Below are 91,114 nucleotides of genomic sequence, written 5' to 3'. Positions count from 1 at the left end.
GACCGCGAATTCTTCGCACCCCTCGGCGATCACACCGGGGCCCTCACCGCCGCGCTGCGCCGACTCCGGGACCGCGACACCGGCGGCAAGGGCTAGTCGCTCGGGACCGGTTCGCCCGTCGTGGCGGTAGTGCCGAGTGCGGCGGCGACCGCGGCCTCGGCATGCAGGCGAGTGGTCGGGAAGACCGGGACCGTGCTGTCGTCCGGCCGGATCAGCAGCTCGATCTCAGTACAGCCCAGGATGACGCCCTCGGCGCCGCGCGAGACGAGTTCGTCGATCACCCGCCGGTAGGCGGCGCGTGATTCGGGGCGGATGATGCCCTGGCACAGCTCGTCGTAGATCACGCGGTGCACCATGTCGCGGTCGGCGGGGCCGGGGATCAGCACCTCGAGACCGCGCTCGGCGAGCCTGCCGCGGTAGAAGTCCTGCTCCATCGTGAACGCGGTGCCCAGCAGACCGACCGTCGTCCGGCCCGCCGTCCGCACCGCCGCGGCGGTCGTGTCGGCGAGGTGCAGCAACGGGACCGACACCGCATAGGTCACCTGATCGGCGACCTTGTGCATGGTATTGGTGCAGATCAGTAGCAGTTCCGCACCCGCTGCCTCCAGCGCCTTCGCGGCCTCGGCCAGGACCTGCCCCGCCCGTTCCCACTCACCGGCCACCTGCATTCGTTCGATCTCCGCGAAGTCGACCGAATACACGATGCACCGCGACGAATGCAGCCCGCCCAGGCGTTCCCGGGTCAACTCGTTCAGAAGTCGGTAATACTCGGCGGTCGATTCCCAGCTCATCCCGCCGATCAATCCAATGATGCGCACCCGACCAGCCTGGCACAGCCGCACCCCCCGATGCGCGGCGGCGCTCACCGGATCCGGGCTGGCATCGCCTCGGCGCGGGCAATTCCGGCCGCGTGGCCGATTAGGCGAGAAACGCGAATTCAGGTGGCGCGGACGGGATCTGGGCGCGCGATCAGGTCCGCGACGGGTGTGCTGCGGGTGAGGAGGACGCCGAGGCTGTGGGCGTTGCCCTCGAACAGGGCCAGGACCGATTCGGTGAGGATGCCCTCGATCTGGTGCGTGGTCAGGGTGGTGGCGGGGTCGGCACGCCAGCTGGTGACGACGCCGTCCACGAAGCCGATCACACCGAAGGCCATGGGTCGGGCGCGGATCGGATCGATTCCCGAGCGCGTGAGCGCAAGGGCGAACAGACCCGCCAGCCGGCCGCCGATGCGGTCCCGGACGCCCGCCAGGGCCTGAGACGGATCCCCCTGTGGCGCATGGCCTTCCAGAAAGCGGTGCAGGCTGGGATGGCGGTCGATCCAGCCGACGTAGGTCGCGATCGCGCCGCGCACCGCGTCCTTCACGGTGCCGTCGGCCCGGAGCGTCGGCATCACCTCGGCCAGCAGCATGCCCAGAATGCGGCGACGAATCTGCTCGTCCAGGTCCGCGCGACCGTCGAAATGACGGTAGACCACCGGGCGCGGCAAGCTCAGGCGATCGGCGATCTGCTGCACCGACACCTCGACGCCGAATTCCTCGATCACCTCGACCGCGGCATCCAGCACCTCGGCGCGGCGGCGCTCCTTGTGCCCGTCCCAGCGGGTGCTGCGACCGTCTGCGGCGCGGCGCGCCGGGGGTTCTCCGCTGGCCCTGGACATATCGAAACGATACCCGGCCACCTATTGACCGCTACAACTTGTCTCACTAACCTGACTGTTACCGCGTGTACCATTAACTTCGAGAGTGTTGGAGAGCGCCATGGGCAACGACGCCGCATTGCTCCCTTCGAGGGACAACTTCGCGCAGCGCCTGCTGACCGGCTCGGTCAAGAAGTCCTACGACCCGGTGGTCGACCTGGACTGGGACGCCCCGCTGGATCCCGACAAACTGTTCCTGCCGGCCGAGGTCGTCTCCCTCTTCGGCACCGAGCTGTGGGAATCGATGACCCCCGCGCAGCGCCGCGAGCTGTCCCGCCAGGAACTGGCCAACGTGTTGTCGGTCGGCATCTGGTTCGAGAACCTGCTCAACCGGCTGTTGTTGCGGGAGTTGATGAACGACGATCCGACGAGCAGGTATTCGCACTACACACTCACCGAGATGGGCGACGAATGCCGGCACATGATGATGTTCGGCAAGCTGATCGACCGCATCGAGGCGCGTCCCTACTGGCCGACACAGCCTGCACGCCTGCTGATCTCGTCGCTGCAGCTGTTCCTGCGCGGCTCGATGACCTGGGTGGGCGCACTGGTCGGCGAGGAGATCTTCGACGCGCTGCAGCGGCGCACCCTCGACGATCCCGAACTGCAGCCGCTGGTCTCGCGCGTGATGCGGATCCACGTCACCGAGGAGGCCCGGCACATCGGCTTCGCCCGCGACGCACTCGCCCGGCGGGTGCCGCAGATGTCGCAGGCCGAATTGGCCTACACCCGACTGTGTGTCGCGGTCGCGGCGCCGCTGTTCGTCCATCTGATGACCAACCGGCACATGTACGTCCGCGCGGGTCTCGACGGCCGCGAGGCCGCCCGCATCGCCCGCCGCAACCCGCACTCCAAGCGGGCCCTCGGCATCGGCGCGGCCAACCTCGGTGCGTTCCTGGACAGGCAGGGACTCATCGGCTCGGTCGGCAAGTGGATCTGGCGGCAGCAGGGACTGCTCGGATGAGCGATCGGCTCGATCCCTCCACGGATCGGCGCGACACGGTCGGAGCCGACATCGTCATTCTCGGAACAAGTTCCGGCGGGCGCACGGTGTCGGCCGAACTCGACCGCGCCGGTATCGACGAGTACCTCGTCCTCGACATGCAGGATGCGACTGCCGAACGGACCGACGGCACACACCGATCACGGGTCACCGCACTGGATTTCGACGCGGAGGCCGATCGCTGGCAGGTGCACATGACCGACGGCCGGCGCTATCGCCCGCGCCTGGTCATCGCGGCCGTCGGTCCACACCTCGCCGACATTCCTGTGACCGGGCCGGACGGCCCTGTCCTGCACGATATGTGGCGCGACGGCCCAGCGAGCTTCCTCGGTGTTGTCGTGCACGGCCTGCCGAATCTGTTCCTGACGGGATTGGACTGCGGCGGGGCCGGAATCGCCGTACAGGCGCGGTATATCCGGCAGTGCGTGCTACTGATGCGCCGCACCGCGAGCACCCGCATCGAGGTGCGGGCGGCCACGCAGCACGAATTCCTCCGGCGCATGAACTCGGCTCCGCTTGCCGCATCGAGAAATTCGGCGGCGCGACGCATCGTCTCCGTGCACCGCGCCCTGCGCCGGCCGCACCGGAGGCATTTCGATCTCACCGTCGCGGCGGATCGCGAACCCGCACACGAGTATTCGGGCCCGGCCACCCTCGACGCGCCGGGCGCCGAGGTGGCGGTCACGGTCACCCTGAACGGCCATCCGGACCCGATCGACGGCCGCTATCACTGGTACGGCCGGGTCAGCGGCCCCGACCCGGCCGCTCTGCCCGATCCGGGCCGCGGCCTGGTCCAGTTGACCCTGCCGGGCCGCGCGCCGGCCGCCGCGACGCTGCAGGAGCGCGATACCTGGGGCAACCTCCGGATCGTCGGAGTCGGCGACCCGCCGTATCCGCTGGCGTCGGTGGAATCGTACTGAGGCCGCGACGCCGCATCCGCGCGACGTACGCGGCGTCACCTCAGCGCGCTGAGCCGAATCGGCAAGCGGCACCACGCCGATTCACGAATCGGGGTGTGCCGCAGGGCGTCCCGCGGCGATCGGTCCGATCAGAGCACCGATTTCAGCGACTGCTCGTCGCGGGCGACGACCGCGCCCTTGTCGCCCGCGACGATCGGGCGCTGGATCAGCTTCGGATGGTGGGCCAGGGTCTCGATCCAGTGCTCGCGATCGGCCGCGGTGCGCGACCAGCCCGCGATGCCGAGCTCTTCGGCCTCGTCCTCCCCGGTGCGAGTGATGTCCCACGGCTCGAGGCCGAGCCGGTCCAGGATATCGCGAAGCTCCTGCGCCGTCGGCGGCTCCTCGAGGTAGCGGCGCTCGGTGTAGGAGACTCCCGCGTCGTCCAGGGCCTGTTTCGCGGCGCGGCTCTTCGAGCACCGCGGGTTGTGCCAGATCTCCATGTGCTCCGATGTCATAAGTACGCAGCCTATCGGGCCGCCGCCGGACACCCGCCCCGGCAGCCGCAGCCCCCCTGGTCAGGGGGCTGCTATCGCCTACGCGTCATCCCCGGCGGCGGCCACCACCGCTACGGGAGAATCCGGCCAGTCCGCCGGTGCTGCCCGCCGGAGCCGCACCACCGCGCGCACCCGTACGCGTGCGTGCCCCGGTATTCGCGGGCGCCGTACTGCCGCCGGCATGATTGACCCGGCGTCCGTCCGCATGCGCTTGCTGTGCACCGCCGTTGGCCGATCCGCCGCGCGCTGTCCGCGCACCGGCCCGAGCCCCTTCGGAATCACGGCGCCCGTCGCTACGGCTGTCCGCCGACCTCCCACGAGAGACATTGTCGCGCACGGTGTTCGCCGGGGCGTCCGCACCGCGGCGGCGGCGTCCGTTGCCGGCGCCACCCGATTCGCTCGCGGCCGCCTGCCGGCTGTTCCGCAGCGGCTCATCCGATTTCGCGGACCGGCGCGCTCCCGCGGCGGCGCCACGGTTCCGGGCGGAATCGGTCCCCTCGGCGCCGCGGCGGGCACCTCGCGCGGGCGCGCCACCGGCCGGGCGGGTGGCCGAGTCGGTGCGTCCACCCCCGGACGTCGCCTTCGTACGCGGCGCGCCCTGCTTCGCCGCGACCTTCTTGGGCTGCTGCTTCGGGGCGGGCGGCGCGGCGGCGACCAGCGGGGCGATCTCGCCGGTGAGATCGGCGACGGACCGCGACTGCGCGGTAACCGGCTGCGGCCGCACCGTGATCGCGGCCTTGCGCATCAGCGCGGCCATGTCCTTGCGCTGCTCGGGCAGGACCAGGGTGACGACGTCGCCGGTGCTGCCGGCGCGGGCGGTGCGACCGGATCGGTGCAGGTACGCCTTGTGCTCGGCGGGCGGGTCGACATGCACCACGAGTTCGACGTCGTCGACGTGCACACCCCGGGCGGCGACATCGGTGGCCACCAGCACCCGCACGGTGCCGTCGGAGAAGGCGGCCAGGTTGCGATCGCGCGCACCCTGAGCCAGGTTGCCGTGCAGGTCGACGGACGGAATCCCCTCGGCCGTCAGGGTTTTCGCGAGCTTGCGGGCCTGATGCTTGGTGCGCATGAACAGGATGCGCCGGCCGGTGCCCGAGGCCAGGGTGCGCACGACGTCCTTCTTCACGGCCGGGCTCTCGACCTCGAAGACGTGGTGGGTCATCGCGGCGACCGGCGAGTTCGCCTCGTCCACCGAGTGCAGCACCGCGCGCGGCAGGAACCGCTTGACCAGCTTGTCCACCCCGTTGTCCAGGGTCGCCGAGAACAGCAGCCGCTGCCCGTCGGCCGGGGTCGCGGCCAGGATCCGGGTGACGGCGGGTAGGAAGCCGAGGTCGGCCATGTGGTCGGCCTCGTCGATGACGGTGATCTCGACCGCGTCCAGGGCGATCAGCCCCTGCCGCATCAGGTCCTCGAGGCGCCCCGGGCAGGCCACGACGATGTCGACGCCCGCCGCGAGCGCCTTCACCTGCCGGTGCTGCGACACTCCGCCGAAGACGGTGGTCACCACCATCGAGTGCGCTGCGGCCAGGGGCTCGAGGGCGGCGGCGATCTGGGTGGCCAGCTCGCGGGTGGGGGCCAGGATCAGCCCGGTGGGGTGCTGGGGACGACGGCGCGCGCCGGCCAGCCGGGCGACCGTCGGAATGGAGAAGGCCAGAGTCTTACCGCTACCGGTCTTACCGCGGCCGAGCACATCTCGGCCCGCGAGGGTGTCGGGCAGGGTGTCGGCCTGGATCGGGAACGGCGCGGTGATACCGGCCCGGTCGAGGGCCGCGACCAGGGTGGCGGGCACGCCGAGGGCGGCGAAGGAGGTGGTGTTCACGGAGTTCGGATGTCTTTCGGGCAGGGGTGCCCGCGTCGCACGGCAGAATCGCACCGAGCGGGGGCACGCAGTGGCGAGATGGCCGATGGGCCATATCGATCGCCGCAAGGAGTGCCGGTGCCACGCAGCTGGACGCTGGAGTAGGCAAATCTACGACGCTGGGCGCCGGTCGAGCCGCGCCCGCCCACCACGATAGCTCAACCATTGCCGAACTACGACTCGATGTAGTGGCCGTCACGTTCGACGCGGAACCGCTACCGCACGAATTCCTCGGTAGCCCTGTCGTACAGAGTGCACAAATTCGCCGCTTCGATTTCGAATCGTCCTGGCGCGGTCGATCCGGAGGATCTGCTGACGATCGTCTACATCTCGGGCACCACCGGACCGCCCAAGGGCGTCGAGCTCACCCACACCAATTTTCTCGAAAACGCCCGCATCGTCGAGGAATTCGGCGGCGGCGGTCCGCGGGACCGGGTGGTGTCCTATCTGCCGGACGCGCACGCTGCCAACCGCTGGTTCGCGAGACTTTCTGCCTACTGGGCAAATTTTCTCGCTAGGAACTCTTGCCCGATGGGCACCTTTAGGTGCACAATCGAGACATGGCCGACAACCAGCCCCTCGGACTGCGGGAGCGCAAGAAGCTCGATACCCGCAAGGCGCTGAGCGATGCCGCGCTCGATCTGATGGTCGAGCGCGGACTCGAGAACGTGGTGCGGGAAGACATCGCGGCGCGAGCGGGAGTGTCGGTCCGCACCTTCAACAATTACTTCTCGAGCAAATACGACGCCCTGGCCTACCGGCAGATCGAGCGGGTCCGGCGCAGCGCCGAACTCCTTCGCACGCGCCCTGCGGGCGAACCACTCTGGACAGCCCTGACCGAGGCGCTGCTCGAGCCGCTGACGTCCGACGGTACCGGCTATGGCACGCCCACTCCAGCCATCCTCGCCGAAACCCGCAAGCTCTTGGCCGTACCGGAGATTTACTCCGTCGTCGGATCCCCGGCGGGCGAGGAACTGCTGGCGGCGGTGGCCGATCGCACCGGCACGACACCGGCCGACCTGTATCCGAAGCTCGTCGCCGCGACGATAAATGCCGCCTACGTCACCGCGATCGACGTCTACGTTCACTCCGATCCGCCCGAGCTGATCACCACGATCCTGCGCCGGGCCCTGACCGAAATCGCCCGGGGGCTACCCGACCCGAGCGACCCACCCACCGCGTAAAACAGCAGTACTTACCCACACCAGAATTCCAGCGCGGGAACGTATTCCACGCGTCGGGGTTCCGGTGACCGAGCATCCGGCGGCCCACCGTCGTGCCGCCGATTCGCGCAACGTGGTGCAGCGCCACGCAATTCCACCGAAATATCAGTCGAAACACCACTTGTGACAGGGGTTGATCAGTCATGTCCGAAACACGTACCGATGTAGTCATTTCCGGCGCGGGACCCAACGGTCTCATGCTCGCCTGTGAGCTCGCTCTGGCCGGGGTACAGGCCGTCGTGCTGGATCCACTCCCTGGCCCGAGCCCGGAGCCGAAGGCCAACGGCCTTGTCGGACAGGTGGTCCGGCTCATGGACATGCGGGGGCTCTACCAGACGCCGGACTACGACATCATGGGCAGCGAAGCCACCGAGATCCCGGAACCGCTCCCCCGGTACCTCTTCAGCGGCATGGGACTGGAATTGTCTGCGCTGCAGCACAATCCGGTCTACGGCATGGGCATTCCGCAGCCGCGCCTGATCCAGCTGCTGGCCCGGCGCGCCGAAGACCTCGGAATACGGGTCCGCTGGGGCCAGCCGCTCAGCGACCTGCGCGTGGACGGCGGCGGCGTCACCGTCACGATCGCCGGACCGGACGGCCCGTATGAGCTCGAAACCCGGTATCTGGTCGGCGCAGACGGCGGAAAGAGCCTGGTGCGCAAGCGAACCGGAATCGAATTCCTGGGCACCTCCGCCGACAACCGGATTACCCGGTTCGGCCACGCGCGGATACCGGACGAGCTGCGGACCGCGACCGGCGGCATCGCCATTCCGGGTGCGGGCGAATTCAACTTCGGCCACAACCGCATCGAGCGCGGCATGTTCATCTTCGCCGAACTCCAGCCCGGCCGCCCGCTCATCGGCGTGATGGAATACGACTGCGACCCCGTCCCGGAGGATGCCCCGGTGACCTTCGAGGAGATCCACGCCGCCGTCGAACGCGTGCTGGGCGTCCCGGTACCGATGGAGCCGCCCGCGGGGCCCGGCCCACATGCGCTGCGCCGCACGGTCGGTCAGCGCACCCTGCTGGCCGAGCACTACCGCCGCGGCGGGATCCTGCTGCTCGGCGACGCCGCGCACGTGCACTCCGCGATGGGCGGCCCGGGGCTGAATCTCGGCCTGCAGGACGCGATCAACCTCGGCTGGAAGCTGGCCGCCGTCGTCCGGGGTGACGCGCCGGCGGATCTGCTGGATACCTATGAGAGCGAACGGTATCCGGTCGCCGAGCGGGTCATGATGCACAGCCTCTCGCAGAGCGCCCTGGTGGCGCCCGGACCGGAGGTGACCGCCCTGCGCGAGCTGTTCGGCGAGCTGTTGCGGCTGCCGGAGGTCGTCGAGCACATCGCGAATCTGCTTGCCGGATCGGATGTTCGGTACGACACCGGTGACACGCATCCACTGTCGGGGCACTTGGTTCCCGAGCTGACCGTCGAAACCTCCGACGGCACCTGGCGGGTCACGGAGCTCCTCCGGTCCGCCCGCCCGGTGCTGCTGGACCTGTCCGGATCGGCGGCCCGGCATGCACGGGAGTGGTCCGACCGCGTGGACATCGTCACCGGCACCGTGCCGGACGCACCGGCCGCCGCGCTGCTGATCCGCCCCGACGGGTACATCGCGTGGGCCACAGACGATTCCGATGTGGAGGGCCTGCACCGGGCGCTGAATCGCTGGTTCGGGCCCGCGCGTGACCTCGCCGAGCTGACCGACCGCTGAGTCGACGCGGTGAAAGGCGGTGGTCCGCAGGCAATTCCGCCGCGGTCCATCGCCTCGTATCTCCGGGCACTCCCACCGCCCGATCGCAATCACTCCGACGCGTTGGTCCGCAGCAATTTCCGTCGCGGACCAACGTCTCGGTCCTCCGGACGCGCCCACCGTCCGATCGCAATCGCCCGGGCCGACGGTGCATCGAAGGTCCGCACGCTCCGGAATCGCTCGACGGTCGTCACAGATGCATCCAGCGTGGCCACACGGCGCTCCAGGGCACGAGCCTGCCGGTACACTTCCAGATCGTGACGTCCTGAGTGTTCCCGGGAAAACCGATCCGTGTATTCAGTTTGCCGATCGGCGTGACATGCTCGAATTGGCTGCGCAGCGCCGGCTCGGTGCCGCCGACGGCGATCACCGCCGTGGCGTTTTCCGGCGGGGTGGCGAAGTAGCCGAAGCCGCGGCTCGGGCTGTAGATCGGGGGCAGGTGGTCGCGGCCGAGCTGATCCAATGCGCTTGCCTGCCAGTATGTGTCGGCGATGATGACCGCGTGTGCGCGTTCGGCGGGCGAGAGCGCGTTGTACGCCTCGCTGACCGCCTCGTCCAGTTCGAGCCAGCCGAACTGGCCGTACAGCCCGATCTGCACCGCCGCCTCGGTCGCATTGCGCGGCGGCGCGATCTGGTCGGCGGGCCGCCACGGCGTGCCCTCCACGATCAACAGGGTTCCCGCAATGCCCAGTGCGGCAAGGACAATCGCCACGGTACGTCGCCAGGCGACCGCCATCCGCCCCATCGCCGCCACGATACCCACCGCACCGGCCGCGATCACCACGGCATACATCCCGGCCGGGTAATACACCCGCCCGCCGGTGGCCGTGAAGGTGATGTACAGCAGGATGAGCGTCACTCCGAGAAAGCGATAGGGCCGGAACTCCGTGCGCCGCAACAGTACCCAGATTCCGCACAGCAGTAGCGGGGTGCCCAGGAATCCGCACAGCGCCACCGAGACCGGGACGAACAGCAGCCGCCCGCCCAGCACCGCCGCCTCAGCCGAGATCTCGCCGCCCATCCCCAGCTGCGGCCAGCCGTGCCCGGCCTGCCAGAGCAGTTCCGGCACACAGGAAATCAGCACGATCAGCCCACCCGCCCACAGCAGCGGCCGTCGCACCGGCTCGCGCGGGCCGACGAGGAGCGCGGATACCGCGACGGCGGCCCAGAAGAACGGAATCAGCCATTTCACCTGCAGATCGACCGCGGTCACCAGGGCCGCGAGCAGCAGCAACACATCACGGCGGGTCTGCACCCAGCGCACCAGTAACCAGGTAATGATGACCCACAGTGCGGTGTCCACCGCATTCGTCGTCAGCATCGCGCCCTGCGCCAGTAGGAACGGCGAGGTGGCGTATCCGGCGGCCGCGAGGACCTGGGCGGCGCGGCTGCCGCCGAGTCGGCGTGCCAATTCGGCGCACAGCACCACGGCCACGACCGTGAGCGCGACCGCGGGCAGCCGCAGCGCCAGGTACGAACCGGGCACGAGGGTGTCCATCACCCGTGCCAGCAGCGGCAGCACGGGCCCCTGGTCGGCGTATCCCCAGGCGAGGCGCCGCCCGGCGGCCAGGAAGTACAGCTCGTCCCCGAAATATCCATAGCGCGAGGCGGAGAACAGCAGCGCCGCCGCCGAGGCCACGGCGATCGCCGCGACGGCAGCCAGGGCGCGCGGCGGTTCGGCTGCCGCCACGTCGTCGATCGGACGTTCCACCACATCGGTCATCGACGGCGCTCCTGCACGAGTCTGAAAAGCGGACTCGCCGAATCTATCGACCCGGGCGGGCCCTGCCATCCACCCTGTGGGCGAGTCACGATCAGCCTTGCGGCGTAGCAGGGGTTTACGTCCACACGCGGTATCCGAATCCGGCCGGCGTCGATAGGCTGTTGCCGGGTCTACTGACAAGGAGCGAACATGACCTCGGATTCATCGGCGCCCAACCCGTACGGCACCCCGTCGACCTCGGGGCCCGGCGGCCCCATGCGATTTCAGGGGGCGATGAACGGGTTCGTCGGATTGCTGCTGCGCGTGCCCGGGCTCGGCTCGATCGTCGGGCGCAGGCTGCTGGTGCTGCACGTGGTCGGGCGCAAATCCGGTAAGCGCTACGACATTCCGGTTGCCTACACCCGTCACGAGGACGCGCTGCTGATCGGCACCGCACTGCATCCGTGGGTGAAGAACATTCGCAAGGACGCACCCGTCCGGGTGTCGATGGGGGGCCGGCCGCGCACCGCCGCGGCCGAGGTGTGCACCGACGTGGAGACGGTGATGCGGCTGTACGAGATCATCGCCCGCGACAATCGCCAGAACGCGGGTTTCAACGGCATCGGCTTCGATGCCTCCGGCGACCCCAACCGGGCCGACATCTACCAGACCTGGCAGCAGGGCGGCGCGGTCATCCGGCTCACCCTCGAATAGGGTCATCGGCCGATACACCCTGCGCGCCAACCGACTTCGCCGCGGCCAACGCCGTTCCGGTCCGCGCGGACCGGAACGGCGGCCGTTACCTCAGGCGGGGTGCGCCTCGAGGTAGAAATCGACGGAGATGACGTTCAGGATCTGACGCACTCCCAGCGGAGCCCAGGAGACTGCCGCGTCGTGGCGCACCACGGGATCGGTGAGGGTGATCGTGTGGCCACCGGTCTCGAGCTCGAATTCCCCGGCTGCCAGCACGTTCTTGACCCAGTCCGAGTCCCTGCCGTAGGTGAGGGCGATCCGGTAATCCGCGCCGTGGGAGAACACGTTCACCGGGGTGTGATAGACGCGGCCGGACCTGCGCCCGGAGTGCACGACGATGCCGAATCCGGGCGCCCACCCGGCGACCAGACCCGACACCCGGTTGGTGACCTGCCGATTGAACTTCGCCAAAGCCTGTGGCAGCGGCATATTCCATCCCCTCTCGGAAGTCCCTGCGCACCACACGCTACGCCGCGCTGGAGGATCCGCGGCGCGATCAGGGTCCCGGCACGGCAACGATCCGGCCCACACCGGGCCACGCTGGGGAAGCCCCCGTAAGGGCCGCGATCAGGCTCGAACGAACCGCACCTGCCGCCCGGGCCGGGCCTGGGCCAGCGCGTCGATATCGGCGTCCAGGACCGTACCGATCACCGGGTAGCCCCCCGTGATCGGATGGTCGGACAGGAACACCACCGGCTGGCCCGAGGGTGGTACCTGGATCGCGCCCAGCGGCATCCCCTCGGTGGGCAGTTCGGCGGAATCAACGCGGGTCAGCGGCGGCAGCTCGGATCCCCGCTCGAGCCGCACCCCGACGCGATCGACATCGGGGCTGACCCGCCACGGACCGGCGAACAGATCCTCCGGACGGGCGAACCAGTCCTGGCGCGGACCCAGCAGCACCCGCGCGGTGATCATGGCGTCGGTCACCGCGGCGACCGGGGCGACGTCCACCTCCGGCCAGCGCGCGGGCGGCGGTCCCACCGGCAGCTCGTCCCCCGCCCGGAGTGGTTCGGGCCCGATGCCGGCGAGGGTGTCGCGGCTACGGGAGCCCAGCACCGGCGCGACCGCGATCCCGCCGCGCACGGCCACGTAGCAGCGCATCCCGGTGCTGGCCACCCCGAGCGTCAACCGCTGCCCGGCCTCCGGGCGCAGCACCGAGGCGTGTGCGGCGGGCCGCCCGCCCAGGGCGATGGGGGCCGGGGCGCCGGTCACCGCGACCACCGCCGGCGCGGTGAACTCCAGGACCAGACCGCCCAGCAGACATTCGACCGCCGCCGCGGATTCGTCGTTGCCGACCAGCCGGTTCGCCAGCGTGAACGAGCGCCGATCGGCGGCGCCGGAGACACCGACCCCGGCGGAGAACCATCCGGCTCGCCCGAGATCCTGAATCGTGCTGAACATGCCGGGCGCGACTACTCGCACCGGCGCGGTTGTCGTCTCGCCGGCGGCCGCACCGAGGGTTGGCGCAGGCCGGGTCACGCGGCACCTCCCCGGCCTCCGCGTACCGTTCCCCCGGCATCGGAAACAGTCATCGTCCAACCCGCTTCGCTCGTCGCGCCCATGCTCGATCCGGCCATCCGGACCGCGGGCGATACTCGCCGCCCGCTCGGCGGCGCACAGTTCCACCTCGGAGTCCATGGTCCGCCCGCACGGCTGCCCAAGCCTCCATCTTGACGAAATACGCTGCGGCGCTCAGCAACCGAACCGTCACTCACTACCACCTCGGCGCAGCGGGCGGTGACCCGCGTATACGCCACGGACCCCGCCTTCTCGGAACCTTGGCAGTGCATCGCCGCGATCATGATGGTTCCACGGCTACGAAGCGCACGCGGGTGCCCGGGCGGAGCAGGGCCGGTTCGGGACGGTCCAGATCCCACAGGCGGGCCTGCGTGGTACCGATGATCCGCCAGCCGCCGGGTGAGGTGCGGGGGTAGACGGCGCTGTATCCGCCGGCCAGGGCCACCGCACCCGCGGGGACCGCCGTGCGCGACTGATCCCGGCGCGGCACCTCCAGGCCCGCCTCGGGCGCCTCCAGGTAACCGAATCCGGGGGCGAACCCGATGAATGCGCATCGCCATCGGGCCGCGGTGTGCCGCGCGATGAGCTCGGATTCGGTGATGCCGAGCAGCGCCGCCGTCTCCGCGAGATCCTCGCCGCCATAGCGGACCGGAATCTCAACGGCGGCAGCGGCATCCGCCGTCCTTTGCGTATCACCTTCCACCGCGTTGACGGCCCGCAGTCGTTTCTCGACCGCCGCCGCATCCGCCCGGGGCTGTAACGTCACCAGTACCGTTCGCGCGGCGGGCAGGATGTCGCTCACCCCGGGGATCGGTGTGCCTTGCAGCCGAGAGATCAACTCCGCCAGAGTATTCCGGTTTGGTGGCTCCAACAGCAGCGCCCTGTCCCCAGCACGGCGAACGATCAGCTCCGCCCCGGCGGGCGTCCTACTCATGAGACCACCCCACGGCCCGTCGCGGCCGGTACGAACTCCTTTTGCCGGCGGATAACCGCTCGCCCATACCGCCGTCGTCGGCCATCGTCGCTACCTCTGCACAGATCTCCGTCATCGCAGCGGACCCGGTCCGCCCGCTACCTCGGGGCCGCGCGCATCGGCGGTCTCATCAGGTCGACAGGCCGCCGCGCCCGCGGTCCCGTCCGCCCCGACGTCACACCCGGTCGCAGTCGCCGGGCGCGGCCCACGTCCGCGGCCGGCCGCGACCGAGCTAGAATCCATGCCGAGCGGCAGACCGGCGGTCCTCGTAGTCCATTCGCCGCTATCGGTCATGTGAACGCACCCACCTCGATTCCCTTGCCGGTCAGCGCATCACGGATGGCCCGGGCCATCGCGACCGCTCCCGGCGAATCGCCGTGCACGCACAGGCTGCGCGCGGGTACCGCGACCGATTCGCCGTCCGGATCGCGTGTCGCACCGTCGACGGCGATCGAAATCGCCTGCGCCAGTGCGGATTGCTCGTCGAGAACGCTACCGGGGCGACCGCGTGGCACCAGCGTGCCCGCCGAGGTGTAGGCCCGATCGGCGAACCCCTCTGCACAGAACTCGATTCCGGCCTCCGCGGCAGCGGTCTCATGCTGCGATCCAGGCAGCCCGAGTAGACTCAGCCCGCCGTATCGTGCCACCGCGGCCGCGATCGCCCGCGCGATATCACCGTCGACGGCCGCCGAATTATACAGTGCACCATGCGGTTTCACGTAACGCACGCGATCGCCCGCCACCTGGGCGAACGCGTCCAGCGCGCCGATCTGATAGAGACATTCGTCGGTCAGCTCCCGCGGCGGCACCGCGATCGCGCGGCGGCCGAATCCGGCCAGGTCGCGGTACGAAATGTGGGCGCCGATCCGGACCCCGCGCGACACTGCGAGCTCGCAGGTGCGGCGCATGATCGACGGATCCCCGGCATGGAAGCCGCAGGCAATGTTGGCGCTGGTGACGATCTCCAGCAGGGCGTCGTCGTCGCCCATCGACCAGGCCCCGAAACCCTCGCCCAGATCGCTGTTCAGATCGAACATCACCCACGCCTCCTTCATCGAATCCCACCGTGTAGCGATTATTCCCGGACTCACGCCAACTCCCGGCCGCGCGTCTCGGGCATCCAGAACAGCGCCAGCACCGCCAGCGCGTACCCGAACGCACCGAAGAGCATCGCGCCCGTCAGCCCCAGCGACGTGGCGGCCAGGTAGCCCACCACGGTCGGGAACACCGCGCCCACACCGCGGCCGAAGTTGTAGGTGAAACCCTGTCCGGTGCCACGACACCGGGTCGGATACAGCTCTGCCAAGTATGAACCGAATCCGGAGAAGATCGCCGAGGTGGAGAATCCCAGCGGCACGCCCAGCAGCAACACCAGGGTATTGGCGCCGCGCGGCACCTGGGTGTACGCGACCATGAACACCACCGACAGCACCGCGAACAGCCGGATGGTCCGCTTGCGGCCCAGGCGGTCGGTCAGCAGGCCGCCGCAGACGTAACCGACGAACGCTCCGCCGATGAGGAAGACCAGATAGCCGCCAGTGCCGACCACGGTCAGGTGGCGGCTCTTCTTCAGGAAGGTCGGCAGCCAGGTCGCCAGGGTGTAGTAGCCACCCTGCACTCCGGTCGCCATCACCGAGGCGAGAAACGTGGTGCGGGCCAGCTCGCCGGAGAAGATCGCGCGGAAACGGCCCCGTTCGGCCGGGGTCCGCTCCCGGGCCCGGGTGGCGGCGTCCGCATCGGTGATGCCGCGCCGAATCCAGAGGATCAGCAGCGCGGGCAGCGCGCCGGTGAAGAAGAGCACCCGCCAGGCGATCCGCTCATCGAACAACTGGAACACGACGGTATACACGCACACGGCCAGGCCCCACCCGACCGCCCACGCGCTCTGCACGTAACCCAGTGCCCGGCCCCGGAACCTCGGATCGGCGTACTCGGCGACCAGGATCGCGCCCACGGCCCACTCACCGCCGAAGCCCAGGCCCTGCAGCGCGCGGAAGACCAGCAGGCTCTCGAAGTTCCAGGCGACGCCGCACAGCACGGTGAACACCGCGTACATCGCGATCGTCACCTTCAGCGCGTAGACCCGGCCGAGGCGGTCGGCCAGCACACCCGCGAGAGCGCCCCCGACCGCCGACACGACCAGTGTGACGGTGGTGAGCAGACCGGACTGGCCGGTGCTGATCGCGAAGTACGACGCGATCGCGCCCAGGGCCAGCGGCAGCACCTGAAAGTCGTAGGAGTCCATCCCATACCCGCCGAACGCCCCGAAGAAGGCACGGCGGCCGATGGGGCCCAGGGTGCGGAACCAGTCGAACGGCCGGGTCGGCGCGTCGGACGTGCTGGTGGACAGATCGGTCATAGTGACCCCTCGAGTCTCAACGGGGTGGGTGTGGCAGGGATCTCATCGTACAAATCGTTCCACGATCCGGCAATACTTCGATCCAATCGTTCGGAGAAGGCCGGGGTAATCTCTCAGGGAAGAGGACTTGACCGCTCGGGTGAACAGGGAAGGTGGCGATGACGTCGGCGATATCGGGCGGCACCGGCGATTCGTACGAGGTGCTCGCGTCCCATCGCGCCCACCTCGGCCGCGCGGGCCTGTCCAGCCAGGTCGCGGATATCGTCCGTGATCGGATCCTGGACGGGCACTTCCGTCCGGGAACCCGCCTGTCCGAGCCGGATATCTGTGCGGCCCTCAAGGTTTCGCGCAACACCGTCCGCGAGGCCTTCCGCACGCTGATGCAGGAGCGGCTGGTCGCCCACGAGCTCAATCGCGGTGTGTTCGTGCGGATTCCGCTCCCCGAAGACGTCGCCGAGGTGTACAAGTGCAGGCGAGTGGTGGAATGCACCGCGCTGCGCGAACATCCGCGCACCGGACTGAGCCTGAAGCCGCTGCTGTCCCTGCTCGAGCGCGCGGACGACTTTGCGGCCCAGGGAGATTGGACCAGCGTCGGCACCGTCGACGTGGAGTTCCACCGGGCGATCACCGCGCTCAACGATTCGCGGCTGCTGGATGCGATGATGGCCGGGGTCTGGAACGAGCTGCGGCTGATCTTCCACGTGGTAGCGCGCCCGGATGTGTTCCACGGCCCGTATCTGCGCCGCAATCACGAGGTGTTCGAGGCGCTGGAGCGCGGCGAGGCCACGGCGGCGGCCGATATGCTGGCCGACTATCTGCGCGACGCGCAGGCCCAGATCCTGGCGGCCTACGCCGAGATCGACACCGATTTCTGAGATCCCGCAGGAGGCGCGCGGTGGGTGAGACGATCGCGGTCTACGACCGCGAGGGACGCGAGACCGGCAGCGCCGACCGCGCCGAGGTGTACGCCCGGGGCCTGTGGCACGCCAGCGCGGGCGTGCTGGTGCGATCGCGCGACGACGAGCGGATCTATGTGCACCGCCGTACCGACACGAAGATGGTCTTCGCCGGAATGCACGACTGCCTGGCGGGCGGCGTGCTGGATCCTGGCGAGGATCCGGCGGAGGCGGCCGTCCGCGAGCTGGGCGAGGAACTCGGAATCGTCCTCGGCGAGACCGACTCTCCGCCGCGGCTTCGCGCGCGGGCCGCGTGGGACGGTCAATGGCTCGGCAGGCCGATGCGCTGCCATCTGTTCGCCTACGAGCTGCACTACGACGGCCCCATCCGGCATCAGCCCGAGGAGATCGCCGCCGGCTGGTGGTGGACCGACGCGGAACTGCGCGCACACCTCGGGGATCCGCGGTGGCCGTTTGTCCCCGATACCCGGGTACTGCTTGCGGACCTCCTGCGCTGACCACCTGTTTCCGGACGGAAGTGGTCCGGCATCTGGCGCCCGCCCGCGCGAGACGACGATTAGCGCGCCGGGACAACGGGTAAGTGCTAGCGGACAACGGGTATCGGCTTTCCGCGGACACCCGCTGCACGAGATGGCATGATCCGCGACTGACCCGCCATCCCGCCCCGCTATGAAGGAGCCCCACGCCGGTGAAGAGCGTTCCGCAGACCCCGCAGCCCGACGTCGACAGGCGACCGCGAGGCGCCGCCATCCGGCGGATCGGCCTCGCGGCCGCCGGTGTGGCCATCGCACTCCTGGCCACCGGCCGGGCGCTGGCGGCGCCGGTCCCACTGCACACCAACACCCCCGGCTGCCTGCCCGCCGCCCCCGGACAGTCGAACGGCAAGCAGTGGCCGAATCCGCCGGGTATGTCGATCAATACACACGCCAACTACACCGCGGTCCTGCAGACCAACTGCGGCACCATCACCGCCTCGCTCAATGCCGCGAAGGCGCCGGTCACCGTCAACTCGTTCGTCTTCCTGGCCGGCCAGCAGTACTTCGACCGCACCCACTGCCATCGGCTGACCACCGAGGGCATCTTCGTGCTGCAGTGCGGCGACCCGACCGGTAGCGGCTCGGGCGGGCCGGGCTACAAGTTCCAGGACGAGAACCTGGCGGGCGCGACCTACCCGGCGGGCACCATCGCGATGGCGAACGCGGGCCCCAACACCAACGGCAGCCAGTTCTTCCTGGTGTACAAGGACTCTCAGCTGCCCCCGAACTACACCCCCTTCGGCCGCATCACCGGCGGCACGGACGTCCTGCAGAACATCGCGGCGGGCGGCACCCGGGACGGCTCGGGCGACGGCGCCCCCAAGTCCGACATCGTCCTGCAAACGGTCACCACCCACCCCTGAGTATCCCCGGAAAGAGCAAGGGCCGCAGCCTCATTGAGGCTGCGGCCCTTGTGTTTTGCGGGCTTACAGGTACTGGCCCGTGTTCGACTCCGTATCGATCGCGCGGCTGGCGCTGGCGTTCTTGCCGGTGACCAGCGTACGGATGTACACGATCCGCTCACCCTTCTTACCCGAGATGCGGGCCCAGTCATCGGGATTCGTGGTGTTGGGCAGGTCCTCGTTCTCGGAGAACTCGTCCACGATCGAATCGAACAGATGCTGGATGCGCAGACCCGGGTTGCCGGTGTCGAGCACGGACTTGATCGCGTACTTCTTGGAGCGGTCCACGATGTTCTGGATCATGGCGCCGGAGTTGAAGTCCTTGAAGTACAGGACCTCCTTGTCACCGTTGGCGTAGGTAACCTCCAGGAAGCGGTTGTCCTCGCTCTCGGCGTACATGCGGTCGACGACGCGTTCGATCATCGTCTGCACACACTTGGTGCGGTCGCCGCCGAACTCGGCGATGTCGTCGGCGTGCAGGGGCAGGGTCTCCGTGAGGTACTTGGAGAAGATGTCCTGCGCTGCCTCGGCATCCGGCCGCTCGATCTTGATCTTCACATCGAGGCGACCGGGCCGCAGGATGGCCGGGTCGATCATGTCCTCGCGGTTGGACGCGCCGATCACGATGACGTTCTCGAGGCCCTCCACGCCGTCGATCTCCGACAGCAGCTGCGGCACGACCGTGGTCTCCACGTCGGACGACACACCCGAGCCACGAGTGCGGAAGATCGAGTCCATCTCGTCGAAGAACACGATCACGGGGGTGCCCTCGGACGCCTTCTCGCGCGCCCGCTGGAAGATGATCCGGATGTGCCGCTCGGTCTCGCCGACGAACTTGTTCAGCAGCTCGGGGCCCTTGATGTTCAGGAAGAACGACTTGGCTTCCTTCGCGTCCTCACCCCTCGCCTCGGCGATCTTCTTGGCCAGGGAGTTGGCCACCGCCTTGGCGATCAGCGTCTTACCGCATCCGGGCGGGCCGTAGAGCAGCACGCCCTTGGGCGGGCGCAGCGCGTACTCGCGGAACAGATCCTTGTGCAGGAAGGGCAGCTCCACCGCGTCGCGGATCTGCTCGATCTGCCGGGACAGGCCGCCGATGTCCTCGTAGCCGACATCCGGCACCTCCTCGAGGACCAGATCCTCGACCTCGGCCTTGGGGATGCGCTCGAAGGCGAATCCGGCCTTGGTGTCGACCAGCAGCGAATCACCCGCGCGCAGCCGCCGGATGGGGCGATCGGGATCCTCCACGTCGTCCACGTCGACCAACGCGGACAGCGGGCCCGAGAGCCACACCACGCGCTCCTCGTCGGCATGGCCGACCACCAGCGCGCGGCGACCATCGTCGAGGACCTCGCGCAGGGTGCCGAGCTCACCGGTCTGGTCGAAGCTGCCCGCCTCCACGACGGTCAGTGCCTCGTTCAGGCGCACTGACTGCCCGTAGTGCAGGACGGTGGTGTCGATATTCGGCGAACACGTCAGGCGCATCTTGCGTCCGGAGGTGAACACGTCGACCGTCTGATCGTCGTAGACGCCGATCAGCACGCCGTAGCCACTCGGAGGCTGGCCCAGCCGATCGACCTCCTCGCGCAGGGCCACCAGCTGCTGACGCGCCTCCTTGAGGGTGTCCATCAGCTTGGTGTTGCGAATTGTCAGCGAATCGACGCGCGCTTCCAATTCTCTTGCACGATCCGGCGAGTCGGCGAGTTGCCTTCGGAGTGCAGCCGCCTCGGCGCGTACTACCTCGAGTTCTCTCCAGGCCGCCGAATCCGAATTCTCGATGGGGCTCATGATGCTGCTCCTCCCAGTCCCGGTCTATCAACGCTACCGGGCGCGAACCGTTCTCGCTTTCCGACATGGTTTCGTCGTGATCACATCTAGGCCGCGTTCGTCGCCAGGTCAAGCGTGTTAGCTCGACCTAACCTGTTTCCGGCTGGTTAATTCCGCCGGATCGGGCCGAACGATGTGGGCTGAAACTCCTTTCGCCGGATGTAACCGTTGTAGCAGTAACGCGGCGCGCACCGTATGTGTTTCCGCGGCTACCGCATTCGCGGGCCCGCCCTGTTACGCCACCATCAGAGCACGAGGCACCGACATGTCGGCCCGGCACCAATACCCCTTGACGATTAGGCTACCCTTACTGGACTTGTTCGCAACAGATTGAAAGGCACGTGCTCCACATGCTCGCTCGCACCCGTGCACCCCGCTCTACCAGCACCGTTGGCATCGCCGTGGCCGGCGCCGCCGCCGCCATGGTCCTGACCGGGGGCTCGATCGCCGCGGCGGACGCCCCCGCACCCACGTCGGCCGAGCTGCAGGGCACCCTGGACCGGTTCGCCGATCCGGGCGTCCCGACCGCCGCCAAGACCAATCTGGTCGTGGACGGCAACCGGCACAGCGCCAACATCGACCAGATGAACAAGGGCCTGGCCAACTACGGCAAGGTCGGGTTCACCGTCTCGAACGTGCAGGCCAAGGGCGACGACGCCACCGCGCAGGTCGCGGTCGTGTCCCCGCACGGAACCATGCCCGGGGTGCCGATGTCCTGGCAGCACACCGCTGCGGGCTGGCAACTGTCGGAGAAGACCGGGTGCACGATCCTGGCGATGGCGATGGCGCCCTGCTGACCTGCCGGCTCAGCCCTTCGAGGGCCGGCGCTGCGGTTTCGGCGCGATGACGCCGTCCGCGAGGCGCCGCGCGCTGATCAGGAAGGCCGTGTGGCCCTGCATGCGGTGCTCCGGGCGCACCGCCAGGCCCACCGCATGCCAGGGACGCACCAGCGATTCCCAGGCCCGCGGCTCGGTCCAGCACTGTTGCCGGCGCAGTGCCTCCACCGTTTCCGAGAGCTGCGTGACGGTCGCCACGTAGACGATCAGCACGCCGCCGGGGATCAGCGCCTTGGACACCGCTTCCAGCGCGTCCCAGGGTTTGAGCATGTCCAGCACCGCCCGGTCGACCCGCTCGCCGTCGTAGTCCGCGACGTCGCCGAGGGTCAGCGACCAATTTGCCGGACGTTCGCCAAAGAACCGCTCCACGTTGCGGATTGCGTGCTCGGCGTGATCCTCGCGAATCTCGTACGACAGCACCCGCCCCTCGGCACCGACTGCGCGCAGCAGCGAACAGGTCAGCGCGCCCGAGCCCGCGCCGGCCTCGAGCACCCGTGCGCCGGGGAACACGTCCCCCTCGTGCACGATCTGCGCGGCATCCTTGGGGTAGATCACCGCCGCGCCGCGCGGCATCGACAGCACGTAGTCGACCAGCAGCGGGCGCAGTGCGAGATACGGTGTGCCGTTGGCGGATTGCACCACGGTGCCCTCATCGGCGCCGATCAGTGCGTCGTGGCGGATCTGGCCCTTGTGGGTGTGGAATTCCTTGCCGGGCTCCAGCACGACCGTGTGCTGGCGGCCCTTGCCGTCGGTCAGCTGCACCCGGTCCCCCGCGGTGAATGGGCCGGTCCGTCTGGCCGTCATGGATCTCCTCTGTGAAGTGTGTCGGTACCCCGGGATAGCCTGCCAGGTATGTCAGCGCCGCCCGCGATCACCCCGCCGCCGCAGCCCTCGGAGGCGCACACTCCGGCGTTGTCCCCCTCACGGGCAATGGATTTCAAACAATGTCCATTGAAATATCGATTACGCGCCGTGGATCGGATTCCCGAGCCGCCCGCGCGGCCCGCGGTGCGCGGCACGATGGTGCACGCCGTGCTGGAATCGCTGTACGGGCTACCCAGCGGTGAACGGGTCCCGGATCGGGCCGCCGCCCTCATCGCCCCCACCTGGCAACGTTTGCTGACAGATCGCCCAGAGGTAGGGGGCCTGGTCTCCGACGACGGCCTGGACGAATTCCTGGGCGAGGTACACCGTCTCGTGCGCGCCTACTACCGGCTGGAGGATCCGACGGCCCTCGACCCGGAATCATGCGAATCGCTGCTCGAGGTGCGCCTGCCGGACGGTTCCCCGCTGCGCGGGTTCGTCGACCGTATCGACGTCGCCTCGGACGGGGAGCTGCGCGTGGTCGACTACAAGACCGGCCGCTCCCCCGCACCGGGTGCGGAGAATCGCGCGCTGTTCCAGCTCAAGTTCTACGCACTCATGATGCTGCGCATCCGCGGCATCGTGCCGGCCGAGCTGCGGCTGATCTACCTGTCCGACGGCCAGATCCTGACCTATCGGCCCGATAGGGAGGAGCTGCTGCGCTTCGAGCGCATTCTCTCCGCCCTCTGGGCCGCGATCAGCACCGCCCTGCGGTCCGGCGATTTTCCGCCGAACCGCAGCTGGCTGTGCGAATTCTGCGACTACCAGCGGCTGTGCCCCGCGTTCGGCGGCACCCCGCCGCCCTACCCGGGACCACCCGAGACCGTGCCGGACCCGCGCTAGAAGGCCCGGCAGGAGCGGATGTCGGTGGCCAGGATGGCCTTGGCGCCCAGATCGGCGAGCTGGTCCATGACCTCGTTGCTCTGCTTGCGGGGCACCATGGCGCGCACCGCGACCCAGGCCGGATCCGCCAACGGGGAAACCGTGGGCGATTCCAGGCCGGGAGTGATCTCGACGACGGCGTCGAGCAGTTCCTTCGGGCAGTCGTAGTCGAGCATCAGGTACTGCTGGGCGAAGACGACGCCCTGGATGCGGGCGACCAGTTGGTTGCGCGCCTTGTCGCGCTGGTCCGCGCCCGCACGCTCGATCAGCACCGCCTCCGATTCGCACAGCGTCTCGCCGAACGCCACCAGGTTGTGCTGGCGCAGCGTGCGACCGGTGCCGACCACATCGGCAATGGCATCGGCGACGCCGAGCTGAATGGAGATCTCGACGGCGCCGTCCAGGCGGATCACCTCAGCCTGGATGCCGCGGCGCTGCAGATCGGTCAGCACCAGATTCGGGTACGAGGTGGCGATGCGCTTGTCGTAGAGGTCCTCGACCTTCCATTCGCGCCCAGCGGGCGCGGCGTAGCGGAAGGCGGAGCCGCCGAAACCGAGACTCATGCGCTCCTGTACGGGTGCGGCCGAATCCAGTGCCAGGTCGCGGCCGGTGATGCCCAGGTCCAGCTCACCCGAGCCGACGTAGATAGCGATGTCCTTGGGGCGCAGGAAGAAGAATTCGACCTGGTTGGCGTTGTCGATCACCGACAGGTCGCGCGCATCGGAGCGCTTGCGGTAGCCGGCCTCGGTCAGGATGCCGACCGCGGCCTCGGACAGGGCGCCCTTGTTGGGGACTGCGACGCGAATCATGAGGATGTCCTTTCCGGACGTGTGACGGAGGGAGATGGTGCGTATCCCGCGCACCGGGCGCGGGTCATCCGTCACAGATGTCGGTACACGTCCTCGAGGCTCAACCCCCGGCCCACCATCAGCACCTGTACCCAATAGAGCAGCTGGGAGATCTCCTCGGACAGCGCCTCGTCACCCTCGTGTTCGGCGGCCAGCCACACCTCGCCGGCCTCCTCGAGCACCTTCTTGCCCTGCGCATGCACACCGGCGTCCAATGCCGCCACGGTCCCGGACCCCTCGGGGCGGTTGACCGCACGATCCTGGAGCTCGGCGAACAGGGATTCGAAAGTCTTCACAAGTCGGCATTCTTTCAGATCCCGGCACACATCCCGTAATCAGAGCACCACCCAAGCCCACAACCAGCCGCAAACAGCACCCCCGGGCCGCGCATCCCGCCGCAATCAGAGCACCACCCAAGCCCACAACCAGCCGCAAACAGCACCCCCGGGCCGCGCATCCCGCCGCAATCAGAGCACCACCCACAACCAGCCATGAACGGCACCCCCGGCCGCGCATCCGGCCGTCATCAGCAGCGAATATCGTCAGTGCGACCCCGGGCGGGAGATGGCGTAGATGTAGTGGCGGCCGTCGTCGATCGGATTATCCGGCGGGAGCTCACCCTCGGCGATTCGCCGCATACCGGCCTTTTCCAGGGCTCGCCAGGAGGCGCGGTTAGCCGCGGCGACCGGGACGACGATGCGGTCCGAGCACGGATGTTCGATCCAGGTCGCGGCGATGATCGCGCGCAGCATCGCGGACCCCAGCCCGAGGCCGACGCGGGCGGGGTCACCGATGAGATAGTCCAGCGTCATCGTCTCGGGCGACACCTCGGCCAGCGGCGCGAGATCCGCGAGATATTCCGGGTAGTCGGCGGGCCGGCAGCGCTGCACCAGACCGACCGGCTCGCCGTCGACGAAGATCAGCAGATCCTCGTTCGGCTCCTCGCCGCGCCAGGTCGGCCCGAAATCCCGCGCCACCGCGTCGGGGGTTACCTCGTGATTCCACCAGCGACGCACGTGCGGCTGCGCGAGCCACCCGCCCAGCAGCGGGTAGTCCGCGGGAATCAGCCGCCGCCAGGTGAATTCGGGCGGCGCGGTGGCGGTCACGGCCCGACCGTAACACCGCGCGAACCACAGGTTCGACCGGTTTTCCCCGGCGTGCCCGCGGGGATTACGACCCGCCCAGCAGCTCCCGCAATTCGGCGACCGCGATCCGCAGTTGCTCGGCGAAGCCGTGCATCTGATCCGCGACGTGCGCGGGAGTGGCCAGGTAGATGTTCCAGCGGTCCGGCAGCAGCACGTAGGCGATACCGATGCACTTGGCGCTGGTGCAGCCGAATCCGAAGTACTCGATGTTGGCCGAGGGCGCGGAGCTGGTGCTGAGGAAGTCGTCGCGGGTGATCAGCCAGCCGGGGCTGTCGTAGAACGGCATCGGCTCGGTCGCGCCGAGGCTCTCGCCGCGCCGGCGCTGGATCATCTGCAGTTCCCACAGGTGTTGCTCGGGCGCGTCGCCGAGCTGGCATTCCTTGGCGCGGGTGACGTGCGCCTGGGCGGCCGTCCGCGCGGCGGCCAGGCGAGCACCGGGCGCGGCCGCCGGATCATCCATGGCCGCAACGAATTCCAGGATCTCGGGCGTCACCACCCGCATGGCCTCGGTGCGCCCGTTGCGGTACTGGCGAGTGGCGATGGACTCGTACGTCGCGCCGGTCAGGCCCTTGCTGCGGCGATGCGCGAGCTGATAGCTCAACTGCGCGAACGCATCCGGCGAAATACCCAGCGCCTTCGCCTGCGCCGTACCGAATTCCGGGAACGACACGGTGAGGGTGGCGTTGTCGGCAGCGAACGCGGCGAAGGCCGCTGCCGCGGCGGCGATCTCCTCGCGCATCGCGCCGTCGAGGGTGAATTCGATCGCCTCGGTCGGCGCCACGCCCTGGGCCTGCGCACCGGAGCGCCGCGCGTGCTCGGCCACCGGGGCCTCGAGCAGCGTGTCGACGAACGACAGGATCGTGGTGCCGTCGAGGCCGCAGTGCTCGACATTGATGCCCGCGGAGCCGTCGGCGAAGACGACGAAGGACACCGCCTTGTCGAACCACCGGTTACCGCTGTCGCCGTGCAGCAGCTGATCGCAGGCGTGCTGGGTGTCCGCGGGCGCGAAATCCTCCAGGCACACGCAGAACAGGGCCGTCTCGATGACGTCCAGCGCCGTCGCATTCACCGGCTCGGCACGCAGCGTGGCGCGCACCTGCGCCCAGTGCGCGCGGGCGAGCGTGGTGAGGTGGCCCGGGGCGCTGCCGGCGGCCGCGGCGCGCGTGCCGGACTTCATCACCGCGCGCAGCCCGTCGGCGAGATCCTCGGTCGCATAAGGGATTCCGTCCGGACCGAGTACGTCCATCCGGAACAGCCCGCCGCGGAAAAGGACCACGATGTGGTGGGATTGCGACGGCCCGGGCCACTCGTCGCTGTAGGGCACTCGCACGGTGTCCTGCGGATCGCCGGGAATCCGGGTCTCGGAGAACAGGTATTTGTTCTGCGCCATCGAAAGATGCTGTCCGCGTTGCACGATCGGCGGGATCTGCTCGTCGTCCAGCAGCAGCTTGTAGTCCACCGCCGCGGTGACGATCGCCGCGGCCCGCTCGGCCTGCTGCGCCGCCGTCGAGGCCGCCAGCGGAGTGTCGTCGCGGAACAGGAAGAAGAAGTTGGCGTTCAACGCGATTCGATCGCGACGCCCCAGATAACGCGACGGCCAGAACTCGTCGAGCCAGCTTCCGACCCCGGGCTCGGCGTCGAACCGGGCCAGATCCGCATGCAGAACGCGCGCCGGACCGTCCGGGCGCAGCAGATCGGCCACCGTGCGCTCGGTTTCGGCGAACTCCTGCTCGGACAGCAGCGGCGCGCACCACTGCAGGAAGCGCGCCCCACTGTCCTCCAGGGTCGGCAGCGGTACACGCGGCAGCTGGTCGTCGAAGGCGAAGGTTCGGTCGGTCACGGGCGATCCTTATGGGTCGATGGGCAACGAAGCTGGCGGTTCGTGCGCGGTAAGGCCGGAGTCAACTGGCACACAGTAACCCGCGGGCGATACCGGCCGGACGCGTGCCGGGACGCCGAGGGTCTCGCGCACCGGATATCGGACATTTGGCGAAAGTCGGGCGACCTCAGGTCAATCGGGCACGACACGGCCTCGCACGGAGGATTCCGGCAGGGACAGGAACAGCTGCGCGTGGAGCCAGCCGTCCTCCTCCACCCCGGAGGGGTCGATTCCCTTGGCGGACAGGGTGTTCAGCACCTTGTCCCGCTCGGCCTCCGAGGCGAAGCGGCGCTGCCGGAAGGTTCCGGGTGCGCGCTCGGTGCGGTATCCAAGCTCGGCCAGGCTCCGGGCGATCGGCTCGTAGTCGTACATGCGGAGCACGAAATGCGCCATCCACGGCCGCTTTCCGTGCGCGCGCACCACCTGCAGCAGGGTTCGCTCGGTGACGTAGCCGATGCATCCGGTCGAGAGCACCAGATCCACGGACCCCAGCACCCGCCGCTGCGCCTCGGTCGGTTCGCCCGATTCCAGGTCCGCGTGCACGACCTCGTGCAACAACCCCGCCGCCGAGGCGTAGGCCAGCGCCGGCGCGGAGGCGTCCATGCCGACGAAACGCACCTGCGACTGCCGATCGCGGGCGGCCAGGCGCGCCCGGTCTCGGGCGATGCGGGCGGCGGTGTCGCCGCCTCGGTAGTGCTCGGCGAGCTGGCCGACGGTGGTGTCGAAGCGCAGCAGGGCGGCGTTGACCCCGTAGGAGCAGCCGATGTCCAGGACGGTCGGGGCCGCGCCGGCGGCGGACCGGTAGTCCTCGATCAACCGCTCGAAGTGCGGTTTGGCCAATTCCGGTATGCGGTAGTCCAATTCGGACATGCGACTGTAGTAGTCGCCGGGATCGGGGCGGTCGTAGATGTCGTCGAACGAGGCTTTTCCGGTGGTGCTGTGCAACGTAACCGGCACGGGCCGTCCCTCTCAGTTCAGTCGAGTAGTCGATCACCGCGCACGGCATTGCCCGCGGCGGCCAGATGATCCGGGAGGACGCGTCCGAACAGCTGCCGGGTGCGCTCGGCGGTGCCGACTACCCCGGGCCGTTCGTTGTAGGCGAAGATCGCGGTGTGGCGCGGGATGTCCCCGGCCACCGGCGAGACCCGGTGCAGCGCGAAACGTCCCTGGAACAGCTGCAGATCCCCGGGCCGCAGCTCGAGCCGTCGCACGAAGCGCTCCCCCGTGCCGGTCAATACCGCGTGGACGTCGCCGAGATTCTCGGCCTCCGGGGTGCGGATCCCCGGGCAGTACTCGAAGATGCCGCCGGATTGTGGTGCCTGGGTCAGCATCGAGACGGTGAACTCGTTCGTGTCGAAGTGCCAGGGGTGCGACCTGCCGGGCGTCACGACGTTCAGGCACAGCCCCGCGAGCGGGTCGGCGAACTCGTGCAGTTCGGCCAGGCCGAAGCAGTCGGCGAGGAAACGCCGGAACAGCGGGCTGGTGTACAGGATCTCGATGAGCGCCCCGGACGGGATGAGATCGCGTGCCACGAAGGCATTTCCGCGCTCGAACACGATCCGGCCCGGATGTTCCGGTGGCAGTTCGGCATCCAGCGGGATGTTGTAGGCATTGACCCGCTCGACCCGATAGTAGGCGTGCGGGGCCAGTGCCTCGGATTCCGCGCGCAGTTCCTCGAGCAGTACGGGGCGGATGAAACCCGCCAGCACGCAACAACCGTCCTGCGCGAGCTCGGCGCGCGCGGCCGCCACCATCTCGTCCCATGCCGCGGATCCCGGTTTCCGCAGCGGATATCGGCCGATCTCGACCAGCGCCTCGAGGGTTTCCGATTCAAATACCTGTGCCCGACCCTCTGTCGCTGCCATGGCGACCATTGTGGCAAGACGGTACCCACCCGGTACAGGATTCGGCGGGATTACTGGAAAAGTCACATACCAACGAGTCGCTATGCAGCGCAGCACTATTCAAGATGACAAACCGACCGGTTGGCAATCAACGATGGGCCCGCATACACCGAACTCACTCGTGCTCCGCTCCCCCCTCGCCGACCGCACGGTTTCAGCGGATCGCGGCAATCCGCTACCGGGGCAACGGTTTACACCGAACGGCGAAGGGCGCGCAGGTCGTCGATCGTCAGGCCGATCAGCGAGTCGCGGAGCGTATAGCCGGGCCGGGGCGGAACTGGGATCTCGCACGGGACCACCAGCACCGCGCAGCCCGCCGCGGCGGCGGACGCCGAGCCGGTCACCGAATCCTCGATCGCCACGCACCGGGCCGCAGGCACGCCGAGCAGTTCGGCGGCACGCAGGTAGGGATCGGGCGCGGGCTTGCCGTGCTCGACCTCGTCGCCGCAGACGGTCACGTCGAAGTACTCCCGCCCCAGCGTGTTCAGGCACAGCTCGGTGACCGACCGCTTGGTATTGGTCACCAGTCCGGTCGCCAGCCCTGCCGCCCGCACCGCGGCCAGCGCCTCCAGGGCCCCGGGCCGCCACGGGATGGAACCGGACATCAAGTCCATCACCCGCCGCTCGAGCCACCGCCCCGCCTCGGCCATCGCCGCCGGGTCCGGCTCGAGACCCAGGCCCTCGAAGATGATCCGCAACGCATTCGGTGCCGCCGCGCCGATCAAAGCGTGCCGGGTCTGCTCGGTCATCTCGCCGCCGAGCTCCACCGACAGCTCACGCACCCCGATGTCCCAGAGCTTCTCCGAGTCCAGCAGGGTGCCGTCCATGTCCCACAGCACCGCCCGGAGTTCCCCGTCGCCGGAGTGCACCGACACCCGGGCATCGCTGCCCGTCGGCCCCACGAGCGACGGAGTGCCGGATGCGGCGGCGGTGTCGAATTCGGGCACTCCGTTCACCCTGCGGCTTCCTTCCGTAGAGATCGACATCAGGTTCCGGAACCGGAGATCTGCATACGGCCGGCGGACGAGTCGACCGTGAACCAGCGGGTCTCCGAGGTGGTCGAGCCGTTCTTCAACGTATAGGTGACCGTCGCGGTGGCATGCCCGGGGCTGTCCTGTTTGACGTTGCTGATGCTGACCGAGGAGATGCCGTTCCAGAAGCTCGTGTACTGGTCGTAATTGCCTGTCTGGGCCTGGTATCCGGGCGAGAGCATCGACCAGGCGCCATTGGTATTGCCCGGCAGCCTGCCGTAGTAGCTGGTGATGAAACCGCCCAGGTCGGACGGCTGCGCGGGCGGTGCGGTCGTGGTCGACGACGGTGCGGTCGTGCTGGTGGCGGTGGTCGTCGCGGTGCTCGACGACGCCCGCGTCGTGCTCGCGGCCTGCGTGCTCGGCGCGGCACCGATCTGGGCGACCCCGGCCGAGGCAGCCTGGGGGTGCGAGGTTCCCGCCGCCACCGGAGAACTTCCGCCGCCGCCCCGCAGCGCGACGACGAGCCCGATGACCACCAGCAGCACCACGACACCGGCGGCGGCAAGGATGAGCACCCGCCGATTTCCCGGTGCGCCCGGCTTCGGCTGTGCCACCGTCGATCCCGCGGGCGCGGCCCCGCCGGCGGGGAGGTGCACCGTCGCGCCCGCGGCGGCCGCGCCGCTCGCCAGCACCGTGGTCGCGTCCGCATCCCCGGTCGTCATGTCGGCCTTCGGCAGAATCCGGGTGGCCGACTTGACAGGTGCGGGCGCGCGGCCGTCGGCGACGGCCTCGAGCTCCTGCTGCGCCTCGACCATGGTGGGCCGATCGCCCGCCTCGGAGGCGAGCAGCCGCATCAGCACCGGCCCGAGCGCACCGGCCCGCTGCGGCTCGGGGACCCGGGCGGCGGCCACCGCATGCAGCACGGCCAGCGGGTTCTCCGCCTCCCCGAAGGGCGGCTGGCCCTCCACCGCGGCATACAGCGTCGAGCCCAATGCGAAGACGTCCGACGGGGATTCGGGATTCTCCCCGCGCGCCACCTCGGGCGAGAGGTAGGCGGGCGTGCCCGCCAGGAATCCTGTCGAGGTGACCGTGACATCGCCGACCGCGCGGGAGATGCCGAAGTCGGTGATCTTCACCGCGCCGCCGTCGGCGACCAGGATATTGGCCGGCTTCACATCGCGGTGCACAATGCCCGCGTCGTGCGCGGCGGCCAGGGCGGCGGCGACCTTCGCGCCGATCCGTGCCACCTCCTGCGGATCCAGCTGGCCCTTCTCGCGCATCAGGGTGGCCAGGCTCGGCGCGTCGACGAACTCCATGACCAGCCACGGCTGGCCGTCCTCCTCGGCGACATCGAACACGGTGACCGCGTTCGGATGATGCAGCCGCGCCGCGATGCGCCCCTCGCGCATGGCCCGCATCTTCGCCTCGAGCGCCTGCGCCCGGGTCAGGCCCGGCGCCAGGAGCAGCTGCTTGACCGCGACGGTGCGCCGCAGCCGGACGTCGCTGGCCCGCCATACGACACCCATCGCCCCCGAGCCGATGGGATCGCCCAGCCGGTAGCGTCCCGCAATCAGCCGGTCTGATGTCATGTTGTGAAAACCTTCCCCTGCGCCCGGACGCCGAGCCACCCTGCCACTCTGCGCGAGCCCGGAAACGCAAATATCCTACGCGTTAAAATATTTCGCTTCCGGATGGAGTAGGACGAACGCATCCGTCGACTGCTCCGGATGCAGTTGCAACTCTTCGGACAGTGTGACACCGATTCGCTCGGATTCCAGGAGCGACACGAGTTTTGCCCGATCCTCCAGTTCGGGGCAGGCGCCGTAGCCGAATGAGTAACGGGCGCCGCGATATCCGAGATTGAAGTAGTCCCGCACGTCGGCCGGATCCTGGTCCGCGACCGAATGCCCTTCCAGCACAAGCTCTTCGCGAACGCGGCGGTGCCAGTATTCGGCCAGTGCCTCGGTGAGCTGGACGCCGACGCCGTGCACCTCCAGGTAATCGCGGTAATTGTCGCCGGCGAACAGCTCGTTGGCGAAATCGGCGATCGGCTGGCCCATCGTGACGAGCTGGAACGGCAGCACATCCACCTGTCCGGTTTGTGCCGCGAATTCGCGCGACCGGATGAAATCGGCGATACACAGGAATCGGTCCCGTTGCTGACGCGGGAACGTGAAACGGTAACGCTCGGGCGCATCGGGTGACGGCTCGGTGAGCACGATCACATCGTCGCCCTCGGACACCGCGGGGAAATATCCGTACACGACCGCGGCGTGCTGCAGCACGCCCTCGGCGGTGAGCCGCTCGAGCCAGTGCCGCAGCCGCGGGCGGCCCTCGGATTCCACCAGTTCCTCGTAGCTGGGCCCGTCGCCGCCGCGCTGGCCGCGCAGGCCCCACTGGCCCAGGAACAGCGCGCGCTCGTCGAGCAGGCCCGAATAGTCCTGCAGGGACAGGCCCTTGATCACGCGGGTGCCCCAGAACGGCGGCACCGGGACGGGCAGGCCGGCGGCCACGTCGGAACGGTCGGGCACCACGACGGGCACCTCCTTGGCCTTGCGCTCGGCGGCGATGCGCTTGGAGCGCTCGTGGCGGGCCTTGCGCTCGGCGGCCTTCTCGCGCGCGGCGATCGCCTCGGGGCTGTCGGGACCGGCGCCGCCGCCGCGCTTGACCGTCATGATCTCGTCCATCAGCCGCAGGCCCTCGAACGCGTCGCGCGCGTAGTGCACCTCGCCGCTGTACACCTCGGTCAGGTCGTTCTCCACATACGAGCGGGTCAGGGCGGCGCCGCCCAGGAGCACCGGGAACTGGTCCGCGACCCCGCGGGTGTTGAGCTCCTCGAGGTTCTCCTTCATCACGACCGTGGACTTGACCAGCAGCCCGGACATGCCGATCACGTCGGCCTTCTTGTCCATCGCGGCGTCCAGGATCGTCGCGATCGGCTGCTTGATGCCGAGGTTCACCACCTCGTAACCGTTGTTGGACAGGATGATGTCGACCAGGTTCTTGCCGATGTCGTGCACGTCGCCCTTGACCGTGGCCAGCACGATCCGGCCCTTGCCCGAATCGTCGGTGGCCTCCATATGCGGCTCCAGATGCGCGACCGCGGCCTTCATCACCTCCGCGGACTGCAGCACGAACGGCAGCTGCATCTGCCCGGACCCGAACAGCTCACCGACGGTCTTCATCCCCGACAGCAGCGTCTCGTTGATGATCCGCAGCGGCGGCACCTCGACCATCGCGGCGTCCAGATCGGCCTCCATGCCGGCCTTTTCGCCGTCGACGATGCGCCGCTCCAGGCGCTCGAACAGCGGCAGCGCGGCCAGTTCCTCCGCCCGCGAGGCCTTGGAGGAGGCCGCGGAGACGCCCTCGAACAACGCCATCAGCTTCTGCAGCGGGTCGTACCCCTCCGAACGCCGGTCGTACACCAGATCCAGCGCGACCTGGCGCTGCTCCTCGGGGATCCGGCTCATCGGCAGGATCTTCGAGGCGTGCACGATCGCCGAATCCAGCCCGGCCTCGACGCACTCGTGCATGAACACCGAATTGAGCACCTGCCGCGCCGCCGGGTTCAACCCGAACGAGATGTTCGAAAGGCCCAGCGTCGTCTGCACATTCGGATGCCGCCGCTTGAGTTCCCGGATGGCCTCGATGGTTTCGAGGCCGTCACGCCGCGACTCCTCCTGACCGGTGCCCAGGGTGAAGGTCAGGGTGTCGACGATGATGTCGGACTCGAGCAGGCCCCAGTTGGTGGTGATGTCCTCGATCAGCCGCTCGGCGATCTCGACCTTGTGCTGCCACGTGCGGGCCTGGCCCTGCTCGTCGATGGTCAGCGCCACCACGGCCGCGCCGTGCTCGGCGACCAGCGCCATCGTCTTCTGGAACCGGGAATCCGGACCGGCGCCGTCCTCGTAGTTCACCGAGTTCACCGCGCAGCGACCACCCAGGTGCTCCAAACCCGCACGCAGCACCGGGGTTTCGGTGGAATCGAGCATGATCGGCAGCGTCGAGGCGGTGGCCAGGCGGCTGGCCAGCTCCGACATGTCGGCCGCGCCGTCGCGGCCCACATAGTCCACGCACAGATCGAGCATGTGCGCACCGTCGCGGGTCTGATCCTTCGCGATGTCCAGGCACTTCTGCCAGTCCTGCGCCAGCATCGCCTCCCGGAACGCCTTGGAGCCGTTGGCATTCGTGCGCTCGCCGATCATCAGGACCGACGCGTCCTGCTCGAACGGCACCGCGGTGTAGACGCTCGCTACGCTCGGCTCGTGCACCGGCGTGCGCACGGCCGGGGCGGTCCCGTGGACCGCCGCGGCGACCTGCCGGATGTGCTCGGGCGTCGTGCCGCAGCAGCCCCCGACCATCGACAGCCCGAATTCGGACACGAACTCGCTGAGTGCCTGCGCTAATTCCTCCGGCGTCAGCGGGTATTCGGCGCCGTTCGCACCTAGCACCGGCAGGCCGGCGTTGGGCATCACCGATACCGGCACCTGGGCGTGGCGCGACAGATGCCGCAGATGTTCGCTCATTTCCGCCGGGCCGGTCGCGCAGTTCAGCCCGATCATGTCCACGCCCAGCGGTTCGATCGCGGTCAGCGCCGCGCCGATCTCGCTGCCCACCAGCATCGTGCCGGTGGTCTCGACGGTGACGTGCGTGATGATCGGAATCCGCCGACCCGCGGTCAGCATCGCGCGCCGCGAGCCCGTCACCGCGGCCTTCACCTGCAACAGGTCCTGGCAGGTCTCGATCAGGATCGCGTCGGCGCCGCCGTCCAGCATGCCCAGCGCCGCCTCGGCGTACGCATCGCGCAGCACCGCGAACGGCGCATGCCCCAGGGTCGGCAGCTTGGTGCCCGGCCCCATCGAGCCCAGCACGTAGCGTGGGGTGCCGTCCGCCGACGGCCCCATCTCGTCGGCCACCTCGCGCGCGAGCCGCGTGCCCCGCTCCGAGAGATCCCGGATCCGATCGGAGATGTCGTAATCAGCCAGGTTCGGCAGATTGCATCCGAAGGTGTTGGTCTCCACCGCATCCGCGCCCGCCTCGAAGTACGCGCGGTGGATATGCCGCAGCACATCCGGACGGGTCTCGTTCAGGATCTCGTTGCACCCCTCCAGGCCACGGAAATCGTCCAGCGACAGATCCGCAGCCTGCAACATGGTGCCCATCGCGCCATCGCCGATCACCACACGCCGGGCGAGCGTGTCGAGCAGAGTGGTATCGAACTCGATGCGGGAAGACGCAGACATGCACTAAAGAGTAGTGGGAGCCTGTGACAGCTCCGACCGGTGCGCCGGGTAAACGCCAGGTAGCGGCCCGGTGGAGTGTCCTGCGCCACATTTGCACCGTTCCACATCGCCTTGTGTTAATGCCCCCGGCATCGACACGCCCTCTCGAGCAATATGCCGTGAAAGGCAGGGCCTCTACGCCGTAGGCTGGCCGGGTGAACGCCAGTGCATCACCCGATCCGGACCTGCCGACGCTGCGCGATCCGGTGCTCGTGGCCGCCTTCGAAGGCTGGAACGACGCCGCGGACGCAGCGAGCGGCGCCGTCGAGCATCTGGAGCTGATCTGGGACGCCGAACCCCTCGCCGAGCTCGATTCCGAGGACTATTACGACTATCAGGTGAACCGTCCGACGGTGCGCCAGGTGGACGGGGTCACCCGCGAGATCCAGTGGCCCGCCACGACGCTGTCGGTTTGCTCGCCCCCCGGTAGCGATCGCGATGTGGTGCTACTACACGGGATCGAGCCCAATATGCGCTGGCGCAGCTTCTGCGACGACATCCTGGAGCTCGTCGAGCAGCTGCACATCACCACCGTCGTCATCCTCGGCGCGCTGCTCGCGGACACGCCGCACACCCGTCCCGTCCCGGTCACCGGCACCGCCTACAACAAGGAGGCGGCCGAGCAGTTCAACCTGGAGCAGACCCGCTACGAGGGCCCGACCGGCATCACCGGCGTGCTGCAGGACGCGTGCGTGCGCGCGGGTGTGCCCGCGGTCTCGTTCTGGGCCGCGGTGCCGCACTACGTGTCGCAACCCCCGAATCCGAAGGCCACCATCGCCCTGCTGCATCGCGTCGAGGAGGTCCTGGACATCGAGGTCCCGCTCGGCGAGCTACCCGCCCAGTCCGAGGATTGGGAATCGGCCGTGGACGAGATGACCGCCGGTGACGAGGAGGTCAGCGACTACGTGCGCTCGCTCGAGGAGCGCGGCGACGCCGCGGTGGATCTCAACGAGGCGATGTCCAAGATCGACGGCGACGCCATCGCCGCGGAGTTCGAGAAGTACCTGCGCCGCCGGGGCGGTCCCGCGGCCGGGTTCGGCATGTAGTACTGCGAAACTCCCTGGCCCCGCGGCGATTTCCGCCCGGGGCCACGGGCGATCCGGCGCGATCAGACCTCGGTGGTCGCGATCAGCGCCAGGTCGTCGGTCTCGGCGTCCGGCAGAATCTGCGGCACCTGGGAACGATGGTCGACCGTCCACAATCGGGCCTCGGCATCCTCCGCCAGCTTCGCGATCAGGATGTCGCGCGGAATCGTCTGGCCTGCCAGATGATCCAGCGACGGCACCACCACGTGGTGCGCGTCGGCACGCTTGAGCTCGGCGGTCAACTCCGCGAACGCGGTGCCGTCGCCGGTAGTCGATTCATGGAACGTCGCGGCGAAACACATTCCGGCGGACGCCGCGAGGCTGCACATGGCGTCCTCGAGCTCCTGGGAGTGGCCGTCGGCCAGTTCGTCACGCACATACCCATAGATCAACGCTTCCACCCGAACCTCCATTGGATCTGGATAAGAATTCGCTGTTCTGTTGTCGGATACCCGCCTGCGGCGGGGTACTGCTGGGACGAGGTACTGCCGTTGCGACCGGACACCGCTGATCCGCGGTACCGAAGGGCCTTCGGAGCTTCCTGTATAGAGCATGCATCATCTACAAATGCAATTACAGATGTCAATCCACTGACATCGAGATGCCCTATCCGGGCCATCTTGCGTTAACTAGGGGGATACTACATAGGTGGCCGCTGGTGACGATCGACCCGTCTGGGCAGTCAGGATGCGTTCCGAGCGCGACGCGAGGGGGTGGTCACAAACCGAGGCGGTACGGGCGATGCGCGCCAAATCCTCGCACACCCTGCCGACGGACAGCACCCTGCTACGCAACTGGCGCCGATGGGAATCGGGCGAGTCCCGGCCGGACGAGTTCTACGCGCCGATCATCGCCGCCGCCTTCGACACCGTCACCGCCGCGTTCTTTCCCAAGGCCCGGCCCAATCGCGACGACGAGCTGCTGTCGTCCACGGGGATGGACACTCTGGAATTCCTCGGCCGGCTGCGCATGTCCGACGTCTCCTCGGCCACCCTGGAAGCCATCCGCATCACCGCCGAGCGGCTGTGCTGCGAATACTCCTGCGCCGATCCGCACGACCTGCACGCCGAGGGCACGGCCTGGCTACGCCGCATCACTTCCCTACTGGACGGTCGACTTACGTTGGCGCAGCATCGCGAGGTGCTCGTGCTGGCGGGCTGGGTCGCACTACTGGTCGGCTGCGCCGACTACGACCTGGGCCGCCGCACCGCGGCCGAGGCCACCCGCCGCGCCGCGCTATCGCTGGGCCGCGAGGCCGAGCACGCCGAGATCCTCGGCTGGGGCGCGGAAATGGCGGCATGGTTCGCGCTCACCCAGGGCAACTACCGCGGCGCCATCGACGCCGCCGATGCCGCCGTGGCGACCACCCAGCAGCTCGGCGTCGGTGTACTGCTGGCCGCCCAGCAGGCCAAGGGCTGGGCGCGGATCGGCGACCGGTCGGCGATGGAGGCCGCGCTGCGCCGCGGTCGCGCCATCCTGGACCGCCTCGACCATCCGGCCAATCTGGACAACCACTTCGTGGTCGATCCGCAGAAGTTCGACTTCTACGCCATGGACTGCTGCCGCACCATCGGCGAGGACAGCCTCGCGGAAAGCCATGCGCGCCAAGTGATCCAGACGTCCACCGGGCCCTGCGGGACGGTCCTGAAACCGATGCGCGTCTCCGAGGCTCAGCTCACCCTGGCCGTCGTGGCGGTGCGCCGGCGAGATCTGGATCTGGCCGTCGACGAGGGCCTACGCGCGTTCTCCGGCACGCGCCGGTCGCTGCCGTCGCTGATGTGGATCGCCGGGGAGACCGCGCGGGAGATGATCGAGCGCTATCCCGACGACCCGCGCACCCACAACTATCTGGATCAGCTCCGCTGCCTGACCACAAACTGATTCGCCCGCGCGAACGCGACAATTGCTACCCTCCTGCGATGGACTTCAGTCTGCGGACCTGCTCGTGGCGGGGGCATGCCACCTACGCGCCCGACGAGACCGAACTTGCCCGCCGCCTTCATGTTTCGACTCCCGCCGGGACCGCCTGGCGGTGCCTGCGCTGCGGCGACTTCGTCGTCGGCGAGCCGCGCGGGCGTGGCCCCGCCGACGAGGCGCCCGAGGTGCCGCGCGGGCGGCTGCTGCGGGACCGATTCATCATGCGACTGCTGGCCGTCGAGCGGATCTTCCGCGGAGTGCTGTTCGTCGCGCTGGCCGCCGGGGTGTTCCAGGTGCGCCGCTCGCAGACCAAACTGCACGAATCGTTCGACAAGGAAATGCCGCTCATCCGGCCGATCACCGACCAGCTGGGATGGAACCCGGACAATTCGAAGATCGTGCACTTCATCGAGGAGGGCTGGAAGCTCTCCCCGACCGTGCTCACCCTGATCGCGGCCGGGTTGCTCGCCTACGCCATCATCGAGTTCATCGAGGCAATCGGGCTGTGGCTGGCGCAGCGCTGGGGTGAATACTTCGCCGTCATCGCCACCGCCATCTTCCTGCCGCTGGAGATCTACGAGCTCACCGAGAAGATCACCGTGCTGCGCGCGGGCATGCTGGCGATCAACATCGTCGCGGTGCTGTGGCTGCTGTGGTCCAAGCGACTGTTCGGCCTGAACGGCGGCGGACGGGCCTATCACGCCGAGCACAACGAGGAGAGCCTGCTCACGGTCGAGCGCTCCGCGGTCGCCGTCGGAACCGGTGCGGCCGAGGGCGGGCCGGACGAGCCGACGGTGCGCATGTCGCACGCGCCGCAGCGAAGCGGCCGCTAGGCGCCGGGAGTCCCGGCACGCCCCGCGCGGCGCGCCGACGCCCGGGCACCGCGTAGCGCGCCTCGGGTTCGGTACTACCCTGTCCCGGTGACCGAGTCCGCTGAAGGATTGCTGCCCGCCGCCGCGCCCGCGGTCGACACGGGTTCCCTCGCGGCCGCACCCGGGGTCCCCCCGGATACCACGCGCGCGGCCGGACCGGACGCTCTTTTCGATGATTCCGCCATCCCGCGGGGCCGAGTTGTCTTCGCCCCCGCGGGAATCGACGCCCTCGCGGTCGAGGACCGCCTGCGGCTGTTCGGTTTCGCCACGGCCGAGAAGCGCGGTGAATACCTGTGGGTGCTGCGCGCGTTCGACCAGGCTCGCGCCGCCTATGTGGTGCTGCTGCACGCCAGCGACGTCGCCGACGCCCTGGCCCGGTTCTCCGACGCGCCGCGGCTGTCCGCCCTCGAGGTCGGACCGCTGCTCGAACAGCTGCACCAGTGGGGCGTGCTGGAGCGTAGCTACGACGGCACCCGCGCGGCGACGCTCGCCGAATATCGCAACCGGCACTTCGTCTACCAGTTCTCCCAGGGCGGATACCACGCCTACCGAGCGGTCACCGAGGTGCTGGGCGCGCGGCTGGACGAGGCGGCCCTCTCGCGCCTGGTGCTGCCCGAGCTGCTGGCCGATCTGCAGGCGCTGGCGCAGGCCAACCGCGCCCGCGATGCCGAGCGGGTCTACCGCATCCTCAAACGGCTCGACACCACGCTCTCGGAGCTGGCCGACCGGGCCGCGCACTTCTACCTGACGCTCGGAGACCTGGTGCGCACCACGGAGGCGACACCGGAATCGTTTCTCGCGCACAAGGATGCGCTGCTGGCGCACATGCGCGAGTTCAGCATGGATCTGGCGCGGTTCGCCCCGCGGCTTGCCGCCGCGATCGCCGAGGTGCAGGACACCGGCGTCGAGGAGATGATCGCGCGAGCCGCGGCGTGCGACGAGCGCGTCCTGCTGAGCGTCGCCGATCGCGAGGACGACTGGCGAGACCGCTGGCGCGGGCTGCGCGGGTGGTTCGTCGGCACTGCCGCCGACATCGGTTCGGGCGAAGGCAAATCCGGTGCGGCCGACGGTCCGGCCGGAACCGAGGCCGAGCGGCTCCGGGATGCGACGATGAGTGCCATCGCCGCGGTGCTCTCGCTGCTGCGCCGGGTCACCGAGACGCGCAAGGGCGGGGTGAGCCGGGAGTCGGCGCTGCGGCATCTGGCCGGGTGGTTCACCGCGACGCCGTCGGCCGAGGCGGCGCACGCGCTGTTCGACGCGGTCTTCGGGCTGAGCCGCCCCCGCCACCTGTCCATGGAACATCCGGACGCTGATGTCGTTCCGGCGATCCGATCGTGGTGGGACGCACCGCCGTTGGAGATCGCGCGCACCCTGGCGGAGACCGGCCGCCCGCCCTCGCCGGGGGCGCCCTCGCGCATCTCGCGCAACGATGCGGGCATCCGGCGGCTGCGCCAGGCCCAGCTGGACGCGCAGCGCGCGCGGGCCGCCGCGGCCCAGTCCCTGGCCGCCGCCGACGTGCACGAGCGGATCCTGGACGAGGGCGAGACCGAGGTGCTGCTGCGGCTGCTCGACGCCGCCTCGACCGCCTGGGTGCCCGTCAGCGGACGCAGCGGGACCACCGGATCCGAGAGCGGGGTCACCCTGACCGTGCGCGAGCATCCGGGGTCGACGGTCGTGCGGACCTCGCGGGGCCTGTTGCATCTCAACGGGCGGCGCCTCGAGGTGCGCGAGAACGGCCGTGCGCGTACGCCTTCCGCAGGAGGGCGACCGACAGCGCGAGGCGGGGCGGCCGGCGCGGCGACGCCCGGGGCGGGAGAACAGTCGTGATCCACGCACGCTCGATCGATTCGCTTGTGCTGGACAGCTATCAGCGCGCGGCGCGGGTGATTCTGTCCAATCACCTTGTCACGCGGACGTATCCGGATCGCATCGCGCTACCGCTGATGCGGCGCTGGGCCACCGAGCTGCGCGAGGATCTGGCCGAGCTCTTCGGGTATCGGCTCGAGGTCACCGAGACCACCGCGCGGCTGTTTCCCGTGCTGGACCGGCTCGATCCCGGCCGCCCGGCGCGCACGCCCGCCGAGCGCGTCTTCGACCGCCGTCGCTACGCCTACCTCGCGCTCGCGCTGGCAGCGCTGGGTCGTGCCGGGGACCAGATCACACTGTCGGAGCTGGCGGACCGGGTGGCGTCCTACGCGACCCGGGTGGACGGGCTCGAACTCTCCACGGACCGGGCCGCGGATCGGGACGCCTTCGTCGACGCGGTGGCCTGGCTGGGCGCGCGCGGCGCGCTGACGCTGGCCGACGGCGACGCGGGCGGCTGGGCGGCGGATCCCGAGGCCGGCGAGGCGCTGTACGACATCGACCGGACCGTGGTGCTCGCGCTGTTCCGGCCGCCGCGGGCGCTGCAGCATCTACAGAGCGTGCAGGGACTGCTGGGCGGCGAATCCGAGGGCGGCGCGGGCCGTTTCGCGCCACAGACCCGCGCCGCGGCGGCCCGGCGGGTGCGCCGCGCGCTGGTCGAGCGGCCCGTGGTGTACGCCGGCGAGCTCACCGGTGAGGAGCGGGCGCAACTGGCCACCGAGAAAATCGTGGCCGAGGTGGAGCTGCTCACCGGCCTGCGTGCCGAGCGCCGCGCCGAGGGCGTAGCGCTCATCGACACCTCGGGCCGCTTCTCGGACATCCGATTCCCCGGGACCGGGACCCTGGCCCAGGTGGCGCTGCTGCTGGTCGGCGAGATCGCGGATCTGGTGCTGGACATCGACCACCCTGTCGAGCGCCGCCCGCGGCCCGAGCCGGGTACGGCCCTGGCGGCCGCGCTCGACGAGGCGATCCCGGGGTCGACGGTCTTCGCGCCCCTGGTCGTGCCGCCGGATTTCGATGTCCCCGAGGACGATTCGCCCGATCCGGACGAGCCGCACGACGTGGTGGAGAACGGCTACCCGATCATCCCCATGGCATGGATCCGCGAGACCGTCCAGGCCCTCACCGACCGCTACGGGTCCACCTTCGCCGCCCAGTGGCAGGCCGACGTCCCCGGCCTCACCCGCGAGGTGCTGTCCCTGCTCGAACGCCTGCGCCTGCTCGAGCGCTACGTCGTGCCGGAGCCGGCAACCGAATCCGCGGTCGCAGCCGCGGAATCCGAATCGGCGGTCCACGAATCCGAGCCCGTACCAACAGAATCCGACGAGACACCGACCGTCACGGCTGTTGCACCTCTCACCCCCGGGGACGACGCCCTGCTGATCCTGCCCGCCCTCGCCCGCTACCGCGGCGCGGTCGTCACCGTACGCACGCGGGCGGAATCCGAACTCTTCGCCTCGGCAACCGCACTCGGCGACCACGCCGCTGCCTCCGGGGCCGCGACATGACCGCCCGGTGCGTACGGACGGTTCGGGGCCGGTTCGGCGTCCGGGGACTGCGCCGCATTCCGAATCCCCGTCAGCGTTCGGGGCCTTCCCGGGCTCGGCGCGCACGGGGCGCGCCGGCCCGCGGGCGGCAGATCCACTCAGCACAGAAGGGGAGTTGATGGAGCTCATACACGGTGGAGTTCGGTTCGTGCCGACGCGCGCGGGCATCATCAACCTCTGGGACTACCGCGATCAGGAATTCTGCTTCGCCGACGGGCGGCTGGTGCTGCGCGGGCCGAACGGCTCGGGTAAGACCAAGGGCCTCGAGGTGCTGTTCCCGTTCGTGTTCGACGGGCGGATCGAGCCGCGCCGGCTCAACCCGTTCGCCGGTGAAGAACGCACGATGAAGTCGAATCTGCTGTACCGCAAGCAGGAATCGGCGTACTCGTACGTGTGGATGGAGTTCGCGCGCGGGCGCTGGGACGATCCCGAGATCGTCACCGTCGGCATCGGCATGCGCGCCACCCGCTCCTCGGACAAGGTGACCCGCTGGTATTTCGTCGCCGACGGCCGTGTGGGCGTGGACTTCTCGCTCATCGGACCGGACGATCGGCCGTTCACCCGCAAACAGCTCGCGGAGCAGATCGGCACCGACGCCATCACCGACCGGCCGGTGGACTACCGCGCGGCCATCGACGCGCGCATGTTCGGCCTGGGCCTGCAGCGCTACGACCAGCTGATCAATCTCATTCTGACGCTGCGCCGCCCGCAGCTGGCCAAGAACCTCGATCCGCGCGGCCTCTCGCAGGCGCTCACCGACGGCCTGCGTCCGCTGGACGAGCAACTGATCCTGGACGCCGCCCGCTCATTCAGCGATATGGAGGAGGTGGGGCGCACCCTCGAGGGCCTGGTCCAGGCCGACACCGCCACCCGCACCTTCGTGGACGTGTATCGCAAATACCTTGCGGTACAGGCAAAGAGCGATGTCGAGCAGGTGCGCGGACGCCTGGACGCGGTCACCCACTCGAGCACCGCCCTGTTCGCGGCCACCGCGCTGCGCGAGCGCCGCGAGAGCGGTCGAGCCGACGCCGAGGCGCGCGCGGAGGCCGCCGACCGCGCCTACGAACAGGCCCTCACCGACCGCGAAACCCTGCAGCGCTCCAGCGCATACGAGGGTAAGCAGCAGCTCGACGACCTGGCGGACGCGGTCAGGCGCCTCGAGACCTCCGCCGCGGTACACCGCGACAAGGCCACCAAGGCCCAGCAGGCCGTGGACCAGCGCGGCGCGGAGGCCGAACGGGCCCGCACCGCGGTCGAATCCGCGGCCGCGGCCCTCTCGCGCGGCGAGGACGAGCTGCGCGCGGCCGCCGAGGAAGCCGGGATCGCCTGGTCGGCGCTGCCGGAATCCGCACGCGCGGAACATCTGACGACGACCGTGCGCAGTCATGCCGAGGAACGCGATGCCGACGTGCGCGCGGTCCGCCAGGCGCTGACGCTGGTCGACACCGCCGCCGCCGACCGGACCCGCACCGAGCGCGCCGCCCAGCGCGCGGGCGAGCAACGCGACACCGCCGCCGCCGACTTGGCCCGCGCCGAGGGCGCGGTCACCCTGGCCCGCTCCAAAACCGCTGCGGCGCTGCGAGAATGGTGGAATACCCACGGCCGCGCATGGCGCGAGAGCGACGACGAGGCCGCCGGGAACTCCCCGGCCGGACTGTTCGCCGCGCTCGATGCCGCCCTGAGCCGGGCGGGCGCCGATGATGCGCCCACCCTGCCCGAGGTCCTGGCCGAACACACCGAACCGCTCACCGACGCGATCCACGCCCGACGCCAGACCGCGCTCGCCGCCGCCGAGCAGGCCACCACCCGGACCTCCGCGCTGCGCGCGGAGCGGGACCGGGTCGCCGCCGAAAAGGACGACGCCCCACCGCCGTTCTCCGCCCGCACCGGCCCCCGCGACGCCCACCCGGGCGCACCGCTGTGGCGCCTGGTGCGCTTTGCCGACGACGTCTCCCCCGAGCACGCCGCCGGGATCGAGTCCGCCCTGCAGGCGGCCGATCTGCTTGACGGCTGGGTCTGCACCGGGGCCGAACTGCCGCCACATGATTCGGATCAGTTCCTCGTCCCGCTGCCTCCCGAGCTGCGTCCGGCGGGGCGCACTCTCGCTGACGTGCTTGTCGTAGAGGATGATTCGGATGCCCTGACCGTTCCTCGCGAGACCGTCCGCGGCGTACTCGCCTCCATCGCGCTGGCGGACGCAGTCACCCGCGGCGATACGTCGACACCAGGGACCCCCACTCGTCGATCGCCTGGCGGAGCAGCGCAGAACACGTCGGCGACGCCCGGCGACAGCGGGATCACACGCGCCGACAACGCGACGACGCCCGGTGATGCCGCGACCCGGCCCGACGGCAACGCGACCACACCCGAGAACAACGCCACCGCACTCGGCGGCACTGCGACCACGCGCGCCGACAACGCCGCCGCGCCAGGCGGTTGTACCGCCCCGTCGGCAACGGGAACGGACGTACTCGGAGTCGACGGTGCGACCTCCGGCTCGTCCCGTGCGCAGACCGGCCACTCGCGCGCGGCCGGCGCCCGCACCGCCGGTGACCCGGTGCTCATGACGGCCGGCACCGTCGATGGAATAGCGTCCGCCTCGATCACGATCGCCGCCGATGGCCGCTACCGGCAGGGCGTGCAGCTGGGCCGCCACACCAAGCCGCACGCCGAATTCATCGGCGCCACCGCCCGCGCCCGGCGCCGCGAGCTTCGGCTGGCCGAGCTCGCCGAGGCGATCGAGGCCGCCGAGCAGGCCCGGCACGACGCGGTCGGCGAGCAGGAGGCCGCGACCGCCGAGCTCGCCCGAATCACCGCTGCGGGCAAGGCATTGCCGCGCACCCATGCAGTCACCGCGGCCTTGCGCGCGGTGTCCGAGGCCGCGGGCATGCTGCGCTCGCGCGCGGAGGGCGCGACTCAGGCCGAGCGAGATCTGGATCAGGCGGTGAGCGAATTCACCGCCGCCGACAAGAAGGTCCGGGCGGTCGCGGCCGCCCACAACGTCCCGCGCGATGCGGCCGAGCTCGACGCCCTGGCCGCCGCCATCCGGCACTTCGAGAACACCGGCACCGCACTGCTGCGGCTGCGCGGGGACCATCAGCGCGACCACGAACGCGCGCGCGAGACCGACGATCGTCTTGCCGAATCGCGAGATCTGGCCGAGGCATTCGCCGAGGAGGCCGAGTCCGCGCGCGCCGGGTACGAGGAGCAGTTGCGCAAGCTCGAGACGCTGCGGGAGGCCCTCGGCGCCGGGGCCGCCGACATCGACCGCGAGCTCGATCAGGCGCGCGAGCGGATCGAGGCCGCGCGCGCCGAGCAGAAGGCCGCGCGCCGGGCGGCGGCCGAGGCGATCGAGGGCGTGGGCACCGCCGAGGGCGCCTTCCGGGCCGCGCACGACGCGCTGGGCACGGCATTGACCGAACTGCTCTCCGATGTCAAACATCTCGCGCCCTACGCCCGACCGGATCTGCTGAGCCTGCTCGGTGCGCCGCCCGAGGGCCGCTGGCCCAGCAGCGAAGCCGCGTGGTCCACCGCCGAGCAACTGCTCTACCGCATCGAGACCGGCGGCCCGGAGATGGAGCTGCGCGTGCTCCCGGATGAGGTACAGATGCTGTTCGACAACCTTTCCGCCGCAACGTCTTCGGTGCGGGCGGGCGAGGCGGCCCGCAAGTCCACGCGCAGCGCGGTGACCGCGGCGCTGCAGGAGTTCGACGCCGCCCTGGCCGCGGCCCGCCAGGACTACCGGCTGCAGTGGGACGCCGCCGACGGCCTGACCGTGGTCCAGGTGCACGACGATCAGGGCGTCGCGGCCCTGGCCGACTTCGCGGGGCGCATCGCCGCGGCTCGCTCGGATCAGGAGCTGCTGCTGACCGACGCCGAGCGCCGGATCCTCGAGGACGCGCTGCTGACGGGCCTGGCCCAGCAGATCCACGAACGCACCTGCGACGCACGCGATCTCATCGCCCGCATGGGCACCGAGATGAAGCAGCGCCGCATGTCCTCGGGCAACACCATCGGCGTGCACTGGGTGCTGGCGGACAATCTGCCCGAGTCGGCGCGCGCGGTGTGCAAGCTGCTGGACCGCGACGCGTCGGAGCTGGGCCCGGACGAGCTGGCCACCATCCGCGCTCATTTCGCCGCCGAGATCCGCTCCGCGCGCGCCGCGCACCCCGAGCGCTCGTATCCGGAAATCCTGGCCACCACACTCGACTACCGCACCTGGCGAATCTTCTCGTTCACGCTGATCACCGGCGACGGCAACGAGGACCGCCTCACCGTGGCCCGGCACAGCGCGCTGTCCGGCGGCGAGCAGTCCGTCTCGTTGCATCTGCCGCTGTTCGCCGCCGCCCACGTGATGCTCGATTCGGCCGATCCACAGGCGCCGCGGCTGCTCGCGCTCGACGAGGCGTTCGCCGGCGTCGACGACAACGGCCGCAGCGAATTGCTGGGCCTGTCGGTCGATTTCGATCTGGATCTGTTCATGACCGGCTACGACCTGTGGATCACCTACGACCACGTGCCTGCCTGCGCGCACTACGACCTGGCGCACTCGGCGGCCGAGAACACCGTCAGCGCAACGCTTCTGGTGTGGGATTCGCGCGACCTGCTGGCCGAGCACGACGGTTCGGACCTGACCACAGCCCTGGGCTCGCCGAACCGCCGCCGCATCGCGCACACGGTCGAGGGGGCCATAACGCTGGACGAAGCGCTGGCCACCCCCTAGTCCCACTGCCGGCCGTCTTCTCGGTCCCCGCAATTCCGGCGTGCTGTCCACCGTCGTACGGCCGCCTCGGCCGGAATCCGCTGGTTCGCTGAGGATCCCGACCCGAGCATGCCGGGCCGACCGCGGCGACGACGATCGACCGGACGCCGGAAGGAGGTTGGACACCAGGTGCGCGGGGGCGATCGCGCTCTCACACGGTGATGCCCAGCGCCCGCGCGACAGCCCGGGTCAAATGCGCCGTGATCTCCGCGGGCTGCCGGCCGCGATGCTCGGCCAGGTCGTAGACGACGTGTTCGTCGAAGATGATGATCCACAGCAGGACCGCGTAGGTGAGGTCGAGTTCGCTGGTCCTTCCCTCGCGCGCGAGGGCACCAGCACATCGGCAAGCATGGCGTGCATATCGGTGATCGCCTCGTCACCGTCGTTGAGCCGCTCGATAAATCCGGCGCTGCTGCGGATGTAGCGCACGGCCGGCCCCCACTGCATGGACTGCTCCACCCAGGTGGCGCAGAAGCGGTGGAAGCGCTCGACCGGATCGGGTTCGCGGTCCCAGTGCGCGGCGACCGCCGCCGTGAACGCCTGGAGCAGCTGTTCGATCGCGCGCCGGTGAAAGGCGCGCATCGCGTCCTGCGGCGTCGGAAAATGCCGGTAGGCCGTGGCGACCCCGACCCCGGCCTCGGCGGCCAGTTCGGGCACGGAGAAGCCGACCCTGCCGTCACACAGCAGACCGCGGACGGCATCGCCGCGCCGTCACAGCCGGTTCAGCAGGCCGATGCGCGGGGACACGGCCGAATCCAGCTGCAGCGCAATGATCACGGCGATGCTCAGATAGGTGCTCAGTGGGCACAGCGCCACCGCCGCGGCGTACAGGCCCTGCACGGCAACGATGCGGCGGCGGATCGCCCGCAGGTCCCGCGGGCCGCTCTGCTCGCCTAGCAGGCCCGCGCGTTCGGCGTATCGCAGCCCGGCGAGCTGCACCAGGCCCAGATACACCAGGTTCACCCAGTAGACCAGCAGCGCCAGCCGCGCGGCGGTGAACGCCGCCAGCAGCGCCGTCGCGAACGGCACGACCGCGATTCCGAACAGGAACATGATGTGGATCCACGCCAGCGTCCGGTCGCCACGGGCGATCAGGTTCAGCTGAGCCTGCTGGCCCAGCCAGAACATGCCCAGAGTCACGAAGCCGAGCAGGCAGATCGCGAACTTCGGGCCCACGTCGGTGATCACCTGCCAGACCGGCGCCTCGGCCGACACCGCCCCCGGCGCCCACAGCAGGCGCTCGTGCCACATCTGGGTGGCGGGTACGTGCAGGTCGAGCACCAGCAGTGTCATTGCGACGGCGAAGATTCCATCGCTCAGCGCGGCCAGGCGACCGAGATCCTGTCCGGCGATGCGGTTGTAGTGGGCCATCACCCTCCTTGCGTGCCGGGCCAGTGTGACACCCGCGCCCGCGCCACTGTCGAGTAGAGAACTGCTGGTGCTCATCATGGCGCAGCCGACTCCGGCGACCGGCATGATGCCGTACTACCAGCACGCCTGGGCGCTCGCGCCGCTGCTCATCACGGTGATCTTCGCCGCGTACCTGTTCGCGCTGACGCCGGCGCTGCCCCTGCTCGGTACGCCCCCCTCACGCAGGGGGTGGTGGTGGCGCATCGGGGTGGGCAGCGCCTGCGGCGCGGGCGCCGATTGCGCGATGGCACTGGCACATTCGGCCTGGCTCGCCTGCCTCGCACGGATCTGCGCGGGCCTGTAGGTGGGCCCTGGTCACCGGATCGCCGGCCGGGCTCATCCTCGAGCGCCGCGGCGAGCGCGGCCGCACCGCGATGGCGAGCGCGACCGTATTCGGTTCTGCGCTGGGCACATTCGCCGCGGCCGCGGCCGCGCAATATCTGCCCCCCGGGGTCACGGTCTACCTCGCGCACGCGATCGTGCTCGTCACCGCGCTCGTGCTGTCCGATCGTGCGGCACCCGCCGCGGCCGCCACGAGCTCCGCACCTACCCCGGCGGCAGACAGGGTCTGAAGCACGAAAGCACCCGGGCGACAGGGTGATACAAATCGATGGCGCAGAATTGGCACCGAGTGCGGTGGCCCTACACCGATGCGAACCGCGCTGCGGCGCGGCGGTTCTCGGACGAGATGGTGCGTCACGCACTCGCCGTGGGCGGCACCGCCACCGGCGAGCACGGTATCGGTCTCGCCAAGAAAGAGTACCCGCGGCCCGAACACGGTGCCGCCGTGGACATCATGGCCGCGGTGAAACGCGCCCTGGATCCGGACGGACTGCTCGATCCGGGCAAAATCCTGGACGCGTGAGTCGGTCCGCTACTCAGCGCATTCCGGAATCACCGGGCACGGCACCGACACTGGGGACCGACCCATCCCCGATGCCAGGCACGACGACCGCGGGGATCGGTGCGTCCCTGGTCGGCCGGCCGTGCTGGGCATAGCCGAGCCAGCCGGTGCCCACGAAGACCGCCAGCAGCAGCGCGGTCGGAAACTCCAGTAGCAGCCACCCCGAGGAACCCCACCACCCAGCCCATGCCCCGCCACGCTCCGGCCCGGTACCGCGCCGCACATCCACCCGCCGCGCGTCCACATCGTGTTTCCGGCCACCGAGCGGCACCGACCAGCCGCCCGAGTCCGCAACCCGCCCTTGCAACCCAACCTCCATTGTCTCGCACGGTCCGGTCAGATGCCCGGACGTCGCCGGATAACCACAATGCCGGTTCCCAATCTACGCCACACCGGCAATGGACAGCACATCCGGCGCGTTCTTCACAGTTAGCTGAAAGTCGGCCTCCAGCAATTTGTTACGGATGTCCGATTCGCTTCGGAGCGCGATCAGCGAGGCCACCGCGGATACCCCGATTCCGGAGACCAGCACCGATCCAGCAATTCGCGTGTGCATGCCGAGATGGTAACCGGCAATGTGCCACAGTCCGCGCGAGGCCCGCCGCCTTTGCTGACAGCCTCGAGAAAATCGCCTACCGAGCACTAGCATCGACGTGAGAAGCGCGCATTCCGGCGAGATCTCCAGGCACTTGCATGCTGTTAACCAATCATTCGCTACCCTGTCGTCCAGGCGCTCGATCGATCCACCGGTGCGCCATTGCTTCCCAGCCCGACGAACTCACGCTCAGGAGGTACCGACCGATGCCGCGCATGATCCGGATACTCTCCGCCGCACCGATTTTCGCGCTGAGTCTCGCGGCGTCGGCAGTCACGGCTACCGCCGCACCGCCGGATCCGGCGACCGCCGAGCTGACCCTCACCCTGGGCAGGGCGATGGCCTCCGGGGCGGCCACCGGGGTGACATCGGTGACGCTCACCGGCGCCCCGGGCATCGGCGGCACCCATCCGCCCAGCCACGAGGCCTGTGCGGCCCTGGAGCGCGACAACGCCGACTTCGAGCATCTGCCGCACATCCAGAAAGGCATGTGCCCCTTCGTCCGAGATCCGGTCTCGGCCACCGCGACCGGCAACTGGCACGGCCGCGGAATCGACTGCCGGCACACCTACGCGAACTCCTGCGTGGCCGCCAATTGAATACCGCCAACTCGAACAACGCCATCCCGCCCCGCGGCACGGGATCGCGTCCGGCGCCGGCCCATCTGCTGTTCGCGGCCGCCGCCGCGGTCAGCGCAGCGGCGTTGCTCGCGCTCACCACCCTGTCCCCCGCGCGGACCGACGCCGGATCCGGCCGCGTATACCGGGTACCGTCGGACACCTGTGCCGACCGAAAACCCCGACCCCCGTGGAGCGCATCCGGTGAATTCGCATGACCGCCGCGGAGTATCCCGCCGCGCCCTGCTGAGAGGAGCAGCCGCGCTCACCGCCGGCGCGGGCGCCCTGACGTCCACCCCGCCCGCGGGGGCCTATCCGGCGGATTGGGACGGCCTGCGAAAGCGATTGCAGGGCACGCTGTCACTTCCCGGCGATGGCGACTACCGCTCCGCCGCACAGCTTTTCGATCCGCAGTTCGACTCACAGACCCCGGCCGCCGTGGTTCAGGCCACCGGCGAACCGGATGTGCTGGCCGCCATCACCTTCGCACGCGATCACCGGCTCCCACTGGCCGTCCGTGCGGGCGGCCACTCGTATGTCGGCGCCTCGGCGACTACCGGCGCGGTGGTGATCGATCTGCGCGGCCTGTCCGGCATCACCCCCGACGGGGATCGGGTCACCATCGGCGCCGGGGCCACCGCCCACGCGGTGCTGACCGCGCTGAACGCATCGGGCAGATCGCTGCCGCTGGGCACCTGCTCCACGGTCGGCATCGCCGGACTCACCCTCGGCGGTGGTATCGGCGTCGACTCGCGCCGCTACGGCCTCGCCTGCGATCGGCTGGTCTCGGCGAACGTCGTACTGCCCGAAGGAGGTTCGGCGCAGACCTCCGCGACGCAGCTGCCGGGCCTGTTCTGGGCGCTGCGCGGCGGCGGCGCCACCGCCGGCATCGTCACCTCACTGACCTACCGCACCTGCCCCGCCGAGAGCCGGGACATCGTGCGCCTGAGCTTCCCGGCCGGCGCGGCGGCACAGGTGCTCACCGGCTGGGCACGCTGGCAGCCGATCGCGGCCCGCACGGTCTGGTCGAACGTCGAAATATCCTCGGCGGCGGGCGAACTCGGCTGCGCGGTGCTGATCGTCACGCCCGCCGGACAGGGCGCCGCCGCCGGGGCCGCGCTCACCGCCGCCGCGGGCACCACACCCACCGGCATCAATCGCCGGACCCTCGACCACATGGCGGCCGTCGACGATCTCGGCGGCGGCTCGACCACGCCACGCTCGACGAAGGTCGCCGGATCCGATGTGCTGGCCGAGCTGACCCCGGCGGTCGCGACCACCATCGTGGATATCGTCACTGCCCGATCCCGTTCGGGCGCATCCGGTTACGTCCTGATCGATCCGCTCGACGGCGCCGTCCGCGACACCGCCGCGGACGCCTCGGCCTTCCCCTGGCGCGCCCACGCCGCCACCCTGCAGTGGATCGTGGACGCCCCCGACGACCCCGCCGCCGCCCGCGACTGGATCACCGGCGCTCATCGCATCCTGGGGTCCGCGAGCGCCGGGGCGTACGCCAACTACATGGAACCACCGGCCGATCCGGCGCGCTACTACGCGGGCAACCTCGACCGCCTGCGCGCGGTGCGACGCAGCGTGGACCCGGACGGGCTGTTGCGCTCGGGGATCGACTGGTAGGCCACCGCGCGCTGCCGTAATCCGCTGGACCCGAGCGGATTACGGCAGACCCAGGCTACGGGCACGCCGGGAACCCGCCCTCAGATGCGTTCCTTGGACCGGGTGCGCACCCGCAGCGCGATCGGCTTCTGCGTCTCGGCGAAGAAGTCGTTGCCCTTGTCGTCCACGACGATGAAGGCCGGGAAGTTTTCGACCTCGATCTTCCAGACCGCCTCCATACCGAGCTCCTGATACTCCAGGACCTCGACGGATTTGATGCAGTCCAGCGCCAGCCGCGCGGCGGGGCCGCCGATGGAACCGAGGTAGAACCCGCCGTGCTCCTTGCACGCCCGGGTGACCTGCGCGGACCGATTTCCCTTGGCCAGCATGACGAACGAGCCGCCCGCGGCCTGGAACTGGTCGACGTAGGAGTCCATGCGCCCGGCCGTGGTGGGACCGAACGAACCCGAGGCGTAGCCGTCGGGCGTCTTGGCCGGTCCGGCGTAGTAGACGGCCATATCGCGCAGGTACTGCGGCATTTCCTCGCCCGCGTCCAGGCGCTCCTTGATCTTGGCGTGCGCGATGTCGCGGGCCACGACCAGTGGCCCGGTCAGCGAGAGCCGGGTCTTCACGGGGTATTTCGACAGCTCGGCGCGGATCTCGGACATCGGCCGGTTCAGGTCGACCTCGACGACGTCGCCGCCGAGGATGGCGTCGGTCTGCTCCGGAAGATACTGCGCCGGTTCGCGTTCGAGCTGCTCGAGGAAGACGCCCTCGGGGGTGATCTTCGCCAGCGCCTGGCGGTCGGCCGAGCACGACACCGCGATTGCCACCGGGCAGCTCGCGCCGTGCCGCGGCAGCCGGATGACGCGCACGTCGTGGCAGAAGTACTTGCCGCCGAATTGCGCTCCGATGCCGAAGGATTGGGTGAGCTTGAACACCTCCTGCTCGAGCTCGAGGTCCCGGAAGCCGTGCGCGGCCATGGATCCTTCGGTCGGCATGGTGTCCAGATAGTGCGCCGAGGCGTATTTGGCCGTCTTCAGCGCGAATTCGGCCGAGGTGCCGCCGATGACGACTGCAAGGTGGTAGGGCGGGCAGGCGGCGGTGCCCAGCGAGCGGATCTTCTCGTCGAGGAACTCGAGCATCCGCTCCGGGTTCAGGATCGCCTTGGTCTCCTGGTACAGGAAGGACTTGTTGGCCGAGCCGCCACCCTTGGCCATGAACAGGAACTTGTACGCCGGATGCGCGGGATCCGTGGCGGTGGAATACAACTCGACCTGCGCGGGCAGGTTGGAGCCGGTGTTCTTCTCGTCCCACATGGTGATCGGGGCGAGCTGGGAGTAGCGCAGGTTCAGCTTCGTGTAGGCGTCGTAGACGCCGCGGCTGATCCATTCGGCATCGTCCGCTCCGGTCAGAACTCCCTCGGACTTCTTACCCATCACGATCGCGGTGCCGGTGTCCTGGCACATCGGCAGGATGCCGCCCGCGGAGATGTTGACGTTCTTGAGCAGGTCCAGCGCCACGAACCGGTCGTTGCCCGAGGACTCGGGATCGTCGATGATCTTGCGCAGCTGGGCCAGATGCGCCGGGCGCAGGTAGTGGCTGATGTCGTGCATCGCCTCGGCGGTCAGCATCCGCAGCACGTCGGGCTCGACCTGCAGGAACGTCCGCCCGCCCGCGCTGAAGGTGCTCACGCCCTCGGTGGTCAGCAGCCGGTACGGGGTCTCGTCCGCGCCGGTCGGCAGCAGATCCGAGTACAGGAACTCAGGCGCGGTCACGAATCGCACACTCCTCGAACTTTGGGGGCCTGGGCCGCCGCACGTGCGCGTCAGACGGCATTTCGCACTGTATCCAGCGGCCACCGCCGCCCATTTGTAAGGCAAACCTAATGACATATAGGTTGCACCTTCAACAGGGTGGGTGTACCTCTCATTGAGGGGGTGAACGAACAACGGATGAAGGCGAAGGCGTGACGAGACGCGGTGTGGGTGCGGTAAAGGTTGTGGGCAATGTGAGCGCTACCAGCATGAACGATTACGGGCCTGGTGCAACATCGTGACTGAAACCCGCTGGCTCGACACCGTCGAGAGCCGGGCCTGGCTCGGGTTCGTGTTCACCCGGGACCTGATCGCCGCGGCCGTGGGCCGTGATTCGCTGCGTGCGGCGAACCTCACCTATGTGGAGTACACCGTGCTGGCGCGCCTGGCCGACGCGCCCGACCACCGGCGCAGCTTCGCCGAGCTGGCCGCGGTGCTCGAATGGTCGCAGAGCCGCCTGTCGCACCAGATCACCCGCATGGAGAAGCGCGGACTCGTTGCCCGCGAGTCGATTCCGGACGACGCCCGCCGCACCGCGGCCGTGCTCACCGGCAAGGGCTCCGACGTCCTGACCACCGCCGCGCCCGCGTACGTCGACAGCGTCCGGCGCAACATGATCGACGTGCTGGACCGTGATCAACTCGCCGCGCTGGCTGATATCTACGACACACTGCTCGACCATCACCGCGGCCCGTCGGATGGGCGGATCACCCCGGGAGACGGGAAGATCGGTAATCTCAACGGGCATGCGAGCTGAGTCACCGTCGTGCTATCAATGTTTGGTTTGGCAAGCAGCGGGTATCGGCTAAGACTAGGCTCGGCAAGGCATGCGAGATGCGGCCGTGTGCGAGCGACCCGAGGAGCAACCGACCTACCCTTACGGAAAGGGGCAGGAGTTTTCATGTCCGACGTGCCCACCGGCCTTTCGGCGGATTCACTGCTGACCGGCCCGGTCGACAACCTGCTTCCACAGCTGGTCGAGCATCTGCGTCAGAACCGCACCGAGCTGCGCGAGGAATGGGCCCGGCGGATCACCGACGCCCAGCTGCTGACCGCGATGACGCCCGAGGAGGTCTTCTCCGAGGCCACCTCGATCTACGACAACTATGTCGAGGTGCTCGAGACCGGTAGCGTCGAGGCCCTGCAGGCCTACGCCCGCGACCTGTCCGAGCGCATCATCCCGCGAGGCGTCGAGACCGACGAGGTCATCGGCATCGTGCTGTTGCTGCGAGATGTACTGGCCCGCAGCCTGTTCGAGAAGTACCAAACGGACTTCGAACTGCTCAAGAACGTGCTGGACGCGTACGAGCCCGCCGCGAACCGCATTGCCAACACCGTGGCCATCTCCTTCGTCCAGGAGCGCGAGCGCGTCATCCGCCAGCAGCAGGAGGCCATCCGCGAGCTCTCCACGCCAGTGCTGCAGGTGCGCGAGCAGCTGCTGATCCTGCCGATCATCGGTGTGCTGGACAGCCAGCGCGCCCGCCAGCTCACCGAACAGCTGCTGCGCGCGATCCGCGCGAATCGCGCGAAGGTCGTCGTCATCGACATCACCGGTGTGCCGATGATCGACTCCACGGTGGCCAACCACCTGGTGCAGACCGTCGATGCCTCGGGCCTGATGGGTGCGAACGTCATCCTCACCGGCCTGTCCTCGGAGATCGCGCTGGCGCTGGTGACCATCGGCCTGGACCTGACGAAGATGAACGCGGTCGGCGACCTGCAGGGTGGTATCGAAGAGGCGGAGCGATTGCTCGGATACGAGATCTCGCGCCTCACCGATCGCGACGGACGGTAACCCGGGGCGGGAATTATGCCTGTACCCATTCTGAAGCAGGGCACCTACCTGATCGCATCCGTGCAATCCGCGCTCACGGATGCCGATACCGAGCGCCTGCAGGACGACCTGATGACCTACGTCAGCAGGTACCGCGCGCAGGGAATCATCGTGGACGTCACCGCGATCGACGTAATGGACTCGTTCGCGGCACGCTCGCTGCGTACGATCGCCCACATGACCAAGCTGCGCGGCGCGGAGACGGTCATCGTCGGCCTGCAGCCCGAAGTCGCGTTCGCCATGGTCCAACTCGGCCTGACCTTCGAAGATATGCACACCGCCCTGGATCTCGAAGAGGGCCTGTCCTGGCTCAACAAGAAACTGAGCAGCGGCCGCCGCAACCAAGACGGAAATAACCGTGGTCGCTGACAATATGGTGATCGCGGTCAAGGTGTCGGGAGACATCGTTACCGCACGTCAGGCCGGGCGGGAACTAGCAGTGCAGCTTGGTTTCACCCTGACCGACATCACCATGATCTCCACGGCCATCTCGGAGATCGCACGCAATATCACCAGTTACGCCGGCACCGGCGAGGTGCGGATCGCCGTGGAGGATCGCGAGGGACGCCGCGCACTGGTGGTGCAGGCCCACGATCAGGGGCCCGGCATCATCGACATTCCGCGTGCGCTGGAGGACGGCTATTCGACCGGGCACGGCCTGGGTCTCGGGCTGCCCGGTGCGAAGCGCCTCATGGACCGGCTGCTCATCGACTCGGCCCCCGGGCAGGGCACGCTGGTGGAGATGTGGAAGTGGGTACCCCGCGGTGCATGAGGACGGGCTCATCGGCACCATCGAATGGGCGACGGCGGGCCGCGCGCTCCCGGGACAGAAGGTGTGCGGCGACCGGGCGGTGGTGCTGGACGCGGGCGGCGATTCGGCGCTGTTCGCGGTGCTCGACGGCCTGGGGCACGGCCCCGCCGCGGCGGAGGCGGCCGACCGTGCCGCACAGGTACTTTCGGAGAACCGGGCCGAACCGCTGGACGTGCTGGCGGTGATGTGCCATCGCGCGATGACCGAAACCCGCGGCGCGGCACTGTCTCTCGCGAAGTTCATCTCCGGGGATCGGCTGGAATGGCTCGGGGTCGGCAATGTCGAGTCGCGCATCGTCGCGGCGGCGCCCGGCAAACCGGCGGTCCGCGCGGCCGCCCTGCTCACCGCGGGCATCGTCGGCTACCGGCTGCCGCCGAGCCTGCCCACCCAGATCGTGCCGGTGCGCCCGGGCGATCTGCTGCTGATGTCCACCGACGGCATCGTCAGCGACTTCGTCGACGGCATCGACCTGGCCCGGCCGACCGCCGAGATCACCGCCGACGTGCTGGCCAAACACTCCAAGGACACCGACGACGCGCTGGTGCTCGCCGCGCGCCAGCGCGGGCACACGGGTCTGGCGCCATGAGCGGGCCGAGGCGGGTCACCGCCACCGGCAGGCCTCCACTATGACCAACGTGCTGGCCGAATTCCGCGAGGCATACACCAATGCCCTTCGCCTGCACCTGGATTCGCCGACCCAGTACACCCTCTCGGAGGGCTACGAGCTCGGCAGGCGCGCCCTCGTCGAGGGCGTCAGCATCCTGGACCTCACCGAACACCACTTCCGGCTGCTGGGGCAGTGGCATCTGCTGGCCTCGTCCGAACAGGTCCGCCAGCGCGGCGAGGATCCGGAATCCAACCGGACCGCGCTGGAATTCCTGCTGCAGACCCTCGCCGCGCTGGACGTGGCCACCCGCGGCTTCCTGGACAGCACCCGCTCCTACGAGCTGCAGCGGCTGCGCGCCGACGATCTCGAGGGCCGCGACGTCTTCCGCACCGCGCTGGTCGAATCGCTGCAGGACGGCTTCTTCGTGGCCGATTCGCGCGGCACCGTCACCGAGGTCAACTCGGCCTTCGGCGCGCTGACCGGATACGGCCCGGACGCGGTGCCGTACGCGGTGCCGCACCCCTGGGCGATCTCCGACGACTCGCACTATCCCGATCTGGGCACCGAGGCGGCCCGGTTCGTGATGCCGGTGCGGCACCGCGACGGCCGCCAGCTGTGGCTCGCGGTCAGCACCTCGTCGCTGATCCGTCCCGAGGACGACGAGCGGATCTTCGTCGGTACCATCCGCGACGTCACCGCCGAACACGACGCGCAGGCCCGCGACCAGGCCGTCTCGCGGCTGGCGACCGCGGTCGCCGCCTCCACCAGCGTGGTCGAGGTGCTCGCGGTCGGGCTCGAGGAGCTGCGCCACGCGATCGGCGCCGAGACCGCGGTCGTGTCGATGTGGCCGAACCGCCAGACCGGGCCTGAACTGTACGTCTCGGGCGGCGACGCCGCACAGTCGCGGCAGGTGCTCGACGCGCGGGCCCGTGCCCTGCTGGACCGGGTCCGGCTGCGGCCCGGGCGCACGATGTTCGCGATCCCCGAGGGCGCGGCCAGCTCCGAGGGCATCGTGGCGCCGCTGGGCGAGACCGGCGACGCGGCGCTGTGGCTGCGCTTCGCCGCGCCGCGCGCGATCAGCCCGGGCGACTGGTCGTTGTTCTCGCTGCTGGTGGGGCAGCTCAGCCTGGCCGTGCAGCGCGCCCACAACTTCGATGCCGCCCGCTCGACCTCGCTGACCCTGCAGCGGGCCATGCTCGGACCGATCGAGCTGCCGCCGCGATTCTCGGTGCACTACGAGCCGGCGCTGCCGCCGCTCGAGATCGGCGGCGACTGGTACGACGTGGTGCAGCTGCGCGACGGCGCGATCGGCCTGGTGGTCGGTGACTGCGTCGGCCGTGGCCTGTCCGCGGCCGTCGTCATGGGCCAATTGCGCACGGCCGCACGGGCTCTGCTGCTGCGCGGCGCGGGCCCCGCGCAGCTGCTCGCCGAACTGGACACCGTTGCCGCCCGCATTCCGGGCGCCATGTGCACGACGGTGTGCGCGGCGATCCTGGACCCCGAGCGCGGCGTGCTGCGCTATTCGAACGCCGGGCACATGCCCCCGGTGCTGGCGGCGCCCGGCGCCAAGGGCCGGCTGCTCGAGGGCGGGCGCGGCGTGCCGCTGGCCACCTTCGACACCCAGCGCCCCGAGGCCACCACCGTCCTCGAGCCGGGCTCGACCCTGGTGCTGTTCACCGACGGCCTGGTCGAGCAGCGGGGCATCGACATCGATCTCCGCTTCGACGAGCTCGCCGACGAATTGTCCGGTGCGGCAGCGGATCTGCCGCGTGAGGTGGCCGACTCGGTGCTCTCGCGGCTGCGCCCGGCCGCGGGCTACGACGACGACGTCGCGATGGTCGTCTACCGGCAGCCGCCGTGCGCGCTGCGACTGGACGTGCCCGCCGAGGCAGGGCGGCTGGCCGAGCTACGGCGTGAGTTCGCCGCATGGCTCGGCGCCGCCGCGGTGCCGCACGAGCTGGCCACCGATCTGGTCGCCGCCGCGAACGAGGCGTGCTCCAACAGCATCGAGCACGCCTACCTCGGCGGCTCCCCCGGCCGCGTCGTGCTGTCCGCCGACTGCGCGCTGGACCAGGTCACCATCGAGGTGTCCGACAACGGCGTCTGGCGCCCGCTGCCGGACGATCCGGGCTACCGCGGGCGCGGCATCGCCATGATGCACGCGCTGACCGACGAGTTGGTGATCGACCACCTGGGAGTGGGCACCCACGTGCATATGATGGCCAAACTGCCCGCCGAATCGTTCTCGGTCGCGAGCCGGATATGAATTCCCGGATCGGGTGCCGTAGCTGGGGTTTTCACATCGGAGAAAGCTACGAATCATCGGTGAATACGGCGGACGATGCGGCGCGGAGCGCTGGTTCATGGCAGATTGTCTTGATGTGACCAACACTTCCGGAGACGCGAACCCCCTCGCCGACGCGATGACCACATCGGTCTCGGTGCACGACGAAGCGACCGTCCTCACGGTGGCGGGTGAGGTCGATCTGGCGACCGCCCCGGCGCTGGAGAATGCGATCGAGGCAACGCTGGGCGGCAAGCCTGCGGCCGTGATCATCGATCTGTCCCAGGTGAGCTTCCTGGCCTCGGCCGGGATGGCCGCCCTCGTCGCCGCGCATCAGCGGGCGGGCGCCGACACCCGCATCGCCGTCGTCGCCGACGGCCCCGCCACCGGCCGCCAGCTCAAGATGACCAGCCTGGATCAGGTCTTCTCGTTGCATCCGACGCTGGAGGAAGCCCTGGCCGCGCTGCGCCGGGGATAGGCGGCGCACCCGTCGTCCCGGCGTGCCGCCGGGACGGCAACCACCACCGACCGGACGATCGGGATCCCCACCAAGGGATCCCGATCGTCGTGTTCAGACCAGTTCGCGCAGCTGCTCGATCAGCTTCACCCGGTCGGCCGCCGTCTCGGCCATGGGCACCACGTTCAGGACGGTCACCCCCGCCTCGCGGAAGGCCTCCACCCGCTCGGCGACGAAGCTCGCCGAGCCGATCAGCGAGATGTCGCGTACCAGGTCGTCGGGCACGACCTTGGCGGCAGCCTCCTTCTCCCCCGACAGGTACAGCTCCTGGATGCGATCGGCCTCGGCGCCGTAGCCGTACTTGGTAGCCAGAGTGTGGTAAAAGTTCTTGCCCTTGGCCCCCATGCCGCCGATGTACAGCGCCAGATGCGGCTTGATGAATTCGCGCAGGCCCTCGACATTGTCGCCGATCGCGAGCGCGGGCCCGGCGAACACCTCGAGCTCGCCCAGCGCCGCATCGCGCTTGGCCTTGCCCGCGCGCAGCGCGTCGCCCCACACGTCGTTCGCCTTCTCCGGCACGAAGAAGATCGGCTGCCAGCCCTCGGCGACCTCGGCGGCCAGCTCGACGTTCTTCGGCCCGAGCGCGGCCAGCAACACCGGAATGCGCTCGCGCACCGGATGATTGATCAGCTTGAGCGGCTTGCCCAGCCCGGTGCCCCGCTCGGCCGGCAGCGGGATCGTGTAGTACTTGCCCTGGTGCTCCAGGCGCTCGCGCCGCCACACCTTGCGGCAGATCTCGATGACCTCGCGGGTGCGGCCGATCGGCGCGTCGTACGGCACGCCGTGGAAGCCCTCGATCACCTGCGGGCCCGAGGCGCCCAGGCCGAGGATGTAGCGACCGTCCGAGACGTAGTCCAGGCCGGCGGCGGTCATCGCGGTCAGGGTGGGGGTGCGAGTGTAGAGCTGCAGGATGCCCGAGGCCAGCTGCACGCGCTCGGTCTTGGCCGCCAGGTACCCGAGGGCGCTGACCGCGTCGTAGGAGTACGCCTCCGGGACGAACACGATGTCCAGGCCCGCCCGCTCCAGATCGGCGACCTCGGCCGCGACCTCCTTGAAGCCCCCCGCATAATTGATGCCCAATCCGATACGCATGAACGACAACCTACTGACACCGGGTACGGCCGCCCAGCAGGGGTCGTGACAGGCGGTGACGAGGGTCCCGGTACGGTTGTCCCAGGACGCGTACGCCCGGGTAGTACGCGCCGATCGATCACCGAAACGGGAGGCCCCGCAGCATGTCCCAGGACACCGCATCGTCCACCGCCGCCACGACCTTCGGGGATGCGGCGATCGGGCGGTACCTGGACGATCTGGCGGCCAAGATCCCCGCCCCCGGCGGCGGCGCGGTGGCCGCGCTGCACGCCGCGCAGGGCGCCGCGCTCGTGGCCATGGTGGCCCGCTACACCACCCGCGCCAAGGATGCCGACAACCGTCCGGTCGTGGACCGCATCATCGCCGCCGCCGACGCCGCCCGCGCCCGCTCGCTGGCCCTGGCCGACGCCGACGCCGCGGCGTTCACCGCCGTCGGCGCGGCCTACAAGCTGCCCAAGGACACCGACGAGCAGGGCGCCGCGCGCGCCGCGGCCATCGGCGCCGCCCTGCTGGAGGCCGCCCGGGTGCCCGCCGCGGTGGTCGCCGAGGCCGACGAGATCCTTTCCCTCGCAGCCGATCTGCTCCCCATCGGCAACCCGAACGTGGTCACCGATATCGGTGCGGCCGCCGACGCGGCGCGCGCCGCGGCCACCAGCTCGCGGCTCAATATCGCCATCAACGTGGCCTCGCTCGGCGCGGAACAGGGCGCGGAGTTCGCCCCGGTGCTGCAGCGGATCGACGAGCTCACCGCCCGCGCGGACGCCGTGCACGCCGACGTGATCGCGGCAATCACCCGCTGAGCGCGCCATAACGGCCCCGTCCAGGGCATCCCCCTTCCGCTCGGCTCGAGACGGGCATCGAATCGGACATCCGGCATCCGGCATGCACACGGGTCCTCGCACGCCGCGGTACGACATGCGGTAGTTTGGTAACGATGCGAGCACTTTTTGTAGATCGACATGATCATGGCGCATTAAAATGAAATGCCTCATAACCACACCATCCGAAGGGGGTGGGGCATGCGGCACATGATTCGTCATGGTTATTTCGCGCTAGTGATCGCGGCCCTCGCGACGATCACCACGGGCACCGCGGCGGCGGCATTCGTCGCGCCGCAATCGCAGTTACCTGCCGTGCAATCCATATCACCATCGAACGGTGCACTGGTGGGTATCGCCGATCCGGTCACGATCGATTTCGCAGCACCCGTGGCCGATCGCGCGCTCGCCGAGCGGGCCGTCACCGTCAGCGCCGATCGACCGTTGGCCGGGGCGTATGCCTGGAACGGCAACCGCGAACTGGTCTGGACGCCGACCCGATATCTCCCGGTGGACACGCAATTCACCGTCCGCGCGGGTACCGCGCACACCCAATTCCGCAGCAACGGCGGCACGCGCGCCGACGCTGATATGTCCGCGCACACATTCACCGTATTCCTGCCCGGTCAGGGACCCCGGGTGATGCTCGCTTCGATGGGTAAACCCGGACACGAAACACCGGTCGGCACGTTTCCCGTCCTGCAACGGCAGTCGCACGTCATCATGGATTCCAGCACCATCGGCATTCCGGTGAACAGCTCCGAGGGTTATCGTCTCGACGTCTATTACGCCGAACGGCTCACCTGGGGTGGGGTTTACGTCCATTCCGCACCGTGGTCGGTCAACCAGCAGGGCCACTCGAATGTCAGTCACGGTTGCATCAACCTCGCCCCCGCGGACGCCCAGTGGTACTACAACAATGTAGGGATCGGCGACCCGGTCACCGTGCACTGGTGACCTGAGTTCGCCACGGAAACCTAGGCGCGGCTCGCGGCCGCAGCATCCACGACGTGCCGCATCAGCAGGGCGGTCGTCACCGGGCCCACGCCACCGGGCACCGGGCTCAGCGCGCTCGCCCTGCCCCGCACCGATTCCGCATCCACGTCGCCGACGATCTTTCCGTCGGGCCCCTCGTTGGTGCCCACGTCGATGACCACCGCGCCCTCGCGCACGTGCTCGCCCGTGATGAGCCCGGCGCGGCCCGCGGCGGCGACCACGATATCGGCGGCCCCGGTGACCGCCGCCAGATCCGTTGTACGGGAATGGCAGACGGTGACGGTCGCATCCTCGGCGAGCAGCAGCTGGGCCAGCGGCTTGCCGACCACGTTGGAGCGCCCCACCACCGCGACATGCTTTCCGGCGAGCGGAATGTCGTGATGTTTGGCCAGTTCCACGACCGCCTCGGAGGTGGCCGGGGGGAATCCGGGCAGGCCCGCGGCCAGCAGGCCCAGCGAATGCGGGCTCACGCCGTCGACATCCTTGGCCGCGGCGATCGCGAGGCTGACATCCCGCAGGGCGACACCGGCGGGCAGCGGCGTCTGCAGCATGACCGCATCCACCGCGATATCCGCGCACAGCGCGCGCAGCTCGGCGCGGATCGCGTCGGCCGTGGTGGTCGGGCTCAGATCGACCGTGTCGCAGTCGATTCCGAGGCGCTCCGCGGCGCGCTGCAGCGATTTCACGTACCACCCGCTGGCCGGGTCGTCGTTCGCGACCACCAGCACCAGCCGCGGCGCGGCTCCGCGTTCGGCGAGCGCGGCGGCGCGCTGCTTGGAATCGGCATTGAGGGCGGCGGCGAGATCCTTGCCGGTGAGCGAAATGGTTTCCACGAACCCATACCCTATCCGGCCGCCCGCCGGACCCGCGCTTCGGGCGCGCCATTCAGCAACCCAGCCGCTACCGACACGAAACCGTGAATGTCGCAGCACCAAATCCGCGCCGGTCGCCTGGTCCGGTCGTATCGTGGTGGCGATCGAGCTCGAGCCAATTGCCAGCTACACGTGCGTCACCCCGTTCGTTCCGGAAAGGTGTCGACAGCAGTGAAGATTGCAAGGCGTGTCAAAGCTCTCGTCGCGGCCGGTTCGGCCGTGCTCGCCATCGCCGGACCTCTGACGGGCATCGCGTCCGCCGAACGCACCCCCGCCCTCCCGGTGCTCGCCGGTCCCCTCTACGCACAGGTCCAGGCCAGTTTCATCGGCGGCAACGACGCCGCCGGGCTGGCCGGACTCCGGACCATGGTCGGCGCGGCCCCCGACAACCCGCAGGCCCTGGCGATCCAGGCGATCTGGGCCGACTACGCCGGGGATCTGGTCACCCGCGAGACCGCGTTCGCCAGGCTGAACGTGATCGATCCGGGAATGGCCGCCGGGGCGCGGGGCGTGCTGGGCGCCATCGGCGCCGGCGTCGGCACCCTGCCGAATCCGATTCCCGCGATGATCGACGCGCAGACCGCCCTGGTGGTGCTCGGCTTCGGCCTGCTTCCCGACGGCACCATGCGGCCCGAGCTCGTGAACCGGCTGGAGGCGGCGTGGCTGCAGGCCGTCGCCGCGCCCGCGTCCACGATCGTCGTCACCGGCGGCGCCCCGCACAACGGCGTGACCGAGGCCGCCGCGATGGCGGGCTGGCTGATTGGGCACGGCATTGCGCCCTCGCACATCCTGGTGGAGGATCGCTCGGGGTCGACCGTGCAGAACGCGCTGTTCAGCACCCGGCTCATGCGCGCCCGCGGGATCGGCGGCGCCGTGGTCATCACCTCGCCCAACCACATTCGCCGGGCCGTGACCGATTTCATCGTCGCGGGCACCCGGGTGGTGGGCGCGATGACCTCGCCGAATTCGATCATCTCCTCGCTGGTCCCGCCGTCCAAGGCCGCGCAGTGGGGCATGTACGTGGATGCGGTGCATACGTTCCTGCCGAGTTCGTAGGGCCGGGCTGGGCGGCCGTCGGTGCGACGTGCCGCCGGAATGCACGGCCGCGACACGAAGTCGGGCCCGGGTCCCGGCACCGCCCGCCGGGATGACCTGGGTCGCCGCGCGTCGGACACAATGATTCGGTGACGACGGCCGACAACGGAGCCCTGGTCGCCCGGCTGAGGGCGGCAGGGTGCGTATTCGCCGAGCAGGAGGCTGACCTGCTGACCGACGCCGCTTCGAGCGCGGCCGAGCTCGAAGCGCTGGTGACGCAGCGGGTTTCGGGAACCCCGCTGGAACATCTACTGGGCTGGACGGAATTTCGCGGGCTGCGGGTGGCGGTGCGCCCGGGCGTTTTCGTGCCACGGCAACGCACCGGCTTTCTCGTCGAGCGCGCCGTCTCGCATGCGCTCGGACAGGAGAGTGACACGGCGCGCGTCGTGCTCGACATGTGTTGCGGCTGCGGTGCGCTCGGGCTGGCCGTGGCCACCGAGCTGTCCGCCGCCGGAATTCCCGTCGAGCTGGCCGCGAGCGATGTCGAGCCCGCCGCCGTGGCCTGCGCCCGCGACAACCTCGCACCACTCGGCGCGGCCGTGTACCAGGGTGATCTGTTCGCCCCGCTCCCGGCAGATCTGGCCGGGCGGGTCGATCTGCTGCTCGCCAACGTGCCGTACGTGCCGACCGCGGGAATCGCCGAGATGCCACCCGAGGCCCGCGATCACGAACCGCGCACCGCCCTGGACGGCGGCGCGGACGGCCTCGACATCTTCCGCCGAGTCGCCGCGGCCGCGCCGCGATGGCTCGCGCCCGGTGGCGCGCTGCTGGTGGAGGCGAGCCGCGCGCAAGTACCGCTGGCCACGGAAATCCTTGCACACCAAGGGCTTACACCGGTCGTAGCCGAATCCGAGGAGCTTTACGCGACCGTCGTCCTGGGCATCTCACCCCCGCCGGACGCGCCGCCTCAGTGCGGACCGACGACAGCACTGCCTCGCTGACGGTCACGATGCCGAACCCGAAGCGGTTCAGACAGATTCGCGGCTGTGCGGGAAATCAGGACCGACGGATGGTGGGATCGGACTGCCCCGGAGTATGACCCGGCGGATAGGTACCGCCTCCGGTCTGGGGAGACCCCTGGCCTGGCTGCGGGTAGCCGCCACCGGTCGGGGGCTGCTGGTAACCGCCGGGCTGCGGCTGTCCGTATGCACCCGCCACCGGCGGTTGCTGGTATGCGCCACCGGGCTGGGGCTGTTGGACGGCTCCGGGCCGGCCCGGGAACATCGTCGGGGGCCGGCCGGGGCCCAGGGCCTGGATTCGCTGGGTGATCGCGTCGATGCTGGTCTGCACGCCCTGCAGCCCGGTTTCGAAGGCGACGGGATCGGGTTTGGTTGTCGCGGCGGCGTATTGGGCGACGCCGGCCTCGACCGCTTCGACGGAGGCGGTGGCGTCGGGCAGGGCCTGGTCCCGGTGGGGCTGCGGGAGCGCGGCGACGGCGATCAGGTGGTTGTCGACGGCCAGGGCCGACTGTTCCAGTCCCGCACGTAGATTCACGCTCGCGGCGGTGTCGTAGGCGTTGACCGTGTGCAACGCGCGCACCGCGTCGCGCAGGCGCCGGTGCAGTCTGGCCTCGGGGTCGTGCGAGCCCGCCCACGACGGTGGCGCGTGGGAGGGCATGCCCGGCACCACCTGGTTGTCATACGCGATCGACTGTTTCTGATGGCGCGCGATCACCATCAGAATCGCGGCCACGCCGCCGACCAGCACCAGTAGCGCCAGCACGATCAGCAACAGGCTCAGTCCCACGGTTACCTCCGCCGGGTTTTCGGATGATACGAGTGATGCACGCTGGTGCTGGTGCCGCTGTGGCCGTGGAACTTCATGAACAGTACAACCGCCACGATCACCACGATCAGCGCCAGGGTGACCGCGATCGCGATCTTGACCTTGCTCCACGGCCGATCGCCGGACACCTGACCGGTCAGGCCGTTGACGTACACGTTGAACGGCTGATTCATGTAGATCACGGTCAGCAGCCAGATCGGCAGCAGCACATGCTTGAACGCGAGCGAGTTCCAGTTCGAATTCAGGGCGTGGATGCGCTGCTGATCGCCGCCGATGTCGCGGCGGACGGTGTACTCGATCTCGCGTTCCATCTCCGCGCGCGCCTCGGGCAGCGACTCCTGCGCGTCGTGGTCGTAGGTGCGCGCCAGATGCCCGGCCACGTACTCGGGCGAGTACGAGGTGGCCTCGACGATCGGCCATGGCTCGAGCGCCTTGACGCGGCCGCGATCCACCGCGTCGTTGGCCAGCACCGGCACGTCGGCGAACTGGTTCGCGACCTCGCCCTGCACCGGATACCACTGCACCCGGGTGATCGTCTGCAGGTCGCCGTCGTCGTCGCGATAGGTCTCGGTGTACTCGATGCCGCGCTCGCCCTGGTACCAGGTGTAGGTGTCGGCGTCGTAGGCGAAGTACGCGTGATAGACGCTCGCGAACGAGCCGACCCGCTTGTACTTCTTGAACTGGCTCGGCGCGAACCAACGGCCCGAGACCCACTTCTCCACCAGCTCCCGCGCGTTCTTCTCATCGACGCGGAACGGCACCACGCCGTCGACCGGCAACCGCGCGGGCGCGTTGTGCACATCGTCGCGCTGGATCGGGGTGGCGCAGTACGGGCACTTCGTCGCGGTCAGGCTGCCCACGAACGAGGTTGTGCCGCCGCAACTCTGGCATTTGATCTCATGATTTCCGGTGACCTGCGGCCCCGACATGGTGGCCTGCAACGCACGCAACTCCCCCATCGCCGCACGCAGATCACGCGTGGTCACCGGCCCACGCGGCGCCTGAATCTCGGAGTAGTTGCCGCAGCTCGGGCACCGCAACTGCTGGCTGGCGATATCGAACTGCAACTGCCCGCCGCACGCCGAGCACGGATAGGTGCGGGTGTGCTCGGTGCTGTGCAGCATGGCCCTGTCGGGCTGCGGTGCAGGCGGTTTCGGAGCGGGGGGCTGCGGCGCACCAGCGGCGGCCGCGGCGTTGATGCTCACACCCACGACACCCGGCGGCGGAGTGAACGGCCGACCGGCAGCGGGCATCGGTGGTGGGTAACCACCCGGAGCGCCGCCCGGACCCCCGGGGGCGGGATCGGCAGGTGCGCCACCGGACCCGGGGTAACCACCCGGAATCGGAGGCGGACCACCGAACTGCTGTGGCGCACCAGGATTCGGCACACCGAGATTCGGCGCACCGGGCGGCATCGTCGATCTTCCAGAAACGGGTGGTGCGTAACCCTGCTGTAGACCACCCGAAACCGGCACCGCGGGAGAGCCAGGCAATGGTGCGCCAGGGAGTGGCGGCGGCCCACCGGGACCCTGCGGCGTGGCCGGGCCACCCGATACGGAGAAGTTCACAGGCGATGGCGCACCCCACGGCGGGGCAGCATTATCGCGCTGCGGCGCAGGCGAATTCACACCCGGTGGCGGCGAGTCGCCCGGCCTCTGTGGACCGGCCGGCCCCCCGGGTACGGAAGGGTTTGGGGGCGGCTGCGCGCCCATGGGTGGGGCGCCCCTCTCACCTTGCGGCGCAGGCGAATTCGTCCACGGTGACGGAGGGAAATTACCCGGCGGTGGATAACCGCCCGCCGGTCCGCCGCCCCCGGGCAGGGGCGGCGGATGGTGATCCGCATTCTGTTCAGGATTGTTCATCGCTCCCCCGGGACCGAACTGACGTGCAACGACCGGCCGGACCTACTGCGCGGACGGCGGCGGGGGCGGGGTGCCCGGAAGGGGCGGCGGGCTGTTGAACAGGCCGGCCAGTGCGGGCACCGTCTCGGCCGCGGCCCAGGCGGACATCCCGGTCGACCATACGTTGGTCTGGGGGGTGAGCTGGCCGCTGGTGACGAACTGGCGCAGCTGGTCGAGCGGGTACGGACCGGCGGCCTGACCGTTGAGCTCGACGTGGAACTGCTGCTGCGAGGGCAGCGGCGGTGGGGGCGGGGGTGTCTGGCCGTAGCCGGGCTGCTGCGGTGGATAGCCCGGCTGCTGCGGGTAGCCGCCCTGCGGCGGGTATCCGGGCTGCTGCTGCGGATAGCCCTGCTGGGGGTATTGCGGTGCGAGCCCGCCCTGCATGTTCCCGGCCATCTGGCCGCCGATCACGATGCCCATCCCCGCCTGCATGGCCGCGCCCATCGCGTTGCCGCCGCCCTCGTTCTGCGCGGCCGCGAGCATCGCATCCGCGGCCTGAGCCTGGGTGTAGCGATTCAGATCGCCGACGTTGCTGAGGAATCCACCGGCCTCCACGCCGCGCGCCACACCGCGCGTCATGGCCTGCTGGATCTCCTCCGGCAGCGAGATGGACATGGTGATCGCGTCGATGCCGATGCCGAACGACTGCACCCGCTGGGCGACGAATTCACGCAGCTGATCGGACAATTGGACCTGACGGCCCTGCAGATCGATGGCGCCCAGCCCACTGGCCAGCACCATGTCCGAGAACGCCAGCGCAATATTGCGCCGGATCATCTCGGTGATCTGCTCCATGTCCACGACGCTCTCGGTGCCGATCACCTGACGCAGGAACGCGGCCGGATCGATCACCCGCACGATGGTGGTGCCATTCGCGCGCACCTGCACCATCTTGAAGTCGGGATCGCGCACGGTGACCGGCTGCGGTGTGCCCCAGCGCAGATCGGTGACCGGACGGGTGTTGATGTAGTAGACCTCGGACCGGAACGGGCTGTTGAAACCGTACTTCCACCCCTGCAGCGTGGACATGATCGGCATGTTCTCGCTGACCAGCTGGTAATGCCCGGGCCGGTACTGATCCGCGAGCTGACCACGGTAGACGAACAGGGCATGCTGCCCCTCGCGCACGATCAGCTGCGCGCCGTTCTTGATCTCGTTGTCATACCGCGGAAAACGCCATGCCAGCGTCGTATTCGTCTCATCGAGCCACTCGATGATATCGACGAACTCGTTGCGAATCTTGTCCATCAGGCCCATGCTTTGCCTCCGTCCTCCCTCGGGCAGCACCGCACCCGCCCACTCGGCGAGTATGTCACAGGTGGGACAGACTCCGAAGACTCCGAACGCCCAGTATTTCGCGGCATCGGCTCGGGAGCGTCAGCCCTTGCGGCCGGTGAACTCCTCCATCGAGTGGTAGACGCCGACCGCGTCGAGATACGCGTCCCGCACCCGCAGCGGCAGCAGGCCCGAGAGGGCGCGATTGAGGCGCGAGGTCCACGGCATCACCACCAGCGGCGCGCCCCTCTTCATCTCCCCCCACGCCGTCGCCACGGCCTCGTCCTGCTCGATGATCGGCGTGAAAAGGAATCCCTTGGCGCCGTTGAACATTCCGGTGTTGATGTACGTCGGGCAGAACGTGGTGACCCGGACGTGGTCGTTGCCGGACTGCTCGAGCTCCAGCCGCACCGAATCGGACCAGCCCAGCGCCGCCCACTTGGATCCGGCGTACACGCTCATGCGCGGATTGGCCACCAGCGCGGCCGACGACGCGATATTCAGCACCCGCCCGGGTGCGCGGCGGGACACCATGGCAGGCAGGAACTCTCGCGTGATGTACATGGGCGCAAGGGAATTGATAGCGACCGTGCGCTCGATGTCGCCCGGATCCGCGGTCTCCCAGAAGTATCCGTTGCCACGCACGATGCCCGCGTTGTTGATCAGCACGTCCAGCTCGCCGACCTCCGCGCGAACCACGGCGGCCGCCGACGCGATCGCCTCGCGGTCCGAGACGTCGACCACCTGATGGTGCACCGCCCCGGGGCCCAGCGCGGCCAGCTCGTCGGCCGTCTGTTTCAGGGCCTGCTCGTTGATGTCCCAGAGCACCACGTGGGCCGCCCGTTCGCGCATCGCCCGCTCGGCGAACGAGCGGCCCAGGCCCATGGCCGCGCCGGTGATGAGGACGGCCTTGCCCGCTACCGAATCCATATCCGCTTCCCGTCGAGTTGGAGGTGAGATCACTGCTGCCGCAGGGTCTTCATGAGGCCGAAGTACAGCGTCATGGTCTTCGCCCACAGCGCCTCGGAGACGCCGGGCGGCGGCGCGATGGGCAGTGCGCGCTGCACCGCGATGGTCTGGGTGTCGATGTATTTGAGCAGGCCCTCGGGTCCGTGGCGCCGGCCGCCGCCGGAGATGCCCAGGCCGCCCGAGGGGGCGGCCACGCTGCCCCATGCGGCGATGAAACCCTCGTTGACGTTGACCGATCCGGCGTTGACCCGCGCGGCGATCTCCCGTGCCCGATCGATGTCCCGGCTCCACACGCTGGCATTGAGCCCGTAGGCGGTGTCGTTGGCCTGCTCGACGGCCTCGTCGTCGCTGTGCACCCGGTAGACCGACACCACCGGCCCGAAGGTCTCCTCGCGGTACACCGTCATGCCGGGGCGCACATCGGTCAGCACGGTCGGCTCGTAGAAGTACGGGCCGAGATCGGGGCGCGGGCGGCCGCCGGCGAGCACGGTGGCGCCCTTGGCCACCGCATCGTCGACATGCGCGGTGACGGTGTCGATCTGGCGCTGGAATGTCAGCGACCCGATCTCGTAGGAGTAGTCCCGCGCCGAGCCGAGAATCAAATCCTTGGCGCGCCGGGTGAATTCGGCGACGAATTTCTCGTACACGCTGTCGTGTACGTAGATTCGCTCGATCGATTCGCACAGCTGACCGGCCGACGCGAAACATGCCCGCACCGAGATCCGCGCGGCCGCATCGACATCGGCGTCGGCGAGTACCAACAGCGGGTTCTTCCCGCCCAATTCGAGCGAATAGCCGATCAGCCGCTGCCCGGCCTGGGTGGCGATGGTGCGGCCGGTGGCACTGGATCCGGTGTAGTCGACATAGTCGGCGCGGGCGATCACCTCGCCGCCGATCACCGAACCGCGGCCCAGGACCGCCTGCCACAGGCCCTCGGGCAGGCCCGCACGCCGGGCCGCGTCGATGGCCCACAGCGCAGTCAGCGCGGTCTGATTGTCCGGCCGCGCGACGACGGCATTGCCCGCGACCAGGGCGGGCAGCGCATCGGAGGCGGCGAGTGCGAGCGGGTAGTTCCAGGGGGAGATGACCGCGACCACGCCCTTGGGGCGATGGCGCACCTCCACCCGGGTGAGCACGGGCAGCACCCCGCGCGGGGTGCGCGGGGCCAGCAGCCGCTGCGCCTGCGAGGCGTAGTAGCGGGCATTCACCGCCACGTCGCCGACCTCGTCGAAGGCGTGCACGCGCGACTTGCCGGTCTCGGCCTGCACGATGTCCAGGATCTCGTCCTGCTCGGCCAGCACCAGGTCGTGGAAGCGGCGCAGCACCGCAACCCGTTCGCGCACGGGCACTTTCGCCCATTGCGCCTGCGCGGTGCGGGCGGTGGCGAACGCGTCCTCGATATCGGCGGTGCTGGACTGCGGCAGCTCGGCGATCAGCTCGCCGGTGGCCGGTGCCGACACGGTGACCGCGGGCGCCCCACCGGCGCGGGCGTGTACGAGCAGGCGCCGCACGAGCGCGGGCGGCAGTGCCGGGGCCGCCTCGACGGCGAAACCCGGCGCAACGGCGGCCAGGTGCGGGGCGGACGTCATCGGTGACCCTCTCGATCGCTGGGCCGTGCCCGGCACGGTCTTTTATCTAACACCAGTGTTACGTGAACACTAGTGTTAGATTAATAGCCACGCGCCGCGTCTTGTCAAGCGGACGCCGTCGATCGAGGAGGTTTCACCGCATGACCAGCGACGCCGTGCTCACCTCTCACAGCGGCACCCGCCGCGGACGACCCCCGCAGACCCCCGAGCAGGCCGACGAGGTGCGCACCCGCATCGAGGCGGCGACCGGGGAGGTCTTCACCGAACACGGCTCGCGCGGCCTGAGCGTGGCCCGGATCATCGAGCGGGCCGGCATCTCCCGGCCGACGTTCTACCGCTACTTCGGCAATGCCGAAGAGCCGCTGCACGCGATGCTCACCGTGTCCAACGCGGGGCTGGTCGGCGGCCTCCGGACCGCGCTCGCGCATTCGGACGAGCCGGTGCAACTGGTCATCGCGATCATCGACGCCTACCTCGCCTGGGCGCGCGGGCACGGGCCGATGCTGCGCCCGGTCTTCGCCGAACTCCACGATCCGGCCTCCCCCGTCTCGGCCTACCGCGAACGGGCCTTCGACGACATCCGCGCGCTGGTCCGCGCCAAGTTCGCCGCGCTCGGCCGCGCCCTGCCCAGCCCGCTGGACCTCGACACCTCGCTGCAGACCTGCGAATACGTCGTCTACCGGGTCTCCTCGACCGCGGCCGAACCCGATCCGGACGAGGTGGCCACCGCCCGGCTGACCATGATCCGCAGTGTGGTGGTCACCCTCGGCGGGCGCGCCGATGTCGAACGGGCGCTGGCGATTCCGGGACTATTCGACGAGCGGTGAGCGAACCGCCGGTCAGGCGGCGATCGGGGTGACGCGGTCGTCGAAATCGATATGGTGACCCTGCAGCCACATCATGGATTCCCCGCCGTCCTTGGCCGCCCTGCGGAACATGATGGGCAGCAGCGCATCCCGCACCACACGGGCCACGGGGCCCGCCGCCTTCGAGTTGGAGGACCGGTGCCCGTTCTTGACGATCTTCTCCACTCGTTCGCGCCGCAGGGCGACGAAAGTGCCGAAGGCACTGGGCCGTTGTGCCAGTTCCGCACCACCGGCATGTCATAGGTGGCCCAGCCGAGCATGGGTCCCGGTGCGGCGTCGATGATCTCGTGCGCGGGCCCCGCGTCACCCGCCATCAATTCGTGCAGCCAGCCCCGCCAGTCGGCGTCGGACATCGTCGACAGCACACCGCGTTCGGGCTCGTGAGCCATGGGCGGGTTGGCGAACCACACGGTGCCACCGTCGGGCGTCGGCATCCAGGCGAAGAAGCAGCGGGTGCCGAACTGCATGCGAAATTCCCTGGCGGGCACGTCGACTCGGAAGTCCGGGATGTAGCCGCCGTTGTTGAGGACCGGCACGTAGCGGGGCGCGGGCGCCTGCGGGTCGATGAGGGCGCGCACCGGCGAGTGGATGCCGTCGCAGCCGATGAGCAGGTCACCGGTCGCGGTGGTGCCGTCGGCGAAGACGGCCTGGACACCGCCGGAGGTGCTCGCGGCCGCTCATGGTCTCCACCGGGAAACCGAGCTTCTCGACCGGGCCCGCCGCGTCGATCGCGTGCAGCGCGTCCATGCCGTTGGCCTGGAAGTTCAGCCAGGATCCGCGCTGGTCGGCGCCGGCCTCGTCGCGTTCGTAGATGCTGGACTCGATGCCGACCCGCCGCAGGGCCATGGACAGCACCGGCCCGGCGACGCCGGCGCCGATGATCAGTGCGTGTGTCATGGGATACTCCTATCATAAAGCTCGACAAGCATGTAACTTGAGAATCAAGCGATTTTAGTATGGAAGGCGAATTGCTCGAATGTCAAGCGAAACCGACCGGATTGCTGCCACGCTGGGAGAGACCGTGGAGGGCTACCAGGCCGCGGTGGACGACTTCGACCGCGAGGTCGCCCGCCTACTCGGCGTCAACGAGACCGACGTGCGCTGCCTGGAGATCCTCATTCAGGAGACGTCCGACACCGCCACCCCGCGCCTGCTGGCCGATCGGCTCGGGCTGACGACGGGCAGCGTCACCGCCATGCTCGACCGGCTCGAGAAGATCGGCTACATCACCCGCGCGCCGCACCCCACCGACCGCCGCAAGCTCCTGGTGCGCGCCACCGCGACCGCGGCCGACCGAGCCCGGGAGCTGATCATGCCTCTGGTGCAGGACAGCGAGCGACAGCTGCTGCCCGACTACACCGAGCAGCAGCTGCGCCTCGTCACGGAATTTCTGGGCCGCCTCACCGACCTGCAGCAATCCCACGTGCAGCGGCTGCGGGCGCTGCGGCCCTTCCCGCGACCACAGCGGGATTCCTGACCGGCCGGCTCACCCGCGCAGGCCGCTGGCGCGCAGCACACGGCGGCCGATACCGGCACGGATCGCGTCTTCCGTGCCGATGATGCGGACGTGCCTGCGGGCGCGGGTGATCGCGGTATAGAGCAGTTCGCGGGTGAGCAGGGTCGATTCGGGACCGGGCAGCACCACCGAGACCGTGCCGTACTGGCTGCCCTGGCTGCGGTGGATGGTCATCGCGTAGACCGTTGTGACACCGGGGAATTGGGTCGGATGCACCAGATAGGGCTCGCTGCCGCGCTGTAGCGCCGCGCGCAGCGAACCGTCGGGACCACGGACGATCACGCCGGTGTCGCCGTTGTAGATCCGCGCCTCGTGGTCGTTCGCGGTCACCAGCAGGGGCTGACCCGGGAACCACCCTCCCGCACCGGATTCGGTACCGATCCCGGCCGCGGCCACCCAGCCGGCGGCCATCGAGTCCCAGCGCTCGACGCCGAACCGGCCCTGCCGGTGCGCGCACAGTAGCCGATGCGACTCCATGGCGACCAGGGCCGCGGATGCGTCGCCGCGCTCGGCCGCATCGGTACAGTCGCGCGCCACCCGCGTGACATCCACACGGACCGAGGCAATGTCGTCCGGTCCGCAGAGCGAGAGCTCCGCACCCCCGTCCGCCAGCAGTCCGAGCGCGGCATCGGCATCCCCGGCACGGACCGCGACCGCCAGATCGGCGATGCGGCCGCCGAACCGCCTGCCCCGGGTCAGGCGAATGATGCCCCCGCGCAACCGATCCCGCTCCCGGGCGGTCAGCGCTTCGCCCTGCTGGGCGCCGGATCCGGTTCCGAGTTCCGCGCCGAGCACCTGCTCCAGCTGCGGATTCGGCGGGCCCGCGACGGGTCCGGCGACCAGGTCCGCGAGCACCGCGCCCGCATCCACCGAGGCCAGCTGGTCGGGATCGCCGACCAGGACCAGCCGGGCGTCACGACGCACCGCCGGGAGCAGGCTGCTGGTCATCGTCAGCGACACCATCGAGGTCTCGTCGACGACGATCACGTCGTACGGCAGCCGGTTGAATTCGTGGTGCCGGAATCGGGTGGCGCCGCCGCGCTGCCAGCCCAGCAGGCGGTGCAGGGTGGCGGCGGTGAGCTCCGGCAGCTCCAGTTCCACGGCCTGCTCGCGCACCGACTCCTGCAGGCGCGCGGCGGCCTTGCCGGTGGGCGCCGCGAGCGCGATGCGCAGCGCGGGCGCGCCCGGCATCGCGCGCTGATGGGCCACCAGCAGAGCCAGAATGCGGGCGATGGTGTGTGTCTTTCCGGTGCCCGGGCCGCCGGCGACGACGGTGGTCCACTGGGTCGCGGCCAGCGCGGCCGCGACGCGCTGACGATCCGGCGGATCACCCGGCGCACCGGAGTCCGGGAACAGCCGATCAAGCTGCCGCCGAATTGTTTCCGGATCGATCAGCGGATGGGTGGCGGCGCGTTCGGTCAGCACCTCCCGGATCGTCTGCTCCTGGCGGTAGTAGCGATCCAGATACAGCAGCGGGCCCGCGCCGCCGGGCTCCACCAGCCGCAGCGGGCGCAGCGGCCCGGCGGCGCTCCCCACGATCAACGGGCTGACCCGCAGCGCGGCAAGCACATCCGGCACCCGCGGCCACGGCAGGGTCTCGGGATCGATCAGATCCGGATCGCCGTCTCCGTCGAAACCCTCACCGTCCACGCCGATCTCGTGCATCCGCTCCAGCTCGAGGCACACCGAACCGGACCGCACCGCGCGCACCGCCAGCGCCGTCGTCAGCAGCACGGCCTCGTTCTCCTCGCGGCCCAGCTTGCCCAGCCGCAGGGCCACATGGACATCCGCAGCCGAGAGCACGCCCGCCTCGTTGAAGACGCGTAACAGTCCGGTCGCCCGCTGCGCCAACTGAATCGCGGTCATCGCGCCTCCCGGTCCCGCCGCCACCACGCGGCACAAGCACCACCGCCACCCGCGAGCCGGGGGCGATCACCCGAGCCGTTACTCACAGCATCGATGCGGATCACTCGCTCGCCTCCCGCCCGCGCTCGGACCTCCCGGCAAGCAGATCGGACAGGTCCCGCACCAGCGCGATCGGCGGATCCCACTCGAATACGCCATGACCGGAGGGTGTTTCGGGGCCGATCATGCCGCGGACGAACAGATAGCGGATGCCGCCCAGGTGCCGGGACGAGTCGTAGTCGGGCATGCGCCAGCGCAGATAGCGGTGCAGGGCGGCGGAATACAGCAGCGCCTGCAGCGGATAGTGGGAGCGCATCATTTCCGCGGCCATGCGGTCGCGGGTGTAGTGCGCCACGGTCAGCTCGCCGGTGCCCAGGCGGTTGGTCTTGTAGTCGACGACGACGAAACGCGGTCCGGCCGTGCGCAGGACGGCGTCGATGCTGCCGGTGAGGAAGCCGCGCAGGGGCGTGTCCGGGAGGGTATCGATCTGGTCGGCGTACCCGGCGAAGACGTCGTCGGGTCGCAGATGCTTGCGCAGCAGGTCCGCGATCCGCCGCAGCGTGACCCGCTCGGCGCGCGGGTTGTCGCCGCCCGCGAGCGGGAGTTCGAAGTCCAGCTCGTTCAGCCGGTCGCGGCCGGAAATCCGCGCCAGGGATCCCATATCGCTGCCGTCACACGCCGGCCCGAGGGGGGTGTGCAGCACCGCGAGCAGGGACCTCGTCAGCACCTCGAGGTCGATGTCGGCCAGCAGCTCGGCGACGGCCTGCGCGCAGCGGGCGCGGACCTCGGCGGCGAGGTCCGGCGCATCGGTATCGACGTATTCGAGCACGCCGTGCACCAGCGTGCCGAAATCGGCACCGTAGGGCAGCGTGTTCATGAGCGAGGGTGCGGCGGAATCGAATTCGACCTCCTCGAGCTCCGCGGCCGGAGCCTCGGGTTCATCCGTGATGCCCTCGGGCGCCTCCGGTCCGGCGGCGTGCGACTCGTGGGCCCCGGCGGTCAGCGCCGAATACGACGTGCGCCGCCAGTCCTGGTCGACGGTTCGATCGAACCGTGCCGCGGCGAATTCCGCGGGGACGGAATCCTCGCGCTCCCAGCGCGACCGGACCGCGGGCACCCCCTGCACCGGCTCCAGGGCGATCACCTCGCCCGGCGCGGTGGCGGCCCACTGCGAAAGCTGTTCCAGCACTGCCGCATCCACCGGCACCTCGCTGCGGCCCGGCACCTCGGGACTGCCGGGCATACGGCCCAGGATCATCCGGTGCAGCGGCGCGGCCCCGGTCCCGTAGGTGGGCGCCCACCAGGCCACCACCTGGCATTGGGCGCGGGTCAGGGCCACATAGAGCAGGCGCAGTTCCTCCCCGGCCTCCTCGGTCTCGCTGCGCCGTTTGCGGTCGTTGTAGCCGCGCGCCTCCGGGCCCCCGACGTCGAGCACGCGGCCACCGTCCTCGGCGTGGAACACCAGCGTCGCCGGATACGGATTGCGCGCGTTGTCCCAGGCGAACGGCAGGTACACGATCGGGAATTCCAGGCCCTTGCTGGCATGGACGGTGGCGATCTGCACCGCCGCGGCATCGCGATCCAGGCGGCGGCTGCGATCGGATACCGCGCCCGAGGCGGGATCGCGCACCCGGTCGCCCAGCCATCGGGACAGCGCCGACAGGCCGAGCGATTCCCGCAGCGCGGCCTGATCGAGCAGCTGGGCGATGTGCCGCAGGTCGGTCAGCCGGCGCTCCCCACCCGCGACCGCGAGCAGCCGGGGCGCGAGCCGGGCGTCGGTGGCCAGGCGCTCGAACACCGCGGCGAATCCGGTGCGGCCGAACAGCCGCGCCGACTCGCGCAGCTGCTGGGCCAGCCGACCCACCAGATCGGCTCCGCCGGAATCGATCTCGGCGGCCGAGTAGCCCAACAGCGGGGTCGCAGCGGCCAGGCGCACCCGGTCGCCGCGGTGCGGCTGTTCCAGGGCGCGCAGCAGCCACAGCCAGTCGACCGCGCTCTGGGTTGCGAAGACGCTCGCCCCACCGGCCAGCACCGAGGCCACGCCCACCTCGTCCAGCGCCGATCGCACGACGTCGATCTGCGAGCGGGTCCGCACCAGCACCGCGATGTCGCCGGGTCCGGCGGCCCGCTCACCGATCGTCACATTCGAGTCGAGCAGCCGCACGATATCGGCGGCCAGGTCCTGCGCGACGCGGGAGCGTTGCCGGCCCACCGCCGGGAAGCCGGGCTTGTTCAGCGGCCCCGCACCGGTGCGGGGAAAACACCTCAGCCGCAAGGGAATCAGCGGATCCCCAGCAGCTCGCAGGACACCGGCGGTTCGCCCAGCGGCGCTCCGACCGACGGCAACGTCTCCACCGGGTGCCCGCCCAGCACCAGCCGACTCGGCCGCTGCCCGCCCAGCAATGCCCTGCGCACCGTCGGTCTGCCCAGTGACGCCCTGCCCAACAGTCGCGCGCTCACCGGCGTGGTCGTCGGCTTCCCTTGCGGCGCCCGCACTGTCGGTGTCCCTCGTGCGGTCTTCGTCTCGCCCACCGAGCCCGAGCCGGGTCCACGGGCGCACCGCCCGAACCGAGTGCACGGCAATCTCCTTGTGCCCCAGCCTCGCACCGCCCATCACGTGTTCCAGCGCCGTCAGCAGGCCGGCGTCGCTGCGCCGGTTCACTGTCAGCTCCCGGCGCCGGTCCGCCTGCGCCACCGCATCCAGATAGCTGAAAACCTCCGCGCCCCGGAAGGCGTAGATCGCCTGCTTCGGGTCGCCGACCAGCACCAGAGTGCGGTGACCGTGGAAGGCGCCGCGCAGGATGTCCCACTGCAGCGGATCGGTGTCCTGGAACTCGTCGACCAGCACCACCCGGAACCGGTCCCGGATCCGCCCGCGGGCGCGCTCGCCGTGCACCGGGTCCGCGAGCACGTCGTGCAGCAGCACGAGCAGGTCGTCGAAGTCGCGGATTCCCGACAGGCGTTTGCGCCGTTCGGTTTCCACGCGCACCGCGGCGGCGAAGGCGACTCGCTCGGAGGCGGTCTCGTCGCCGTCCTCCGCATCCGGGACCAGCCGGGCGTGCCGGTCGCGGACCGCGGCGATCGCCAGGGCACGCGCGTCCTTCAATGCGAAGGGCGGTGCGGTGCGGGCGTATCGGGCCAGGAACAGATCCTCGGCGACGGTCGCGACCAAGTCGTCGACGTCCTCGACCATCCGCACGCCCGGATCCTGCTCCCCCGCCAGCCCGAGCTCGTCCAGCATCCGCTGGCAGAAGCTGTGCGTGGTGGCAATGGTGCCCGCGTCGAAGTCCGACAGCGCCGCCAGCAGCCGCGATCGCCGCTGCCCCACCCGCACCGAATCCCCCTGCGCGAGATGGCGAATCAGCTCGTCCCCGCTCTGCCGCGCGGCGCCGGGATCCGCCAGCCCGGCCGCGGCCGCGACGAACCGGTCCCGCGCCCGCTCCCGCAACTCCTGCGTCGCGGCCCGGCTGAACGTAACCAGCAGCAACTGCGAGATATCGACCTCGCCCTCGGCCACGTACCGCACCGCCAGCCCGACGATCGCGTACGTCTTCCCGGTCCCCGCACTCGCCTCCAGCACGGTCGTCCCGGTCGGCAACTCCCCGCACAACTCGAAGGCGCGCCCGCCGATGTCGACGGCACCGACATCGTCCGCACTCGGCTCGGACCTTCGCGCCGATTCCGGCATGTCCTCGAGGATGCCACCAACCTCGGTCGCGCCCTGCTCGAATCCCGGTGCCGGTTCGGGCGGTGGAACCGGCGCGGCCGCGTCGCCGGGCTCGGCGAACAGATCCCCGGTCGGCGCCGATGCGGAACGTTGTGCCGCCGACTTGGCGCCCGGGCGGCGGCGCGGGCGGTGAGCGGGGGCCTCGACGGGGAACAGTTCCTCGGTCATGTCCTCTTTCATGGCTGCCCCTGGGTTTCGACGGCCAGCAGCGGATTCCACAGGCGACGGGCCAGGGCGCCGAAGCGGGTGCTCTCGCCGGACGGATCGGGCTCGGGCAGCGGAGTTTCCAGCAGTTCCAGGCGCGGGGACTGCCCCCAGATGTAGCGCAGGTAGCGGTCGGTGTGTTCGCCGTAGGCCTTGGGGCCGTTCGGGCCGCCGAGGAATTCCTGATCGGCCGCGGCGCGCGCCTCGGCGATCGTCGCGCCCTGGCATCGGCGTTCGGCGTACACCGCCGAGGCGGCGGGGGCGATGGGCAAGGGCTCGGCCAGCCCCTCGTCGCGCAGCGCCACCAGATCGCGCAGGATCTCCTGCGCCGCCGCGCCATTGGGGGCGGCGAGCACCGAACGCCAGGCGGGACGGCCGAATCGGCCGCGGCCGATGGTCAGAGCCCGCCAGCCCTGATGCCGCTCGGTCGCCGCCAGGGCCAGCACCCGCACCCATGCCGCGGCCCGATGCTTCGCGGCCAGGCGGGAGAAGGTGGTCCGCACCACCGCGTCGTCGTGCACGTCCGCGACGGTACCGCTGAGCAGCCGGCCCTCCCCCAGATCGACCGCGATATCGACGCTGCGCGAGGGCAGTTCGTGAATCGGGCGCGCCACTCGCACCAGCCGGTCGACGGTGTTCTCGACGTCGTCGAGCACCGCGGCACCCAGCCCGAACGGCGGCAGCGTCCCGCGCCGCCACTCGGCCGCGCGCAGCGCCTCGGCCGGTGTGCCGTGCAGCCGGGCGGCCAGCATGCGTTCTCCCATATTCCATTTCGCCAGGCCGTCCAGCTCGATCGGCAGGCGCTCGTCGATCTCCTCGTCCTCCTCGGGCACCCGGATGCCCAGGCGTTGCCACAGGAATGCCCGCACCGGATGTTCGATGAACGAAATCAATTCCGCCAGTTCCACATCCGATCGCACCGCGGCCGGAAGCGGGGCCGGCAGGAAGTCCGGCGGCGACTGCGCCGGCCGGGCCGCGGCCCGCGCCCCGGCCAGCGCGACGACATCGAAGCTGAACGGCCGCGCCGGATCGAAGTTCCGGCCGTCGAAGGCCTGCAACGGATGTCGCACGCGGACCGGCCCGAGCGCGCCGCCGCGCTGCGCGGCGAGCGCATCGAGCAGTTCGGCGACCGGGATCGCGGGCGGGCGGTGCGCGCCGGTTACCGGATCGGCGCCGGTGTGCACCAGCACCAGCCGTTCCCGCGCCGCCATGATTGCATCGAGCAGGAGCTGGCGATCCTCACCGCGGGCATCGCGCTCGCCGACGCGCGGGCGACGGGCGAGCACGTCGTCGCCGTCGATGCCGCCCGCCCGCGGGAACACCTCGTCGTCCAGGCCCAGCAGCACCACCACGCGATGCGGCACCGAGCGCAGCTGCGCCAGCCCGCAGACGGTCAGCTCACCGGTGCGGAAATTGGTGCGTCCCGGGCGCGCGGTGAGCCGGGAGTGCAGCAGCGCGGTGATATCGGGCAGCCGCAACGGGACGTCACCGCCGTGCTCCAGCGCCTCGGACAGCTCGTGCCGCGCCTGCACGCCCTGCCAGGCATTGGCATAGGACACCTCGGTGAGCAACTCCAGCGTGCGGCCGAGCACCTGGCGCCATTCGTGCGCGGGCCGCGGGCCGCCGGCGGGGTCGGCCGGGGTCGGCCCCCGCAGCTCCCGCACGCACACCGCGAGCCGGTCGGTGAACTCGGCGAATCGGCCCGCGAGGTCCACATCGCCGGAGTCCACGTCCTCCAGGGGCAGCGCGAGATCCAGCCAGTCCTGCGAGGATTCGCTCGCCGTGACGCCGAGCAGGATGCGGTCGACCGCGGAATTGAGCGTGTTCTGCGCGAATTCGCCCAGGCCGAAGGCCTGCCGCTGCCGCAGCCCGATCCCCCACCGCGCCCCGGTCTCGGCGGCCCATTCGCGCAGCCGCTCGATGTCGTCGTCGTCGAATCCGCACCGCAGCCGGACCGGTTCGGCGGCGGCCAGATCCAGCACCTGGGTGACGGTCACCCGGCCGTCGGCCAGCTCGAACAGGCTCAGCAGCACCGCCAGCACGGGATTGGCCGCGCCGGACGTGCGATCGGCCAGCCGGACGCGCAGGCCGTGGCCGGGATGGACCGCGGCCGTAGACATCTCGTGCCCGCGCGGATCGGCGTGCCCGAACGCGGCGCGCACCAGCGGCCCGAACGTGTCGAGGTCCGGGCACAGCACCACCACATCGCGTGCCTCGAGGGCGGGATCGGCGGCGAACAGGCCCAGCAGCACGTCGCGCAGCACCTCGACCTGCCGCGCCGTGCCGTGGCAGGAATGGACCTGCACCGTACCGTCGTCGAGCGCGGAATCGGCGTGCGGGGGCCACACGTCGGTCCGGATGCCCTCCTGCAGCGCGGAAAGCAGTGTCCGCGGGGAGCTTTCGGCAGGCAACGGATAGCTGGTATCGATCACCGGCCCCAGCGCGCCGAGGCGCCGTTGCAGTTCCCGCGCATCCCTGCCCAGCCCCGCCAGCAGCGGATGTGCCACCGACAGCGCGCTCGCATCCTCGGCCCGTGCCGGTGAATGCGCGGAAATCACTGCGGTGGAACCGGTTTCATCTCCGGCATCGAACGACACGGCACCGGAGGCCCATTCGGCGGCCAGCCTCTCCCACATCGCCGGGCTCGGATGCACGAGCCACAGGTGCACGTCCCGGTGCTGTCCGAGGGCCGCCAGCACCGCCAGCTGGTCGGCGCTCAGGCGGTTCGGGCCGAACAGCGAGATCCGTTGCGGCAGATCGACGATACCCGGTTCGGCTCGCAACCGCGCACAGCCGCCCGGGAGACGTTCGGCGGGGCTCGGGGCGCCGATTTCCGCGCGCAGCCGCCGCCACAGCTCGGGCTGCCAGCGCAGATCCGCGGGCAGCTCGGCGCCGCAGCCGTCGGTATCGGCGCCGGCGGCCCACTCGGAGATCAGGGCCGGCCGCTGGGCGGCATAGCCGTCGAACAGCGCCGCGATACCGGCGGCCGTGGCGAACCTCCGGCCCGCCCGATGGCCGCGGGCAGTATCCGCTCCGGGCACGTCGGTGCGTGTCGCGGCACCGAGATGGCGAGCCGGAACCGCACACCACGGTTCGGTGAGCGAGGCGTCGAGCACGCGCAACAGCGTCCACACCATCCGCTCCGGAGCCCACGGATCCCGGTCCGGGGCGATGCCGGTCGCCGCGCCCAGCGCCTCGGCCGTCAGCGCGGCCACCGCCGCGAACCGAACGTTCGCGCACACCCCGTCGCCGGCGGCCGCACCGAGTGCACCGGCCAGCCGCTGCGCGAGCCACCGCTGCACACCCATCCCCGGGACTGCCACGACCTCCGCGGCGAACGGATCGGTCAGCGGTCGCGCGAGCACCGACGCGAGCTCGTCGGCGAGCACATCCGCCCGCTCGGCCCGGTGGATGTACAGCGTCATCGACCGCCTCCTGTAGTTGTTGCCTGCGCGCGGCTCCGGAAGCCGAATACCGGCGCGGTCACTCGATCCGGGCCGGGTCGACGGCGGGAACCGGTGTGGTCACGTGTGCCGTCTCGATCCGATTCCGCGGCAGGGGCGCCTCGCGCATACGCCGGACAGCGCCCGCACGCCTCCGCTCGGGCGGCACCGGGCCGGAGCGCAACCCTACGGCATCACCGACGCCGTCCGGATATCCGACTCTCCACCTCCGTTCGCCGCGGTGATCGCCGCCCGCGCCCCGCGTCTTCGGCGGATCGACCATTCGGCTACGCGTCACGCGCCCCACCGACGGCGCTGTCACGGGCAGATTGCCACGGTCCATTCATCGTGCACCCGGTTCCGGGCGCATCGCTGCCGACACACCGTGGCGCATGTGCGCACCGCGGGACCGATCACGGCCACAACTCCCGCCGATGACCCGGCTATTCTGCAGCGATTGCCCATGAGCACCGTATTGACCGAAATACCTGCTACATACCAAATTCGTAGCAACACAAGCGGATCCGTGCGAGACACGTCATCTGTGCGCCACGGAGAATTCGCTACCGCGTGTCACACCGGATGCCGGTGCGCGATGTGCCACAGTGCTCTGCGGGGAGGCAACGGGAGAAGCGGTTTTCGAAAGGCTGGTTCGGTTGATGTCTGCGTCGGTGATTCCCCTCATGCCCAGATCGGGGTTCACGGTTCGCCGGATAGGCGACCGCTGGGAACTTGTCAACTCGCGGCACTACGGCCGCACCAGCGTCCTGCATTCCTGGCCCCGCGACCGCCACACCGAGGCGTTCGCACACTGCTACCGCCTCAACGGCCGCAGCGTCGAGGAACTGCTCGCCGCGTTCCGCTGAGGTCGCGGCCGCGTCGTCAAATCCGCTGCGCGGCAACGACCACGCCGCTGCTAGCACAACCTCGACCCGAGCTCAAGAGGTGCGCGAGGGCCGCCCGTCTGTCTAGTGTGGTGCACCGTGCGTTATCCCCGCGCCGCCGCGCGCACCTCACGTCCCTCGCGGATCGCCGTCGGCGCCTGCGTCCTCACCGCCGGCCTGCTGACCGCCGCACCCACCGTGCATCCCGCGCCCGCCGCGGCCGTGCCGATTCGGGTGCAGGGCTGTATCGGCAGCTTCGACTGCGATATGAGCCAGCGCATCGCCGAGGCCAACTCGTATCTCGCGGGCCGGCCGGGTGTCACGGGTTACGTTGTGCGCGACCGCAATACCGGCGCGGTGTACAGCAACAACAACGCCAATACGCTGTTCTGGACCGCCTCGACGATCAAGCTGGCGATCGCGGAGGATCTGATCAACCGTGAGCGCGTCGGCGCCATCGTGATCAGCCCGCAGGACCGCGGACTGCTCGAGCACATGCTCGCCACCTCGAACGACAATGCGGCCGACATCCTGTGGGCCAAGTACGCCGGTCCGGACCGCCGGGCGTTCACCAACGCCTTCCGCGCCAACGGCATGACCGGCCTGGTCCCCCGTCCCACACCCCCCGACCGGGTGTTCCCGGACTGGGGGTTCCAGCAGTGCACGCCCGCGGACCTGGACCGCCTGATGTCCAACGTCCTGGACCACATGAACCCCGCCGACAAGGCATATCTGCTGGACCGCATGCGCAATGTCGACGTCGACCAGCACTGGGGCGTCTGGGGCGCCGGTTCCGCGATGCGCCCGGGCCTGAAGAACGGCTGGTCCCAGGAGCAGTCCGGCTGGGTGGTCAACTCCGTCGGCTTCGCCGGCCCCAACGAGCGCTACACCCTGGCGATCATGAACAACCTGGGCAACCAGGGCGGCTACAACGACGGCGAAGAGACCACCACCCACGTGGCGCAGCTGCTGTTCCAGGGCCGCGGATAAGACGGTTCCGGCGGATTCGCAACGCGGCGAATCCGCCGAAACCTTTGTCCCGCAACGCTTAACGAGCACCGCCGGCGTAGCCGTCCGAAACCGCGCACGGCCGGAGCGAATGCGGAGGTACGCCTAACGTCGGCGCAACAGCATGGGGGCGCCGTCGCGGGGGAACGGAATGGTGCTGAAACCCCACGGCATCAGGTAGTCGTCTGGGAAGCTCCACTCGTAGTCGCGCACCATGGCCGCGATGATCACCTTGACCTCGAGGGTGCCGAAGTGCATGCCGATGCACTTGTGCGCGCCCGCACCGAACGGCAGCCAGGCCAGGCGGTGCGACTTGTCCTCGCGGCGATGCTCGGCGAAGCGTTCGGGATCGAAACGCTCCGGATGCGACCACAATTCGGGCAGCAGATGATTCACCCCGTACGCGAGATCGATGTAGGTCCCGGCCGGAATGTAATGCCCGGCGATCTGGGTGTCGCGGACCGCCTTGCGCACCAGCCCGGGCACCGGCGGCACCAGCCGCAGGCACTCCTTGATGACCAGATCGAGATCGTGCAGCTTGTCCAGATCGGCGATGGTCGGCGCCGCGCCGCCGATCTCGGCGTGCATGGCCAGTGCCTCTTCCCGCACCCGCTGCTGCCACTCGGGATGACGCCCCAGGTAGTAGGCGATCGCCGTGGCGGTCGTCGTCGTGGTGTCGTGCGCCGCCATGATCAGGAAGATCATGTGATTCACGACGTCGGCGTCGCTGAACTGCTCCCCGTCCTCGGTGCGGGCATGGCAGAGCGCGGAGAAGAAGTCCGGCGTGTCCGACAGTCGCTTCTCCGGAATCATCCGCGTGAAGTACTCCTCGAGTACCTTGCGCCCCCGCAGGCCCCGATGCCACGGCGTGCCCGGCACCGGACGGCGCACCAGCGAGAGCGCGGCATGGGTGGAGTCCAGGAAGGCCGCCCCGAGGCGCTTGCGCTCGGGCCCCGGATCGGCCGCCATGAAGACGTCCGTCGCGGTCTCGAGCGTCAGATCCTTGACCGTCGGATACAGCTTGACGCGCCGGGCATCGGCGCCATCGGGCACCCACTGCCCGATGGCCTTGTCCACGACCGGGCCCAGCGCGGCCAAGTATGCCGCGAGCCGGTCACGCGTGAAGGCCTGCTGCATGATCCGGCGATGGAACATGTGCTCGTCGAATTCGAGCAGCAGCAGCCCCCGGTGGAAGAACGGGCCGATGAACCAGTCCCAGCCCTGGCCGAAGTCGTTGCGCCGCTTGGCGATAACCTCGTCGACGGCCTCGGGGCCGGCGACGAACGCGCGCTGCACCCCCAGGGTCGGGTTGTAACTGACCGGCCCGTAGCGGTGATAGCGATCCACCAGCTCCGCGGTTCCCCAGCGCAGGAACTGCAGCGAGCGCCCGATGTGCGGCAGCCCCGCGTCGCCGCGGACCGGCTTCAGGCCGCTCTCGGCCGGCGCGGGGGCCAGGATCTTGTCGCGAGTGGGCAGGGTGCGAAGTAATCGGTCGATCGGATGCCTGTCCGGTATCTGCAGGAAACCGAGGTTTTCCCGTTCGGCACTGTCGACGCTGACCATGAAAATGAGCCTCCCAATAAAAGTACATCCCGTACATTACCGGTAGGATGAGATTGTGACAAGGGATACACCAGTGACGAGATCCGCGCATCCGCAGCGCGGTTCCGGGCGTTCGCGGGGCAGGCCCCCCGGGCCGCCGCGCGATCCCGTCGCACGGCGCGGTGAGCTCCTGGACGCCGCCGAGCGGGTGGCCACCACGGGCACGCCGATCACCATCGCGCAGGTCGCCGCGGAGGCCGGATACGCCCGCACCGCCGTCTACGCCGTCTTCCCCGATATGCCCGCCCTGGTCGACGCGCTCGCCGAGCGGCACATGGCGAGCCTGCTCGCCTCCGCGAACGCGCTGCTGGCCAGGCCGCTGCCGGTGCGCGAGCTACTGCGCGACATCGTGGCGCTGGTCTGTGATTTCGTCGACGCGAATCCGAACCTGTACCACCTGATGATGCAGCGCCTGCAGTCCGACGATGCCACGGTGTGCGGTCACCGCCGCCCCTTCTTCGCCCGGCTGTCCGACTGGGGCACAGTGGTTTTCGAGGCGATCCTGGAGGCCGTCGGCGCCGATCCCATGGTCGCGCGCGTGTGGGCGAGCGCGACCGCCGGCGCGATCCTGATGTCGGCCGAAGACTGGAGCCGCACCCCCATCCGCGATCGCGGCGCATTCATCGACGGGCTCACCGCATTCCTGTGGCCGGCGATCGAGAGCATCGGCGGCGACCGGTTCGTCGGACCGCTGATCGTGCCCGCGGGCACCGGGACCGGCCCGCCCGACGCCTGAACCGGACGCACCGTACCGAACCGCTCGTCGTGACTGTCGGCGAGTCGCCGACTACCGTATGGCGTGTCGGGAGACCAAACGCATTGCGCGAGGAGCGGGAGAACATGAGCAACCAGACCAGCGGTAAGCAGCGCCACCGCGTGGTGGTGATCGGTTCCGGCTTCGGCGGCCTGTTCGCGTGCAAGCACCTCAGACACGCCGAGGTCGATATCGTCCTGATCTCCAAGACCTCGACCCACCTGTTCCAGCCGCTGCTCTACCAGGTGGCCACCGGCATCCTGTCCACCGGTGAGATCGCCCCGGCCACCCGCATCGTGCTGCGCAAGCAGGAGAACGTCCAGGTGATCCTGGGCGACGTGCACGATATCGACCTGGCCAACCGCACCGTCACCTCGGAGCTGCTCAACCGGGACACCGTCACCCCGTTCGACAGCCTGATCGTGGCCACCGGCGCCCAGCAGTCCTATTTCGGCAACGATCATTTCGCCACGTACGCCCCGGGCATGAAGACCATCGATGACGCGCTCGAGCTGCGGGCGCGCATTCTCGGGTCGTTCGAGGAGGCCGAGCTCGCCCCCACGCAGGAACTGCGCGACCGGTTCATGACCTTCGTCGTCGTCGGCGCGGGACCCACGGGCGTCGAGCTGGCCGGGCAGATCGCCGAGCTCGCCGACCGCACTCTGGTCGGGACGTTCCGCAACATCGATCCGCGCGACGCCCGCGTCATTCTGGTCGAGGGCGTCGATGCGGTGCTCAAGCCCATGGGCCCCAAGCTGGGCGGTAAGGCGCAGCAGCGGCTGGAGAAGATGGGCGTGGAGATTCAGCTCAACGCCATGGTCACCGATGTCGACGCGCGCGGGGTGACGATCAAGGACCATGACGGCGAACGCCGCATCGAGGCCGCATGCAAGGTCTGGTCGGCCGGCGTGCAGGCCAGCGAGCTGGGCCGGATGCTCGCCGAGCGCTCCGAGGGCACCGAGGTCGACCGGGCCGGGCGCGTCATCGTCGAAAAGGACCTGACGATCAAGGGGCACCCGAACGTCTTCGTCGTCGGCGACCTGATGTCGGTGCCCGGCGTGCCCGGGCAGGCGCAGGGCGCGATCCAGGGCGCGACGTATGCCGCCAAGCAGATCAAGGCCGAGCTGGCGGGCAAGCAGCAGCCGGCGCAGCGCGCGCCGTTCAAGTACTTCGACAAGGGCAGCATGGCCACCATCTCGCGCTTCGACGCGGTGTGCCAGATCGGCAAGCTGGAGTTCAGCGGCTTCTTCGCCTGGCTGATGTGGCTCGGGCTGCACCTGTACTACCTGGTCGGGTTCCGCAGCCGGTTCATGACCGTCGTGCAGTGGTTCGTGGCCTTCCTCGGCCGGCACCGCGGGCAGATGGCCGCGACCGAGCAGTGGGTGTTCGCGCGGCTGGCCCTGGAGGCGCTGGCCGGCAACGACGAGGATGCCTCCGAGGTGCGCGCCGAGGCCGACCTCGGCGCCGGCAACGGTGCGGCGAACAAGCCGGCGCCGAAGGCCGGATAGCACTCGCACAGTTAATTTTCAGCTACACCAGCGCCTTTCGCGCATACCGGGAGTCGACCCATCCGATCCCCCCATGGATCCGAATGTCGTGCGTCGATATCCCCTGCATAAGAAAGGTGACCGATGGCCGGAGGTAAACACCGCGCGCCGAACCCGCATCGCAATCGGGTCGGCAGCGTCGTCGCGGCGGGTGCTGTACCCCTAGTAGTGGCGATCGTCGGAGGCGGTACCGCAAACGCGGCGCCCAGCCAGCCGCAACCGACATCGCATCAGGATCAGGCCCCGCAGTGGCCGGCGACCTCCGCGCCCGACATCCACCCGTACCAGGGCCTGCGCATTCCGAGCAACACGCTCAGCTCGCTGCAGAACGCCCGGCCCATGCCGGACAAGAGCTACCTGGCCCCGGTCGGCGCCCTGCACCTGCCGGCGCCGGTGCCCGCGGTTCCGCCGATCGCGCCGCCGCCGGGCGAGCTCCGCTTCGGCGACGTCCAGGTGCCCGCCCCGGCCTGGATCGATCGCGAGCAGGCCATCGAAATCAACGACCAATCCGCCCAGGCCGAGGCGAATCTGGCGACCTTCCTCGACTCGGTCGGTATGGAACGCACCCGTTCCGACCGGATCGCGGGCCAGACGATCGGCAGCGCCGCCATGGGCGCGGTGGCGGGCGCGACCGCCTCGGCGCCGTTCGCGCTCACCTCCGGCCTCATCGGCGGGGTGCTCGGACTCGTGGCCGGCCTGCCGCTCGTTCCGGTGGGCATCGTCGCCGGACCGGTCCTGGGGGCCGCCATGGGCGCGGGTGCCATCACCGTGCCCGCGGCGGCCGTCGGCGCGGCGGCCGGCGCCGCGGTCGGCGCGGTCAATTCGTTCGACGCACCACCGCGCGTCGTCGGCGACTGATTCCGGCGCACGAGCCCGGCGGAAGGCAGACCATTCGGTCCGCTTTCCGCCGGGCTCAACTCCTTTCATTCAATCATCCAATCATTGGACATTCGTGCCCGAAACCAGCCATTCGAACACCGCAATGCGCGGATAATGGCTCGGCACGGGGGATTTCGATGAGAGTGCAAGGAGCGCCCATGCGCGGCAAGACATTACTGCGACTACTGGCCATCGCCGGGGTCGTCAGCCTGGCCGGATGCAGTAGCACCGCAACGAAGAACACGGCCG

80 protein-coding genes and 1 pseudogene (1 of these 81 only partly in view) are annotated in these 91,114 nt (G+C 69.6%); 41 read left to right on the top strand and 40 right to left on the bottom strand.

Going from position 1 to position 91,114, the window contains the following annotated elements:
- Positions 1 to 92: 92 nt before the first annotated feature.
- Positions 93 to 818, bottom strand: coding sequence for an aspartate/glutamate racemase family protein (locus tag ABH933_RS32385; protein ID WP_429423478.1), 726 nt, complete (start codon positions 816 to 818; stop codon positions 93 to 95).
- A gap of 119 nt (positions 819 to 937) precedes the next feature.
- Complete coding sequence (locus tag ABH933_RS32380; protein ID WP_429423477.1) at positions 938 to 1,657, bottom strand: TetR/AcrR family transcriptional regulator; 720 nt, start codon at positions 1,655 to 1,657, stop codon at positions 938 to 940.
- Positions 1,658 to 1,757: 100 nt separating this feature from the next.
- Here ABH933_RS32380 and ABH933_RS32375 point away from each other — a divergent pair, with 100 nt between their 5' ends.
- Together ABH933_RS32375 and ABH933_RS32370 are read left to right on the top strand one after the other, a co-directional pair.
- Positions 1,758 to 2,660, top strand: a complete 903-nt coding sequence (locus ABH933_RS32375; RefSeq protein ID WP_429423476.1) for an AurF N-oxygenase family protein — start codon at positions 1,758 to 1,760, stop codon at positions 2,658 to 2,660.
- Entirely contained in the window at positions 2,657 to 3,619 is a 963-nt protein-coding gene (locus ABH933_RS32370; RefSeq protein ID WP_429423475.1) for a DUF4873 domain-containing protein, read from the top strand. Before ABH933_RS32375 ends, ABH933_RS32370 begins: the two co-directional genes overlap by 4 nt.
- Positions 3,620 to 3,747: 128 nt before the next feature.
- On the opposite strand, the gene ABH933_RS32365 is transcribed toward ABH933_RS32370, so the two are convergent.
- Both ABH933_RS32365 and ABH933_RS32360 read right to left on the bottom strand, forming a co-directional pair.
- The gene (locus tag ABH933_RS32365) at positions 3,748 to 4,113 is read right to left on the bottom strand and encodes an arsenate reductase family protein (RefSeq protein WP_215916941.1); all 366 of its coding nucleotides are present in this window, start codon (positions 4,111 to 4,113) and stop codon (positions 3,748 to 3,750) included.
- 85 nt (positions 4,114 to 4,198) lie between these two features.
- Positions 4,199 to 5,998 carry a DEAD/DEAH box helicase gene (locus ABH933_RS32360; protein WP_429423494.1) on the bottom strand — a complete coding sequence of 600 codons (1,800 nt, stop codon included), beginning with the start codon at positions 5,996 to 5,998 and terminating at the stop codon, positions 4,199 to 4,201.
- A 284-nt stretch (positions 5,999 to 6,282) separates the two neighbouring features.
- On the opposite strand from ABH933_RS32360, the pseudogene ABH933_RS32355 reads away from it, so the two are divergent.
- From ABH933_RS32355 to ABH933_RS32345, 3 genes and pseudogenes are all read left to right on the top strand, one after another.
- Positions 6,283 to 6,490: pseudogene (locus ABH933_RS32355) on the top strand (AMP-binding protein); the annotation flags it as partial.
- An 83-nt stretch (positions 6,491 to 6,573) separates the two neighbouring features.
- The gene (locus tag ABH933_RS32350; protein WP_429423474.1) at positions 6,574 to 7,197 is read left to right on the top strand and encodes a TetR/AcrR family transcriptional regulator; all 624 of its coding nucleotides are present in this window, start codon (positions 6,574 to 6,576) and stop codon (positions 7,195 to 7,197) included.
- A 182-nt stretch (positions 7,198 to 7,379) separates the two neighbouring features.
- Positions 7,380 to 8,948, top strand: a complete 1,569-nt coding sequence (locus tag ABH933_RS32345) for an FAD-dependent monooxygenase (protein ID WP_429423473.1) — start codon at positions 7,380 to 7,382, stop codon at positions 8,946 to 8,948.
- Positions 8,949 to 9,177: 229 nt separating this feature from the next.
- Here ABH933_RS32345 and ABH933_RS32340 read toward each other — a convergent pair whose 3' ends face one another.
- Positions 9,178 to 10,710, bottom strand: coding sequence for a glycosyltransferase family 39 protein (locus tag ABH933_RS32340; RefSeq protein ID WP_429423472.1), 1,533 nt, complete (start codon positions 10,708 to 10,710; stop codon positions 9,178 to 9,180).
- A 189-nt stretch (positions 10,711 to 10,899) separates the two neighbouring features.
- Between ABH933_RS32340 and ABH933_RS32335 the strand changes: the two genes are divergently transcribed.
- Entirely contained in the window at positions 10,900 to 11,403 is a 504-nt protein-coding gene (locus ABH933_RS32335) for a nitroreductase family deazaflavin-dependent oxidoreductase (RefSeq protein ID WP_429423471.1), read from the top strand.
- A gap of 90 nt (positions 11,404 to 11,493) precedes the next feature.
- Here the strand turns inward: ABH933_RS32335 and ABH933_RS32330 are convergent, their stop codons facing one another.
- The 5 genes from ABH933_RS32330 to ABH933_RS32310 form a co-directional block, all read right to left on the bottom strand.
- Complete coding sequence (locus ABH933_RS32330; RefSeq protein ID WP_215916936.1) at positions 11,494 to 11,871, bottom strand: nitroreductase family deazaflavin-dependent oxidoreductase; 378 nt, start codon at positions 11,869 to 11,871, stop codon at positions 11,494 to 11,496.
- 138 nt (positions 11,872 to 12,009) lie between these two features.
- Entirely contained in the window at positions 12,010 to 12,864 is an 855-nt protein-coding gene (locus tag ABH933_RS32325) for a biotin-dependent carboxyltransferase family protein (protein WP_308166575.1), read from the bottom strand.
- 376 nt (positions 12,865 to 13,240) lie between these two features.
- Entirely contained in the window at positions 13,241 to 13,894 is a 654-nt protein-coding gene (locus ABH933_RS32320) for a 5-oxoprolinase subunit B family protein (RefSeq protein WP_429423470.1), read from the bottom strand.
- A 329-nt stretch (positions 13,895 to 14,223) separates the two neighbouring features.
- Positions 14,224 to 14,973 (bottom strand): LamB/YcsF family protein, encoded by a 750-nt coding sequence (locus ABH933_RS32315; protein WP_429423469.1) that lies wholly within the window; start codon positions 14,971 to 14,973, stop codon positions 14,224 to 14,226.
- A 47-nt stretch (positions 14,974 to 15,020) separates the two neighbouring features.
- Complete coding sequence (locus ABH933_RS32310; RefSeq protein WP_429423468.1) at positions 15,021 to 16,292, bottom strand: MFS transporter; 1,272 nt, start codon at positions 16,290 to 16,292, stop codon at positions 15,021 to 15,023.
- A 158-nt stretch (positions 16,293 to 16,450) separates the two neighbouring features.
- Between ABH933_RS32310 and ABH933_RS32305 the strand changes: the two genes are divergently transcribed.
- The 3 genes from ABH933_RS32305 to ABH933_RS32295 all read left to right on the top strand — a co-directional run bounded on the left by ABH933_RS32305 (position 16,451) and on the right by ABH933_RS32295 (position 18,608).
- The gene (locus tag ABH933_RS32305; RefSeq protein WP_429423467.1) at positions 16,451 to 17,167 is read left to right on the top strand and encodes a GntR family transcriptional regulator; all 717 of its coding nucleotides are present in this window, start codon (positions 16,451 to 16,453) and stop codon (positions 17,165 to 17,167) included.
- Positions 17,168 to 17,187: 20 nt separating this feature from the next.
- On the top strand, positions 17,188 to 17,706 hold the full coding sequence (locus ABH933_RS32300; RefSeq protein WP_215916931.1) for an NUDIX hydrolase: 519 nt from the start codon (positions 17,188 to 17,190) through the stop codon (positions 17,704 to 17,706).
- 191 nt (positions 17,707 to 17,897) lie between these two features.
- Positions 17,898 to 18,608 (top strand): peptidylprolyl isomerase, encoded by a 711-nt coding sequence (locus ABH933_RS32295; RefSeq protein ID WP_429423466.1) that lies wholly within the window; start codon positions 17,898 to 17,900, stop codon positions 18,606 to 18,608.
- A gap of 63 nt (positions 18,609 to 18,671) precedes the next feature.
- Here the strand turns inward: ABH933_RS32295 and arc are convergent, their stop codons facing one another.
- Positions 18,672 to 20,432 carry a proteasome ATPase gene (gene arc / locus ABH933_RS32290; protein ID WP_215916930.1) on the bottom strand — a complete coding sequence of 587 codons (1,761 nt, stop codon included), beginning with the start codon at positions 20,430 to 20,432 and terminating at the stop codon, positions 18,672 to 18,674.
- Positions 20,433 to 20,821: 389 nt separating this feature from the next.
- On the opposite strand from arc, the gene ABH933_RS32285 reads away from it, so the two are divergent.
- Positions 20,822 to 21,268, top strand: coding sequence for a hypothetical protein (locus ABH933_RS32285; protein WP_429423465.1), 447 nt, complete (start codon positions 20,822 to 20,824; stop codon positions 21,266 to 21,268).
- A 9-nt stretch (positions 21,269 to 21,277) separates the two neighbouring features.
- On the opposite strand, the gene ABH933_RS32280 is transcribed toward ABH933_RS32285, so the two are convergent.
- Entirely contained in the window at positions 21,278 to 22,111 is an 834-nt protein-coding gene (locus ABH933_RS32280; protein ID WP_429423464.1) for a tRNA (adenine-N1)-methyltransferase, read from the bottom strand.
- A gap of 48 nt (positions 22,112 to 22,159) precedes the next feature.
- Between ABH933_RS32280 and ABH933_RS32275 the strand changes: the two genes are divergently transcribed.
- Positions 22,160 to 23,014 (top strand): RecB family exonuclease, encoded by an 855-nt coding sequence (locus ABH933_RS32275; protein ID WP_429423463.1) that lies wholly within the window; start codon positions 22,160 to 22,162, stop codon positions 23,012 to 23,014.
- Here ABH933_RS32275 and hisG read toward each other — a convergent pair.
- From hisG to metH, 9 genes are all read right to left on the bottom strand, one after another.
- A complete protein-coding gene (gene hisG / locus ABH933_RS32270; protein ID WP_429423462.1) occupies positions 23,011 to 23,862 on the bottom strand; it encodes an ATP phosphoribosyltransferase in 852 nt (283 codons plus the stop codon). The genes ABH933_RS32275 and hisG overlap by 4 nt on opposite strands.
- 71 nt (positions 23,863 to 23,933) lie before the next feature.
- On the bottom strand, positions 23,934 to 24,215 hold the full coding sequence (locus ABH933_RS32265; protein ID WP_429423493.1) for a phosphoribosyl-ATP diphosphatase: 282 nt from the start codon (positions 24,213 to 24,215) through the stop codon (positions 23,934 to 23,936).
- Positions 24,216 to 24,443: 228 nt separating this feature from the next.
- A complete protein-coding gene (locus tag ABH933_RS32260; RefSeq protein WP_429423461.1) occupies positions 24,444 to 25,007 on the bottom strand; it encodes a GNAT family N-acetyltransferase in 564 nt (187 codons plus the stop codon).
- Positions 25,008 to 25,071: 64 nt separating this feature from the next.
- A complete protein-coding gene (locus ABH933_RS32255) occupies positions 25,072 to 26,886 on the bottom strand; it encodes a choline/carnitine O-acyltransferase (protein WP_429423460.1) in 1,815 nt (604 codons plus the stop codon).
- 171 nt (positions 26,887 to 27,057) lie between these two features.
- A complete protein-coding gene (locus tag ABH933_RS32250; RefSeq protein ID WP_429423459.1) occupies positions 27,058 to 27,882 on the bottom strand; it encodes a class I SAM-dependent methyltransferase in 825 nt (274 codons plus the stop codon).
- Between the two features lie 17 nt (positions 27,883 to 27,899).
- Positions 27,900 to 28,790, bottom strand: coding sequence for a HalD/BesD family halogenase (locus ABH933_RS32245; protein WP_429423458.1), 891 nt, complete (start codon positions 28,788 to 28,790; stop codon positions 27,900 to 27,902).
- A 230-nt stretch (positions 28,791 to 29,020) separates the two neighbouring features.
- Positions 29,021 to 29,698, bottom strand: a complete 678-nt coding sequence (locus ABH933_RS32240) for an HAD family hydrolase (RefSeq protein ID WP_429423492.1) — start codon at positions 29,696 to 29,698, stop codon at positions 29,021 to 29,023.
- A gap of 116 nt (positions 29,699 to 29,814) precedes the next feature.
- A complete protein-coding gene (locus ABH933_RS32235; protein ID WP_429423457.1) occupies positions 29,815 to 31,389 on the bottom strand; it encodes a serine/threonine-protein kinase in 1,575 nt (524 codons plus the stop codon).
- Positions 31,390 to 31,464: 75 nt separating this feature from the next.
- Positions 31,465 to 35,043, bottom strand: a complete 3,579-nt coding sequence (gene metH / locus ABH933_RS32230) for a methionine synthase (protein WP_429423456.1) — start codon at positions 35,041 to 35,043, stop codon at positions 31,465 to 31,467.
- 194 nt (positions 35,044 to 35,237) lie between these two features.
- Between metH and ABH933_RS32225 the strand changes: the two genes are divergently transcribed.
- Positions 35,238 to 36,128, top strand: coding sequence for a PAC2 family protein (locus tag ABH933_RS32225; RefSeq protein WP_215916920.1), 891 nt, complete (start codon positions 35,238 to 35,240; stop codon positions 36,126 to 36,128).
- A gap of 62 nt (positions 36,129 to 36,190) precedes the next feature.
- Here the strand turns inward: ABH933_RS32225 and ABH933_RS32220 are convergent, their stop codons facing one another.
- A complete protein-coding gene (locus tag ABH933_RS32220) occupies positions 36,191 to 36,568 on the bottom strand; it encodes a hypothetical protein (protein WP_308166500.1) in 378 nt (125 codons plus the stop codon).
- A 340-nt stretch (positions 36,569 to 36,908) separates the two neighbouring features.
- Between ABH933_RS32220 and ABH933_RS32215 the strand changes: the two genes are divergently transcribed.
- From ABH933_RS32215 to ABH933_RS32195, 5 genes are all read left to right on the top strand, one after another.
- Positions 36,909 to 38,048 (top strand): XRE family transcriptional regulator, encoded by a 1,140-nt coding sequence (locus tag ABH933_RS32215; RefSeq protein WP_429423455.1) that lies wholly within the window; start codon positions 36,909 to 36,911, stop codon positions 38,046 to 38,048.
- A gap of 38 nt (positions 38,049 to 38,086) precedes the next feature.
- Entirely contained in the window at positions 38,087 to 38,917 is an 831-nt protein-coding gene (locus tag ABH933_RS32210) for a DUF2127 domain-containing protein (protein WP_429423454.1), read from the top strand.
- Between the two features lie 285 nt (positions 38,918 to 39,202).
- Complete coding sequence (locus tag ABH933_RS32205; protein WP_429423491.1) at positions 39,203 to 40,783, top strand: TIGR02677 family protein; 1,581 nt, start codon at positions 39,203 to 39,205, stop codon at positions 40,781 to 40,783.
- Positions 40,783 to 42,327, top strand: coding sequence for a TIGR02678 family protein (locus ABH933_RS32200; protein WP_429423490.1), 1,545 nt, complete (start codon positions 40,783 to 40,785; stop codon positions 42,325 to 42,327). The genes ABH933_RS32205 and ABH933_RS32200 overlap by 1 nt, the downstream gene beginning before the upstream one ends.
- A 157-nt stretch (positions 42,328 to 42,484) precedes the next feature.
- A complete protein-coding gene (locus tag ABH933_RS32195; protein ID WP_429423453.1) occupies positions 42,485 to 47,089 on the top strand; it encodes an SbcC/MukB-like Walker B domain-containing protein in 4,605 nt (1,534 codons plus the stop codon).
- A gap of 228 nt (positions 47,090 to 47,317) precedes the next feature.
- Here ABH933_RS32195 and ABH933_RS32190 read toward each other — a convergent pair whose 3' ends face one another.
- On the bottom strand, positions 47,318 to 47,785 hold the full coding sequence (locus tag ABH933_RS32190; protein WP_429423452.1) for a TetR/AcrR family transcriptional regulator: 468 nt from the start codon (positions 47,783 to 47,785) through the stop codon (positions 47,318 to 47,320).
- Positions 47,786 to 47,839: 54 nt separating this feature from the next.
- Positions 47,840 to 48,574: a TMEM175 family protein gene (locus ABH933_RS32185; protein WP_429455189.1), complete on the bottom strand. Its 735-nt coding sequence runs from the start codon at positions 48,572 to 48,574 to the stop codon at positions 47,840 to 47,842.
- Position 48,575: 1 nt separating this feature from the next.
- Here ABH933_RS32185 and ABH933_RS32180 point away from each other — a divergent pair, with 1 nt between their 5' ends.
- From ABH933_RS32180 to ABH933_RS32170, 3 genes are all read left to right on the top strand, one after another.
- Positions 48,576 to 48,842 carry a hypothetical protein gene (locus tag ABH933_RS32180; protein WP_429423450.1) on the top strand — a complete coding sequence of 89 codons (267 nt, stop codon included), beginning with the start codon at positions 48,576 to 48,578 and terminating at the stop codon, positions 48,840 to 48,842.
- 70 nt (positions 48,843 to 48,912) lie between these two features.
- Positions 48,913 to 49,110, top strand: a complete 198-nt coding sequence (locus ABH933_RS32175) for a hypothetical protein (protein WP_429423449.1) — start codon at positions 48,913 to 48,915, stop codon at positions 49,108 to 49,110.
- Between the two features lie 38 nt (positions 49,111 to 49,148).
- The gene (locus tag ABH933_RS32170) at positions 49,149 to 49,403 is read left to right on the top strand and encodes an FAD-binding oxidoreductase (RefSeq protein ID WP_429423448.1); all 255 of its coding nucleotides are present in this window, start codon (positions 49,149 to 49,151) and stop codon (positions 49,401 to 49,403) included.
- 13 nt (positions 49,404 to 49,416) lie between these two features.
- Here the strand turns inward: ABH933_RS32170 and ABH933_RS32165 are convergent, their stop codons facing one another.
- Both ABH933_RS32165 and ABH933_RS32160 read right to left on the bottom strand, forming a co-directional pair.
- Entirely contained in the window at positions 49,417 to 49,749 is a 333-nt protein-coding gene (locus ABH933_RS32165) for a hypothetical protein (protein WP_429423447.1), read from the bottom strand.
- A 75-nt stretch (positions 49,750 to 49,824) separates the two neighbouring features.
- Positions 49,825 to 49,998, bottom strand: coding sequence for a hypothetical protein (locus ABH933_RS32160; RefSeq protein WP_429423446.1), 174 nt, complete (start codon positions 49,996 to 49,998; stop codon positions 49,825 to 49,827).
- A gap of 245 nt (positions 49,999 to 50,243) precedes the next feature.
- Here ABH933_RS32160 and ABH933_RS32155 point away from each other — a divergent pair, with 245 nt between their 5' ends.
- Both ABH933_RS32155 and ABH933_RS32150 read left to right on the top strand, forming a co-directional pair.
- Positions 50,244 to 50,636 carry an SSI family serine proteinase inhibitor gene (locus ABH933_RS32155; RefSeq protein ID WP_429423445.1) on the top strand — a complete coding sequence of 131 codons (393 nt, stop codon included), beginning with the start codon at positions 50,244 to 50,246 and terminating at the stop codon, positions 50,634 to 50,636.
- A 222-nt stretch (positions 50,637 to 50,858) separates the two neighbouring features.
- Complete coding sequence (locus tag ABH933_RS32150; RefSeq protein ID WP_429423444.1) at positions 50,859 to 52,289, top strand: FAD-binding oxidoreductase; 1,431 nt, start codon at positions 50,859 to 50,861, stop codon at positions 52,287 to 52,289.
- An 80-nt stretch (positions 52,290 to 52,369) separates the two neighbouring features.
- Here ABH933_RS32150 and ABH933_RS32145 read toward each other — a convergent pair whose 3' ends face one another.
- Complete coding sequence (locus ABH933_RS32145; protein ID WP_215916909.1) at positions 52,370 to 54,046, bottom strand: fumarate hydratase; 1,677 nt, start codon at positions 54,044 to 54,046, stop codon at positions 52,370 to 52,372.
- Between the two features lie 277 nt (positions 54,047 to 54,323).
- Here ABH933_RS32145 and ABH933_RS32140 point away from each other — a divergent pair, with 277 nt between their 5' ends.
- The 7 genes from ABH933_RS32140 (at position 54,324) to ABH933_RS32110 (ending at position 60,099) form a co-directional block, all read left to right on the top strand.
- Complete coding sequence (locus ABH933_RS32140) at positions 54,324 to 54,842, top strand: MarR family winged helix-turn-helix transcriptional regulator (protein ID WP_429423443.1); 519 nt, start codon at positions 54,324 to 54,326, stop codon at positions 54,840 to 54,842.
- Positions 54,843 to 54,986: 144 nt separating this feature from the next.
- The gene (locus tag ABH933_RS32135) at positions 54,987 to 55,880 is read left to right on the top strand and encodes an STAS domain-containing protein (RefSeq protein ID WP_215916907.1); all 894 of its coding nucleotides are present in this window, start codon (positions 54,987 to 54,989) and stop codon (positions 55,878 to 55,880) included.
- Positions 55,881 to 55,895: 15 nt separating this feature from the next.
- The gene (locus ABH933_RS32130; RefSeq protein ID WP_215916906.1) at positions 55,896 to 56,288 is read left to right on the top strand and encodes an STAS domain-containing protein; all 393 of its coding nucleotides are present in this window, start codon (positions 55,896 to 55,898) and stop codon (positions 56,286 to 56,288) included.
- A gap of 4 nt (positions 56,289 to 56,292) precedes the next feature.
- A complete protein-coding gene (locus ABH933_RS32125; RefSeq protein WP_215917333.1) occupies positions 56,293 to 56,691 on the top strand; it encodes an ATP-binding protein in 399 nt (132 codons plus the stop codon).
- Positions 56,684 to 57,316 (top strand): SpoIIE family protein phosphatase, encoded by a 633-nt coding sequence (locus tag ABH933_RS32120; protein WP_215916905.1) that lies wholly within the window; start codon positions 56,684 to 56,686, stop codon positions 57,314 to 57,316. Before ABH933_RS32125 ends, ABH933_RS32120 begins: the two co-directional genes overlap by 8 nt.
- A 40-nt stretch (positions 57,317 to 57,356) precedes the next feature.
- Positions 57,357 to 59,603: a SpoIIE family protein phosphatase gene (locus ABH933_RS32115; RefSeq protein ID WP_429423442.1), complete on the top strand. Its 2,247-nt coding sequence runs from the start codon at positions 57,357 to 57,359 to the stop codon at positions 59,601 to 59,603.
- A 157-nt stretch (positions 59,604 to 59,760) separates the two neighbouring features.
- Positions 59,761 to 60,099, top strand: coding sequence for an STAS domain-containing protein (locus ABH933_RS32110; protein ID WP_215917332.1), 339 nt, complete (start codon positions 59,761 to 59,763; stop codon positions 60,097 to 60,099).
- 93 nt (positions 60,100 to 60,192) lie between these two features.
- On the opposite strand, the gene ABH933_RS32105 is transcribed toward ABH933_RS32110, so the two are convergent.
- Positions 60,193 to 61,230, bottom strand: a complete 1,038-nt coding sequence (locus ABH933_RS32105; RefSeq protein ID WP_429423441.1) for an LLM class F420-dependent oxidoreductase — start codon at positions 61,228 to 61,230, stop codon at positions 60,193 to 60,195.
- Positions 61,231 to 61,373: 143 nt separating this feature from the next.
- Here ABH933_RS32105 and ABH933_RS32100 point away from each other — a divergent pair, with 143 nt between their 5' ends.
- Positions 61,374 to 62,030: a cyclodeaminase/cyclohydrolase family protein gene (locus tag ABH933_RS32100; RefSeq protein ID WP_215916902.1), complete on the top strand. Its 657-nt coding sequence runs from the start codon at positions 61,374 to 61,376 to the stop codon at positions 62,028 to 62,030.
- Between the two features lie 219 nt (positions 62,031 to 62,249).
- Positions 62,250 to 63,005, top strand: a complete 756-nt coding sequence (locus tag ABH933_RS32095; RefSeq protein ID WP_429423440.1) for a L,D-transpeptidase — start codon at positions 62,250 to 62,252, stop codon at positions 63,003 to 63,005.
- Between the two features lie 20 nt (positions 63,006 to 63,025).
- On the opposite strand, the gene ABH933_RS32090 is transcribed toward ABH933_RS32095, so the two are convergent.
- Positions 63,026 to 63,877 (bottom strand): bifunctional 5,10-methylenetetrahydrofolate dehydrogenase/5,10-methenyltetrahydrofolate cyclohydrolase, encoded by an 852-nt coding sequence (locus tag ABH933_RS32090; RefSeq protein ID WP_429423439.1) that lies wholly within the window; start codon positions 63,875 to 63,877, stop codon positions 63,026 to 63,028.
- A gap of 210 nt (positions 63,878 to 64,087) precedes the next feature.
- Here ABH933_RS32090 and ABH933_RS32085 point away from each other — a divergent pair, with 210 nt between their 5' ends.
- The gene (locus ABH933_RS32085) at positions 64,088 to 64,972 is read left to right on the top strand and encodes a YdcF family protein (RefSeq protein WP_429423438.1); all 885 of its coding nucleotides are present in this window, start codon (positions 64,088 to 64,090) and stop codon (positions 64,970 to 64,972) included.
- A gap of 128 nt (positions 64,973 to 65,100) precedes the next feature.
- Positions 65,101 to 65,952, top strand: coding sequence for a putative protein N(5)-glutamine methyltransferase (locus ABH933_RS32080; protein WP_429423437.1), 852 nt, complete (start codon positions 65,101 to 65,103; stop codon positions 65,950 to 65,952).
- Between the two features lie 55 nt (positions 65,953 to 66,007).
- Here the strand turns inward: ABH933_RS32080 and ABH933_RS32075 are convergent, their stop codons facing one another.
- From ABH933_RS32075 to ABH933_RS32055, 5 genes are all read right to left on the bottom strand, one after another.
- Entirely contained in the window at positions 66,008 to 66,757 is a 750-nt protein-coding gene (locus ABH933_RS32075; RefSeq protein ID WP_429423436.1) for a hypothetical protein, read from the bottom strand.
- A gap of 2 nt (positions 66,758 to 66,759) precedes the next feature.
- On the bottom strand, positions 66,760 to 68,049 hold the full coding sequence (locus ABH933_RS32070; protein ID WP_429423435.1) for a hypothetical protein: 1,290 nt from the start codon (positions 68,047 to 68,049) through the stop codon (positions 66,760 to 66,762).
- Positions 68,050 to 68,700: 651 nt separating this feature from the next.
- Positions 68,701 to 69,945, bottom strand: coding sequence for an SPFH domain-containing protein (locus ABH933_RS32065; protein WP_429423434.1), 1,245 nt, complete (start codon positions 69,943 to 69,945; stop codon positions 68,701 to 68,703).
- 129 nt (positions 69,946 to 70,074) lie between these two features.
- On the bottom strand, positions 70,075 to 70,902 hold the full coding sequence (locus ABH933_RS32060; RefSeq protein ID WP_429423433.1) for an SDR family NAD(P)-dependent oxidoreductase: 828 nt from the start codon (positions 70,900 to 70,902) through the stop codon (positions 70,075 to 70,077).
- A 29-nt stretch (positions 70,903 to 70,931) separates the two neighbouring features.
- Positions 70,932 to 72,530 (bottom strand): succinic semialdehyde dehydrogenase, encoded by a 1,599-nt coding sequence (locus ABH933_RS32055; protein ID WP_429423432.1) that lies wholly within the window; start codon positions 72,528 to 72,530, stop codon positions 70,932 to 70,934.
- Between the two features lie 140 nt (positions 72,531 to 72,670).
- Here ABH933_RS32055 and ABH933_RS32050 point away from each other — a divergent pair, with 140 nt between their 5' ends.
- On the top strand, positions 72,671 to 73,357 hold the full coding sequence (locus ABH933_RS32050) for a TetR/AcrR family transcriptional regulator (protein ID WP_215916893.1): 687 nt from the start codon (positions 72,671 to 72,673) through the stop codon (positions 73,355 to 73,357).
- A gap of 12 nt (positions 73,358 to 73,369) precedes the next feature.
- Here ABH933_RS32050 and ABH933_RS32045 read toward each other — a convergent pair whose 3' ends face one another.
- Both ABH933_RS32045 and ABH933_RS32040 read right to left on the bottom strand, forming a co-directional pair.
- Positions 73,370 to 73,561 carry a hypothetical protein gene (locus ABH933_RS32045; RefSeq protein ID WP_429423431.1) on the bottom strand — a complete coding sequence of 64 codons (192 nt, stop codon included), beginning with the start codon at positions 73,559 to 73,561 and terminating at the stop codon, positions 73,370 to 73,372.
- A gap of 447 nt (positions 73,562 to 74,008) precedes the next feature.
- Positions 74,009 to 74,293 (bottom strand): FAD-dependent oxidoreductase, encoded by a 285-nt coding sequence (locus ABH933_RS32040; protein WP_429423430.1) that lies wholly within the window; start codon positions 74,291 to 74,293, stop codon positions 74,009 to 74,011.
- A 79-nt stretch (positions 74,294 to 74,372) separates the two neighbouring features.
- Here ABH933_RS32040 and ABH933_RS32035 point away from each other — a divergent pair, with 79 nt between their 5' ends.
- Positions 74,373 to 74,873, top strand: coding sequence for a MarR family winged helix-turn-helix transcriptional regulator (locus tag ABH933_RS32035; RefSeq protein ID WP_429423429.1), 501 nt, complete (start codon positions 74,373 to 74,375; stop codon positions 74,871 to 74,873).
- A gap of 9 nt (positions 74,874 to 74,882) precedes the next feature.
- Here the strand turns inward: ABH933_RS32035 and recD are convergent, their stop codons facing one another.
- The 3 genes from recD to recC form a co-directional block, all read right to left on the bottom strand.
- Complete coding sequence (recD, locus tag ABH933_RS32030) at positions 74,883 to 76,778, bottom strand: exodeoxyribonuclease V subunit alpha (RefSeq protein ID WP_429423428.1); 1,896 nt, start codon at positions 76,776 to 76,778, stop codon at positions 74,883 to 74,885.
- A 100-nt stretch (positions 76,779 to 76,878) separates the two neighbouring features.
- Entirely contained in the window at positions 76,879 to 80,505 is a 3,627-nt protein-coding gene (locus tag ABH933_RS32025; RefSeq protein WP_429423489.1) for a UvrD-helicase domain-containing protein, read from the bottom strand.
- 215 nt (positions 80,506 to 80,720) lie between these two features.
- Entirely contained in the window at positions 80,721 to 84,173 is a 3,453-nt protein-coding gene (gene recC, locus ABH933_RS32020) for an exodeoxyribonuclease V subunit gamma (RefSeq protein WP_429423427.1), read from the bottom strand.
- Between the two features lie 701 nt (positions 84,174 to 84,874).
- On the opposite strand from recC, the gene ABH933_RS32015 reads away from it, so the two are divergent.
- Positions 84,875 to 85,057, top strand: a complete 183-nt coding sequence (locus tag ABH933_RS32015; RefSeq protein WP_245400731.1) for a hypothetical protein — start codon at positions 84,875 to 84,877, stop codon at positions 85,055 to 85,057.
- Between the two features lie 117 nt (positions 85,058 to 85,174).
- Entirely contained in the window at positions 85,175 to 86,065 is an 891-nt protein-coding gene (locus tag ABH933_RS32010; protein WP_429423426.1) for a tat pathway signal sequence, read from the top strand.
- A gap of 123 nt (positions 86,066 to 86,188) precedes the next feature.
- On the opposite strand, the gene ABH933_RS32005 is transcribed toward ABH933_RS32010, so the two are convergent.
- Complete coding sequence (locus ABH933_RS32005) at positions 86,189 to 87,646, bottom strand: cytochrome P450 (RefSeq protein ID WP_429423425.1); 1,458 nt, start codon at positions 87,644 to 87,646, stop codon at positions 86,189 to 86,191.
- 73 nt (positions 87,647 to 87,719) lie between these two features.
- Here ABH933_RS32005 and ABH933_RS32000 point away from each other — a divergent pair, with 73 nt between their 5' ends.
- From ABH933_RS32000 to ABH933_RS31985, 4 genes are all read left to right on the top strand, one after another.
- Positions 87,720 to 88,421: a TetR/AcrR family transcriptional regulator gene (locus tag ABH933_RS32000; protein WP_429423424.1), complete on the top strand. Its 702-nt coding sequence runs from the start codon at positions 87,720 to 87,722 to the stop codon at positions 88,419 to 88,421.
- A gap of 104 nt (positions 88,422 to 88,525) precedes the next feature.
- On the top strand, positions 88,526 to 89,947 hold the full coding sequence (locus ABH933_RS31995; RefSeq protein WP_429423423.1) for an NAD(P)/FAD-dependent oxidoreductase: 1,422 nt from the start codon (positions 88,526 to 88,528) through the stop codon (positions 89,945 to 89,947).
- 123 nt (positions 89,948 to 90,070) lie between these two features.
- The gene (locus ABH933_RS31990; protein ID WP_429423422.1) at positions 90,071 to 90,844 is read left to right on the top strand and encodes a hypothetical protein; all 774 of its coding nucleotides are present in this window, start codon (positions 90,071 to 90,073) and stop codon (positions 90,842 to 90,844) included.
- A 179-nt stretch (positions 90,845 to 91,023) separates the two neighbouring features.
- Positions 91,024 to 91,114: the 5' end (the start) of an aldose epimerase family protein gene (locus tag ABH933_RS31985; RefSeq protein WP_429423421.1), read on the top strand. It continues 1,103 nt past the right edge of the window; the window shows 91 of its 1,194 coding nt (coding positions 1-91); it begins with the start codon at positions 91,024 to 91,026; its stop codon lies off the right edge, out of view.

This window comes from Nocardia sp. GP40 (assembly GCF_050434125.1).
Lineage (GTDB): Bacteria > Actinomycetota > Actinomycetes > Mycobacteriales > Mycobacteriaceae > Nocardia > Nocardia albiluteola.
The sequence above is the reverse complement of the archived record's forward strand: the minus strand, read 5'-3'. Positions and strand labels throughout refer to the sequence as shown.

What these genes read in the sequence shown, in the direction of transcription:
- ABH933_RS32380 (WP_429423477.1), bottom strand. Translation starts at nt 1,657, where the DNA reads ATGTCCAGGGCCAGCGGAGAACCCCCGGCGCGCCGCGCCGCAGACGGT.
- ABH933_RS32215 (WP_429423455.1), top strand. Translation starts at nt 36,909, where the DNA reads ATGCGCGCCAAATCCTCGCACACCCTGCCGACGGACAGCACCCTGCTA.
- ABH933_RS32105 (WP_429423441.1), bottom strand. Translation starts at nt 61,230, where the DNA reads ATGCGTATCGGATTGGGCATCAATTATGCGGGGGGCTTCAAGGAGGTC.
- ABH933_RS32035 (WP_429423429.1), top strand. Translation starts at nt 74,373, where the DNA reads ATGTCAAGCGAAACCGACCGGATTGCTGCCACGCTGGGAGAGACCGTG.
- ABH933_RS32280 (WP_429423464.1), bottom strand. Translation starts at nt 22,111, where the DNA reads ATGACGGCCAGACGGACCGGCCCATTCACCGCGGGGGACCGGGTGCAG.
- recC (WP_429423427.1), bottom strand. Translation starts at nt 84,173, where the DNA reads ATGACGCTGTACATCCACCGGGCCGAGCGGGCGGATGTGCTCGCCGAC.
- ABH933_RS32235 (WP_429423457.1), bottom strand. Translation starts at nt 31,389, where the DNA reads ATGACATCAGACCGGCTGATTGCGGGACGCTACCGGCTGGGCGATCCC.
- ABH933_RS32055 (WP_429423432.1), bottom strand. Translation starts at nt 72,530, where the DNA reads ATGACGTCCGCCCCGCACCTGGCCGCCGTTGCGCCGGGTTTCGCCGTC.
- ABH933_RS32095 (WP_429423440.1), top strand. Translation starts at nt 62,250, where the DNA reads ATGCGGCACATGATTCGTCATGGTTATTTCGCGCTAGTGATCGCGGCC.
- ABH933_RS32170 (WP_429423448.1), top strand. Translation starts at nt 49,149, where the DNA reads ATGGCGCAGAATTGGCACCGAGTGCGGTGGCCCTACACCGATGCGAAC.
- ABH933_RS32375 (WP_429423476.1), top strand. Translation starts at nt 1,758, where the DNA reads ATGGGCAACGACGCCGCATTGCTCCCTTCGAGGGACAACTTCGCGCAG.
- ABH933_RS32110 (WP_215917332.1), top strand. Translation starts at nt 59,761, where the DNA reads ATGACCACATCGGTCTCGGTGCACGACGAAGCGACCGTCCTCACGGTG.
- ABH933_RS31995 (WP_429423423.1), top strand. Translation starts at nt 88,526, where the DNA reads ATGAGCAACCAGACCAGCGGTAAGCAGCGCCACCGCGTGGTGGTGATC.
- ABH933_RS32245 (WP_429423458.1), bottom strand. Translation starts at nt 28,790, where the DNA reads ATGGCAGCGACAGAGGGTCGGGCACAGGTATTTGAATCGGAAACCCTC.
- ABH933_RS32275 (WP_429423463.1), top strand. Translation starts at nt 22,160, where the DNA reads ATGTCAGCGCCGCCCGCGATCACCCCGCCGCCGCAGCCCTCGGAGGCG.
- ABH933_RS32155 (WP_429423445.1), top strand. Translation starts at nt 50,244, where the DNA reads ATGCCGCGCATGATCCGGATACTCTCCGCCGCACCGATTTTCGCGCTG.
- ABH933_RS32330 (WP_215916936.1), bottom strand. Translation starts at nt 11,871, where the DNA reads ATGCCGCTGCCACAGGCTTTGGCGAAGTTCAATCGGCAGGTCACCAAC.
- ABH933_RS32015 (WP_245400731.1), top strand. Translation starts at nt 84,875, where the DNA reads ATGCCCAGATCGGGGTTCACGGTTCGCCGGATAGGCGACCGCTGGGAA.
- ABH933_RS32040 (WP_429423430.1), bottom strand. Translation starts at nt 74,293, where the DNA reads ATGACACACGCACTGATCATCGGCGCCGGCGTCGCCGGGCCGGTGCTG.
- ABH933_RS32070 (WP_429423435.1), bottom strand. Translation starts at nt 68,049, where the DNA reads ATGCCCGCTGCCGGTCGGCCGTTCACTCCGCCGCCGGGTGTCGTGGGT.
- ABH933_RS32305 (WP_429423467.1), top strand. Translation starts at nt 16,451, where the DNA reads ATGACGTCGGCGATATCGGGCGGCACCGGCGATTCGTACGAGGTGCTC.
- ABH933_RS32125 (WP_215917333.1), top strand. Translation starts at nt 56,293, where the DNA reads ATGGTGATCGCGGTCAAGGTGTCGGGAGACATCGTTACCGCACGTCAG.
- ABH933_RS32285 (WP_429423465.1), top strand. Translation starts at nt 20,822, where the DNA reads ATGCTCGCTCGCACCCGTGCACCCCGCTCTACCAGCACCGTTGGCATC.
- ABH933_RS32340 (WP_429423472.1), bottom strand. Translation starts at nt 10,710, where the DNA reads ATGACCGATGTGGTGGAACGTCCGATCGACGACGTGGCGGCAGCCGAA.
- ABH933_RS32370 (WP_429423475.1), top strand. Translation starts at nt 2,657, where the DNA reads ATGAGCGATCGGCTCGATCCCTCCACGGATCGGCGCGACACGGTCGGA.
- ABH933_RS32005 (WP_429423425.1), bottom strand. Translation starts at nt 87,646, where the DNA reads ATGGTCAGCGTCGACAGTGCCGAACGGGAAAACCTCGGTTTCCTGCAG.
- ABH933_RS32135 (WP_215916907.1), top strand. Translation starts at nt 54,987, where the DNA reads ATGTCCGACGTGCCCACCGGCCTTTCGGCGGATTCACTGCTGACCGGC.
- ABH933_RS32345 (WP_429423473.1), top strand. Translation starts at nt 7,380, where the DNA reads ATGTCCGAAACACGTACCGATGTAGTCATTTCCGGCGCGGGACCCAAC.
- metH (WP_429423456.1), bottom strand. Translation starts at nt 35,043, where the DNA reads ATGTCTGCGTCTTCCCGCATCGAGTTCGATACCACTCTGCTCGACACG.
- ABH933_RS32365 (WP_215916941.1), bottom strand. Translation starts at nt 4,113, where the DNA reads ATGACATCGGAGCACATGGAGATCTGGCACAACCCGCGGTGCTCGAAG.
- ABH933_RS32060 (WP_429423433.1), bottom strand. Translation starts at nt 70,902, where the DNA reads ATGGATTCGGTAGCGGGCAAGGCCGTCCTCATCACCGGCGCGGCCATG.
- ABH933_RS32210 (WP_429423454.1), top strand. Translation starts at nt 38,087, where the DNA reads ATGGACTTCAGTCTGCGGACCTGCTCGTGGCGGGGGCATGCCACCTAC.
- ABH933_RS32180 (WP_429423450.1), top strand. Translation starts at nt 48,576, where the DNA reads ATGGCGCAGCCGACTCCGGCGACCGGCATGATGCCGTACTACCAGCAC.
- ABH933_RS32025 (WP_429423489.1), bottom strand. Translation starts at nt 80,505, where the DNA reads ATGCCGGAATCGGCGCGAAGGTCCGAGCCGAGTGCGGACGATGTCGGT.
- ABH933_RS32335 (WP_429423471.1), top strand. Translation starts at nt 10,900, where the DNA reads ATGACCTCGGATTCATCGGCGCCCAACCCGTACGGCACCCCGTCGACC.
- ABH933_RS32320 (WP_429423470.1), bottom strand. Translation starts at nt 13,894, where the DNA reads ATGAGTAGGACGCCCGCCGGGGCGGAGCTGATCGTTCGCCGTGCTGGG.
- arc (WP_215916930.1), bottom strand. Translation starts at nt 20,432, where the DNA reads ATGAGCCCCATCGAGAATTCGGATTCGGCGGCCTGGAGAGAACTCGAG.
- ABH933_RS32050 (WP_215916893.1), top strand. Translation starts at nt 72,671, where the DNA reads ATGACCAGCGACGCCGTGCTCACCTCTCACAGCGGCACCCGCCGCGGA.
- recD (WP_429423428.1), bottom strand. Translation starts at nt 76,778, where the DNA reads ATGACCGCGATTCAGTTGGCGCAGCGGGCGACCGGACTGTTACGCGTC.
- ABH933_RS32130 (WP_215916906.1), top strand. Translation starts at nt 55,896, where the DNA reads ATGCCTGTACCCATTCTGAAGCAGGGCACCTACCTGATCGCATCCGTG.
- ABH933_RS32350 (WP_429423474.1), top strand. Translation starts at nt 6,574, where the DNA reads ATGGCCGACAACCAGCCCCTCGGACTGCGGGAGCGCAAGAAGCTCGAT.
- ABH933_RS32160 (WP_429423446.1), bottom strand. Translation starts at nt 49,998, where the DNA reads ATGCACACGCGAATTGCTGGATCGGTGCTGGTCTCCGGAATCGGGGTA.
- ABH933_RS32115 (WP_429423442.1), top strand. Translation starts at nt 57,357, where the DNA reads ATGACCAACGTGCTGGCCGAATTCCGCGAGGCATACACCAATGCCCTT.
- ABH933_RS32310 (WP_429423468.1), bottom strand. Translation starts at nt 16,292, where the DNA reads ATGACCGATCTGTCCACCAGCACGTCCGACGCGCCGACCCGGCCGTTC.
- ABH933_RS32065 (WP_429423434.1), bottom strand. Translation starts at nt 69,945, where the DNA reads ATGGACAAGATTCGCAACGAGTTCGTCGATATCATCGAGTGGCTCGAT.
- ABH933_RS31990 (WP_429423422.1), top strand. Translation starts at nt 90,071, where the DNA reads ATGGCCGGAGGTAAACACCGCGCGCCGAACCCGCATCGCAATCGGGTC.
- ABH933_RS32100 (WP_215916902.1), top strand. Translation starts at nt 61,374, where the DNA reads ATGTCCCAGGACACCGCATCGTCCACCGCCGCCACGACCTTCGGGGAT.
- ABH933_RS32195 (WP_429423453.1), top strand. Translation starts at nt 42,485, where the DNA reads ATGGAGCTCATACACGGTGGAGTTCGGTTCGTGCCGACGCGCGCGGGC.
- hisG (WP_429423462.1), bottom strand. Translation starts at nt 23,862, where the DNA reads ATGATTCGCGTCGCAGTCCCCAACAAGGGCGCCCTGTCCGAGGCCGCG.
- ABH933_RS32185 (WP_429455189.1), bottom strand. Translation starts at nt 48,574, where the DNA reads ATGAGCACCAGCAGTTCTCTACTCGACAGTGGCGCGGGCGCGGGTGTC.
- ABH933_RS32175 (WP_429423449.1), top strand. Translation starts at nt 48,913, where the DNA reads ATGGCGAGCGCGACCGTATTCGGTTCTGCGCTGGGCACATTCGCCGCG.